Annotated in this window: 105 protein-coding genes, 1 tRNA gene and 1 rRNA gene (1 of these 107 cut by a window edge); 46 read left to right on the forward strand and 61 right to left on the reverse strand. The window is 64.0% G+C overall.

Annotation, left to right across the window (positions count from 1 at the left end; all coding sequences use genetic code 11):
• From ACVWY6_RS22785 to argC, 13 genes are all read right to left on the reverse strand, one after another.
• A 16S ribosomal RNA gene (locus tag ACVWY6_RS22785) occupies positions 1-72 on the reverse strand; the annotation flags it as partial.
• Positions 73-721: 649 nt separating this feature from the next.
• The gene (tyrS, locus tag ACVWY6_RS22790) at positions 722-1,990 is read right to left on the reverse strand and encodes a tyrosine--tRNA ligase (protein WP_457541208.1); all 1,269 of its coding nucleotides are present in this window, start codon (positions 1,988-1,990) and stop codon (positions 722-724) included.
• On the reverse strand, positions 1,987-2,658 hold the full coding sequence (locus tag ACVWY6_RS22795) for a DNA-3-methyladenine glycosylase (RefSeq protein WP_457541210.1): 672 nt from the start codon (positions 2,656-2,658) through the stop codon (positions 1,987-1,989). Before ACVWY6_RS22795 ends, tyrS begins: the two co-directional genes overlap by 4 nt.
• Positions 2,659-2,685: 27 nt before the next feature.
• The gene (locus ACVWY6_RS22800) at positions 2,686-2,925 is read right to left on the reverse strand and encodes a Trm112 family protein (RefSeq protein WP_023960653.1); all 240 of its coding nucleotides are present in this window, start codon (positions 2,923-2,925) and stop codon (positions 2,686-2,688) included.
• 33 nt (positions 2,926-2,958) lie between these two features.
• Positions 2,959-5,940 (reverse strand): AMP-binding protein, encoded by a 2,982-nt coding sequence (locus ACVWY6_RS22805; protein WP_084248408.1) that lies wholly within the window; start codon positions 5,938-5,940, stop codon positions 2,959-2,961.
• An 86-nt stretch (positions 5,941-6,026) separates the two neighbouring features.
• On the reverse strand, positions 6,027-7,430 hold the full coding sequence (gene argH, locus ACVWY6_RS22810; protein WP_457541213.1) for an argininosuccinate lyase: 1,404 nt from the start codon (positions 7,428-7,430) through the stop codon (positions 6,027-6,029).
• Positions 7,431-8,627: an argininosuccinate synthase gene (locus tag ACVWY6_RS22815; protein WP_023960659.1), complete on the reverse strand. Its 1,197-nt coding sequence runs from the start codon at positions 8,625-8,627 to the stop codon at positions 7,431-7,433.
• 77 nt (positions 8,628-8,704) lie between these two features.
• The gene (locus ACVWY6_RS22820; RefSeq protein ID WP_051406618.1) at positions 8,705-9,193 is read right to left on the reverse strand and encodes an arginine repressor; all 489 of its coding nucleotides are present in this window, start codon (positions 9,191-9,193) and stop codon (positions 8,705-8,707) included.
• On the reverse strand, positions 9,172-10,095 hold the full coding sequence (gene argF, locus ACVWY6_RS22825; RefSeq protein ID WP_457541215.1) for an ornithine carbamoyltransferase: 924 nt from the start codon (positions 10,093-10,095) through the stop codon (positions 9,172-9,174). Before argF ends, ACVWY6_RS22820 begins: the two co-directional genes overlap by 22 nt.
• Positions 10,092-11,285: an acetylornithine transaminase gene (locus ACVWY6_RS22830; protein ID WP_457541217.1), complete on the reverse strand. Its 1,194-nt coding sequence runs from the start codon at positions 11,283-11,285 to the stop codon at positions 10,092-10,094. The genes argF and ACVWY6_RS22830 overlap by 4 nt, the downstream gene beginning before the upstream one ends.
• Positions 11,282-12,247 (reverse strand): acetylglutamate kinase, encoded by a 966-nt coding sequence (gene argB, locus ACVWY6_RS22835; RefSeq protein ID WP_457541219.1) that lies wholly within the window; start codon positions 12,245-12,247, stop codon positions 11,282-11,284. The genes ACVWY6_RS22830 and argB overlap by 4 nt, the downstream gene beginning before the upstream one ends.
• Positions 12,247-13,434, reverse strand: a complete 1,188-nt coding sequence (argJ, locus tag ACVWY6_RS22840) for a bifunctional glutamate N-acetyltransferase/amino-acid acetyltransferase ArgJ (protein ID WP_457541409.1) — start codon at positions 13,432-13,434, stop codon at positions 12,247-12,249. The genes argB and argJ overlap by 1 nt, the downstream gene beginning before the upstream one ends.
• 86 nt (positions 13,435-13,520) lie before the next feature.
• The gene (argC, locus tag ACVWY6_RS22845) at positions 13,521-14,558 is read right to left on the reverse strand and encodes an N-acetyl-gamma-glutamyl-phosphate reductase (RefSeq protein WP_031332871.1); all 1,038 of its coding nucleotides are present in this window, start codon (positions 14,556-14,558) and stop codon (positions 13,521-13,523) included.
• A 119-nt stretch (positions 14,559-14,677) separates the two neighbouring features.
• On the opposite strand from argC, the gene ACVWY6_RS22850 reads away from it, so the two are divergent.
• From ACVWY6_RS22850 to ACVWY6_RS22860, 3 genes are read left to right on the forward strand one after another with little or no spacing between them, the layout of a single operon-like run.
• Positions 14,678-15,418, forward strand: coding sequence for an ABC transporter ATP-binding protein (locus tag ACVWY6_RS22850; RefSeq protein WP_023960672.1), 741 nt, complete (start codon positions 14,678-14,680; stop codon positions 15,416-15,418).
• Positions 15,415-16,170, forward strand: coding sequence for an ABC transporter permease (locus tag ACVWY6_RS22855; protein WP_023960674.1), 756 nt, complete (start codon positions 15,415-15,417; stop codon positions 16,168-16,170). Before ACVWY6_RS22850 ends, ACVWY6_RS22855 begins: the two co-directional genes overlap by 4 nt.
• 46 nt (positions 16,171-16,216) lie before the next feature.
• Positions 16,217-16,816 carry a TetR/AcrR family transcriptional regulator gene (locus ACVWY6_RS22860; RefSeq protein ID WP_023960676.1) on the forward strand — a complete coding sequence of 200 codons (600 nt, stop codon included), beginning with the start codon at positions 16,217-16,219 and terminating at the stop codon, positions 16,814-16,816.
• Positions 16,817-16,832: 16 nt separating this feature from the next.
• On the opposite strand, the gene pheT is transcribed toward ACVWY6_RS22860, so the two are convergent.
• The 6 genes from pheT to infC form a co-directional block, all read right to left on the reverse strand.
• On the reverse strand, positions 16,833-19,310 hold the full coding sequence (gene pheT, locus ACVWY6_RS22865; protein WP_457541222.1) for a phenylalanine--tRNA ligase subunit beta: 2,478 nt from the start codon (positions 19,308-19,310) through the stop codon (positions 16,833-16,835).
• Positions 19,311-19,340: 30 nt separating this feature from the next.
• Complete coding sequence (gene pheS / locus ACVWY6_RS22870) at positions 19,341-20,390, reverse strand: phenylalanine--tRNA ligase subunit alpha (protein ID WP_030173209.1); 1,050 nt, start codon at positions 20,388-20,390, stop codon at positions 19,341-19,343.
• 42 nt (positions 20,391-20,432) lie between these two features.
• The gene (locus ACVWY6_RS22875) at positions 20,433-21,272 is read right to left on the reverse strand and encodes a TrmH family RNA methyltransferase (protein ID WP_457541224.1); all 840 of its coding nucleotides are present in this window, start codon (positions 21,270-21,272) and stop codon (positions 20,433-20,435) included.
• A gap of 17 nt (positions 21,273-21,289) precedes the next feature.
• Positions 21,290-21,670: a 50S ribosomal protein L20 gene (rplT, locus tag ACVWY6_RS22880; RefSeq protein ID WP_030173202.1), complete on the reverse strand. Its 381-nt coding sequence runs from the start codon at positions 21,668-21,670 to the stop codon at positions 21,290-21,292.
• A 64-nt stretch (positions 21,671-21,734) separates the two neighbouring features.
• Complete coding sequence (rpmI, locus tag ACVWY6_RS22885) at positions 21,735-21,929, reverse strand: 50S ribosomal protein L35 (protein WP_023960686.1); 195 nt, start codon at positions 21,927-21,929, stop codon at positions 21,735-21,737.
• Between the two features lie 36 nt (positions 21,930-21,965).
• Positions 21,966-22,598: a translation initiation factor IF-3 gene (gene infC / locus ACVWY6_RS22890; protein WP_051721925.1), complete on the reverse strand. Its 633-nt coding sequence runs from the start codon at positions 22,596-22,598 to the stop codon at positions 21,966-21,968.
• 364 nt (positions 22,599-22,962) lie between these two features.
• On the opposite strand from infC, the gene ACVWY6_RS22895 reads away from it, so the two are divergent.
• Complete coding sequence (locus ACVWY6_RS22895) at positions 22,963-23,313, forward strand: DUF1844 domain-containing protein (RefSeq protein WP_023960690.1); 351 nt, start codon at positions 22,963-22,965, stop codon at positions 23,311-23,313.
• Positions 23,314-23,384: 71 nt separating this feature from the next.
• On the opposite strand, the gene ilvD is transcribed toward ACVWY6_RS22895, so the two are convergent.
• The 3 genes from ilvD to ACVWY6_RS22910 all read right to left on the reverse strand — a co-directional run bounded on the left by ilvD (position 23,385) and on the right by ACVWY6_RS22910 (position 29,615).
• Positions 23,385-25,073, reverse strand: a complete 1,689-nt coding sequence (gene ilvD, locus ACVWY6_RS22900; protein WP_023960692.1) for a dihydroxy-acid dehydratase — start codon at positions 25,071-25,073, stop codon at positions 23,385-23,387.
• A 45-nt stretch (positions 25,074-25,118) separates the two neighbouring features.
• Entirely contained in the window at positions 25,119-28,076 is a 2,958-nt protein-coding gene (gene uvrA / locus ACVWY6_RS22905) for an excinuclease ABC subunit UvrA (RefSeq protein WP_457541227.1), read from the reverse strand.
• Positions 28,077-28,247: 171 nt separating this feature from the next.
• Positions 28,248-29,615: an MFS transporter gene (locus ACVWY6_RS22910; protein WP_457541229.1), complete on the reverse strand. Its 1,368-nt coding sequence runs from the start codon at positions 29,613-29,615 to the stop codon at positions 28,248-28,250.
• 28 nt (positions 29,616-29,643) lie between these two features.
• On the opposite strand from ACVWY6_RS22910, the gene ACVWY6_RS22915 reads away from it, so the two are divergent.
• Complete coding sequence (locus ACVWY6_RS22915; protein WP_457541231.1) at positions 29,644-30,621, forward strand: GlxA family transcriptional regulator; 978 nt, start codon at positions 29,644-29,646, stop codon at positions 30,619-30,621.
• Positions 30,622-30,640: 19 nt separating this feature from the next.
• A complete protein-coding gene (locus ACVWY6_RS22920; RefSeq protein WP_116914643.1) occupies positions 30,641-31,315 on the forward strand; it encodes an MBL fold metallo-hydrolase in 675 nt (224 codons plus the stop codon).
• On the opposite strand, the gene ACVWY6_RS22925 is transcribed toward ACVWY6_RS22920, so the two are convergent.
• On the reverse strand, positions 31,316-31,834 hold the full coding sequence (locus ACVWY6_RS22925; RefSeq protein ID WP_457541233.1) for a hypothetical protein: 519 nt from the start codon (positions 31,832-31,834) through the stop codon (positions 31,316-31,318).
• Between the two features lie 192 nt (positions 31,835-32,026).
• Between ACVWY6_RS22925 and ACVWY6_RS22930 the strand changes: the two genes are divergently transcribed.
• The gene (locus ACVWY6_RS22930) at positions 32,027-33,238 is read left to right on the forward strand and encodes a DoxX family protein (protein WP_223248955.1); all 1,212 of its coding nucleotides are present in this window, start codon (positions 32,027-32,029) and stop codon (positions 33,236-33,238) included.
• A 57-nt stretch (positions 33,239-33,295) separates the two neighbouring features.
• Here the strand turns inward: ACVWY6_RS22930 and ACVWY6_RS22935 are convergent, their stop codons facing one another.
• Positions 33,296-34,978: a phosphoenolpyruvate--protein phosphotransferase gene (locus tag ACVWY6_RS22935; protein ID WP_457541236.1), complete on the reverse strand. Its 1,683-nt coding sequence runs from the start codon at positions 34,976-34,978 to the stop codon at positions 33,296-33,298.
• Positions 34,979-35,135: 157 nt separating this feature from the next.
• Here ACVWY6_RS22935 and ACVWY6_RS22940 point away from each other — a divergent pair, with 157 nt between their 5' ends.
• The 5 genes from ACVWY6_RS22940 (at position 35,136) to ACVWY6_RS22960 (ending at position 41,725) form a co-directional block, all read left to right on the forward strand.
• On the forward strand, positions 35,136-35,903 hold the full coding sequence (locus ACVWY6_RS22940) for a DeoR/GlpR family DNA-binding transcription regulator (RefSeq protein WP_030173170.1): 768 nt from the start codon (positions 35,136-35,138) through the stop codon (positions 35,901-35,903).
• The gene (locus ACVWY6_RS22945) at positions 35,900-36,880 is read left to right on the forward strand and encodes a 1-phosphofructokinase family hexose kinase (RefSeq protein WP_457541237.1); all 981 of its coding nucleotides are present in this window, start codon (positions 35,900-35,902) and stop codon (positions 36,878-36,880) included. Before ACVWY6_RS22940 ends, ACVWY6_RS22945 begins: the two co-directional genes overlap by 4 nt.
• A 32-nt stretch (positions 36,881-36,912) precedes the next feature.
• A complete protein-coding gene (locus ACVWY6_RS22950) occupies positions 36,913-38,988 on the forward strand; it encodes a fructose-specific PTS transporter subunit EIIC (RefSeq protein ID WP_457541239.1) in 2,076 nt (691 codons plus the stop codon).
• 50 nt (positions 38,989-39,038) lie between these two features.
• A complete protein-coding gene (locus ACVWY6_RS22955; RefSeq protein WP_023960713.1) occupies positions 39,039-39,296 on the forward strand; it encodes an HPr family phosphocarrier protein in 258 nt (85 codons plus the stop codon).
• 230 nt (positions 39,297-39,526) lie between these two features.
• Positions 39,527-41,725 carry a HelD family protein gene (locus tag ACVWY6_RS22960; protein WP_457541411.1) on the forward strand — a complete coding sequence of 733 codons (2,199 nt, stop codon included), beginning with the start codon at positions 39,527-39,529 and terminating at the stop codon, positions 41,723-41,725.
• On the opposite strand, the gene ACVWY6_RS22965 is transcribed toward ACVWY6_RS22960, so the two are convergent.
• Complete coding sequence (locus ACVWY6_RS22965) at positions 41,713-42,159, reverse strand: universal stress protein (protein WP_023960716.1); 447 nt, start codon at positions 42,157-42,159, stop codon at positions 41,713-41,715. The two genes, ACVWY6_RS22960 and ACVWY6_RS22965, sit on opposite strands and share 13 nt — an antisense overlap.
• A 197-nt stretch (positions 42,160-42,356) precedes the next feature.
• Positions 42,357-44,516, reverse strand: coding sequence for an excinuclease ABC subunit UvrB (uvrB, locus tag ACVWY6_RS22970; RefSeq protein WP_457541242.1), 2,160 nt, complete (start codon positions 44,514-44,516; stop codon positions 42,357-42,359).
• Positions 44,517-44,635: 119 nt separating this feature from the next.
• Here uvrB and ACVWY6_RS22975 point away from each other — a divergent pair, with 119 nt between their 5' ends.
• Positions 44,636-45,148 carry a DUF402 domain-containing protein gene (locus ACVWY6_RS22975; protein ID WP_457541244.1) on the forward strand — a complete coding sequence of 171 codons (513 nt, stop codon included), beginning with the start codon at positions 44,636-44,638 and terminating at the stop codon, positions 45,146-45,148.
• Positions 45,149-45,197: 49 nt separating this feature from the next.
• Here the strand turns inward: ACVWY6_RS22975 and coaE are convergent, their stop codons facing one another.
• The 3 genes from coaE to rpsA all read right to left on the reverse strand — a co-directional run bounded on the left by coaE (position 45,198) and on the right by rpsA (position 49,110).
• A complete protein-coding gene (gene coaE, locus ACVWY6_RS22980; protein ID WP_457541245.1) occupies positions 45,198-46,124 on the reverse strand; it encodes a dephospho-CoA kinase in 927 nt (308 codons plus the stop codon).
• A 151-nt stretch (positions 46,125-46,275) separates the two neighbouring features.
• Positions 46,276-47,538: a zinc metallochaperone AztD gene (gene aztD, locus ACVWY6_RS22985; RefSeq protein WP_457541247.1), complete on the reverse strand. Its 1,263-nt coding sequence runs from the start codon at positions 47,536-47,538 to the stop codon at positions 46,276-46,278.
• Positions 47,539-47,619: 81 nt separating this feature from the next.
• Positions 47,620-49,110: a 30S ribosomal protein S1 gene (gene rpsA / locus ACVWY6_RS22990; protein WP_023960724.1), complete on the reverse strand. Its 1,491-nt coding sequence runs from the start codon at positions 49,108-49,110 to the stop codon at positions 47,620-47,622.
• 168 nt (positions 49,111-49,278) lie between these two features.
• Here rpsA and ACVWY6_RS22995 point away from each other — a divergent pair, with 168 nt between their 5' ends.
• The gene (locus ACVWY6_RS22995) at positions 49,279-50,073 is read left to right on the forward strand and encodes a class I SAM-dependent methyltransferase (RefSeq protein ID WP_023960726.1); all 795 of its coding nucleotides are present in this window, start codon (positions 49,279-49,281) and stop codon (positions 50,071-50,073) included.
• Here the strand turns inward: ACVWY6_RS22995 and ACVWY6_RS23000 are convergent.
• Positions 50,070-51,134 carry an isocitrate/isopropylmalate dehydrogenase family protein gene (locus tag ACVWY6_RS23000; RefSeq protein ID WP_023960728.1) on the reverse strand — a complete coding sequence of 355 codons (1,065 nt, stop codon included), beginning with the start codon at positions 51,132-51,134 and terminating at the stop codon, positions 50,070-50,072. The genes ACVWY6_RS22995 and ACVWY6_RS23000 overlap by 4 nt on opposite strands.
• Positions 51,135-51,177: 43 nt before the next feature.
• Between ACVWY6_RS23000 and ACVWY6_RS23005 the strand changes: the two genes are divergently transcribed.
• Both ACVWY6_RS23005 and ACVWY6_RS23010 read left to right on the forward strand, forming a co-directional pair.
• Entirely contained in the window at positions 51,178-53,472 is a 2,295-nt protein-coding gene (locus tag ACVWY6_RS23005) for a molybdopterin-dependent oxidoreductase (RefSeq protein WP_457541250.1), read from the forward strand.
• A gap of 79 nt (positions 53,473-53,551) precedes the next feature.
• Positions 53,552-54,085 (forward strand): 2'-5' RNA ligase family protein, encoded by a 534-nt coding sequence (locus tag ACVWY6_RS23010; protein WP_457541252.1) that lies wholly within the window; start codon positions 53,552-53,554, stop codon positions 54,083-54,085.
• Between the two features lie 23 nt (positions 54,086-54,108).
• Here ACVWY6_RS23010 and ACVWY6_RS23015 read toward each other — a convergent pair whose 3' ends face one another.
• From ACVWY6_RS23015 to polA, 9 genes are all read right to left on the reverse strand, one after another.
• A complete protein-coding gene (locus ACVWY6_RS23015) occupies positions 54,109-55,485 on the reverse strand; it encodes a maltokinase N-terminal cap-like domain-containing protein (protein ID WP_457541254.1) in 1,377 nt (458 codons plus the stop codon).
• The gene (treS, locus tag ACVWY6_RS23020) at positions 55,482-57,344 is read right to left on the reverse strand and encodes a maltose alpha-D-glucosyltransferase (RefSeq protein ID WP_062799795.1); all 1,863 of its coding nucleotides are present in this window, start codon (positions 57,342-57,344) and stop codon (positions 55,482-55,484) included. The genes ACVWY6_RS23015 and treS overlap by 4 nt, the downstream gene beginning before the upstream one ends.
• A 196-nt stretch (positions 57,345-57,540) precedes the next feature.
• Complete coding sequence (locus tag ACVWY6_RS23025; RefSeq protein WP_062799328.1) at positions 57,541-58,287, reverse strand: succinate dehydrogenase/fumarate reductase iron-sulfur subunit; 747 nt, start codon at positions 58,285-58,287, stop codon at positions 57,541-57,543.
• A gap of 36 nt (positions 58,288-58,323) precedes the next feature.
• A complete protein-coding gene (locus ACVWY6_RS23030) occupies positions 58,324-60,246 on the reverse strand; it encodes a fumarate reductase/succinate dehydrogenase flavoprotein subunit (protein ID WP_457541256.1) in 1,923 nt (640 codons plus the stop codon).
• 76 nt (positions 60,247-60,322) lie between these two features.
• The gene (locus tag ACVWY6_RS23035; RefSeq protein ID WP_030173119.1) at positions 60,323-61,147 is read right to left on the reverse strand and encodes a hypothetical protein; all 825 of its coding nucleotides are present in this window, start codon (positions 61,145-61,147) and stop codon (positions 60,323-60,325) included.
• On the reverse strand, positions 61,144-61,437 hold the full coding sequence (locus ACVWY6_RS23040; protein ID WP_030173116.1) for a hypothetical protein: 294 nt from the start codon (positions 61,435-61,437) through the stop codon (positions 61,144-61,146). The genes ACVWY6_RS23035 and ACVWY6_RS23040 overlap by 4 nt, the downstream gene beginning before the upstream one ends.
• An 83-nt stretch (positions 61,438-61,520) precedes the next feature.
• Entirely contained in the window at positions 61,521-62,723 is a 1,203-nt protein-coding gene (locus ACVWY6_RS23045) for an RNA polymerase sigma factor (RefSeq protein WP_457541413.1), read from the reverse strand.
• A 59-nt stretch (positions 62,724-62,782) separates the two neighbouring features.
• Positions 62,783-63,205: a YciI family protein gene (locus ACVWY6_RS23050; RefSeq protein ID WP_457541258.1), complete on the reverse strand. Its 423-nt coding sequence runs from the start codon at positions 63,203-63,205 to the stop codon at positions 62,783-62,785.
• Between the two features lie 134 nt (positions 63,206-63,339).
• Positions 63,340-66,081 carry a DNA polymerase I gene (gene polA / locus ACVWY6_RS23055; protein ID WP_023960750.1) on the reverse strand — a complete coding sequence of 914 codons (2,742 nt, stop codon included), beginning with the start codon at positions 66,079-66,081 and terminating at the stop codon, positions 63,340-63,342.
• Between the two features lie 222 nt (positions 66,082-66,303).
• On the opposite strand from polA, the gene ACVWY6_RS23060 reads away from it, so the two are divergent.
• From ACVWY6_RS23060 to ACVWY6_RS23075, 4 genes are read left to right on the forward strand one after another with little or no spacing between them, the layout of a single operon-like run.
• Positions 66,304-67,626, forward strand: coding sequence for an ABC transporter permease subunit (locus tag ACVWY6_RS23060; RefSeq protein ID WP_457541260.1), 1,323 nt, complete (start codon positions 66,304-66,306; stop codon positions 67,624-67,626).
• A 3-nt stretch (positions 67,627-67,629) separates the two neighbouring features.
• A complete protein-coding gene (locus tag ACVWY6_RS23065; protein ID WP_023960754.1) occupies positions 67,630-68,619 on the forward strand; it encodes a branched-chain amino acid ABC transporter permease in 990 nt (329 codons plus the stop codon).
• On the forward strand, positions 68,612-69,733 hold the full coding sequence (locus ACVWY6_RS23070) for an ABC transporter ATP-binding protein (RefSeq protein WP_457541262.1): 1,122 nt from the start codon (positions 68,612-68,614) through the stop codon (positions 69,731-69,733). The genes ACVWY6_RS23065 and ACVWY6_RS23070 overlap by 8 nt, the downstream gene beginning before the upstream one ends.
• Positions 69,730-70,578, forward strand: a complete 849-nt coding sequence (locus ACVWY6_RS23075; RefSeq protein ID WP_023960758.1) for an ABC transporter ATP-binding protein — start codon at positions 69,730-69,732, stop codon at positions 70,576-70,578. Before ACVWY6_RS23070 ends, ACVWY6_RS23075 begins: the two co-directional genes overlap by 4 nt.
• 186 nt (positions 70,579-70,764) lie before the next feature.
• Here ACVWY6_RS23075 and ACVWY6_RS23080 read toward each other — a convergent pair whose 3' ends face one another.
• Together ACVWY6_RS23080 and ACVWY6_RS23085 are read right to left on the reverse strand one after the other, a co-directional pair.
• A complete protein-coding gene (locus tag ACVWY6_RS23080) occupies positions 70,765-72,114 on the reverse strand; it encodes an ABC transporter substrate-binding protein (RefSeq protein WP_116915076.1) in 1,350 nt (449 codons plus the stop codon).
• Between the two features lie 243 nt (positions 72,115-72,357).
• The gene (locus ACVWY6_RS23085) at positions 72,358-72,987 is read right to left on the reverse strand and encodes an ANTAR domain-containing response regulator (protein ID WP_030173097.1); all 630 of its coding nucleotides are present in this window, start codon (positions 72,985-72,987) and stop codon (positions 72,358-72,360) included.
• A 117-nt stretch (positions 72,988-73,104) separates the two neighbouring features.
• On the opposite strand from ACVWY6_RS23085, the gene ACVWY6_RS23090 reads away from it, so the two are divergent.
• The 17 genes from ACVWY6_RS23090 to ACVWY6_RS23170 all read left to right on the forward strand — a co-directional run bounded on the left by ACVWY6_RS23090 (position 73,105) and on the right by ACVWY6_RS23170 (position 86,510).
• A tRNA-Leu gene (locus tag ACVWY6_RS23090) sits at positions 73,105-73,181 on the forward strand.
• Positions 73,182-73,355: 174 nt separating this feature from the next.
• Positions 73,356-73,880, forward strand: a complete 525-nt coding sequence (locus tag ACVWY6_RS23095) for a MarR family winged helix-turn-helix transcriptional regulator (protein WP_457541265.1) — start codon at positions 73,356-73,358, stop codon at positions 73,878-73,880.
• Positions 73,881-74,121: 241 nt separating this feature from the next.
• Complete coding sequence (locus ACVWY6_RS23100; RefSeq protein ID WP_457541267.1) at positions 74,122-75,669, forward strand: aldehyde dehydrogenase; 1,548 nt, start codon at positions 74,122-74,124, stop codon at positions 75,667-75,669.
• Positions 75,666-76,034, forward strand: a complete 369-nt coding sequence (locus ACVWY6_RS23105) for a RidA family protein (RefSeq protein ID WP_062799343.1) — start codon at positions 75,666-75,668, stop codon at positions 76,032-76,034. The genes ACVWY6_RS23100 and ACVWY6_RS23105 overlap by 4 nt, the downstream gene beginning before the upstream one ends.
• A 44-nt stretch (positions 76,035-76,078) precedes the next feature.
• Positions 76,079-76,597: a cupin domain-containing protein gene (locus tag ACVWY6_RS23110; protein WP_030173083.1), complete on the forward strand. Its 519-nt coding sequence runs from the start codon at positions 76,079-76,081 to the stop codon at positions 76,595-76,597.
• Positions 76,598-76,652: 55 nt separating this feature from the next.
• Complete coding sequence (locus ACVWY6_RS23115; protein ID WP_457541270.1) at positions 76,653-77,606, forward strand: PDR/VanB family oxidoreductase; 954 nt, start codon at positions 76,653-76,655, stop codon at positions 77,604-77,606.
• Between the two features lie 11 nt (positions 77,607-77,617).
• Positions 77,618-78,616, forward strand: a complete 999-nt coding sequence (locus ACVWY6_RS23120) for a VOC family protein (RefSeq protein WP_317714608.1) — start codon at positions 77,618-77,620, stop codon at positions 78,614-78,616.
• Positions 78,613-79,410: an alpha/beta fold hydrolase gene (locus ACVWY6_RS23125; protein ID WP_457541273.1), complete on the forward strand. Its 798-nt coding sequence runs from the start codon at positions 78,613-78,615 to the stop codon at positions 79,408-79,410. The genes ACVWY6_RS23120 and ACVWY6_RS23125 overlap by 4 nt, the downstream gene beginning before the upstream one ends.
• Positions 79,407-80,150 carry an SDR family oxidoreductase gene (locus tag ACVWY6_RS23130; RefSeq protein WP_457541275.1) on the forward strand — a complete coding sequence of 248 codons (744 nt, stop codon included), beginning with the start codon at positions 79,407-79,409 and terminating at the stop codon, positions 80,148-80,150. Before ACVWY6_RS23125 ends, ACVWY6_RS23130 begins: the two co-directional genes overlap by 4 nt.
• Before the next feature lie 38 nt (positions 80,151-80,188).
• On the forward strand, positions 80,189-80,971 hold the full coding sequence (locus tag ACVWY6_RS23135) for an SDR family oxidoreductase (RefSeq protein ID WP_457541277.1): 783 nt from the start codon (positions 80,189-80,191) through the stop codon (positions 80,969-80,971).
• A 28-nt stretch (positions 80,972-80,999) separates the two neighbouring features.
• Positions 81,000-82,679, forward strand: coding sequence for a thiamine pyrophosphate-binding protein (locus ACVWY6_RS23140; protein ID WP_457541279.1), 1,680 nt, complete (start codon positions 81,000-81,002; stop codon positions 82,677-82,679).
• Positions 82,676-83,131: an alpha/beta fold hydrolase gene (locus ACVWY6_RS23145; protein ID WP_457541281.1), complete on the forward strand. Its 456-nt coding sequence runs from the start codon at positions 82,676-82,678 to the stop codon at positions 83,129-83,131. The genes ACVWY6_RS23140 and ACVWY6_RS23145 overlap by 4 nt, the downstream gene beginning before the upstream one ends.
• Positions 83,128-83,361 carry a recombinase-like helix-turn-helix domain-containing protein gene (locus ACVWY6_RS23150; protein ID WP_317714605.1) on the forward strand — a complete coding sequence of 78 codons (234 nt, stop codon included), beginning with the start codon at positions 83,128-83,130 and terminating at the stop codon, positions 83,359-83,361. The genes ACVWY6_RS23145 and ACVWY6_RS23150 overlap by 4 nt, the downstream gene beginning before the upstream one ends.
• 1 nt (position 83,362) lies before the next feature.
• Complete coding sequence (locus ACVWY6_RS23155) at positions 83,363-84,454, forward strand: Rieske 2Fe-2S domain-containing protein (RefSeq protein ID WP_457541284.1); 1,092 nt, start codon at positions 83,363-83,365, stop codon at positions 84,452-84,454.
• Positions 84,454-84,786: a hypothetical protein gene (locus tag ACVWY6_RS23160; RefSeq protein WP_457541286.1), complete on the forward strand. Its 333-nt coding sequence runs from the start codon at positions 84,454-84,456 to the stop codon at positions 84,784-84,786. The genes ACVWY6_RS23155 and ACVWY6_RS23160 overlap by 1 nt, the downstream gene beginning before the upstream one ends.
• Positions 84,783-85,175, forward strand: coding sequence for a RidA family protein (locus ACVWY6_RS23165; protein ID WP_457541288.1), 393 nt, complete (start codon positions 84,783-84,785; stop codon positions 85,173-85,175). Before ACVWY6_RS23160 ends, ACVWY6_RS23165 begins: the two co-directional genes overlap by 4 nt.
• Positions 85,176-85,235: 60 nt before the next feature.
• On the forward strand, positions 85,236-86,510 hold the full coding sequence (locus ACVWY6_RS23170) for an MFS transporter (RefSeq protein WP_457541290.1): 1,275 nt from the start codon (positions 85,236-85,238) through the stop codon (positions 86,508-86,510).
• Positions 86,511-86,514: 4 nt separating this feature from the next.
• Here the strand turns inward: ACVWY6_RS23170 and ACVWY6_RS23175 are convergent, their stop codons facing one another.
• Together ACVWY6_RS23175 and ACVWY6_RS23180 are read right to left on the reverse strand one after the other, a co-directional pair.
• A complete protein-coding gene (locus tag ACVWY6_RS23175) occupies positions 86,515-87,144 on the reverse strand; it encodes an LppP/LprE family lipoprotein (protein ID WP_457541292.1) in 630 nt (209 codons plus the stop codon).
• 306 nt (positions 87,145-87,450) lie between these two features.
• Positions 87,451-88,914 carry an APC family permease gene (locus ACVWY6_RS23180; RefSeq protein ID WP_457541294.1) on the reverse strand — a complete coding sequence of 488 codons (1,464 nt, stop codon included), beginning with the start codon at positions 88,912-88,914 and terminating at the stop codon, positions 87,451-87,453.
• Positions 88,915-89,489: 575 nt separating this feature from the next.
• Between ACVWY6_RS23180 and ACVWY6_RS23185 the strand changes: the two genes are divergently transcribed.
• Together ACVWY6_RS23185 and ACVWY6_RS23190 are read left to right on the forward strand one after the other, a co-directional pair.
• On the forward strand, positions 89,490-89,930 hold the full coding sequence (locus ACVWY6_RS23185; RefSeq protein ID WP_457541296.1) for an RrF2 family transcriptional regulator: 441 nt from the start codon (positions 89,490-89,492) through the stop codon (positions 89,928-89,930).
• A gap of 64 nt (positions 89,931-89,994) precedes the next feature.
• Positions 89,995-91,227, forward strand: coding sequence for a globin domain-containing protein (locus ACVWY6_RS23190; protein WP_457541298.1), 1,233 nt, complete (start codon positions 89,995-89,997; stop codon positions 91,225-91,227).
• A gap of 153 nt (positions 91,228-91,380) precedes the next feature.
• Here the strand turns inward: ACVWY6_RS23190 and ACVWY6_RS23195 are convergent, their stop codons facing one another.
• The 4 genes from ACVWY6_RS23195 to ACVWY6_RS23210 all read right to left on the reverse strand — a co-directional run bounded on the left by ACVWY6_RS23195 (position 91,381) and on the right by ACVWY6_RS23210 (position 94,935).
• Complete coding sequence (locus tag ACVWY6_RS23195) at positions 91,381-92,250, reverse strand: universal stress protein (protein ID WP_457541300.1); 870 nt, start codon at positions 92,248-92,250, stop codon at positions 91,381-91,383.
• A 237-nt stretch (positions 92,251-92,487) separates the two neighbouring features.
• Positions 92,488-93,366 carry an alpha/beta fold hydrolase gene (locus ACVWY6_RS23200; RefSeq protein ID WP_457541302.1) on the reverse strand — a complete coding sequence of 293 codons (879 nt, stop codon included), beginning with the start codon at positions 93,364-93,366 and terminating at the stop codon, positions 92,488-92,490.
• A gap of 184 nt (positions 93,367-93,550) precedes the next feature.
• Positions 93,551-93,880: a helix-turn-helix transcriptional regulator gene (locus ACVWY6_RS23205; protein ID WP_457541304.1), complete on the reverse strand. Its 330-nt coding sequence runs from the start codon at positions 93,878-93,880 to the stop codon at positions 93,551-93,553.
• A gap of 47 nt (positions 93,881-93,927) precedes the next feature.
• Positions 93,928-94,935 carry a TerC family protein gene (locus ACVWY6_RS23210; RefSeq protein ID WP_457541305.1) on the reverse strand — a complete coding sequence of 336 codons (1,008 nt, stop codon included), beginning with the start codon at positions 94,933-94,935 and terminating at the stop codon, positions 93,928-93,930.
• 226 nt (positions 94,936-95,161) lie between these two features.
• On the opposite strand from ACVWY6_RS23210, the gene ACVWY6_RS23215 reads away from it, so the two are divergent.
• Positions 95,162-96,103, forward strand: coding sequence for a universal stress protein (locus ACVWY6_RS23215; RefSeq protein ID WP_457541307.1), 942 nt, complete (start codon positions 95,162-95,164; stop codon positions 96,101-96,103).
• 348 nt (positions 96,104-96,451) lie between these two features.
• On the opposite strand, the gene ACVWY6_RS23220 is transcribed toward ACVWY6_RS23215, so the two are convergent.
• Positions 96,452-96,796 carry a hypothetical protein gene (locus tag ACVWY6_RS23220; protein ID WP_457541309.1) on the reverse strand — a complete coding sequence of 115 codons (345 nt, stop codon included), beginning with the start codon at positions 96,794-96,796 and terminating at the stop codon, positions 96,452-96,454.
• A 57-nt stretch (positions 96,797-96,853) separates the two neighbouring features.
• Between ACVWY6_RS23220 and ACVWY6_RS23225 the strand changes: the two genes are divergently transcribed.
• Complete coding sequence (locus ACVWY6_RS23225; RefSeq protein WP_457541311.1) at positions 96,854-97,186, forward strand: ANTAR domain-containing protein; 333 nt, start codon at positions 96,854-96,856, stop codon at positions 97,184-97,186.
• A gap of 74 nt (positions 97,187-97,260) precedes the next feature.
• Here the strand turns inward: ACVWY6_RS23225 and ACVWY6_RS23230 are convergent, their stop codons facing one another.
• The 3 genes from ACVWY6_RS23230 to ACVWY6_RS23240 all read right to left on the reverse strand — a co-directional run bounded on the left by ACVWY6_RS23230 (position 97,261) and on the right by ACVWY6_RS23240 (position 100,846).
• The gene (locus ACVWY6_RS23230; RefSeq protein WP_457541313.1) at positions 97,261-98,787 is read right to left on the reverse strand and encodes an NTF2-like N-terminal transpeptidase domain-containing protein; all 1,527 of its coding nucleotides are present in this window, start codon (positions 98,785-98,787) and stop codon (positions 97,261-97,263) included.
• A gap of 235 nt (positions 98,788-99,022) precedes the next feature.
• The gene (locus tag ACVWY6_RS23235; RefSeq protein ID WP_457541315.1) at positions 99,023-99,478 is read right to left on the reverse strand and encodes a hypothetical protein; all 456 of its coding nucleotides are present in this window, start codon (positions 99,476-99,478) and stop codon (positions 99,023-99,025) included.
• A gap of 210 nt (positions 99,479-99,688) precedes the next feature.
• Entirely contained in the window at positions 99,689-100,846 is a 1,158-nt protein-coding gene (locus ACVWY6_RS23240) for an alpha/beta hydrolase (RefSeq protein ID WP_457541317.1), read from the reverse strand.
• A gap of 828 nt (positions 100,847-101,674) precedes the next feature.
• On the opposite strand from ACVWY6_RS23240, the gene ACVWY6_RS23245 reads away from it, so the two are divergent.
• Positions 101,675-102,331, forward strand: coding sequence for a DUF305 domain-containing protein (locus ACVWY6_RS23245; RefSeq protein ID WP_457541319.1), 657 nt, complete (start codon positions 101,675-101,677; stop codon positions 102,329-102,331).
• Positions 102,332-102,345: 14 nt separating this feature from the next.
• On the opposite strand, the gene ACVWY6_RS23250 is transcribed toward ACVWY6_RS23245, so the two are convergent.
• From ACVWY6_RS23250 to ACVWY6_RS23295, 10 genes are all read right to left on the reverse strand, one after another.
• Complete coding sequence (locus tag ACVWY6_RS23250; protein WP_457541321.1) at positions 102,346-102,567, reverse strand: hypothetical protein; 222 nt, start codon at positions 102,565-102,567, stop codon at positions 102,346-102,348.
• Positions 102,568-103,097: 530 nt separating this feature from the next.
• Positions 103,098-103,772 carry a DUF6629 family protein gene (locus tag ACVWY6_RS23255; protein ID WP_457541323.1) on the reverse strand — a complete coding sequence of 225 codons (675 nt, stop codon included), beginning with the start codon at positions 103,770-103,772 and terminating at the stop codon, positions 103,098-103,100.
• A gap of 73 nt (positions 103,773-103,845) precedes the next feature.
• Positions 103,846-103,986, reverse strand: coding sequence for a hypothetical protein (locus ACVWY6_RS23260; protein ID WP_457541415.1), 141 nt, complete (start codon positions 103,984-103,986; stop codon positions 103,846-103,848).
• Positions 103,987-104,079: 93 nt separating this feature from the next.
• Positions 104,080-104,514, reverse strand: a complete 435-nt coding sequence (locus tag ACVWY6_RS23265) for a pyridoxamine 5'-phosphate oxidase family protein (protein WP_317714582.1) — start codon at positions 104,512-104,514, stop codon at positions 104,080-104,082.
• Between the two features lie 54 nt (positions 104,515-104,568).
• Positions 104,569-105,597 (reverse strand): alcohol dehydrogenase AdhP, encoded by a 1,029-nt coding sequence (gene adhP / locus ACVWY6_RS23270; RefSeq protein ID WP_457541325.1) that lies wholly within the window; start codon positions 105,595-105,597, stop codon positions 104,569-104,571.
• Between the two features lie 130 nt (positions 105,598-105,727).
• On the reverse strand, positions 105,728-106,585 hold the full coding sequence (locus ACVWY6_RS23275; RefSeq protein WP_457541327.1) for a CPBP family intramembrane glutamic endopeptidase: 858 nt from the start codon (positions 106,583-106,585) through the stop codon (positions 105,728-105,730).
• Between the two features lie 93 nt (positions 106,586-106,678).
• On the reverse strand, positions 106,679-106,942 hold the full coding sequence (locus ACVWY6_RS23280) for a hypothetical protein (RefSeq protein ID WP_457541329.1): 264 nt from the start codon (positions 106,940-106,942) through the stop codon (positions 106,679-106,681).
• A gap of 692 nt (positions 106,943-107,634) precedes the next feature.
• The gene (locus tag ACVWY6_RS23285) at positions 107,635-108,594 is read right to left on the reverse strand and encodes a hypothetical protein (RefSeq protein WP_457541331.1); all 960 of its coding nucleotides are present in this window, start codon (positions 108,592-108,594) and stop codon (positions 107,635-107,637) included.
• The gene (locus ACVWY6_RS23290) at positions 108,591-110,960 is read right to left on the reverse strand and encodes a heavy metal translocating P-type ATPase (RefSeq protein ID WP_457541333.1); all 2,370 of its coding nucleotides are present in this window, start codon (positions 110,958-110,960) and stop codon (positions 108,591-108,593) included. Before ACVWY6_RS23290 ends, ACVWY6_RS23285 begins: the two co-directional genes overlap by 4 nt.
• Positions 110,957-111,340 (reverse strand): hypothetical protein, encoded by a 384-nt coding sequence (locus ACVWY6_RS23295; RefSeq protein WP_457541335.1) that lies wholly within the window; start codon positions 111,338-111,340, stop codon positions 110,957-110,959. The genes ACVWY6_RS23290 and ACVWY6_RS23295 overlap by 4 nt, the downstream gene beginning before the upstream one ends.
• A gap of 226 nt (positions 111,341-111,566) precedes the next feature.
• Between ACVWY6_RS23295 and ACVWY6_RS23300 the strand changes: the two genes are divergently transcribed.
• The 4 genes in view from ACVWY6_RS23300 to ACVWY6_RS23315 are tightly spaced (at most 40 nt apart) and all read left to right on the forward strand, a layout consistent with a single transcriptional unit that may run on beyond the window.
• Entirely contained in the window at positions 111,567-112,073 is a 507-nt protein-coding gene (locus ACVWY6_RS23300) for a flavodoxin domain-containing protein (RefSeq protein ID WP_437425700.1), read from the forward strand.
• A 40-nt stretch (positions 112,074-112,113) separates the two neighbouring features.
• Complete coding sequence (locus ACVWY6_RS23305) at positions 112,114-113,145, forward strand: zinc-binding alcohol dehydrogenase family protein (RefSeq protein ID WP_457541337.1); 1,032 nt, start codon at positions 112,114-112,116, stop codon at positions 113,143-113,145.
• On the forward strand, positions 113,132-113,566 hold the full coding sequence (locus tag ACVWY6_RS23310; RefSeq protein ID WP_457541339.1) for a PadR family transcriptional regulator: 435 nt from the start codon (positions 113,132-113,134) through the stop codon (positions 113,564-113,566). Before ACVWY6_RS23305 ends, ACVWY6_RS23310 begins: the two co-directional genes overlap by 14 nt.
• On the forward strand, positions 113,553-114,241 hold the 5' portion of the coding sequence (locus ACVWY6_RS23315; RefSeq protein ID WP_457541341.1) for a cation-translocating P-type ATPase. The gene runs 2,068 nt beyond the window's last position; the window shows 689 of its 2,757 coding nt (coding positions 1-689); its start codon is at positions 113,553-113,555; the stop codon falls past the right edge of the window. The genes ACVWY6_RS23310 and ACVWY6_RS23315 overlap by 14 nt, the downstream gene beginning before the upstream one ends.

The raw sequence follows: 114,241 nt of genomic DNA on the forward strand, positions 1-114,241 counted from the left end.
TCATCGTTCGACTTGCATGTGTTAAGCACGCCGCCAGCGTTCGTCCTGAGCCAGGATCAAACTCTCCATGAAAACCTTCCAAAAGAACACCCAAAGGTGCCTTTCAAAAAAATTATGTCCTGAAGAGATTTCACAATCCCAACCAAACAAAAACTGACACCACCACAGGACTCAAAACCTGCGATGGGATCAAAATAATATCTAACTAATGCCGGCACCACACACCATCACCAACCAAACCCCCAAAGGGCCTCATCCGTGACAGACATGCAGCACCTAAATTGGCACTAACAATCCATCGACACACTATCGAGTTCTCAAAGAACACACACTCCCCGACTTCGACACCTGAAAACAGGTGCCATCCCGGAGGGCATTTGTTATTGTCTTGCTTAGAAGTTCCGCTCCGAATCTCGTCCGGAGCAGGTCTCCCAGCCTATCAGCTCTGAAACCTGCTCGCAACATCCCGTTTCCGGATGCTCCGTGGTCTCTCGGCCTTCAGCCACCCGCGCAGAAACGCTCCACCGGAGTGGATCCGTATCTAACTTGGGCGGTCAGCGTTGTTCCTTCAGGAAAACATCCCGTCGGTGTTCTTGGCCGCTCCGGACTCTCGCTCTCCGGCGCCTCACTCGCTGACTTGAAGAAAGTTACGCGGTCGTGAGCGTGGCGTCAAATCGCCTGGTCAGAGGGGTGTTTTCGAGTAACACCGCATGAACAGCCGTCATCGGACCCGGGCGCCGGCGAAGTTTCGCTTCCCACGACGCACCACCAACCACGATCCGTGCAGCAGATCCGTCGAACCGGGCTGCCACTGCGGATCCGAGATCTTGACGTTGTTGACGTACGCGCCGCCTTCTCCGATGGTTCGGCGAGCGGCTTTGTTGCTCTCGGACAGTCCCGTCGCCACCAAGATGTCGATGATGGTCGGCTGAGAGTCTGCGGCCAGGTCGGCAATCGTGGTCTCGGACAGAGCTGCGGCCAGCGTGTTCTCGTCGAGCTCGGTCAATTCGGCACGGCCGAACAGCGCCTGGCTCGCCAGTTGCACCGCGTCGGTGTTCGCCTGACCGTGGACGAGAGTGGTCATCTCCTGCGCCAGCCGTCGCTGCGCCTCGCGCTTGTGCGGCGATTCCAGGGTGACCTGCTCGAGTTCGGCGATCTCCTCCTGTCCCAGGAAGGTGAACCACTTGAGGTAACGCACCACATCGGCGTCCGCGGTGTTCAGGAAGTACTGGTACCAGGAGTAGGGGCTGGTCCGCTCCGGGTCCAGCCACAGGCTCCCACCACCGGTTGACTTGCCGAACTTCTTGCCGTCCGAAGAGGTCACCAGCGGCACCGTCAACGCGTGGACAGCTCGGCCGTCGACCCTCCTGGTGAGGTCAACCCCGGCGATGATGTTGCCCCACTGGTCGGAACCACCCACCTGCAGAGCGCAGCCGAACTCGCGGTTCAATTGCAGATAGTCGTTGGCCTGCAACAACATATAGCTGAATTCGGTGTAGCTCATACCGTCGGATTCCAGGCGGCGTCGCACGGTGTCACGTGCCAGCATCACGTTGACCGAGAAGTGCTTGCCGACGTCTCGTAGGAAGTCGACCACCGGGAGGCTGCCCGTCCAATCGAGGTTGTTGACCACCACAGCACCGGTGGGCGAATCATCGAAGTCGACAAATCGCTCCAGTTGGGACCTGATCCTGCGCGCTGATTCGGCCACCGTGTCCGCTGACTGCATGGTGCGTTCCCCGACGTCGCGCGGATCACCGATCATTCCCGTCGCCCCACCGGCGAGGACTATGGGCCGGTGGCCTGCACGCTGGAACCGCTTCAGCGTGAGGAGTGGAACGAGGTGGCCGGCATGCAGGCTCGGCGCGGTGGGGTCGAACCCTGCGTAGAGCGTCGTCGGACTCGTCAGCACTTTTGCCAACTCGTCGATGTCGGTGGTCTGGGCGATCAGCCCGCGCCAGGTCAGTTCGTCGAGGATCGCATCGGTCACGACGTCGATCCTTCCGTACCCGCGGCAGGTACCGATAGGCGGAGGGTGCGCGTCCCGGAGGGCAACGACTGGGCGCGCCGGTACTTCGACACTGCGAGACTGCGCCCGTCCCAGAGACGCCACGGACGATCCTGGGCCGTACTCACGCCGACGCGCGGCCCGTTCTCGACCGCGGCGGCCGGTACGCGTGGCCCGCTGAACAACCTGACGGGCGACTCCCCCGTGCAGACCGCCGATCCGTTCAGTTCCCGGCTTATGGCGAGTGCCGAACCGACATTGCCGGGGCCGCAGGCCAATTGGTGGTCGGCACGGGCAGTCGGGCGCCGGAGTCTGGCGATGTCGAGGCCATCGACAATCTCGCCCGCGCGCATCAACACACCACCGCACTGCCCGGCGTGGCCGTAGGAGATGTTGGCGCACCAGTGGATGCCATACGACCGGTACACGTACAGGTGACCCGCGGACCCGAACATCACCCGGTTCCGGTCGGTCGGTCCCCGGTATCCATGCGATGCAGGATCAGGGAACCGACTGTCGGGGGTGCCCCCGTAGGCCTCGACCTCGACGATGCGCATCCGCACCACACCGTCGGCGGCTTCCACCTCGAGCAGCGATCCGAGTAGACGGCGCGCTGCCTGCAGCGGCGTGGCACCCGCCAGCCGCTCCACGTCGAAGAGAGTCGGTTGCGCCAAGGTTCAGCTAGGCGAGGGACCGGTCGTGGCAGTGGCGCGCTGGAGCAATTGCTCGTGTTCTTCGTCGCCGACATCACGCGCATCGTCGATCAACAGGGCGGGTATGCCGTCATCGATTCGATAGGCACGGCGGAGCCTGGGGTTGTACATCAGCTCGTCGCCGATCACCAGCAAGGGCCCGTGGTCCTGCGGGCATGCCAGCAAGGTCAGCAACAAGGGGTTCAGTCCGGCTTCATGTGACACGGCGTCAACGGTACCTTTTTCGAATCGGTCACCTCAGTGGGCGACCGCTGCGACCGACCGCGCGCCGGCGTGCCAACCGCGTTCGGTGGCGATCGCCCGCGTCAGCCTCCGGTACCGACCCTCGTCGTCGCGGAACCAGACGCCCGCGCCGGCCGCGGGGATGCCCGCCTGACGTAGGGCCTCCGACCGCGGACGATAGGAGTTGGTCACCTCGATGTTGTCGAGCACACGGATGATGTGTGGCCGTTCGGCCGGGGTCAGTTCGGCCAGCGCGAGTCTGAGTGCCGAGCCCGTCGGTGAACCGGTGTCGGACTGCTTCGAGATCGCCGCGATCGCGAGCTGGTTACCGGGCTCCCCCACCTTGTAGACGACCGCGTGTTTGACCTGCACCAGCCGCGACAGCCCGTCGACGATCGGTTGGGGGTAGATGTAACCCTCTGCCGAGTGGATCACCGAAGAGGTGTGGCCCATGAACCAGAAATCCCCATCGGCATCGCGTCTGAACATGTGCTCGGACAGCTGCCAGCGGTCGCCCACGACGAACACGTCACGCAGCACCGTTGCGCCCACCTCGTACTGCTGCTGGGCCTTGGACAGCATCACCCCGACTTCGTCGACGCGGGCTTCCCTGACGTACCCCGTGTCGTCTGTGATCAGGCGGCTCTCCCCCAGGTCGTATGCCGCTATCGCGACTTCGTTGACACCGGGCACCGGCCTGCCTGCCGACCCGACCTTGGTGCCGGTGACGTTGGCCAAGATCGCCGAACCGTCGCCGGTGGCGAAGAACTCGAGCACCCGGGCACGCGGGAAACGTTCGAGGAGGTCTTCCCACAACCCGGTGGATATGCCCGAGCCCATGAACAACCGAATCGGGTTGTGCGGCTGGATGGCAAGGCTGTCGCATTGGATGACGTCCTGCAGCATCGACCACGTGTAGGACACCACTGTGATCCCGTACCGGTGAACCTCGGCGGAGAACAGCTTCGGATCGATCCCGTTGGACAACGCGATCCGAGCCCCACCTGCAACGGTGCCACCGAGGGCCGTCAGCAGTCCCGAGGCGTGGTGCAGCGGCGTGAGGCAATACACGGTGTCGTTGCTGCTGAGTGCCGCCGCAGATGCCGCCCCGAAAGCCGACAGTGCCCACCGATGGTTGGTCACGGGCCACTTCTCGAGGGTGCCGCCGTTCTTGCTGAAGAGAACAAATGCGAGGTCGCCGGCGCGGCCCGGGTCGGGCCGGTACCACGTGGGTACTTCGACAGCGTCCGGATCGATCTGCTCCATGTCGATGATGCGTTCGCCGTCGGCCTGCGAGAGTGTTCGGGTGTCGCCGCCGCCCAGTACGAGCACCCGGTCGGCGATCGCCGCAGAATCGTCGAGGTTGGCAGGGTCGGCGAGTACGAGGGAGCAATCGCCCAGCCGGAGAGACTGTTTGAGATCGTTTCCGGGCGAGAGCATCACTGCCACGGCGCCCAATCTCGACAGTGCCGCGATCGCTACCAGGGCACTGGGTCTGGTCAGCATCAGCACACCGACGTGCTCGCCCGGACGCACCCCGCACGCGATCAAACCGCGCACGACGTTGTCGATACGGTCGTTGACCTGACGGTGGCTCAGTACCCGATCCTCGAAGAGGAACAGCTCCTGTTTGCCGTTGCGTCGGGCGTTCTCGTTCATCAACTTCCCGAGCGAGATCGTGGTCCGGGCCTGCAACTGGCCCAGCCGCACGAGCCGCGGGACCACGCGTGCAGATTCCCGGAGCACGGCATCGGTGGTGCGTCCGACCGACTTCGCCGCGCCGACCAGATCCCGGCCGGCCTCTGCGCCGACACCGGCAGCCGTCCCCACACCATGGACCACTCGCGACGAGAAGCTGACACCGGAGCCACCCAGCGCGTCGCTGTTGTCGTGCATCTTCTCGATCTGGTCGGGTTGATCGGCGGAACCGTCCTGCCACCGGATCCATTGCGCAGTGGTGGGCCACGTACGGGTGCCGGCGGTCGATCCGACGACGAGTCCGAAATGTCCGACCGGAAGCGATGATTCATACACCTGCGACAGCGGCGCCGCCCGCATGATGCCGCGTACGGCCACCGGCTGACCGATGTCGTCGGCCTCACCGAGGAATGCCAATACGGGGCAGCTGACCTCTGCCAGCGTGACGACACGGTCCTTGATCACGAAGCCACCGCCGACCATCCGGTTGTGGACGACGAACTGGCGCAACAGCTCTGCCACGGCAGGCCCGGACCACGCGACCCAGCCGTCGACCTCGATGAATCGACGCGAGTCCTCCCGGGGCAGCAGAGCTTCGCGGTCGTGGAGCTGACGCAGGAAGTCGATGCGGCTGCGCGCCGCCTTCACGGGGTCGAGGAGCTGAAAACCGGTGCGGGCCAACCAGCCGGGCACCGAGATCCGGTTGAACACGTTCTCTGCCAGGAACTGTGCGCCCGGGGTGACCAGCGCTGCGGGCAATCCCAGAGGGAGCGCACCGAGGACGTCGACGGGGCTGCCGTAGGTGATGAGGCTCGCGATGCCCTCGGAACGGCGGTACGCGGCGGTCTGGTAGCAGAACATTCCGCCCTGCGAATATCCGGCAAGGTGGACGTCTTTGCCCGTGGCCTCCCGAACCGAGTCGATGACCTCGCTGATGGCCACGACGTGGTCGGCGAGGGTGCGGTCCATTCCGCCGACGACCTTGTCCGGCGAACCGAAGTCGACCACCCAGGGGTCGAGACCGTTGCGGTGGAGGACAGTGACTGCACCGTTGTCGGCCGTGACGTCGTAGACGTTGGCAGACACCATCATCGGCGGCACCAGCACCACGGGCGGACCGTCGCCGGGCTCGTCCGGGAAGTACCGCCGCAGCTGGTACATCGGAACGGTTTCCTCGATCCGGAACGGAGCAGGTCTGGTCCCGGTCTCGAGACTGCCGTACCTGATGACCTCCAGCCCGTTCTGGGCAGTGGCTACAACACGATCAAGGGTTTCCTTGACGTTCGGAAGGCCGCGCACAAACACCCCTAAGAAACAACATCTGGTTGGACCGTGACTGGCGTCACACTCTACCCCGGCCGCATCGGCCGCCCCCGGCGGGAACCCTAAAAGTCCCTGTGTCCGATTGCGGCCTCGGCCAGCCTGTTCAATTGCTCGGCGACACGCACACCGGCTGTCCCGCCGCGTGCATCCCGCGAGGCGATCGACCCCTCGACGGTCAGCACATCACGAACCGCCGGCGTCAACGCCGGATGGATCTCGGCGAACTGGTCGTCGGTGAGATCGGGCAGCCCGATCCCCTTTTCCTCGGCGGCGCGGACACATGCACCCGCCACCTCGTGGGCAACACGGAACGGCACACCCGCGCGAACCATCCACTCCGCGATGTCGGTGGCCAGCGTGAACCCGGCGGGAGCGAGTTCTGCCATTCGGTTCTCGTCGAAGGTCAAGGTGCTGACCAGCCCCGCGATTGCCGGCAGGAGCAGGAGCAACTGGGTGACCGAGTCGAAGACCGGCTCTTTGTCCTCTTGCAGGTCACGGTTGTACGCGAGCGGCTGTGCCTTCAGGGTTGCCAGCAATCCGGTGAGGTTGCCGATCATCCGTCCGGACTTGCCGCGCGTCAGTTCCGAGACGTCCGGATTCTTCTTCTGGGGCATTATCGAACTGCCGGTCGACCACTCGTCGGCCAGCGTCACATACCCGAACTCCGGTGTGCTCCAGAGGATGACCTCTTCGGCCATCCTGGACAGGTCGACCCCGATCATCGCGAAGACGAAGGCGGCTTCGGCAGCGAAGTCCCGCGACGACGTGGCGTCGATCGAATTGTCTGCCGCCGAATCGAACCCGAGATCAGCGGCAATGGCCTCGGGGTCGAGACCCAACGATGACCCCGCCAGGGCACCCGACCCGTAGGGCGATACGGCGGCGCGACGATCGAAGTCCTTCAGCCGCTCGACATCACGGATCAACGGATGGGCGTGCGCGAGCAGGTGATGCGCGAGCAACACCGGCTGCGCAGCCTGCAGGTGCGTCTTGCCCGGCATCACCGCTTCGGGATGCGCCCGTGCCTGGCCGACCAGCGCGTCCACCACATCGAGGACCCCCGCCGACACCATCCGCACGGCGTCGCGCAGCCACATCCGAAAGAGGGTGGCCACCTGGTCGTTCCGCGATCGACCGGCGCGCAGCCGGCCACCGACCTCGGCTCCCACCCGCTCGATCAGACCGCGTTCGAGCGCACCATGGACGTCTTCGTCGCTGTCCGCAGGTGCGAACTCGCCCGACCGGACATCGTCGGCCAACCTCGTCAGTCCGTCCTGCATGGTCTGCAGGTCGGCGTCCGACAGCAGGCCGGCGCTGTGGAGAACTCGGGCGTGCGCCTGGGAGGCCCGAATGTCGTACGGAGCCAACACCCAATCGAAGTGAGTGGACTTGCTCAGGGCAGCCATGGCGTCGGCCGGGCCAGAGGCGAACCGGCCTCCCCACAGAGATCCCTGGTTCGTGGACATCTAGCGCAGATCCCGCTTCGCCGAGATCTTCGACGACAGGCCGTGCAGATGGACAAAGCCCTTGGCTGCCGACTGGTCGAATGTGTCGCCTTCGTCGTAGGTGGCGAGGTTGAAGTCGTACAGCGACTCCTCACTGCGCCGACCGGTGACCGCGATGTGACCACCGTGCAGGTTGAGCCTGATGTCGCCGCTCACGTGCTGCTGTGTGTGGTCGACGAAGGCTTCGAGCGATGACTTCAGGGGAGAGAACCACAGTCCGTCGTAGACGAGCTCGGCCCACTTGCGGTCGGTGCCGCGCTTGAAACGACCCAGTTCGCGCTCGAGGGTGACGTGTTCGAGCTCTTCGTGCGCGCGGATCAAGACCATGGCGCCCGGAGCCTCGTAGATCTCGCGGCTCTTGATGCCGACCAATCGGTCCTCGACCACGTCGAGGCGGCCGACACCGTGTGCGCCTGCCCGACGGTTGAGTTCGACGATCGCCTCGAGGACCGAGACCGGCCGTCCGTCGATCGCTGTGGGACGGCCCTTCTCGAAGCTGATGATGACTTCGTCGGGTGCCTGCCAGTTGATCGTCGGATCCTCTGTGTACGAGTACACATCCTTGGTGGGTGCATTCCAGAGATCTTCGAGGAAACCGGTTTCCACTGCCCGGCCCCATACGTTCTGGTCGATCGAGAACGGTGACTTCTTGGACACGTTGATGGGGATGGCGTTCTCTTCGGCGAAGGTGATGGCCTTCTCACGGGTCCAGGCGTAGTCGCGGACCGGTGCGATCACCTCGAGTTCCGGTGCGAGCGAACCGAATCCGACCTCGAATCGAACCTGGTCGTTGCCCTTGCCGGTGCAACCGTGCGCGACGGTGGTGCCGCCGTGTTCGCGGGCCGCGGTCACCAGGTGCTTGGCGATCAGCGGCCGGGAGATGGCCGACACCAGTGGGTAGCGATCCATGTACAGCGCGTTGCTGGTGATGGCAGGCAGGCAGTACTGCTCGGCGAACTCGTCACGTGCGTCGACCACCACCGACTCCACCGCCCCACAATCGAGGGCTCGCTGGCGGACCACCTCCATGTCCTCGCCACCCTGGCCGAGGTCGATGGCCACGGCCACCACCTCCTTACCGGTTTCCTTACCGATCCAGCTGATGGCCACCGAGGTGTCCAGGCCGCCGGAATACGCGAGGATCACGCGCTGCGCCATGAGGGGGTTACTCCTTGTAGTTCGGTCGTGCGTTGTATGTCTTAGGGCTGTTTCGTCAGGTGGTGCTGCTCAGAATCTCATGCCAGCGCCTCGAGCATCTCGGCCAGGTCGGCCCCGGTGATCGGCTCGCGGGCAAGTACAAAAAGGGTGTCGTCCCCGGCGATGGTGCCGACGACTTCGGGAAGGCTCGCGCGGTCGAGCGCACTGGCCAGATAGTGCGCCGCGCCGGGCGGGGTTCGCAGCACCGCCATGGCGCCGCTGGAGTCGATCGACACGAGCAGGTCCCCCATCAGGCGCGACAAGCGGTCGGTGCCGCCGCTGACCCCGCGAACCGGTGAGCCGTCCTCTGGCACCACGTAGATGCCGGATCCGCCGTCGGCGCCGCGGATCTTCACCGCACCCAGTTCGTCGAGATCACGGGAGATCGTCGCCTGGGTCGCGTCGATGCCATCGGCGGCGAGAAGCTCCCGCAGCTGGGTCTGACTGTGCACCTCGCGGCCGGCCAGCAGAGCGATGATCCGTGCGTGTCGGCCGGCCCGGGTGGTCACCGTCGATCCAGCAGCCACAACAACACCGCCTTCTGGGCATGCAACCGGTTCTCCGCCTCGTCGAACACCACACTCTGTGGTCCGTCGATGACCTCGTCGGTGATCTCCTCCCCGCGGTGTGCGGGCAGGCAATGCAGCACGATGGCTTGGGGATCGGCAAGAGCCAGCAGATCGGAATTGATCTGATAGGCGCGGAAGGGCGCGCTCCGATCGCGTCCGTCGTCTTCCTGCCCCATCGACACCCAGGTGTCGGTCACGAGAACATCGGCCCCGGCAACGGCCGACTTCGGGTCGACGACAACCTCGACGCTTCCGCCGGTGAGTGCCGCTCGGTCCCGCGCATAGCCGACAAACCGTTCGTCGGGCGTGAATCCCTCCGGTGCACTGATTTTGACGTGCATTCCCGCCGTCACACAGCCGAGCATCAATGAATGGGCCATGTTGTTCGCGCCGTCCCCGAGGTAGGTGAGCGTGAGACCCGCAGCGCGACCTTTGTGTTCGATGATCGTCTGCAGATCAGCCAGCACCTGGCACGGGTGGAAGTCGTCGGACAAGGCGTTGATGACCGGGACGGTTGCGGTGGACGCCATCTCTTCGAGACGGTTCTGACCGTATGTGCGCCAGACGATCGCCTCGACATACCGGGACAGGACCCGGCCCGTGTCGGCCAGCGTCTCATCACGGCCCAGCTGGGTTTCCTTGCCGTCCACAACCACCGCGTGCCCACCGAGCTGGGCGATGCCCATCTCGAAGGAAAACCGCGTTCGGGTTGAGTTCTTGTCGAAGATGACCCCGACACCCTTGGGGCCGGAAAGCGGTGTATGGGCGAAGGGTTGTGCCTTGACATCGGCAGCCAGGGCCAACACTCGGGCCTGCTCCTCCGGCGACAGGTCGTCGTCCCTCAAGAAGTGCCGCGTCATGACTGTGCCTGCCCGGCCGCGTCGAGGATGCCGGGCAACGCTTGCACGAACCCAGCTGCCTGATCTTCGGTGAGGATCAACGGCGGCGCCAGCCGCAGCACGTCCGGGGCCGGGGCGTTGATGAGGAACCCACGCTCGCGAGCCGCGGCCTCGACCGCAACGGCGACCGGCTCGGTGAGTACAACGGCCAAGAGCAGACCCGCACCGCGGGTGTGGGAGATCAGCGGGTGGCCCAGATCGTCGATGCCGCTGGTGATGAACTTGCCCAGCGACGCAGCATGCTCGGTGAGCCCCTGGGAGTCGATCTGATCGAGCACCGACAGCGCAGCCGCGGCGCAAACCGGGTTGCCACCGAACGTGGTGCCGTGTTGACCAGGCTCGAGCAGATCTGCAGCCGGGCCGGTCGCCAGGACCGCTCCGATCGGCAGTCCGCCGCCGAGGCCCTTGGCCAAGGTGATCACGTCCGGGGTGATCCCGGCCGACTGATGTGCGTAAAACGTTCCGGTACGGCCGATTCCGGTCTGCACTTCGTCGAGGATCAGCAATGCGCCGTGGGCGGTGGTGAGTCGCCGGACCGAGGCCAAGTAGTCAACAGGCGGTACGACGACGCCACTCTCACCCATGATCGGTTCGAGGAACACGGCCGCGGTCTGAGGTCCGATCGCGGCGGCCATCGCATCGATGTCGCCATACGGCACGTGCCGCACACCGGGCGGCATCGGCTCGAACGGTGTGCGTTTGGCGGGCTGGCCGGTCAGTGCGAGCGCGCCCATCGTGCGTCCGTGGAACGCCTGCTCGGCCGCGATGATCTCTGGCCTCCCGGTGCGCCGGGCGATCTTGAACGCCGCCTCGTTGGCCTCGGCGCCGGAATTGCAGAAGAACGCCCTGCCCTCGACACCCCACCTCGACAGCAGCGCTTCGGCCAGCTTGACCACCGGTTCGTTGAGATAGATGTTCGAGGTGTGTCCGAGAGTGGACATCTGCTCGGTCACCGCCGCGATGACGCCGGGGTTGGCATGCCCCAGGACGTTCACCGCGATCCCACCGAGAAGGTCGAGATACTCGCGACCCTCCACATCGGTGAGAACCGCTCCGAGCCCGGACTTCAGGGCCACCTTCGGCGTCCCGTAGTTCTTCATCAGCGAAGCCGACCACCGTTCTTGCAAGGCCTCGGTCCGATCGTGTGTCATTTGTTTTCCCCACTAGGTGTCGGGTGCGTCTGAGCGTGGTCCACGGCGGGCACGTCATGCCCATAGGCCGGCGGCGCCGCATGTTCGTGGTCGGGAACCACCATGGTGCCGATGCCCTCGCTCGTGAAGAGCTCGAGGAGCATCGAATGTGGTGTGCGCCCGTCGATCACATGCGCTTGACCGACACCTCCGCCCACTGCGCGCAAGCACGCCTCCATCTTCGGGACCATGCCCGAATCAAGCCGCGGGAGCAGCTCGGCGAGGTCGGTTGTGTTGATCTGCGACACCAGCGAGTCGCGGTCGGGCCAATTGGTGTACAGCCCCTCGACATCGGTGAGCACCACCAGCTTCTCGGCACCGAGTGCCTGGGCCAACGCTGCCGCGGCGGTGTCGGCATTGATGTTGTGCACCACCCCGTCCGCATCGGGCGCGATGGTCGACACCACCGGAATACGCCCCGCTGCAATGAGATCGGTGACGGCAGCAGGATCCACAGTCGTCACGTCACCCACCAGCCCGATATCGGTGGCCTCGCCGTCCACGAGAACCGAGCGGCGCGTCGCGGTGAACAGGTGCGCGTCCTCCCCCGAGATGCCGACCGCATAGGGTCCGTGTGCGTTGATCAGACCCACGAGTTCCCGGCCGACCTGACCGAAGAGCACCATCCGCACCACATCCATCACTTCCGGTGTGGTGACCCGGAATCCACCACGGAACTCGCCGGTGAGCCCGAGGCGTTTGAGCATCGCCGAGATCTGCGGTCCGCCGCCGTGGACCACGACCGGATGGATTCCACAGGTCCGCAGGAACACCATGTCCTCGGCGAATGCCGCTTTCAGGGTGTCGTCGATCATGGCGTTGCCGCCGTATTTGACGACGATCACCTTGCCGGAGAACCGCTGCAGCCACGGAAGTGCTTCCGCGAGAACGTGCGCCTTCTCGAGAGGCGTGAGTGCGCCCATCACGACGAGTACGCCGAGTTCTCTTCGACATACGCATGGGACAGGTCCGTGGTGCGGATCCACGCGCTGCCCGATCCGATTCCCAGGTCTACAGTGAGGTCGATATCGGTGACCGAGAGATCCACCTCGCGCGCGCCCGGGACACCCATCCCGTGTTCACACACCGGTGAACCGTTGAACCGCACGGCAATCCGGTCAGGGTCGAGCTCGATGGGCGCGATACCGACTGCGGCGAGGACACGGCCCCAGTTGGGATCGGATCCGAACAACGCGGTCTTCACCAGACTGTCCCGGGCGATCGTGCGTGCCGCGACAAGCGCTTCGGAATCACTGGCTGCGCCGGTCACGGTGACCACCACTCGTTTGGTGACACCCTCGGCGTCGGCCTGCATCTGGGCAGCGAGATCGTCACACACCAGCCGCACCGCCTCGTTGAGGTCGGCCTGGGAGGGTTCGACCTCACTGGCGCCCGAACTCAGTAGCAGCACGGTGTCGTTGGTGGAACTGGCGCCGTCGACATCCAGCCGATCGAATGTGATCGCTGCCGCCGCCCGCAGTGCCTCGTCGAGCTGAGCCGCGGTCACCTTCGCGTCCGTGGTCAACACCGACAACATCGTCGCCAATGATGGAGCAAGCATGCCTGCACCTTTGGCCATGCCTCCGACATTCCAGCCGTCGGCGTGGTGGAACGCAGATTGCTTCGGCACCGTGTCGGTGGTCATGATCGCGTGCGCGGCATCGGTCCCACCCGAGATACCGCCGCCCATCTCGTGTACCACCTCGATCACACCTGCCAGCACCTTGTCCATGGGCAACCGGTCACCGATCAGACCGGTTGAGCAGACCGCGACCTCGATGGCGCCCGTCTCGGTACCCCAGCCACTGATGGCTTCTGCCACGGCTTCCGCCGTGGCGTGCGCGTCTTGGAACCCCCCGGGCCCCGTGCAGGCGTTCGCACCGCCGGAGTTGAGGATCACGGCCCGAAGCCTGCCGGTGGACAAGACCTGCCGGCTCCACAACACCGGCGCGGCCTTGACCTTGTTCTCCGTGAACACACCAGCGGCCTCGTACTCGGGGCCCTCGTTGAACACCAACGCCAGATCTTCCTTGCCGCTGGCCTTGATACCCGCAGCGATGCCCGCAGCCCGGAAACCTGAGGATGCCGTGACGCCCTGCAATCGAGTCATCCGGTGCCCGCCGGCCACCTCCCGCCAATTCTCTGGCGCGGCAACCGAATCGGGCTCGATGCCGTTGACAGTCGTATCACCGTTGCTCATGGCGCCACACCCACAGTGCTCAGACCCTCTGTTTCGTCCCAGCCCAGCGCAAGGTTCATGGATTGGACCGCGCCACCGCCAGTGCCTTTGGTGAGATTGTCGATCGCAGCGACGGCGACCAGGGTGCCCGCACGCTCGTCGACGGCGACGCTGAGTTGTACCGCGTTCGACCCCATCACCGACCCGGTGGCCGGCAGCCGGCCTTCGGGCAACAGCGCAACAAAAGGCTCATCCGCATATGCCTTCTCGTACACGGCACGGGCCTCGGCGGTGGTTGCGGTCGAGGGAGCTGTGCACGTCGCGAGGATGCCCCGGGTCATCGGCACCAGTATTGGGGTGAAGGAGACGCTGACCGGTGAGTTCCCCACGGCCGACAGGTTCTGGATGATTTCAGGTGTATGCCTGTGTGACCCGCCGACCCCATAGGCACGAGCGGAACCGATCACCTCCGAACCCAGCAGATCGACCCGTGGCGAACGGCCCGCGCCCGAGGCGCCGGTCACCGCGACGATCGTCAGTTGCGGCCCGACGATTCCCGCCGCGACGGCGGGTAACAACGCAAGTGTGCTCACCGTCGGATAGCAACCCGGCACTGCGATTCGCGAGGCACCGGACAAGATCTCGCGGTTCCCGGGAAGCTCGGGCAGGCCGTACGGCCAGCTGCCGGCATGATTTCCGCCGTAGTACTTGTCCCACTCCGCCGAGTCCTGCAAGCGAAAGTCGGCACCGCAGTCGATCACCAGGGTGCTGGGCGGCAACGCGTCGGCGACCGGCCCCGACGTTCCGTGCGGGAGCGCCAGGAACACCACGTCGTGCCCGGTCAGCGCTTCGGTGGTGGTCTCGCCGAGTTCGCGGTCCGCCAGCGGCAAAAGGTGGGGATGATGGGCACCCAATAGCGACCCCGCGTTCGAACCAGCGGTGAGTGAACCGATTCGCATCTCTCCCGAGGTGTACTTGGGATGGCCGAGCAACAGGCGAAGAATTTCCCCGCCTGCGTACCCGCTGGCTCCGGCGACAGCCACTGACACGGTCATGTGATTCATTATGCACGTTGCCGCAAGTTAATTCATCTACCCCACCATTGACGGCTGCGTTCATACGGTTTACTTTTTCATCAGGCAATGAATTCAACACGAGATGAATTGAGACCGCCATGGCACAGCCAGACTCCACCACCTACCCGCAACCCGCCGTCCGAATCGACAACCTGGTCGTGAGGCGCGGTAGCGCTCGTGCACTGAACGGCGTGACGCTGTCGGTACCCCGCGGATCGATCACCGGTCTGCTCGGACCATCGGGGTGCGGCAAGACCACGCTCATGCGTTCAGTGGTGGGCACTCAACGCATCACGTCCGGCTCCATCAGCGTGCTGGACCGTCCGGCCGGGGCAAAAGAACTCCGCGGACGCGTCGGCTACGTGACGCAGGCTCCCTCGGTCTACACGGATCTCACCGTCGAAGAGAACGTCCGTTACTTCGCCGACCTCTATCGTCGTCGCGACCTGATCAACGACTCGATTCACGCCGTCGGTCTCGACGATTTCCGTGGTCGCCGAACTTCCCAGTTGTCAGGAGGTCAGCGCAGCCGTGTGTCGATCGCCTGCGCCCTCGTCGGTAGTCCCGAGATCTTGATCCTCGACGAACCGACCGTGGGGCTCGACCCGGTTCTGCGGGCGGAGTTGTGGGTGCGTTTCCGTGCCCTGGCCGACACCGGGACCACCCTGCTCGTGTCCAGTCACGTGATGGACGAGGCCGACCACTGCGACGCCCTCGTGCTGATGCGTGAAGGCGGAGTCATCGCTGAACTCACACCGGACGAACTACGCGCGCGGACGCATCAGACCAACCTCGAACAAGCCTTCCTCGCCCTGATCACTGAACGGACCGCATCATGAATGCCACCATCGCCCTCTCGACCACCGGCCGAGTTCTGCGGCAACTCAAGGCCGACCCACGAACGATCGCCATGATCCTGCTCATCCCGGTGATCCTGATGACGTTGCTGTACTTCATGTTCGAGAACCAGGTCGGTCCTCCCGGCGGACCCGAGCCGTTCGATCGGATCGCGCTCGTTCTGCTCGGAGTGCTCCCATTCGCCATCATGTTCTTGATCACCTCGATCGCGATGTTGCGCGAGAGATCGTCCGGCACGTTGGAACGACTGCTCACCACCCCCATGAGCAAGGCGGACCTGCTGGTCGGCTACGGCGCCGCGTTCTCCACGGCCGCGATGGCACAAGCAGCACTTGCGTGTGTCGTGTCTTTCTGGATTCTCGGACTGCAGACGGCCGGAAGCATCGGTTGGGTTCTCGTGATCGCGATCCTGGACGCCATCCTCGGCGTCGGTCTCGGATTGTTGTGCAGCGCTTTTGCCCAGACCGAATTCCAGGCCGTCCAATTCTTGCCGGTGGTGGTCATCCCCCAGTTGTTCCTGTGTGGACTCTTCGTACCGCGAGCCGATCTGCCGCGGTGGCTCGAGATGATCAGCAATGTGATGCCGCTGAGCTACGCCGTGGAAGCGCTCGATCAAGTGGGTAAATACGCCGAACCGACCGGCACGATGTGGCGGGACCTGCTGGTTGTACTGCTGTGCACCATCGCGGCACTGGCGTTGGCCGCCGCCTCGCTGCGGCGACGGACCGAGTGATGGACCGGCTCGTCCGGCGCGACCGGCACCTTGAGATGATGCCGGGGTGAGCGCACCGAGACGATCAGGACGGCGCCCAGGTGAACCTGACACCAAGGGACAGATCTTGACGTCGGCCCGCACACTCTTCGCTCGTGACGGACTCGACCGCACATCCATTCGCGCGGTCGCCGCGGACGCGGGGGTGGATCCGGCACTTGTGCACCACTATTTCGGCACCAAACACATGCTGTTTCTGGCCGCGATCGAGTTTCCCATCGACCCGCTCGAGGTGGTGGGACCGCTGCGAGAGGTCCCTATCGATGAGCTGGGCGCAACCCTCGTGCGCACCGTTCTGGAGGTGTGGGATGGCGAGTTCCAGGAATCGGGAATTGCCGTACTACGCACAGTGATCGGTGGGCCCGACCCGACCCTGATCCGCACAATGTTGCTCGAGGTGGTACTCGCAGAGATCACCGAACGGGCCGACAACCCCGTTGGCACCGGTCGGTTGCGGGCAAACCTCATCGCCGCCGCCATGCTCGGCACGGTGTTGACCCGTTACCTGCTGCGCTTCGAGCCGCTGACCTCACTGCCCGTCGAAGACGTGGTGGCCAACTTGGGCCCCACAATCCAAAATTATCTCACTGGTCCAGTCGCCACATAGGACGGCGCGGACCCAGTCAGCTACGCATCTGTGCACCGACAGTCGCCGTCGCCTGCGCGAGCGCGGCGTCGCGGGCTGCAGTGGCCTCGTCTTCGGTGAGGGTGCGGTCGGTTGCCCGGAAGCGCAGGGAAAAGGTCAACGATTTGCGGCCGTCCCCCACCTGCTCACCGGTGAACACATCGAACAGTGCGATGCTCTCGAGCAGTTCACCGGCTCCGGCGGCCAGCGCGGCCTGCACATCGGCCGCCGCGACATCGGCGTCGACGACCACTGCGAGGTCTTGCAACACGGGAGGGTACGGCGAGATACGCGGCGACACCAAACGCTCGCTGAGCGGTACGGCGTCGATGTTGATCTCGAGCGCCAAGGACCGTGCCGGAAGGTGCATCTTCTCGAGCACCGCCGGATGTAGTTCACCCGCCCAGCCGACCACGGAGTCATCGACCAGAACCTCGGCGCAGCGGCCCGGATGCCAGGGCACCTCGGAGCCCGAGCGCAGCGTCAGCTCGACACCGGCAGCCTGGCCGATGATGCGTACGGCATCGAAAACGTCGGTGGGATCGGCCTGACGTCCCTTGCCCCACGGCCCTGCCGGCTCTCGCAGACCAGTCAGAACGGCGGCGACATGCAGCGGCTGCGCGGGCAACGAACCGATCAGCTCGGCGACCTCGTCATCGCTGGGTCGACGATCAACCGGCAACGCCGGCACCGGGTGCACGCCGGCACCGGCCAGCACCACCTGCCCGATTGCGAACATCGACAGATCACGTTGTCCCCGAGCAAGGTTGCGCCCCACCATCTCCAACAGTCCGGGCAGCAGGGTGGAGTTCAACTCCGGACGGTCCGCTTCCAGCGGGTTGAGCACCTTGACGGTGTTGCGGCGCGGATCGTCGGCCGGGAGGTTCCACACGTCGAACACGTCGGCAGGCATGAACGGGTAAGGCAGCACCTCGACATAGCCCGACAACGCAAGGCTGCGTCCGATGCTGCGTCGACGGCGCTGGGCCGGGGTCAGGCCAGTGCCTCCAGGAGCCGTCGGAACGGCAACCGGGATGTTCTCGTAGCCCTCGAGGCGCAGCACCTCTTCCACAAGATCGGCGCTCTGACGTAGATCGGGACGCCAACTCGGCGGGACCACTGTGAGGTTGTCACCGGACGCGGCGACCTCACAGCCGACTTGCTCGAGGCGCCGCACCGCGGTGCCATCGGGATAGGCGATACCCGCGGTGGCCGAAGGCGCCGTCAACGCCATCGTGACCGGAGTCTGCGGAGCCACATCGCCGACATCTGTGTAGACGGGATCGATTGTGCCACCGCAGATCTCGGTGAGCAGCTGGGCAGCCCTGAGCAACGCGACATCGGTGATAAGAGGGTCGACCACCCGCTCGAATCGCTTGCTCGCCTCACTGGTGAGGCGATGCCGTTTTGCCGTCCGGAAGACCGCAACCGGATCGAAGGTAGCGGCTTCGAGCAGCACGTCGCTGCTTTCGAGGTTGATCTCGGTGGACGCCCCGCCCATCACACCCGCCAACGCGATGGGTCCCGACTCGTCGGTGATCACAACGTCTTCGGGGTCGAGAACGCGGACGGCATCGTCGAGCGTGGTCAGCTTTTCTCCGGCGAGTGCGCGGCGCACCACGATCTCGCCCGACAGTTTCGCAGCGTCGAAAGCGTGCAGCGGTTGGCCCAGTTCGAGCATCACGTAGTTGGTGATGTCGACAGCGGCCGAGATCGGACGCACACCGGCCAACATCAGCCGTTTGACGAGCCACCACGGCGACGGAGCTGTCGGGTCGATGCCACGGACGACAGCTGCGCTGTACCGCGTGGCCCCCGACGCCGGGTCGATACGCACGGGCCAGCCGGAATCGCCTGCGCTCGTGGACAGGTCGGGTGTATCCGCGGGATCGGTGAACTCCAGATCGAAGCTGCAGGCGAGCTCCCGGGACAACCCCCGGACCGAGAACGCGTAGCCACGGTCGGGAGTCACATTGACGTCGATGACGGTGTCGTCCAGACCCAGGACCACGCGGGCGTCAGACCCCGGGGCGGCGATGTTCGGGGGCAACACCAGGATCCCGCTGTGATCGTTGCCGATGCCCATCTCCGACACCGAGCAGATCATCCCGTCGGATACCCTGCCGTAGGTCTTGCGTGCCGCGATGGCGAAGTCGCCTGGCAAGACGCTGCCCGGCAGAGCCGCGACGATCAGGTCGCCCTCGGCGAAATTCTGTGCACCACAGACGATTCCGCGATCAGCGGCTTCACCGACGTCGACCTGGCAGTACCGGATCGGCTTCTTGAACTCGGTGAGCTGCTCGATGTGGTTGACCCGGCCGACCACCAGCGGACCGGTGATCACGGGCAACGAGCGGATCTCTTCGATCTCGAAACCGACCCGCACGAAGCCTTCATCGATCTGGGCAGACGATGCGCTCCATCCGGGCGCGCCACGTTGCAGGACTTCGGTCAGCCACGACTGCGCTACTTGCACTGGAACTCAGCTCTTTCGTTCGGAAGGAAATCAGGCGCCGGGGCCGAAGGGCACCGTGAATCGGATGTCACCCTCGACCATGTCGCGCATGTCGGGCAGGTCGTTGCGGAACTGCAGCGTGCGTTCGAGACCCATGCCGAAAGCGAATCCCGAATAGACGTCTGGGTCGATTCCGCTGGCGCGCAACACATTAGGATTGACCATGCCACAGCCGCCCCACTCTACCCAGCCTGCTCCGCCTTTCTTACCGGTGAACCAGACGTCCACCTCGGCCGACGGTTCGGTGAACGGGAAGTAGCTGGGCCGCATCCGGGTCACGGTCTCGGGTCCGAACAGCGCCTTCGCGAACAGGTCGAGCGTGCCGCGTAGATGCGCCATGGTCAGCCCCTTGTCCACGGCCAGACCCTCGACCTGGTGAAACACCGGGGTATGGGTGCTGTCGAGTTCGTCGGTGCGGAATGTGCGGCCCGGGCAGGCGACGTAGATCGGGAGGTCACGCGAGAGCATCGCGCGGACCTGGACGGGTGAGGTGTGTGTGCGCAACACCTGCCGTGAATCGGGTGGAGCGATGTAGAACGTGTCCTGCATCGAACGCGCCGGGTGGTCGGGCAGGAAGTTCAGGGCATCGAAGTTGAAGTGCTCGGTCTCGACCTCGGGTCCCTCGGCGATCTCCCAGCCCATCCCGACGAACACGTCGGCGACCTGATCGGCGATCACCGTGATCGGGTGCCGCGCTCCCGACGGACGACGCGCACTGGGCAAGGTGACATCGATGGTCTCGGCGACCAGGACGGCCGCGTCGCGTTCGGCGGTCAAGACCGCCAATCGCTCCTCGTAGGCGCGCTGGACCTGGCCACGGGCGATGTTGACTCGCTTCCCCGCTTCGGCCTTCTGCTCTTTGGGCAGCGCGCCGAGCTCACGGCGGGCCAGAGCGATCGCCGACTTGTCCCCCATGTGTTCGGTCTTCGCGACCGCGAGCGCGGGCAGGTCGACCGCGTCGGAGAACGCTGCCACAGCGGCGTCCACTGCGGTCGCGAGTGACTTGTCCGCCTCGCTGATTGGGATCGACTCGTCGGCCACGGCTGCGGTAACTCCTGCTCGTCAGATGTTGGGGAGAAAGGTTCAGGGGGTCGGGCTGGACCCCGTACGAGGGTAGTCGACACCCGAATGCGCATCGGCGCTGGCATACAGGCAGATCGCGGCCGCAGCAGCTAAGTTGAGGCTCTCGGCCCGGCCCCTGATCGGGATCGAGATGCGATGGTCGGCGCGGCCGAGGATGTCCTCGGACAGACCGTGCGCCTCATTGCCGAAGAGCCAAGCAGTCGGACCCGACAACACGTGGCCGGCCTCGGGCAGACTCAGCTCGGCATTCCCGGATGTTGCGCAGATCGCGACCCCGGCGGCACGCAGTTCTGCCAGGACCACATCGATGTCGCGCTCACGAGCGATGGGGATATGGAAAACGCTTCCGGCGGTGGAACGCACACACTTCCCGTTGTGGGGGTCCACACTGTCGCCTGCCAGCACCACGGCGTCGGCGCCCATTGCATCTGCAGTTCGGATGAGCGTGCCGGCGTTGCCGGGGTCGGTCATCTCGACGGGCACCGCAAGCAGGCGAGGCGAGGTCGCCAGTACGTCGGCGAGGGGTACGTTGACCAGGTCGGCAATCACGAACAGACCAGTGCTGGTGACCGTGTCGGCGAGCTTGGACGCGGCGCCCTCAGTGATCGCGCAGACCTCGATGCCCGAGCGCTGAGCGTCGTCGATCAGGTCAGCGTTCCGGAGGTGCGCGTCGTCCGTCGCGAGCAGGACTCGGGCGCGACGACTCTGCAGTGCAGCCGCCACCGAGTTGGCGCCCTCGGCCAAAAATGCGGCTGCCTTGCGTCGGCCGGCGGAACGGTGCAGTTTGGCGTACGAAACAATCCGCGCCGAACGTTCGGAGAGAACGTCCGGCGCGGACATGTTGTTGGCGGGCTCGATCAGGCGGCCGGCGCGTTGACGTCCGACGGCAGCGCCTTCTTGGCGACAGCAACCAGACCGGTGAAGGCCTCGGGATCGCTGACGGCGATCTCGGCGAGGATCTTCCGGTCGACCTCGACACCAGCGATCTTCAGACCCTGGATGAAGCGGTTGTAGGTGATGTCGTTGGCCCGGGCTGCGGCGTTGATCCGCGAGATCCAGAGCTTGCGGAACTCGCCCTTGCGCGCCCGGCGGTCCCGGTACGCGTAGGTGAGCGAATGCAGCTGCTGCTCTTTGGCCTTGCGGTAGAGCCGCGAACGCTGTCCGCGGTAGCCCTTGGAAGCCTCCAGGGTTGTACGACGCTTCTTCTGGGCGTTTACCGCCCTTTTTACGCGTGCCATCGTTGATTTACCTCTTAGTAGTGCGGCTGCCGGGAACCGGCCAGCGGGTGGTCTGTGGGGAGCGTCAGATCTTCAGCAGGCGCTTGATGCGGGGAGCATCGTTCTCAGAGACGACGACGGTGCCGTCGAGACGACGCGTGCGCTTGGTGGGCTTGTGCTCCATCAAGTGGCGACGGTTTGCGCGCTGGCGGACGATCTTGCCACTGCCGGTCACCTTGAATCGCTTCGCGGTTCCCTTGTGGGTCTTTGTCTTGGGCATGGTTATGCCTTTCTTCTCGGTCAGCCTGGGAGGCAGTCAGCCTTCAGGATTTGCGGCCGGAGCCGGTCCTGAATCTGCCGCAGGCTTACTGGGTGCACTCTGCGCTGGTTGCGCTTTCGGTGCCTGAGCTTGTGCTTGAGCTTGTGCTTTGGTCTTGGCGCCCTTGTGCGGGGCCAGAACCATCGTCATGTTGCGGCCATCCTGCTTGGCGGAGGTCTCGACGAACCCGTACTCGCCGACGTCGTTGCCCAAGCGCTGCAGCAATCGGTAACCGAGCTCGGGTCGCGACTGCTCGCGTCCGCGGAACATGATCGTCACCTTGACCTTGGACCCGGCTTCGAGGAAGCGGATGACGTGACCTTTTTTGGTCTCGTAATCGTGGTCGTCGATCTTGGGGCGGAGCTTCTGCTCCTTGATGACGGTCATCTGCTGGTTGCGACGCGATTCGCGCTGCTTCTGTGCCGCCTCGTATTTGAACTTGCCGTAGTCCATGATCTTGCAGACCGGCGGGCGCGCGTTCGGGGCCACCTCGACCAGATCAAGATCGGCCTCGATAGCCAAGCGCAGGGCATCTTCCACGCGGACGATGCCGACCTGCTCCGAGTTCGGTCCGACCAAACGGACCTCGGGAACTCGGATGCGCTCATTGATACGAGTCTCAGTGCTGATGGGGCCTCCTCATTTGTGTCCGCGTACGTAGGTGGTTCCTCGTGGCAGACGTTTTCTGTCGGGTTGGACCGCGGGAGCAACTGGTGAAGACAGATCCTCAGCGAAAAGGCCCCGGCTCGATGAATGTTCATCGACGGGGCCCACACCGACCGGTTCATGTCACCTATCGCATCCCAGCGATCACAGCCTCCAACTCAGAGGCCACCGGAAATATTCCGCTGACGCGGATACCTCCGGCGACAAAACCGGACCGTTCAACTGTGCGGGCTTCTTGCGAAGACACCGACGTCGAGCGGTGGGAGTGTGAACTCCACTTGCAACCCCGGCGTACGCCAGGGCGGTCGTAGGTGGAAGTCTAACAGCCATGACGGAAAACGTGAATTCCGAGCCCGAGGTACGCGACCTGGCCGAGGTTCCGGCCATCGAGGTGATCACGCGTGCTGCGGTGATGTTGATGAGTGCGGCGGCGGAAAAGCTGGGGTTGTCCGAGAGCGACCCGTCGACCAGTCCGCACTTCGACCTCGACGAGGCGCGGAAACTGATCGGTGCACTGGCCGGACTCGTACAGTCGTCGGTTGCCGATCTCGGTATCCATGCCGCTCCCCTGCGCGACGGCCTCAAGAGTCTGCAGCTCGCCTTCCGCGAGGCCAGCGCGCATCCCGATGAACCGGGGAAGGGCCCGGGCGAGAAGCAGACCGGACCCGTCACCGACTAGCCCGAAGTGTGCCCCGGTGGCGGAGGTGACCTGGTGTTCACCGCCATGAGGGCACTTTCGGGTTCGGCGGGTCAGTGGGTGACGGCTCCGACGGACGCCGAACGGACCAGCTTGGCGTACTTTGAGAGCACACCCCGCTGGTACTTGTGGTCGAGAGGCTGCCAGTCCTGTTTGCGTGACTCCAGCTCGTCGTCGTCGACGAGGAGATCCAATGTCCGCGCAGCGATGTCCACGCGAATGCGGTCGCCGTCGCGGATGAAGGCCACCGGTCCCCCGTCTGATGCCTCGGGCGCGAGGTGCCCGATGCACAGTCCGGTGGTTCCGCCGGAGAAACGGCCGTCGGTCAGCAGCAACACGTCTTTGCCGAGACCGGCCCCCTTGATGGCGCCGGTGATCGCGAGCATCTCGCGCATGCCCGGTCCGCCCTTAGGACCTTCGTATCGGATGACCACCACGTCACCGGCTTTGATGACGCCATCCGCGAGAGCGGCCAGCGCGCCCTGCTCGCGCTCGAACACTCGCGCCGGACCCTCGAAGGTGTCGGCGTCGAATCCCGCGGACTTCACCACCGCGCCTTCGGGGGCGAGTGAGCCGTGAAGCACCGTGATCCCGCCGGTCTTGTGGATGGGGTTGCTCAGCGTGCGGATGACGTCGCCGTCGAGTGGCGCGATGTCCATCGCAGCGAGGTTCTCCGACAACGTCTTTCCGGTGACGGTCAGTGCATCCCCGTTGAGGAGGCCGGCGTCGAGCAGAGCCTTCATGACCACCGGGATACCGCCGTGACGGTCGAAGTCGTTCATCACGAACCGGCCGAAGGGTTTGAGGTCGCCCAGGTGGGGGGTGCGGTCGCCGATGCGGTTGAAGTCGTCGAGATCGAGATCAACATCCGCTTCACTGGCAATGGCCAGCAGGTGCAGGACGGCATTGGTGGAACCGCCGAGGGCCATGGTGACCGTGATGGCGTTCTCCAGCGCGGGCTTGGTGATGATGTCGCGGGCGGTGATGCCGAGACGGATCAGGTTGACCACTGCCTCGCCGGAGCGGTGCGCGAAGGCGTCACGCCTGCGGTCCGCTGCGGGCGGTGACGCCGATCCCGGGAGGCTCATACCCATAGCCTCGGCGATCGACGCCATCGTGTTCGCCGTGTACATACCTCCGCAGGCACCCTCACCCGGACAGATGGCGCGCTCGATGCGGCCGAGATCGTCCTCGGACATCTTCCCGGCCCGACATGCCCCGACGGCCTCGAAAGCGTCGATCAGTGTGACGTCACGTTCGCTGCCGTCGCTGAGCTTGACCCAGCCAGGCGCGATGGTGCCGGCATAGAGGAACACCGAGGCGAGGTCGAGGCGCGCCGCGGCCATCATCATCCCGGGCAGAGATTTGTCACACCCGGCGAGCAGGACCGACCCGTCGAGCCGTTCGGCCTGCATCACGGTTTCCACCGAATCGGCGATCACCTCACGCGACACCAACGAGAAGTGCATGCCCTCGTGTCCCATGGAGATCCCGTCCGACACCGAAATGGTGCCGAACTGCAGTGGATAACCACCGCCGGCGTGCACGCCCTCCTTGGCCGCCTGCGCGAGCCGATCGAGCGAGAGGTTGCACGGTGTGATCTCGTTCCACGAGCTCCCGATGCCGATCTGGGCCTTACCCCAGTCCTCGTCGCCCATTCCGACCGCCCGCAACATCCCGCGGCTGGGTGCCGCCGAGATCCCGTCGGTGACGGTGCGACTGCGCGGCTTCATGTCAACCATGGTGCTGACTCCTACTCGGTGGATGGGACAGCCGGTCGGCCGCGATCAACTCGCTGCGACCTCTTGCTTACGACCAGTCTGCTTCGCCGCAGCTTTGCGTGCGGGCGTTTTGCGCTTGGGCTTGGCCGGGACAGATGCGACCGTCTGCGGTTTGAGCATCTCCGCGAGGAACTTTCCGGTGTGGCTCTCCGGCACCGCTGCGACGTCTTCGGGCGTACCTTCCGCCACGACCGTGCCGCCACCGGAACCACCTTCCGGTCCCATGTCGATGACCCAGTCCGCGGTCTTGATGACGTCGAGATTGTGCTCGATGACGATCACGGAGTTGCCCTTGTCGACGAGCCCGTTGATCACCTTGAGCAGCTTGCGGATGTCCTCGAAGTGCAGGCCGGTGGTCGGCTCGTCCAGCACGTATGCCGTGCGTCCGGTCGACCGCTTCTGGAGCTCTGCGGCCAGCTTCACACGCTGCGCCTCGCCACCGGACAGTGTCGGGGCCGGCTGTCCGAGTCGGACGTAGCCCAAGCCGACGTCGTTCAGGGTCTTGAGGTATCGGTGGATCGAGGTGATGGCCTCGAAGAAATCGACGGCCTCCTCGATCGGCATGTCCAAGACCTCGGAGATGGTCTTGCCCTTGTAGTGGACTTCCAGCGTTTCGCGGTTGTACCGCGCACCGTGGCACACCTCGCAGGGGACGTACACGTCGGGCAGGAAGTTCATCTCGATCTTGATGGTGCCCTCGCCGGTACACGCCTCACAGCGACCGCCCTTGACGTTGAACGAGAATCGTCCCGGTTGGTAGCCACGGACCTTCGCCTCGGTTGTCGCGGCGAAGAGCGTACGGATCTTGTCGAACACACCGGTGTAGGTGGCCGGGTTCGACCGCGGGGTCCGACCGATCGGCGACTGGTCGACGCGCACCAGCTTGTCGAGATTGTCCATGCCGTTGATCCGCGTGTGCCTACCCGGTACCTGGCGAGCACCGTTGAGCTTGTTGGCCATCACCGTGGCCAGGATGTCGTTGACGAGCGTGGACTTGCCCGAACCCGAGACGCCGGTGACCGCGGTGAGCACACCGAGCGGGAACACCACGTCGATGTTGTCCAAGTTGTGCTCACGTGCGCCGACAACGGTCAGCTGTCGCTTGCGGTCGATCGGACGCCGGATCTCGGGGACCTCGAGGAACTCTCGACCGGACAGATATGCACCGGTCAGGGACTCGGTGTTGGTCAGCAGATCTTTATAGCTACCGCTGTGGACCACACGCCCACCGTGCTCGCCGGCATACGGGCCGATGTCGACGATCCAGTCCGCCGAGCGGATGGTGTCTTCGTCGTGCTCGACGACGATGAGGGTGTTGCCCAGGTTGCGCAGCCGGGTGAGGGTGTCGATGAGACGACGGTTGTCGCGCTGGTGGAGGCCGATCGACGGCTCGTCGAGCACGTAGAGCACGCCGGCCAGACCGGAGCCGATCTGGGTGGCCAGGCGGATGCGTTGCGCCTCGCCGCCGGAGAGCGATCCGGCAGCGCGTGACAACGACAGGTACTCGAGACCGACGTCGAGCAGGAACGTGATGCGGGATTGCACCTCTTTGAGCACACGTCCGGCGATGGCCTGCTCGCGCGAGCCCAGCTTGAGGTCGGACAGGTAATCGGCGCACTCGGCGACCGACAACGCACACACGTCCGCGATCGACTTCTCACCGAAACGCTGGTGATCGAGGGTGACGGCGAGGATCTCGGGGCGCAGGCGGGCGCCGCCGCACTCGGGACAGGGGATGTCACGCATGTATCCCTCGTACCGGTCCTTCATCTGCTCGGACTCGGTCTGTTCCATGCGCCGGTGCAGGAACGACATCACACCTTCGAACTCGGTGTAGTACGAGCGCGTACGTCCGTAGCGGTTGCGGAAACGGACGTGCACCTGGTGGTCGCTGCCGTTCAGGATCGCCTTACGCGCCTTGAGCGGGAGTTTCTTCCACGGCGTCTTGGTGTCGAACCCCATCTCGTCGCCGAGGCCTGAGAGCAACCGGAGAAAATAGTCGGCGTTGTGGCCGCCCGACCACGGCGCGATCGCACCGTCGGCAAGCGACAGGTCCGGGTCGGGCACGACGAGTTCCTCGTCCACCTCTTTGCGGATGCCGAGCCCGTCGCACTCCGGGCACGCACCGTACGGCGAGTTGAACGAAAAGGACCGCGGTTCGAGGTCGTCGATGGCGATCGGGTGGCCGTTGGGGCAGGCCATCCGCTCGGAGAAGCGCCGTTCCCGGTGGGGGTCGTTCTCCTCCAGGTCGACGAAGTCGAGGACCACCACACCGTCGGCCAGGCCCAATGCGGTCTCGACCGACTCGGTGAGTCGCTGTTTGGCCGAGGACTTGACGGACAACCGGTCCACCACGACCTCGATGTCGTGCTTTTCCTGCTTCTTGAGCTTCGGCGGATCGGTGAGCGGGTACACCACGCCATCGATCCGGGCACGCGAAAAACCTTGTGTCTGAAGGGTTCCGAACAGGTCGACGAATTCACCCTTGCGGGTGCGGACCACCGGCGCCAACACCTGGAAACGGATGCCCTGTTCCATCTCGAGCACCTGGTCGACGATTTGCTGAGGGGTCTGCTTCTCGATGGCCGAACCGCACTCGGGGCAGTGGGCCTTGCCCGCACGTGCGTAGAGCAGACGGAGGTAGTCGTAGACCTCGGTGATGGTGCCGACGGTGGAACGCGGGTTCCGGTTGGTGGACTTCTGGTCAATCGAGACCGCGGGTGACAGTCCCTCGATGAAGTCGACGTCGGGCTTGTCCATCTGACCGAGGAACTGACGCGCGTATGCCGACAACGACTCGACGTAGCGGCGCTGTCCTTCGGCGAAGATCGTGTCGAACGCCAGGCTCGATTTTCCCGAGCCGGACAGCCCCGTGAAGACGATCAAGCTGTCACGCGGGAGGTCGACGTCGATGCCGCGCAGGTTGTGTTCGCGGGCTCCGCGCACGATGAGGCGATCAGCCACAGTGGTCCTTTTCGGTGTCGAATCGGGGGTACCGACCGCATGCGGGTCGGAAGGTCGGTGTCAGCCAGGGGCGTACCCGGCAATGCTAGAGGCACCCACTGACAAGATACCGGCCTCAGCAAATCGCACCCCGGCCGAGCCGACTCTCAACCACCCATTCCGCCCCGCTGATCAGCGCTTATCGTGCGCGAGCCGGTCCGATGGCACCGACGGTTGGGTGATGGCAACCGCGGGCTTCCGAATGCCCAGGGACAGCAGCGCAGCGACGACGCAGAGGCCGGCCGCGACGTAGAACGCCATGTCGTAGCTGCCGTGCTGGTCGCGCAGATGGCCCGCGCCGAACGCCGCCACCGCAGCCCCCAGTTGATGCGCGGCGAACACCCAGCCGAACACCACCGGTGTGCGGTCCGCGAAGTGGGTTCGGCACAACGCGATGGTGGGCGGGACCGTCGCTACCCAGTCCAGACCGTAGAAGATGATGAACACCCATGTGCTCGGTTCGGCATGCGGAGACAGCAGCGCGGGCAGGGCGAGCAGTGACACTCCCCTTCCCACGTAATAAACGGCAAGCAGGATCCGAGCGTCCACACGGTCGGTGAGCCAGCCGGAGAAGATCGTGCCTGCGACGTCGAACACCCCGATGGTGGCGAGTAGACCTGCAGCGACCGTTGTCGGCATTCCATGGTCGTGCGCAGCCGGGATGAAGTGGGTGCCGATCAGTCCGTTTGTCGTCGCCCCACAGATCGCGAAACTCGCCGCGAGCAACCAGAACACCCGTGTACGCACACCGATCACCAGCCCTTCCAGAGCCATGCGAAAACTGCCCGAGCGCGCGACGGGCGGTTGCGACGGCTGCTGCTCGATCGGCGCACCGTATGCGCTGATCCCCTTGTCGCTCGGATGGTTTCGCATGAAGACCACGATCAGCGGAACCACCGCCAAGGCAGCTGCCGCGACGATCAGGGCCGCCAACCGCCACCCGTATCGAGTGGTGACCAGGGCCACCAGCGGGAGGAAGATCAGCTGCCCCGTGGCGCTCGCAGCCGTCAGGACCCCGGTCACCAATCCGCGGCGTTCGACGAACCAGCGGGTGGCGACCGTGGCCACGAACCCCATCGAGATCGACCCGGTGCCGATACCCACCAGAACGCCCCAGAGCAGCAGCAGCTGCCACCCGGCGGTCATGAAGACGCTGAGAGCCGTGCCCAGTGCGATCAGGGTGAGTGCGCCGGCGAGGATCGGACGCACTCCGAAACGGTCCATCAGTGCCGCCGAGAAAGGCGCGGTCAGACCGAACAATGTCATGTTGATCGACATCGCCAGACCCACCGTGCCGTGGGACCAGCCGAACTCCTGGTGCAACGGGTCCATCATCACGCTGGGAACCGACCGGAAACCGGCCGCTGCGAGAAGCGTCACGAAGCTGACGGCGGCCACTGTCCACGCCCAGTGCAGACGGGGGCCGGAGCGGACGCGCGGGGTCTCGGCGATGGTCACCGGACAACTCTCGCTGTCGCCGATCGGCGCCGCCATTGGCATAGATGACAACATCTGTAAAAATGCTGCCATGGCTTCTCGCATCCCGACCCCTCATCGAATCGCTGTCCTGATGCTCGAGCCGGTGATCGGGTTCGATGCGACGATTCCGCCGATGGTGTTCGGGCAGGCCGCCGACGATGCGGGAAATCCGCTGTACGACGTCGAGTTGATCGGCCTGTCGACCGAGCCCGTGCGGACCCTGTCCGGGTTCGCGATGGTGCCCACCCGTGGTCCTGAAGCTCTCGACTCGGCGGACACGGTCGTGATCCCCGGGACGAGGCTGCAAGAGGTCCGCTTCGACGGCACCTGCCCTGCCGAACTGCGTCAAGCGCTGGAGCGCGTACGGACGGGCACCCGAATCGTGTCGATCTGTACCGGCGCCTTCGCGCTCGCGGCAGCAGGGCTTCTCGACGGCCGACCGGCGACCACCCATTGGGACAAGGCCGACGACCTGCGCCGGCTCTACCCGGCGGTGCACCTCGACGAGGACGTTCTGTTCGTCGACGACGGGGATGTTCTCACCTCGGCGGGCCTGGCGGCAGGAATCGACCTCTGTCTGCACATGATTCGCCGCGACCATGGTGCGCGGGTCGCGAACCGGGTGGCCAAGTACTGCGTGGTGCCACCATGGCGCGATGGAGGCCAGGCCCAATACATCGACGCTGCGGTACCCGACGTCGGCGACGCTTCTACATCGGCGGTGCGGGAGTGGGCTCGCCACAACCTGACCGAGCCACTCACCGTTGCCCAGCTCGCCCGTCAGTCCAACATGAGTGTGCGTACCTTCAACCGGCGGTTCCGCGAAGAAACCGGTGACACGCCTGCGGTCTGGGTCCGTAAACAGCGTGTGCACCACGCCCGCGAACTACTCGAGTCCCGCGACCTTCCGGTCGACGAGGTGGCCAGACTGTCGGGTCTGGCCAACGGGGCCAATCTCCGTCACCACCTCCGCAACCATCTGGGGACGTCCCCGACCCGTTATCGCCGGACCTTCCAGGGCCAGTGACCAAGTAAGGTCATGAGCCATGAGTGCAGCGGCCCCGATTTCCGACACGTACACCGGTGACTTCAGTGAATCCGAAGTCCCTCAACGCAAATCGACGCCTCGGGCGACCATCGTCAAATTGTCGGTCGGTCCGATGGACAACAACGTCTACGTCATCACCTGCAAGCAGACCGGCAAGGCGCTGCTGATCGATGCTGCGAATGACGCGGACACGCTCATCGAGCTGATCAGGAATCACGGCAACATCGAGCTGATCTTCACCACCCATTGGCACCCGGACCATTGGATCGCACTCGAAGAGGTGGTCAAGGCGACCGGTCTTCCCACCGCCGCAGGCCGAATCGACGCCGAGCCGATTCAGGTGAAGACAGACCGGTTGATCGACGAAGGCGACGTCATCGAGGTGGGCGAACTCCGCCTGGAGGCCATCCACCTGAAGGGTCACACCGACGGCTCCATCGCGCTGGTCCTCGAAGACGACGTCACCCATCTGTTCACCGGCGACTCGCTCTTTCCGGGTGGTGTCGGAAAGACACACCGCGACGGCGACTTCGAGATCCTGCTGAACGACGTGACGACCAAACTCTTCGACCGCTTCGATGACAGCTCTGTGGTCTACCCCGGGCACGGCCTCGACACCACGCTGGGGGCCGAGCGGCCTCACCTCGATGAGTGGCGCGAACGCGGCTGGTGATCAGGTGAGCAGCGTGTTCCACCGGGCCGCTGCCACGACATCCTCGGACACCCTGGCCGCGACGAGACGAGCAAGCACCCTGGCTTCGTCGACTGTCAGATAACTGGGATTGGACATCATCGGCGCCCGCAGCTGCTCGCACCGGTCCAGACCCGGAGTGGCCTGGATCAACCCGCGCGGCACATGGTTGTCCGCACCGAGCCGTAAGCCCATGTAGTGGACCTTTCGTGGTTCGGGGACGCCGATCGAGTTCGACGGGTCCTCGCGGTTCTCGACGACCCAGCCCACTTCATAGACTCCGGGGTTCTTCGGACCGGTCACCCACAGGGCTATGAGGTCGCCGGGCGAGACCATCCGGCTCCTGCCGGACCGCGGACTCAGGCACCAGCTGTCTGCATGAAGGTTCGGGACAGGTCCCCGGGCCTCATCATCTGCAGCGATGGCCGCGAAGTAGTCGGTCCCGGTCACCGGGTTGCACTTCACGACCCAGCAGCCGACATCCCCGTGTTCGATGGGCACCACTCACCTCCGTTCGGTCGGCAGATGTCTACCCAATGCGAGGGACCATCACACGGGCCCTGGTTGATCTATAGGGTCAACAGAGTCCATCCGTTAAGCAGGTTCTGTCGGACCACCTGGCGAGAGGAAGGTTTCACGCATGACTTTCCCGGGGACAGGTCCATGTAACAAGTGTCTTGAGGAGGCCCTTCTATGCTCATCCGCCGCATTGCCCGTCCCATGCTCGCGACCGCGTTCATCGCAACTGGGATCGACGCGATCCGACGCCCGGAACAGCTAGCCGAAACCGCGCAGCCGTTCGTCGACAAAGCAAAAACCCAGCTCCCGCCGCAGGCCGCCGACCTGATCCCGGCTGACGCGCAGGTGGTTGTCCGTATCAACGGCGCCATCCACATCATCGGTGGCCTGGCACTGGCGACCGGCAAGTTCCCGCGGCTCGCCTCGCTGACCCTTGCCGGCGTTGTCATCCCCACCACGCTGGCCGGAAACGACTTCTGGAACGAGACCGACCCGCACGAGCGGGCCGAGCAGCAAGCGCATTTCATCAAGAACGTGGGACTGCTCGGCGGGCTGCTGATCGCAACCGTCGACACCGAAGGCAAGCCGTCGCTGGCATGGCGCGGACGCAAGGCCGCGGCGATCGCCAGTGACAAGGTCAGTGCTGTACTGCCTACCGCCGCTGCGAGCGCTTCGACCGCAGGCGTCCTGGCCGATCGTGCGTCGCACATCGCCGAGGTCGTCGGCGAGCGAACAGGCGATCTGGCCGAGGTGGCCTCCGACCGCGGCGGCAAGTTCGCCGAGGTCGCGTCGGAGCGGGCTGCCGAACTGGCACAGAAGGCGTCGCAACGGGCGGCCGTCCTGGCCGATGTCGCAGGCGAACGCGGCAGCGAGATCGTCGACGTCGCGTCCAAGCGTGGCGCAGTTCTCGCCGGAGTCGCTTCCGAGCGGGCCGGAGAGCTCGCCGCCAAGGCCACCACACAGAGCGCGAAGCTCGCCGAGGTCGCCACCGAGCGCACAGCGTCGCTCAGCAAGGCCGCTGCGAAGAAGCAGGCCAAGCTGAGCAAGCAGGCCGGCAAGAAGCAGGCGAAATTGGGTAAGACCGCCGCCAAGCAGCAGGCCAAGCTGACCAAGCAGCAGACCAAGTTCGCCAAGCAGGCCCTCACCAACGGAGCCAAGGCGAAGAGCGCCGCTGCCGACCGTCGCGCCGAGCTCGCCGCGTCTGCATCACAGACGTTGGCTGCCACCAATGGATACGCAGAGAAGACGCTCGCGACCGCTCGTGACCGGGCACCCGAGCTGGCCGAATCGGCCCGCGTCTACGCCGCGCAGCTCGCCGAGCGTGCAGCCGACGAGGGCGTCAAGCTGTCAGCCCAGGCACGCAAGCAGGCAAAGAAAGCGCAGTAGGTTCGCCCGTTCGACCGTTTGATTCCTGAGTACGCGGGCAGCAGCCCACAAACGCAGTCAGTCCAGAAGACTGCGAGCTGCTGCCCGCGCACTCATCGGATCTGCCGTTTGCGAGACCGCATCTGCTGCTCGACGGCACTGATCCAAAGTCACCGTCGCCAGCTTGGCACCGACGCCCGCAACTGCCGACGCTGCCGCCGACAGCGATGTGATCCCGAAACCGACCAGCACGCAGGCGAGCAGCGGATCGGCCGCCGCTTCCCCACACACCCCCACCGGCTTGTTCACGGCGGCGCCGGCGACTGCCGTGCGCGCCAACAGTGACAGGACAGCGGGCTGCCAGGGATCGGTGAGCTCGGCGAGATCGGCCGACATGCGGTCGGCCGCCATCGTGTACTGCGCGAGATCGTTGGTTCCCACCGACAGGAAGTCGACGTGGTCAAGGATCCGTTCGGCGAGCAACGCCGCTGCCGGGACCTCGATCATCACTCCGGGGACAAGCCCGCGTTCGCGGACCTTCGCGGCGAACGACTGAGCTTCAGCAGCCGTCGAGATCATGGGCGCCATCACCCACGGGCGTGAAACCCCTTCGGCCGCAGCAGCAATCGCGTCCAGTTGCCGATCGAGAATGCCGCTGTCACGGGCTGCGATCCGGATGCCACGCACCCCCAGAGCCGGATTGGCCTCATGTGGGTGTTCGGCGAAACGCAAAGGCTTGTCCGACCCGGCATCGAGTGTGCGAACGACGACCTTTGCGTCCGGGAAGGCATCGAGCACTTCGCGGTAGATGGCGGATTGCTCGGCGACCGTCGGTTCGGTCTCTCGGTCGAGGAAGCACAGTTCGGTCCGGAACAACCCGATCCCACCTGCTGAGGTCTCCGCGGCCACCCGCGCCCCGGCGCCGTCTTGTACGTTCGCGAGGACGTCAACTCGATGACCGTCGGCTGTCGCCCCGGGCCCGGTCCACGCGGCTGTGCGCTCGGCAATCAACCGGTACTGCGCCACTGCTTCGGATGCCGCGGCCGCATCGGGTGACACGGTGATCTCGCCTTCGGCGCCGTCGAGCAGGACCGAACTCCCTGCTGCGACCTCGTCGAGGCCGGTGACCGCCACGACGCAAGGGATGCCCAGCTGGCGCGCGATGATCGCGGTATGGCTGGTCGGGCCACCGAGCGAGGTCGCCAGCCCGATGACCATTGCCGGGTCGAGGCCCGCTGTATCTGCGGGTGCCAGGTCCTCCGCGAAAAGGATCGACGGAACGTCCGGTTCCGGAACCCCCGGTTCGGGAGCCCCGATCAGCTCGGCGAGCACGCGGTCACGGACATCGCGGAGATCGGTCACGCGCTCGGCCATCAGGCCGCCGAGTTTGGTGAACATGGCCACGAACTGTTCTGTGGCCGCGGCCGTCGCTGCAGTGGCGGAATTGCCTGCCGCGATGAGCTTCTCGGCAGCACCCAGCCAGCCCCGGTCCGTTGCCATGGCCGCGTTGGCGGCGAGCACTTCGGAGGCCGCTCCGCTCGACACCGCGGCCCGTGCCTGCAGTCGCGACGCAACAGCTTTGGTGCCCTCGCGGAACGCCTGCAGCTCGCGGTCGCGGTCGGCCGGGTCGATCACGGTGTCGTCGAGCGGCGGCGCGACGCGTGGACCCGGAACGATCACCGGACCCGCCACCACGCCTGGTACCACCGGCGTTCCGTGCAACACCCTTCGCGGGCTTCCGATCAGCGTTGACTTCGTCATCCGTCCTCCTCTGACAAGTCTGCGGGCTTTCGTGTCTACGTCACCAACCCGACTCGATGTGATTCAGATTACTCAAAATCCTTGACAAAGCAATACGATCGGGCATAAAACAACATAAAGCAACACCAACTAGCAACGTAACCCACATGGAGGGCAGATGTACGCAGAGGAGCGGCAGCAGGCCATGGCCGCGCTGATCGCGCAGAAAGGCCGCATGTCGGTCGCTGATCTGTCCGATCTGTACGGCGTGACGACCGAGACGGTGCGTCGCGATCTGGCGGCCCTCGACAGGCTCGGGGTGATCCGACGGGTCCATGGTGGCGCAGTACCCGCATCCGCGCTCACAGCCATCGAGGTCGGCACCGCCGAACGCGAGCACAGTCGATCCGGAGAGAAGGACCGAATCGGCAAGGCGGCCGTGGACCAGCTACCCCCGGTCGGCGGCAGCATCCTGCTCGACGCCGGGACGACCACGGCCCGAGTTGCTGCTCACCTCCCCGCCGACATGGACCTCGTCATCGTCACCAACTCCATCCCGGTCGCGGCCCGAGTGGGAGGCCTCGGTGGGTCACGCCTGCATCTGCTCGGCGGACGTGTCCGCGGGATCACCCAGGCAGTGGTCGGTGACGACGCGCTGCGAACCCTGGCGTCGATGCGGATCGACGTCGCCTTCGTCGGGACCAACGGACTCAGTCTGCGCCACGGTCTGTCCACTCCCGACAGCGATGAGGCCGCGATCAAACGGGCGATGGTCACCAGCGCGCACCGTGTCGTGGTGGTTGCTGATTCGTCAAAGGTCGGCCGAGAAGACCTGATCAGTTTCGCCCCCATCGACAGGGTCGACGTCCTCATCACCGACAGCGCCCTGCGCGAGTCGGATCGCGCCGAACTGCTTGCACACGACGTCGAGGTGGTGACGGCATGATCGTCACCCTCACCGCAAATCCGAGCATCGACCGCACGATCAATCTGACCGGGCCACTCCAGCGCGGCGCAGTACATCGCGCATCGGCAGCGACCTCCCATCCCGGAGGCAAGGGCGTCAATGTCTCCCGCGTCGTCACGGCTGCAGGCAAGCGTTCGATCGCGGTGTTGCCCGGCAACCCCGGTGAGCCGATCCTGCTGGCATTGGACGAGGCAGGAATCGACCACCGCGGTATCTCGCACGCAGGAACAGCCCGGGTCAACCTCACGGTCACCGAACCCGACGGCACGACAACAAAGATCAACGAGCCAGGGGCAGCCCTGCCACCGGAAACGCTGGCAGCCCTGACCGCTTGCCTGCAGGATCTCGCAGGCTCGGCCGTGTGGGTCGTGTTGTCCGGGTCGCTACCCCCTGGTGTTCCGGCCGATTGGTACGCCGACCTCGTCACCGCGCTCCGCGTCGGGCCGACCCAGATCGCAGTGGACACCTCCGATGCACCGCTGCTCGCCCTCGCGGCCCGGTTCCCCTCGGCCGCACCGGATCTCATCAAACCGAACGCAACAGAACTCGGTCAGCTCACCGGGCTGGACGGCGCCGAGCTCGAACTCGCCGCCGAGCACGGGGACCCGTTGCCGACCGCCCGGGCCGCGAGATCGTTGATCGAGGCCGGCGGCCCGCGTGCCGTGCTGGCAACTCTGGGCGCCGCAGGAGCCGTTCTCGTCAACGACGAAGGCGCCTGGCACGCAACAACTCCCCCGATCGCGCCGCGCAGCACGGTCGGAGCCGGCGATTCGTCGCTGGCCGGATATCTACTCGCCGATCTGCAAAATGCCGGACCGGCCGACCGCCTCGCATGGGCGGTCTCGTATGGCAGCGCCGCAGCAGCGCTACCGGGAACGGCTTTGCCGAGTCCGCACCACACCCAGCCCGGCGCCGTGACCGTCATCGCGCTCAACCCGGTCATCGGCAACCACTGATCCCGGCTCCACCACCCCCCTAAGGAATAGTCATGTCCCACCCGACGATCCGAGCCGGTTCCGCACCGGCGATCATCAGCCCGGAACTGATCGCGCTCGACGCCGATCTGGGCACCACCAAAGATGCTGTCATCGACGCGCTGGCACACCGGCTCGCAGCAGATGGCCGCACGTCCGACGTGGATGCGCTCAAAGCCGCTGCCCTGGCACGTGAGTCCCAGTCGGCCACCGGCCTGCCGGGCGGCATCGCCATCCCACATTGCCGGGATGCGTCGATCGCCACCGCATCTCTCGGTTTCGCCCGCCTGTCGCCGAAAGTCGACTTCGGCGCGCCGGACGGCCCTGCCGACCTCGTGTTCCTGATCGCCGCACCCGAAGGCGCCGGTTCCGAACACATGAAGCTGCTGTCGAGTCTTGCGCGCGCATTGGTCAAGCCGGCATTCGTGGCGTCGCTGCGAGCAGCAGCCACTCCCAACGACGTGGTCGCCCTTGTGGAGGAGGTACTCGCGCCCGCCACGCCGCCGGGTCCGTCCCCGTCGACCGTCTCGACCCCAGCCGCTTCGGCGGCCACCACCGACCCTGCCGACACGAAGCCGACCGACACCGACAGCTCCGACGTCCCGAACAAGACCCTCGTCGCGGTGACGGCGTGCCCGACCGGCATCGCGCACACCTATATGGCGGCCGACTCCCTTGTGGCCGCGGGCGAGCGGGCCGGCGTGACCGTGCATGTCGAGACGCAGGGTTCGAGTGGCAGCACTCCCCTTGCGGCCCAGATCATCGCCGATGCGGGGGCCGTCATCTTCGCCACGGACGTCGGCGTGAAAGGCCGTGAGCGATTCGCGGGCAAGCCTGTGGTGGCGTCCGGGGTGAAGCGGGCGATCAATGAGCCGGACGCCATGGTCACCGAGGCGCTGCGAGCCAGCCTCGACCCGTCCGCGGCCAAGGTGGCAGGTGACGCGGCAGCCGCCAGCGACGGAACATCCACGACCGCCGGTATCGGTTGGGGTACACGTCTACGGCAGATCCTGCTGACCGGCGTGAGCTACATGATCCCGTTCGTCGCCGCCGGAGGTCTGCTCATCGCCTTGGGCTTCTTGCTCGCGGGCTACGAGATCACCGACACCGCCGAGAAGATCACCCTCGACAACTCTCTGACACAACTGCCTGATGGTGGACTGAAGACCTACCTCGGCGCGGTGCTCTTCCAACTCGGATCGCTCGCGTTCAGCTTCCTGGTCCCGGCGCTCGCCGGGTACATCGCCTTCGCGATAGCCGACAGGCCCGGACTGGCACCCGGCTTCACCGCCGGTGCGGTCGCAGTATTCGTCGGTGCGGGATTCATCGGTGGCCTCGTCGGTGGCCTGATCGCGGGCTTCGCCGCTCTGTGGATCGGCCGGATCGGGGTACCCCAGTGGGCTCGCGGATTGATGCCCGTGGTGGTCATCCCGCTCTTCGCCTCTCTGATCGTCGGTGTCCTGATGTTCGTGGTGCTCGGCAAGCCCCTCGCAGCGATCACCGACGGGTTGACCGACTGGCTCAACGGACTCTCCGGTTCCTCGGCCATCCTGCTCGGGATCATCCTCGGTCTGATGATGTGCTTCGACCTCGGCGGCCCGGTCAACAAGGCCGCCTACGCGTTCGCCGTGGCAGGCCTGTCGGTCACCGATGACGCGTCGCTCAAGATCATGGCCGCTGTGATGGCTGCCGGCATGGTGCCACCGCTGGCGATGGCATTGGCCTCGACGGTTCGGCCCGGCTTGTTCACCGAAGCAGAACGGGAGAACGGCAAGGCGGCATGGCTCTTGGGTGCCTCGTTCATCTCCGAGGGCGCAATCCCGTTTGCGGCAGCCGACCCGCTGCGTGTCATCCCCTCGATGATGGCCGGCGGAGCAGTCACCGGCGGACTGATCATGGCCACCGGTGCCACGTTGAGCGCGCCGCACGGCGGCATCTTCGTGTCGTTCGCGATCGGTGGAATCGGATGGTTCTTCCTGTCGCTGGCCATCGGCACCGCGGTCTCGGCCGCGTGCGTCGTCGGAGCCAAGCAGCTGATCAAGCCGCGTAAGCCACAGGCGGCGAAGTCGAAGGTTCTCGCCACCGCCTGACCCACCGGATATCAGAACTCACGAAACCAATTGTCAACAAAGGAGAAATCATGCCCAGCACCAACGTCCCAGTCGGTTCGTCAGTCGGCCTGCACGCCCGCCCCGCCGCGGTCATCGCCGAAGCAGTAGCCGAAGCCGGTGTCCCGGTGACTCTTTCGGTCGCGGGCGGCGAACCGGTGGATGCCGGATCGGCTCTGCTCATCATGACCCTCGGCGCCACCGCCGGCACCGAGGTCACCGTCGAGAGCGAAGACCAGGCTGCGCTGGACACCATTGCCAAACTGGTGGCGTCCGACCTCGACGCCTGATCGGCGGGCGGCGCACTCGACTCTCGATTCGCCGCCCGAACGCCCGACCCGGTTGCGACGGCCGGTGCGGCCCCCTCGATGATGGACACCTGACGACGCGGTGGTCCGGGAACGATCTCCCGGGCCACCGCGTTATCCTTTGGCACTATTTTTGCTCCACCACAACGAGGAGGATCGTGTTCGAGGCTGAACAGCGTCATCTCGACCGGGTGTACGGCCGATTGGACCGGATGCGCCGCAACACCCAGTCGCGGTTGGCGTCTGCCCTCCGCGACACCGGCGGAACGCCGCAGGCCCGGTCCGAGCGTGAGTCCTACGAGCGCCTCTACACCGACGATCTGACGAAGTTCGATGCCGCCGAACACAACCTCTACTTCGGTCGTCTCGATCTCGAGACCGGGGAGGTTCGCCGTATCGGCCGTATCGGCATCCTGGACGACGACGAGCAGGACAGCACCCTGCTGCTCGACTGGCGCGCACCGATGAGCCGGCCGTTCTACCTGGCCACCCCAGCCTCTCCAGAGGGCGTGCAAGTCCGTCGCCACATCCGAACCCGCAACCGCAAGATCACCGCCGTCAACGACGAGCGGCTCGACATGACCGAACTCGAGGATGCCGACACCACCGGTCACGGCGACGTGGTGAACGAATCCGCCCTGATCAACGCCTTGAATGCCGCCCGCACCGGGCACATGACCGACATCGTCGAGACCATCCAGCGTGAGCAGGACGAGATCATCCGTGCCTCGCACCGCGGCGTCCTGGTGGTGCAGGGCGGACCGGGAACCGGGAAGACGGCGGTGGCCCTGCACCGTGCGGCGTATCTGCTCTACACCTACCGCGACACCCTCGCGCGCAGCGGTGTGCTCATCGTGGGCCCCAACACCACCTTCTTGAACTACATCGGCCAGGTGCTCCCCTCCCTCGGCGAGAGCGGTGTATTGCTGTCCACCGTCGGCGACCTCTACCCGGGCGTACGGGCATCGTTGACCGACAACCCCGTCGCCACCACTCTCAAAGGCGACCTCGCGATCGTCGATGTACTGCGGCAGGCCGTACGTGATCGGCAGGAATTGCCGAAGTCGCCCATCGAGCTGAGGTTCGACGGCTACCCACTCACGATCAGCAGCAAGGTGATCCAGCGCGCCAGGGGTCGGGCACGATCGTCTCGGCGCCCACACAATCACGCTCGATCGGTCTTCCTGCGGTCGGCGTTCGACTCGCTGGCGCAGCAGCACGCCGAGCGGATCGGCGCAAGCCTGATCGACGGATCGCAGTTGCTGAGCAACATGGACATCGCCGACATCCGCGACGAGATGCGGGCCGATCCCGACATCAATGCCGCCCTGGCGCACTTCTGGCCGCAGCTCTCACCACAGGTTGTCCTGGCGGACCTGTTGACCTCACCCGAACGGATTGCCTCTGCAACCCCGACATGGTCCGACAGCGAGCGTCAATCCATCCTGCGAACACAGCGCGGCGGATTCAGCGCGGCCGACGCGCCGTTGCTCGACGAACTCGCGGAGATCATCGGCGTCGACGACGACGGTGACGAAGAACGTGAGCGAGCCCAGTGGCGACAGAAGCTGTCCGAGGCACAGGACGCCCTCGACATCCTGACCGGTTCGGCACCGCAAGACCTCGAAGACGAGCTGGACCCCGAGATCTTGATGGCCTACGACCTGATCGACGCCGAACAGCTCGCTGCGCGACAGACCACCAGGGTTGCCCTGACAACCGCCGAGCGCGCCTACAACGACCGGACGTGGGCCTTCGGTCACGTGATCGTCGACGAAGCCCAGGAACTGTCGGCAATGGCCTGGCGAATGATCATGCGCCGCATACCCAACCGCTGGATGACGGTCATCGGCGACACCGCGCAGACCGGAGATCCGGCGGGCACCACGTCATGGGACGAAGTCCTCAGTCCCTACGTGGCACGGCGCTGGCGTAAGTACGACCTGACGGTGAACTACCGGACGCCCAGCGAGATCATGGCGGTGGCTGCCCCGATCCTCGAACGCATCGACCCCGACATGGCCGCCCCGAACTCGATCCGGTCGAGCGGCAAGGCCCCGACGTTCGAGCGGACGTCGGTCGACGACCTTCCGGCCACCGCGGCCAAGTTGGCCACGGCATCACTCGACGGCATAGCAGCGATCATTGCGCCGGACGGACTGGTGGACCAGATCAGGGCGGTGACCGGAGAGATCGAGAACTCACCCGAACTGTCGGTACTGACCGTGGCGCAGTGCAAGGGATTGGAGTTCGACCGCACAGTGGTGGTCGAACCGGCCATGATCGTCGGCCAGTCGGCACGCGGGTGGGGCGACCTCTACGTGGCGCTGACCCGGGCAACTCAGCAGTTGGCGATTGTGCACAACGCCGAGTTGCCCGAACCGCTCCGGGCGCCTGCTCAGACCGTGTGAACGATCAGGACGTCACACTTCGACTTGCGCGCAACATCGGCGGGCACCGAACCCAGCAGCCGTCCTGCAATCGAGTTCAGACCCTTGTTACCGACGACAAGCAGATCGGCCTTGCTGTCGGCAACGAGGTTCAGCAATGCGTCGACAGGTGATCCGACCACTGGCCGGGTGGAGATGTTGCCGCCCCCGGCGTTGGCCGCACGCTCGCGCGCCGTTCGCAGGATCTCTTCGGTGGGCGCAGATCCGTGGACCTGGTACGCCTCTTCCTTGAGCACATCCGAGACTGCGGAAACGTCACGATCGTCGGTCGGAAAGTAGGCGCAAGCGATGATCAGTTGCGCTTTGTCACCACTGATCGCGCCTGCCCGCTCAACCGCCTTCATCGACGATTCAGAACCATCGGTTCCCACAACGACGGTCTGGTATGCGCTCATCCATCCTCCATCAATGTTCTGTGTAGATCACGGGCGCCGACGATTGTCCGTGCCCCTGCCACCCCGGGCGGCATCTTCCGTGGAGAGGGTATCCCGTAACGGCCGTTCGATTACGTGGTATCGGCCGACGGGACCGTCAGACGTACCGTTGACCAGGAAGAACAGCCCATCGTCATGACGATCACAGTCGGCCGGGTTCAGCGGATTCCGGCTGCATCCATGCCACGCAGCTCCTTCTTGAGGTCTGCGATCTCGTCTCGCAATCGGCCCGCGAGCTCGAACTGCAGATCCCGAGCCGCATTCATCATCTGGTCCGTGAGTGCAGCGATGAGGTCGGCGAGCTCGGCACGAGGCATGGCCGAGACGTCGCGCGAGTCGAGGACACCCGAAGACGACGACGACCGGCCGGGCTCGCCCTGGGCCCTGCGACCGCGACTCGAGTTGCGCCCCGAACCGCCGATCGCGACAGCGTTGTCCTCGGCTTCCTCGTACACCTGGTCGAGGATGTCGGCAATCTTCTTGCGCAGTGGCTGCGGGTCGACGCCCATCTTCTTGTTGTAGGCGATCTGCTTCTCGCGACGGCGGTCGGTTTCGTCGATGGCGTTGCGCATCGAGTCGGTGATCTTGTCGGCGTACATGTGAACTTCACCGGACACGTTTCGCGCCGCACGCCCGATCGTCTGGATGAGGCTGGTGGTGCTGCGCAGGAACCCCTCCTTGTCGGCGTCGAGGATGGCCACGAGCGACACCTCGGGAAGGTCGAGCCCCTCGCGGAGCAGGTTGATACCGACCAGGACGTCGTATTCACCGGTGCGCAGCTGCCGGAGGAGTTCCACACGGCGAAGGGTGTCGACCTCCGAGTGGAGATACCGCACCCGGATGCCCAGCTCCAGCAGGTAGTCGGTGAGGTCCTCGGACATCTTCTTGGTCAGTGTGGTCACCAAGACGCGTTCGTCCTTGTCGGTGCGCAGCTTGATCTCGTGCACCAGGTCGTCGATCTGGCCCTTGGTGGGTTTAACCACCACCTGCGGATCGACGAGACCGGTAGGCCGGATCACCTGTTCGACGAACTCACCGTTTGCCTGGCCCAGCTCATACGGGCCGGGCGTGGCCGACAGGTACACCGTCTGCCCGATCCGGTCGACGAACTCACTCCACGTGAGTGGCCGGTTGTCCACGGCCGATGGCAGACGGAAACCGAAATCCACCAGGTTGCGTTTACGCGACATGTCCCCCTCGTACATGGCGCCGATCTGCGGAACCGTGACATGCGACTCGTCGATGACAAGCAGGAAGTCCTCGGGGAAGTAGTCGATGAGCGTTGCCGGTGCGGTACCCGGACCGCGACCGTCGATGTGCCGCGAGTAGTTCTCGATGCCAGAACAGAACCCGACCTGCCGCATCATCTCGACGTCGTAGTTGGTGCGCATCCGTAGGCGCTGTGCCTCGAGCAGCTTGCCCTTGCCCTCGAGTTCGGCGAGCCGCTCCTCGAGTTCGGCCTCGATCGAGGCGATGGCCCGCTCCATCCGGTCGGGCCCGGCGACGTAGTGCGTGGCCGGGAAGATGCGGAGGTTCTCGACCTGACGCACCACGTCACCGGTCAAGGGGTGCAGGTAGTACAAGGCCTCGATCTCGTCGCCGAAGAACTCGATCCTCACCGCCAATTCCTCGTACGACGGGATGATCTCGACGGTGTCGCCGCGTACCCGGAAGCTGCCGCGGGTGAAACTCACGTCGTTGCGGGTGTACTGCACGTCGACGAGCAGGCGCAGCAACGCATCCCGGTCGACCTCCTGGCCGACGTCCAGATGAACCGAACGGTCGAGATATGACTGCGGGGTACCGAGACCGTAGATGCACGACACCGAGGCAACCACCACAACATCCCGCCGCGACAGCAGGTTGAACGTGGCCGAGTGCCGCAACCGTTCGACGTCGTCGTTGATCGAGCTGTCCTTCTCGATGTAGGTGTCGGTCTGAGCGATGTACGCCTCGGGCTGGTAGTAGTCGTAATACGAGACGAAGTACTCGACTGCGTTGTGCGGCAACATGTCCCGCAGCTCGTTGGCGAGCTGCGCGGCAAGCGTCTTGTTGGGTGCCATCACCAGGGTCGGGCGTTGTACCTTCTCGATCAGCCAGGCCGTGGTCGCGGATTTACCGGTACCGGTGGCACCGAGCAGCACCACGTCCTTCTCTCCGGCACGCAGACGCCGCTCGAGTTCTTTGATCGCGGTCGGCTGGTCACCGGCCGGCTTGTGGTCACTGACCACCTGAAAAGGTGCGTGTGACCGCTCGATCTCCCCGACCGGCCGGAATTCCGAGTGCGCAACGACCGGATGTTCTGCTGCAAAAGCCATGTATCCAGAGTAAACGCGACGTCCGACATGCGGCGCCCTCCGAATGCGCCGTGCGCGAACACAGGAGACGCACCGGCTCGGCGTCGATCTCGTCGCGCCGCGGTGGGTTAGCGTGCTGCATGGCCGCGTTGCATCCACCCAAACACGAGGTTTTCGACGTCGCGGCGGGCACGAACACCGATCCGAAAGGCTTCCGGCGACAGGTCGACGTCTACCGGACGACCGACTTCGGGCTCTATATGGACCGCCCTGCCGACCACGCTGAGTTCCACCGCCTGCAGTCCTGGTTGCTCCCGGGCTTCGGTCTACGCGTCAGCATCTTCCACTACCGAGCCGGCTTCGAGCGTGACCAGCGGCTCTACATCGACGTCGGGATGTTCACCGGTCCCGACGCACACGGCCGCTGGCATTCCGAGGACTGGTACCTCGACCTGATCGACCGCCCCGGACGGCCGCTCGAGCTCGAGGACGTCGACGAGCTGTTCGACGCGCACGCGGCGTGGCTGTTGCCGCACGACCGGGCCGAGGCAGCAGTGCGCATCGCTGCACGCACGATGGCTGGTGCCGCCGAGCACAACCACGACGTCGAGTCCTGGCTGGCAGCGCAAGGCGCCGAACTGAGCTGGGACTGACGCGGGAAGCCCGGGTCATTCAGGTCGGGGCAATCAGCTCGGTGGCAGCTCAGCTCGGGGTGGTCAGACGGATGGTGACCGCGCGGCCGGGATCGGCGTTGGCGTGCAGTCCGGGCGTCAGCGCCGGGAAACCCCCGTCGGCGAGGGCATCGTCGAGATCGGCCGGATCGACATCCGGGGCGAGCTGCACTTCGAAGTCGAGAACGTCGGCGGCCCTTTCCCCGGCGGATGCCGTTGGTCCGACATGGGTGACGCCCACGATCTTCTCCGCACCCAGAAGACGTAACCGATTGCTCAACCGGGTGGCCTGGAGCGACCACTCCGGGCGGTGATCCACCAGGTTCTCCGGCCGCCGGGCGCACGTCCGGCTGCGCACGTTGCGTTCGTAGGGAACAAGTCTCTCGTCCCACAGATGGTGGGCCAAGGCCGCCAGATCGTCGGGGCCACCACTGTTGTCGAGCCAGACGTCGGCGACGGCGCGGCGGTCCGCCTCGGAGGCCTGCGCCTTGATCCGCGCCCGGGCATCGGCTTCGGGCATACCGCGCTGGCCGGTCAACCGCGCCACCCTGTCCTCTTCGTCAGCATGGACGATGACCACGAGATGGAAGAAGGGAGCGCTGCCGTTCTCGACCAGTAGGGGTATGTCCTGGACCACCACGGCGTCATCCGGGGCAGCCTCGAGGAGCTCGAACGCGCGGGCACCGACCAAGGGATGCGTGATGGCGTTGAGCTTTTTGCGTTGCTCGTCATCGACAAAGGCCTTGGCGGCCAAGGCTGCCCGGTCAAGACTCCCGTCCGCCGCCAGGATGTCGTCTCCGAAGGCCGCGACCAGCTGGGCCAGTCCGTCGGTGCCGGGAGCCACCACCTCGCGCGCGATCACGTCGGCGTCGATGATGTATGCGCCGCGATCGACGAGAGTGCGCGCCACCGTTGACTTGCCGGCTCCGATACCGCCGGTCAGACCTACTCGAATCACGTGGTCAGTGTCACAGATCGGCGAGTGCGCGTGCGCAGCAGGGTTGCGATCTGTGGCGCCGGCGGATCGTGGTCGAGTCCGTCAGGTCCTTGTTCGACGAGCGTGTCACGTATCGGAGCCGAACCATCAAGCGGTAGCGGTCACGTCGATATCAGCCACTGACACCCGACAACTCGTTCGGGGTGTTGTCCAGCTGGGTCTCCGCGATCTTGGTTCCGTTGGTGAGGTCGACCGCCACCAGCTTGTTGGCACTCGGATCGGTCACGTAGGCCACCGAATCCATGACAAAGAGCGTCGGGCGCGGGTCTTGCCACTCGACAGGTTCGGTCCAGTCCCCCACGGCTTCGATCTTTCGCGTGACCGCGGCGGTCTGCGGGTCGATCACGTGGATGTCTCCGTCGGTTCCGAGCACGAGCGCCTCCCCGTTGGGGCCGCGACCCAGTGAACGGAAGCTGTAGCTGGTGCCGAGTTCCACCAATTTCAGCTCACCTGACTCGGTGTTGGTCAAGGTGACCCGAGTGGGCCGTTCGAGCTCGGCATCTTTGTCCACCTTGTAGTCACCCAGTACCACCGGTGACGATTCCGACCCAGCCTGATTTCCGATTCGGCCGTAGGGATCAGGGCTGGTGACCTTCCGAATGTCGTTGCCCCGCACGACAAGCAGTCCATCCTGGCATCCGAAAGCGAGTGTTCCGGCGGCGGCCATCGCCTCACCGTGGACGCCTGGGCACTGGTCGTTGGTGGCCAGCACCGCGTTGTCCGGTCCCAGGATCTGGATGCCGTTACGCGACTCCTCGGTGCCGACAGTGGTCACCAACGTGCCGTCTTCACGGGCGACCGCAACACCGTGATGCGGAGGAACCTGGTGCTTTTCCGACTCGGCGTTGCCGCGGGACAGCTCCGCGGGGGGTACGACGTCGATCTCGCCGGTACCGTCAGAGAACAAGGTGATCCGGCCATCGTGCGGCACCACGTGGCCCGGCTCTTCGCCGCCGAACTTCAGGTCCGTCATCGCCGGCGGAGCAGTGTAGTAATGGCCGTGGTCGCCGTGCTGGCGCGTCCACGTTCCCATGTCGAAGACGGTGAAACCGTCTGACTGCGAGACGAACAGGTGCCGTCCGTCATCGGCCGGGTTGAGGCGGATGAAACCTTCGGTCTCCACCTCACCCACCGGCTCGAGCGACTCGGCATCGAGTACCTCGATGCCGTTCTCGTGTGTGTATGCCAACCGAGGTGTGGCCGATTGTTGTTCGACGGCAGACGAGGCCGCCACCGAACTCTGGGTTGAAGTCGAATCACTGGAACCGCCATCACTTCCACATGCGGCAAGCAAGCCAACCACCGAGAGGAGCGACACGATCTGTGGAGCACGAGTAGATTTCACGATTTGATGATCCTTGGTAATGATAATCATTGTCAAAACGCGATACGTGCATGTGCAGACACAAAAAAGCCCCCGGCCAGAAAGGCCGGGGGCGTTCTTGTCAGTGCTCTATCAGGCGTTGCCGGACAGCTTCTCGCGCAGAGCAGCGAGCTGCTCGTCGCTGGCAAGCGATCCACCACTCTTCGGCGCCGACGACGACGAGGAGGACGTCGCGGATGCGGCGTCACCACCGACCTTGTCAGCGGAATCCGACGAGTAGTCGGTCGGAGCGTTGGCAGCGGCCTCGGCGGCAGCGGCGAACTTCTCCATCTGAGCGGTGTGCATCTTGTGACGACGCTCGGCCTCGGCGTAGCGCGACTCCCACGCTTCCCGCTGCTTCTCGAAACCTTCGAGCCATTCGTTGGTCTCGGAGTCGAAGCCCTCGGGGAAGATGTAGTTGCCCTGCTCGTCGTAGCTGTCGGCCATGCCGTACTTCGACGGGTCGAACTCTTCGGTGTAGTCCTCGTTGGCCTGCTTGAGGCTCAACGAGATCCGGCGACGTTCGAGGTCGATGTCGATGACCTTGACCATCGCGTCGTCGCCGACTGCGACAACCTGATCCGGCACCTCGACGTGGCGCTCGGCCAGCTCCGAGATGTGGACGAGGCCTTCGATGCCCTCTTCGACGCGCACGAACGCACCGAACGGAACCAGCTTGGTGACCTTACCCGGCACGATCTGCCCGATGGCATGCGTGCGGGCGAACTGACGCCACGGATCTTCCTGAGTTGCCTTGAGCGACAACGAGACACGCTCGCGGTCGAGATCGACGTCGAGAACCTCGACGGTGACCTCGTCGCCCACTGCGACAACCTCGGACGGATGATCGATGTGCTTCCAAGACAGCTCGGAGACGTGCACCAGGCCGTCGACGCCGCCGAGATCGACGAATGCGCCGAAGTTGACGATCGAGGACACGACGCCCTTGCGGACCTGGCCCTTCTGGAGCTGGTGCAGGAACTCGCTGCGCACCTCGGACTGCGTCTGCTCCAGCCACGCGCGGCGCGACAGGACGACGTTGTTCCGGTTCTTGTCCAGCTCGATGATCTTGGCTTCGATCTCCTTGCCGATGTACGGCTGCAGATCGCGCACGCGACGCATCTCCACCAGCGATGCGGGGAGGAATCCGCGCAGACCGATGTCCAGGATCAGGCCGCCCTTGACGACCTCGATGACGGTGCCCTTGACGGCCTCGTCCTTTTCCTTGAGCTCTTCGATGGTGCCCCACGCACGCTCGTACTGAGCGCGCTTCTTGGACAGGATCAACCGACCCTCTTTGTCCTCCTTGGTGAGGACGAGTGCTTCCACCTCATCGCCGACGCTGACAACCTCGCTGGGGTCGACGTCGTGCTTGATGGACAGTTCGCGGGACGGGATCACTCCCTCGGTCTTGTAACCGATGTCGAGCAGCACTTCGTCGCGGTCAACCTTGACGATGGTGCCCTCGACGATGTCGCCATCATTGAAGTACTTGATAGTGGCATCGATGGCGGCAAGAAAATCCTCAGCCGAGCCGATATCGTTAACGGCTACTTGTGGTGAGGTAATGGTCGTGGACGGCATATGTTAGATGGCTCCGGACAGGTTGGGTTGTAGGGACAGTAATGCGGGATCAACAGTGGCCACAGATGAGTGACCGGCATGAAGAACCACGCGGGCTCAGGCACGCGCGTGTCTGAGGATACGCCAGGCCCGCTGGGCTGGGCAAATACCCCGAAACCACAACACCTGATGCGCACCAGAATCGACTCGCGAACCAGCGTATCGGCGAATCGCCGCTGGTGGGACGCCGATGCGGAGAATTACCACGAGGAGCACGGGGCTTTCCTCGGTGCCGAAAGCGCCGACGGAGACTTCGTCTGGTGCCCCGAAGGGCTGCGCGAAGAGGACGTCCGACTGCTCGGGGAGGTCGCCGACCGTGACGTTCTCGAGGTGGGTTGTGGTTCCGCGCCGTGCAGTCGTTGGCTTGCCGCGCAGGGCGCGCGGGTGATCGGCCTGGACCTCTCCCGAGAGATGCTGCGGCGCGGGCAGGTGGCCATGGCCCGGGGCGGTCCACAGCCAGGGCTCGTCCAAGCCGGCGCCGAGCAGCTGCCGTTTGCCGACAACGTCTTCGACATCGTCTGCTCGGCGTTCGGCGCCGTCCCGTTCGTGGCCGATTCGGCCGGGGTGATGGCGGAGGTGGCGCGGGTGCTCAAACCGGGTGGCCGGTGGGTTTTCTCGGTCAACCACCCGATGCGGTGGGCCTTTCCGGACGACCCAGGGCCTGCCGGCCTGACCGTGATGCTCCCCTATTTCGACCGGACCCCGTATGTCGAGACCGAGAGCGATGGCACCGTCAGTTACGTCGAGCACCATCGGACGTTGGGCGACCGCATCCGGGAGATCCGCGACGCCGGCCTGCTTCTCGTCGATCTGATCGAGCCGGAGTGGCCGGAGGGTTTCGACCAGGAGTGGGGCCAGTGGAGTCCACTGCGCGGTCACTACTTCCCGGGCACCGCGATCTTCTGTTGCGACAAACCGGGTTAGAAGCGCTCCAGGACGGCGGCTGTGAACTCCTCGGTCGTGGCAGCCCCTCCCAGATCGGGAGTACTGACACCACCGGCGATCACGGACTCGACCGCATCGCGAATCGCGCCCGCCGCGTCGGCCGCTGCGCCGTCCCTGGTTCGCGCGGCCTGCCAGTCCAGCAGCAGCGCCGCCGAACCGATGATGCCCACCGGGTTGGCCAGGCCTCGTCCGGCGATGTCGGGGGCAGCCCCGTGCGCGGCCTGCGCCATCGCCTTGTCGGCCGAGCTGTTCACCGACGCGGCTGTACCGAGCGAACCGGCCAGCTCCGCGGCGAGGTCGGACAGGATGTCGCCGAAGAGGTTCTCGGTGACCACCACATCGAACTCGTGTCCTCGACGGACGAGGTGCGCAGCCATGGCATCGACGTGTTGCTCGTCGACCTCGACCTCCGGGTACTGCCTGCCGACGTCACGACACACGTCCCGGAACAATCCGGTTGTCATCGTCAGCACATTCGCCTTGTGCACGATGGTCACCCGTTTTCGACGGGTCATCGCGAGTTCGAACGCGGACACCGCAATTCGTGTCGACGCCTCTCGGGTGACCACCCCGACCGCCAACGCCACATCCGGTGTCGGCATGAACTCCCCCGTGCCCCGCGCCATGTTTCGGTCTGCGTACAGCCCTTCGCTGTTTTCGCGCACGATGATCAGATCCATCCGCGGGTTCACCGCCGGTATCCCCGAATAGGCCTTTGCCGGACGGATGTTGGCGAACAGATCGAAGCGTTTGCGGATGACGGCGCCTGGCGTCAATCCGGTGCGGTGCTCCGGCGGATACCCCGCCGAATCGTGCGGCCCGAGTATCCACATCTCCAATTCGTCCAGGGCAGCCAGCGTTTTCTGCGGGATCGCGTCCCCGTACGACTCGATGGCGGCGCGTCCGATGTCGAGCGGTACCCACTCGACTGCGCGACCGGCGGCACCGACCGCCGCTTCCACGATCCGGGCCGCTGCAGGCACCACTTCCGGCCCGATTCCGTCGCCGTCGATCAGGCCGATCCGATACGGGTGTGTCATGGCACCGATGCTCCCAGACCTGCCTGCTGCGACACTTGGCCACATGCCGAACGAAGCACTGGGCAACAGCTCTCACTGGGGTTTGTTCACTGCATCCGTCGAATCCGACGGATTGCGTGTCATCCCGGACACCGACGATCCCGACCCTTCGGCCCTGCTCGGCAACATCCCGGCATCACTCGACACCCGTGCACGCATCCTGCATCCGTACGTCCGCCGCGGATGGCTAAACGACGGACCGGGTGCAGGCGCACGGGGCGACGATGAGTTCGTGGAGGTGACCTGGGACCACGCGCTCGACCTGGCCGCACGCGAATTGGAGCGTGTGCGTTCCACATTCGGCAACACCGCGATCTTCGGTGGCTCGTACGGCTGGGCAAGCGCGGGCCGCTTCCACCATGCACAGAGCCAACTGCACCGGTTCCTCAACTGCCTCGGCGGATATACCAGGTCACGGCACACGTACAGCCACGGAGCGTCGGAGACATTGCTCCCCCATGTGGTCGGCGGCCTGGAGCCGTTGTACGAGCCGACCACCTGGCAGGTGATGAGTGAACACACCGAGTTGTTCGTGTGTTTCGGCGGGATCCCCGCCAAGAACTTCCAGATCAACGCCGGCGGGGTCAGCAAACACATCGTCCGAGGTGCCATCGACGTCGCACGTGAGGGCGGTGCCGAGTTCGTCTTGATCAGCCCGCTGGCGGACGACCTCGAATTACAACCGCGGGACCAGTGGATACCCGTCACCCCGGCGAGCGACACCGCCCTGATGCTGGCGCTGTGCTGGGTGCTTCTCGACGAGAAGCTGTGGGACAAAGAGTTTCTCGACGACCATTGCGCGGGTACCGAACGATTCGCCGACTACCTCTGCGGTCGGTCGGACGGCGTGGTCAAAGACGCACGCTGGGCAGCGCAGATCTGCGGTATCGACGCCGCGACCATCACGGCACTGGCACGACGGATGGCGTCGTCGAGGACCATGGTGACCACGTCGTGGTCGCTGCAGCGGGCATCATTCGGCGAACAGCCCCTGTGGGCCTCCATCGCACTGGCCGCGTTCCTCGGTCAGATCGGACTGCCCGGTGGGGGTTTCGGGCACGGTTACGGCTCGACGGGAGGGATGGGCGCCGCCAAACTCCCGTACGACCTGCCCACGTTTCGTCAGGGCTACAACCCGGTGCGTGAGTTCATCCCGGTCGCCCGCATCGCAGACATGCTGTTGCACCCCGGTGAGAGCTACGAATTCAACGGCACGACTCTGAACTACCCGGACACCCGCCTGATCTATTGGGCCGGCGGCAACCCGTTCCACCATCACCAAGATCTCGGGCGCCTCCGACACGCGTTCGGGCGACCCGAGACCGTCATCGTGCACGAACCGTTCTGGACGGCGACCGCACGCCACGCCGACATCGTGTTTCCGGTGACCACCACACTCGAACGAAACGACATCGGCTGCGGGCGTTTCGACGAGGCGATGGTTGCCATGCGACAGATCGCCTCTCCCGTCGGTGAGTCGATGAACGACTACGACGTCTTCTCCCACCTGAGCAAACGACTCGGTGTCCACGAAGAGTTCACCGAGAATCTGGACGAACTCGGCTGGCTGGAGAAGATGTACGAGCAGTGGCGTGCGGTGACTCCCGACCAGTACCGGCCCCGAGAAGACTTCGTGCAGTTCTGGGAAAAGGGCCGGCTCGATCTTCGCGGCGCGATGGCCGGCCACGTGATGTACCAGGACTTCCGCAACGACCCCATCGCCCACCCGTTGGCGACCCCGAGCGGCCTGATCGAGATCGTCTCGGACACCATCGACGACTTCGGGTACGACGACTGTCCGCCGCATCCGGCGTGGCTTTCGCCGCCCGAAGTGGCCGGGCTCGGCTCGGGTCGGTACCCGTTGTGTCTTGTCGCCAACAACCCGAAGACGAGGCTGCACAGCCAGCTCGACCACGGCGCGTACAGCGCGGCCTCGAAAGTGCAGGGGCGAGAACCGATTCGCCTCCACCCCGACGATGCCGCAGCGCGCTCGATCAACGAAGGCGATGTTGTGCTGGTCCGCAGCGAGACTGCGCAGATGCTGGCCGGAGCGGTGCTCGATGACAACGTTGCACGGCATGTCGCACAGATTTCCACGGGAGCCTGGTACGACTACAGCGCACCGAACGTCGCCGACTGTGTGCACGGTAATCCGAACGTACTCGCTCATGACGTGGGCACCTCACGGCTCGCGCAGGGCTCGACCGGACAATTGGTGAGGGTCCAGATAGAGAGATACGACGGTGACCGTGCACCTGTTGTCGTGCATGACCACCACGCGTGGTCGAGGCAGCGATGACGCGGCGACAATCCACCCGTCGGGCCGTTCCTGCTGCGCCGCTCAACTTTTGGACAAAACCCGGACGAGGTGAGCGCTGATGGCGCATTCGATCGAGCTCATATTCGACGAGAACACCGACACCGTCATCGGTGAACAGTGGGCCGCGCTGACCGAAGCAGGTCTTCCCAGTCAGGGCAACATCCGGTCGACGTCCAATCGGCCGCACGTCACCCTTGTCGCCGCGGAGTCGATCGACCCCGCCATCGACTCGACTCTCGTAGCGTTGACGGACGTGGTGGGAATGTCCGTAGACATCGGCGCCCTGCTGATCTTCAGGGGGCGACGCGCCACTGCGGCGCGTCTCGTGGTGCCGTCACTGCCGTTGTTGCACCTGCATGCGGCCGTCTATCGCGCGGCCGCCTCGCACATGACGGGTGAACCTCTGCAGCATGTGACGCCGGGGAGTTGGACCCCACACGTGACGCTCGCGCGTCGACTCGACCATGGGCAGATCGCCGAGGTCGCTGCGGCGCTCAACAATTCGCCCGATACCTTCACCGCCACCGTGGCCGGGTTGCGACGGTGGAACGGTGACAGCCGCGAGGAGTTCCACCTACTCCCCAGAGACTGAGTGGCGGCCGCCGCGCACGCAGGTCAGTGCGCGACGAGCCTGGCGATCGCACTCAAAGGCAACGGCAGCCACGAAGGCCGGTGCCGCGCCTCGTACACCGCTTCGTACACGGCCTTGTCCAGTTCGTACGCCCGCAACAGCGCTGACGATGCGCGCGGATCTGTCCCGGTGACCGATGCGTAGCCATCACAGAATGCCGACGAGTTCCGTTCGACCCACTCACTGGCACGGAACTCACGCTGGTGAGTTCGATTGGGCGACTTCTCTCCCAGCAGGTGGTGTCCTGCGTAGTCGAACGACCGCAGCATTCCCGCAACATCGCGTAGCGGGCTGTCGGGTTTACGACGATCCGCAACCGACTTCACCGGCTCGCCCTCGAAGTCGATGAGCAGCCACTTCCAGGGCGTCCGCAAGACCTGGCCGAGATGAAGGTCACCGTGGACCCGCTGGATCGTGGTCGGGCCGGCCTGCGCGGCCTCGTCGTACACGCGGAGCACGCCATCGCGGTACTCGGCGATGTCAGGGATGGCTTCGGCGGCCGCATCGAGCCGAGCGCGCATCTCATCGATCGCGAGGTCGGAAGCCTGGCGCTCTTCGGTGCCGAGACTTGCTGCAAGGTCGGCATGTACGTGTGCCACCGCGGCACCGAGTCGTTCTGCGTCACCCGCGAAGTCGCTGCCGAGTTCCGCTGCGTGCAGATCGGCTTCGGCGAAGAGATCCCGCACACTGACCAGCGCCATACTCCAGCCGTCGGCGGCGTTCTCGACGAATTCTTGAGCCATGCCCAACGTCGTGGTCTCACCGTCGATCTCGGTTTCGACCCAGCCACGGAGAGCGGCGACGTGCTCACAGCCCACCTCGCTGAGCGCCCGATGGAGTTCCACATCGGGATTGATCCCGACTTCAACCTGGCGAAAGGCCTTGAACAGCAGGGACTCTCCGTACACCACCGACGTGTTCGACTGTTCCACACCCAGACTTCGGCCCGTATCGGCGAGGTCGATGGTGACGTCGGGCAGCGTCCGGAACGCCAGCGGGCCGAGGTCTTCCTGACCGGCCAGCGCGGTGAGGTACCGGGCGAGGATCTCCGGGTCGTGCAGTCCGTCGTACCCCGCAGCGACATCCGACGGTGGTTCGGGTAGCGACCAGGTCAGCAGTGGGTCGGACAAATGTGTCCGGAACCCGAGGGGGATTTGATAACGCTGCTGCGGACCCGCATCGAAATCTACTTCGACCAGTACGTGCTCGGCGGCGAAACCCTCCTCGTCGAGGAGTGGAACGCGCAACACCACCCGAACCTGGGCGATCGTTCGGTTCTTGCCGGAGAACCAGCGCTGACTCGGCAGCCAGCTCCGGAGGTCGACGGCGAGCTGTTCATCGCTGGGTACGGGAGTGGTCATGGCTGCACCGCCGCCTCTGCTTCGCTGCTGAGCGGATAACCCGGGGCAACATTGGCGTCAGCCGGATCGGGCTGCAAGGCAAACCAATAGAACCCGTGACCCGGCAAGGTGACCATGTAGTCGTGGCCCTCGATCTTCGGGAACGGGATCGATCCCGTCAGTTCCACCGGTATCCGGCCGTCGAACGGCGTGAGATCGAGGATGACCGCCTGCGGGAAACGCGACAGGTTGTTCACGCACAGGATCACGTCGCTGGAACGACGTTCCTCGTTCGACGGGGCGAGCTCGCGCAGGTACGTCAGCACGGACGGGTTGTTGTTGCCGAGTTCGGTGAACGTCCCGAGGCCGAAGGCCGGGTGCTGCTTGCGTACCTCGATCATCCGCCTGGTCCAGTGCAGCAGGGTATTCGTGGAATTCATCTGCGCTTCCACGTTCACCGACTGGAAGCCGTAGGTGGGATCCATGATCACCGGCAGATACATCCGGGCCGGATCGGTACGGGAGAACCCGGCGTTGCGGTCAGGCGTCCACTGCATGGGGGTACGAACCGAATCCCGGTCGCCGAGCCAGATGTTGTCGCCCATGCCGATCTCGTCGCCGTAGTACAACATCGGCGAACCCGGCAGACTCAGCAGCAGCGCGGTGAACAGTTCGAGCTGATTTCGGTCGTTGTCGAGCAGCGGCGCGAGGCGACGGCGGATCCCGATGTTCGCTTTCATCCGAGGGTCTTTCGCGTACTCGGAGTACATGTAGTCGCGTTCCTCGTCGGTGACCATCTCGAGGGTCAACTCGTCGTGGTTGCGCAGGAAGATCGCCCACTGGGCCGATTTCGGGATCGCTGGGGTCTGAGCCAGGATCTCCGAGATGGGGAACCTGTTCTGTCGCCGAACGGCCATGAATATGCGCGGCATCAGCGGGAAGTGGAATGCCATGTGGCATTCGTCGCCCTCCTCGGGTTCACCGAAGTAATCCACCACATCTGCAGGCCACTGGTTGGCCTCGGCCAGCAACACGCGGCCAGGGTACTCGTCGTCGACCACCTTGCGGCAACGCCGCAAGAACTCGTGCGTCTCCGAGAGGTTTTCGCAGTTCGTGTCCTCGCGCTCGAACAGGTACGGCACAGCGTCGAGGCGGAAGCCGTCGATGCCCAGGTCGAGCCAGAACCGCATCACGTCGATCATCGCGGTCGCGACTTCGGGGTTGTCGTAGTTGAGATCGGGCTGATGGGAGAAGAATCGATGCCAATAGTATTGGCCGCGAACAGGATCCCAGGTCCAGTTGGAGATCTCGGTGTCGACGAAGATGATCCGGGCGTCGGAGTAGCCCGAGTCGTCGTCGGCCCACACGTAGTAGTCGCCGTACGGCCCGTCGGGGTCGGTGCGTGATTCCTGGAACCATTGATGGGTGTCCGACGTGTGGTTCATGACCAGGTCGGTGATGATCCGGATTCCCCGGCGATGAGCCTGCTCGAGTAGCTCGACGAAGTCGTCCACCGTGCCGAATTCGGGCAGCACCGTACGGAAATCCCGGATGTCGTACCCGCCGTCGCGCAGCGGCGAGTCGTAGAACGGCGGCAACCACAGGCAATCGACGCCCAGCCACGACAGGTAGTCGAGTTGCTCGATCAGGCCCCGAAGATCACCGACGCCGTCGTTGTTGGAGTCGTTGAATGCTCGAACCAGCACCTCATAGAACACCGCTTTCTTGAACCAGTCGTTGTCGACGCGCAACGGCTTCGCATGAGCGAAGTCGTCGGACTGCGCTTCGACCAGGTGGCCGTCGGCAGTGTGCTCGGCGTCGCCCGTGTCCGGTGGCGGCACCGGCGGTTCGAGCGGGTTCAGGGGGTTCTCCAGCGGCATGCACACCTCGTCGATCGGCTCGGCGGTTGACGTGACCAACCCTACGTGTTGAACGCAGTGTTGGTTCGGGTCGCACATACCCGGATTCCGCCGAAGCCACACATCCGCTACCGCAAAGCCGATATGCGCTGGCCGACGGCCGCTCCGGGCGGCTACTCACCCGGCAAACACCGACCTCAAGCCGAACACCAATGTCTCAGCGCCGAAAAAGCTTGTTACCCAACCACACCAGCGGATCGTATTTGCGGTCCACAACGCGTTCCTTCATCGGGATCAGCGCATTGTCGGTGATCTTGATGTGCTCCGGGCATACTTCCGAACAACACTTGGTGATGTTGCACAGCCCCAGTCCGTGCTCGGCCTGCGCCGAATCGCGACGTTCGGCGACGTCGAGCGGGTGCATGTCCAGTTCGGCGATCCTCATCAGATAGCGGGGGCCGGCGAACTGCTCCTTGTTCTCCTCGTGATCGCGGACCACGTGGCAGGTGTCCTGGCAGAGGAAACACTCGATGCACTTGCGGAACTCCTGAGAGCGCTCGACGTCCACCTGCTTCATCCGGTACTCCCCCGCCTTGAGGCCCGGCGGCGGCGTGAACGAAGGGATCTCACGGGCCTTCTGGTAGTTGAACGACACGTCGGTGACGAGGTCCCGGATCACCGGGAACGTGCGCAACGGGGTGACGGTGATGACATCCGCTTCGGTGAAGGTCGACATCCTGGTCATGCACAACAGCTTTGGCCGGCCGTTCACCTCAGCCGAGCAGGAGCCACACTTGCCTGCCTTGCAATTCCAGCGCACCGCCAGATCGGGCGTCTGGGTGGCCTGGAGCCGGTGGATGATGTCGAGCACCACCTCGCCCTCGTTCACGTTGACGGTGAAGTCCTGCAGCTCCCCGCCCTCGATGTCCCCCCGCCAGATCCGGAAGTTGGCGTCATACCCCATGTCGAATCTCCTGCCTCGTCGGAGCTGAGTGCACGGTCATGCCCCGGCGCCGGCATTCGGATGCCCCGAGATCTCGTCGGCCGTGTAGTACTTCTCGATCTCGTCGAAGTCGAAGAGTTCGAGGAGTTCTGGCCGAATCTGGGTCTGTTCCTTCTTGCGGACCGAGACCTCCGGAACCGGGTCGTCGCCTGACCCGTCGGCCGTACAGACCAGCAGTGTGTTGCGCCAGGCCGAGTCCATCCCCGGGTAGTCGTCGCGGGTATGGCCGCCGCGGCTCTCGGTACGCATCAACGCGGCCTTCGCCACGCATTCGCAGACGATCAGCATGTTGCGCAGGTCGACCGCCAGATGCCACCCAGGATTGAACTGGCGATGACCCTCCACCTGCATCCCGGACAGCCGACTGCGGATCTCGCCGAGGACTTCGATGGCCTGCTCGACCTCGTCGGCCTTGCGAATGATGCCGACCAGGTCGTTCATCGCCTGCTGGAGGTCGGTCTGCAGCGTGTACGGATTCTCGGGCTTGCCCTCGGCGGGCGGATCAAAAGGCGCGAGCGCGAATTTGGCTGCCCGGTCGATGTCGTCGTCGGACACCTTCGGGTGTGACTCGAGCGACTCCACGTACGCCGCGGCCCCGAGTCCGGCCCGACGCCCGAACACGAGGAGATCGGACAACGAGTTGCCGCCGAGTCGATTCGACCCGTGCATCCCGCCCGAGCACTCGCCTGCCGCGAACAGGCCCGGAACCGCGGCCGCACCGGTATCGGGGTCCACCTCGATACCGCCCATCACGTAATGACACGTGGGGCCCACTTCCATCGGCTCGGCGGTGATGTCCACGTCGGCCAGTTCCTTGAACTGATGATGCATCGACGGCAGCCGCCGGATGATCTCGTCTGCCGGCATCCGCGAGGCGATGTCGAGGAACACCCCTCCGTGTGGCGTGCCGCGCCCGGCCTTGACCTCTTCATTGATGGCCCGGGCGACTTCATCTCGAGGCAAGAGGTCGGGAGTCCTCCGGGCACTGTCGTTGTCGGCCAGCCACTCGTCGGCCTCTTCCTCGGTCTCGGCGTACTGGCCCTTGAACACCGGCGGGATGTAGTCGAACATGAACCGCTTGCCGTCGGTGTTCTTGAGAACACCGCCATCGCCGCGCACACCCTCGGTCACCAGGATTCCCTTGACGCTGGGAGGCCAGACCATTCCCGTCGGGTGGAACTGGATGAACTCCATGTTGATCAAGCTCGCGCCTGCCCGCAGTGCCAGGGCATGCCCGTCACCGGTGTACTCCCATGAATTGGAGGTGACCTTGAACGACTTCCCGATCCCGCCGGTGGCCAGCACCACCGCCGGCGACTCGAACAGGATGAACCTGCCCGACTCCCGCCAATACCCGAAGGCCCCCGATATGGCGTCCCCGTCCTTGAGCAGTTCGGTGATCGTGCACTCGGCGAACACTTTGATACGAGACTCGTAGTCGCCGGTGGCCGCGAAGTCTTCCTGCTGCAAGGAGACGATCTTCTGCTGCATGGTGCGGATCAGCTCCAGCCCCGTGCGGTCGCCGACATGCGCCAGGCGGGGATAGGTGTGCCCTCCGAAGTTGCGCTGGGAGATCCGGCCGTCCTCGGTCCGGTCGAACAGCGCACCGTAGGTCTCCAGTTCCCAGACCCGGTCCGGCGCCTCTTTGGCGTGCAACTCGGCCATCCGCCAGTTGTTGAGGAACTTGCCCCCGCGCATGGTGTCCTTGAAGTGCGTCTGCCAGTTGTCCTTAGAGTTGGCGTTACCCATCGACGCCGCGCAACCGCCTTCGGCCATCACGGTGTGCGCCTTGCCGAACAGCGATTTGCAGACCACCGCCACCGAATGTCCTCGTTCTCGGGCCTCGATGACCGCACGCAGGCCTGCGCCACCGGCGCCGATGACCACGACGTCGTACTGATGGCGTTCTGTTTCGGTCATCTACAGCTGACTCCTCCAGGCTGACGACAGGGACGTATGTGGATTGATCGCTCGAAAGGTGCTGTGCGGCAAGGGATCAACCCACGAAACGCAGATCGGAGATCGTGCCACTGGCAACGAGCATCACGTAGAAATCGGTGAGGACAAGCGTGCCCAGGGTGATCCAGGCGAACTGCATGTGGCGGGTGTTGAGCTTGGACACCTGTGTCCACACCCGGTATCGGATGGGATGGGCGGAGAAGTGTTTCAGGCGGCCGCCGGTGACATGTCGGCAGGAATGGCACGAGATCGTGTAGATCCAGAGCAGAACCACGTTGACGATCAGGATCACGTTGCCGAGACCGAAACCGAAACCCCCACCTTTGCCATGGAATGCCGTGAGGGCGTCGTAGGTGTTGATCACCGACACGATGACCGCCGCGTAGAAGAAGTACCGATGCGCGTTCTGGATGATCAGCGGAAGCCGCGTCTCCCCCGTGTAGCGACTGTGTGGCTCGGCAACCGCGCACGCCGGCGGCGAGAACCAGATCGAGCGGTAGTAGGCCTTGCGGTAGTAATAGCAGGTCAATCGGAAACCGAGCAGGAACGGCAACACCACGAACCCGAGCGGAATCCAGATGGGCAGTTCAGGGAACGGGGTGCCGAAGTGACTCGAACCGGGCACGCACGACTCGCTGAGACAGGGTGAATAGAACGGCGTGAGGTAGTGATAGTCCTCGACCCAGTACGCACTGCGGACGAACGACCGCACCGTCGCGTAGATGATGAACGCGGAGAGTCCCAGCACCGTCAGCAGGGGCGGAACCCACCACCGGTCCTCGCGGAGGGTGCGCACCAAGATGCGTGCCCGACCCGGCGAAAAGACTCCCGTTGTGCCCCGCTCAGTCGCGGGGGCGCTCACATCGTCCGCTCACGCGAGTGGAAACCCAGCCCTTCGTCTTGTGCGCCCAGCCATGCCGACTCGTCGGACTTGCTGTCGGGTACGTACACCACGTCGGACTTGTTGACCGGTGGTCGCAGCATGCGCGGGGGCGACTGCTCGAAATCGTGCAGGTCGATCTCGAGCCGGTCGAGATCATTGGTCAGTCGGCGCACCGCGTCGGCGTCCCCGTACTGCAATTTCAGCGCGACGATGTGGTGCCGCAGAGCTCCGATGCTGTGATGGAGTTCGTTCATACCGGCTGATGCCATGTCCATACCTCCAAGCGATGTGTGACTTCAACCACACTACTGGGGGTACCGCTGGATTCTCGGCTTTTTCCCAATGTGTCCGGCTACGCGTCGAATGCGCGGGCCTTCGCGAGGAGAACGTCTCGCTCCCTTCGGTTTCCGGTCATCCCCGCAGCGGTCAGCAATTCGGTGCGTGCCTCATCAACCCGCCCGAGCTGTCCCAGGAGCTCGCCGCGCACCGCCGGAAGCAGGTGCGAGCGCGCCAACGTACCGTCTGCGACGACTCCGTCGACGATGTCGAGTGCTGCCGCCGGGCCAGAGACCATCGAGACCGCGACAGCTCGATTGAGCTCGATGACGGGAGACGGCGACAGGCGACCGAGCGCCTCGTAGAGCAGGACGATGCGTGACCAGTCGGTGTCGTCGGCGGTCGGCGCGCTCGCATGGCATTCGGCCAGCGCCGCCTGCAGACCGTAGGGACCGCGTCCGCGACCGCACGCGTCGGCGCGAGCCAGCGCCGCGACGCCCCGGCGGATCTGGGTACGGTCCCACCGACTGCGGTCTTGGTCGGCCAGCAGGATCGGCGAACCGTCCCGTGCTGCGCGAGCGGCAAAACGGGATGCCTGGAACTCCATCAACGCCACGAGCGAGTGCACTTCGGGTTCGTCGGGAACAAGTCCTGCCAGGATCCGGCCGAGCCGCAACGCCTCGTCGCACAACTCGGTTCGGATCCACCGATCGCCGGACGACGCCGCGTAACCCTCGTTGAACACCAGGTAGATCACACTGAGCACGGCGGAGAGCCGGCGCGGATAGTCCTCGCGGGGCACCTCGAAAGGCACCCGAGCCGCGCTGAGCGTCTTCTTCGCGCGCACGATGCGCTGCTGAACGGTGGACGTGGACACGAGGAACGCCTTGGCGATCTCTTCGGCGGTGAGACCACCGACGACTCTCAACGTCAGAGCGATCTGGCCCTCCCGCGACAGCACCGGGTGGGCGGATACGAAGACCAGTCGCAGCACGTCGTCGTCGATGTGGTCGGGGTCCCACTCGAGGTCGGCATCTGGCCTGGAGTCCAGGTCGCGGGCCATCTCCACATACTTCGCGTCGAGACGTTCCTGCCGACGCCAGCCATCAACTGCCCTGCGCTTGGCCACGGTGGTGAGCCAGGCGCCCGGATTTCGCGGGACACCCGACTCCGACCACTGCGTCAGCGCCTGGATCAGCGCTTCCTGCGCAAGGTCCTCGGCGACACCGACATCACCCACCATCCGTGTCAGCGTGGCGATGATCTTGGCTGCCTCCATACGCCATACCGCGTCGACGGTGCGGTGGATGGCTTCCGGCGAACTCACCTGCGCTCAGATCAGCTGGTGCGCTGATCGAGCTCCTCGCGCCACTTCTCTTCCTTCTGAATCCACTCGTTGTCGGCCGGGAAGTCCTCGACCTCGGTGACGCGGCGCACCTCGAGCTTCACACCCGGACCCAGCGGGCAGCGCGAAGCCCATTGCGCCGCTTCCTCTTTGCTCGCGACCTGCAGGATCCAGAAGCCGCTGAAGAGTTCCTTCGCCTCGGCGTACGGGCCGTCGGTGACCACGGGCGGGTCGGAGTCGAAGTCCACCACGAAGCCTTCTTCTGCGCCCGAGAGGCCTTCACCGCCGAGCAGTACCCCCGCCTTCATCAGCGACTCGTTGTACGCCCCCATGGCGGCGATGATCTCCTCGAAGTCCATCGACTTGCTCGCCTCGATGGCTTCTTCAGTGGTCCGCATGATCAGCATGTAGCGCATTGTGTTCTCCCCTGTTCCGTGTGATCGCAAGGCGTCCCTGCGAGAGTTCCGTTTGAGGTTCTCAGCCATACGTCGAACGACGATCCGTCAGATCGACACGGCTCCGAAAAAACTTTCGGGCGGTCCACTGATCGTCAGTGCGCGGCCTCGTCCCATGACCGGCCGTAGCCGATCGACACGTCCAACGGCACCGACAACTCGATCGCCCCACCCATCTTTGCGCGGACGAGCGACTCCAGTTGCTCTTTCTCACCCGGCGCGACCTCGAACACCAACTCGTCGTGCACCTGCAGCAACATGCGCGACGTCAGGTTCTGTTCTGCGAGCGCCCGTTGAACGTCGATCATGGCGACCTTGATGATGTCGGCCGCCGTGCCCTGGATGGGCGCGTTGAGCGCCGCACGCTCGGCGACGTCGCGCCGTTGCCGGTTGTCGCTGTTGAGGTCGGGCAGGTAGCGACGGCGACCGAACAAGGTGGACGTGTACTCGTTGCGGCGGGCCTCTTCGACGGTTTCGTGCAGGTAGTCGCGCACCCCGCCGAACCGGGTGAAGTAGGCCTCCATCTGTTCTTTGGCTTCGCTCGTGCTGATCTTGAGCTGCGCCGACAAGCCGAAGGCACTCAGGCCGTACGCGAGCCCGTAACTCATCGCCTTGACCCGTCGGCGCATGTCGGGGGTGACCTCGTCGATCGGCACGCCGAAAGCACGAGATCCGACGAAGCTGTGCAGATCCTCACCGGTGTTGAAGGCCTCGATCAATCCGGCGTCGCCGGACAGATGTGCCATGATCCGCATCTCGATCTGGCTGTAGTCGGCGGTCATCAACGTCTCGAAACCCGAACCCACGACAAACCCCTGGCGGATCTGACGGCCGGCATCGGTACGGACCGGGATGTTCTGGAGGTTCGGCTCGGTGGACGACAACCGTCCGGTCGCCGCGATGGTCTGGTTGAAGGTGGTGTGCACCCGTCCGTCGTCCGAGACGGACTTCAGGAGTCCGTCCACCGTGACCTTGAGCCGTGTGGCGTCGCGGTGCGCCAGAAGATGTTCCAGGAACGGGTGCCCCGTCTTCTCGAACATCGCGAGCAGCGCATCGGCGTCGGTGGTGTACCCGGTCTTGGTCTTCTTGGTCTTGGGCATCTCGAGTTTGTCGAACAGTACAACCTGCAACTGCTTGGGCGAACCCAGGTTGATCTGCTCGCCGATCACCTCGTAGGCCGCTTCCGCGGATTGGCGCACCCGCGCAGCGAATCCTGACTCGAGATCCTCGAGATGTGCTGAATCGATGGCGATGCCGGCTGCTTCGAGTTCGGCCAGGACAAAGAGCAGTGGCAGCTCCATGTCGGTCAGGAGTGAGGCCGAGTCGATCTTCGCCAACTCCTCGTCGAAGCGGTCGGCCAGCTCACCGACGGCTTGGGCCTGCAGCATCGCCTGGTCGGCCGCGGCCTGTGCGCCGGAATCCTCGTCGAGCAACGAGAGCTGACCGTCGTCGGGGGCGGCGTCGGCGCGCAGTTCACGCCGGAGGTACCGCAGGGCGAGGTCGTCGAGGTTGAACGATCGCTGGCCAGGACGTACCAGGTAGGCGGCGAGCGACGTATCACTGGTGACCCCGCCGAGACGCCACCCGCGGCCGCGAAGTGCGTGGAACGCCCACTTGGCCTCGTGGATGGCTTTGGCGGCGTTGGTATCGGCCAGCCAGTCGGCGATCGCGTCCTCGTCTGCCGGCCCGATCTCTGCAGGATCGAGGTAGGCCGACTCGCCATCGGCCGCAGCGATCGCGATGCCCGTGACGTCCGACCCGTAGACCTGCCGGGGCCCGACAATCGTCAGGCCTGCCCGGCCGGTGCCGGGCGCCGCGTGCGCGGCGAGCCACTCCGCAACCTGGCCCGCGCCGAGCTGGCTGCCCCGTAAATCGAAGCCCGACTCGGCTTCTGGTTCGGCAGAGGTGAGGGTGGTGAACAACCGGTCCCGCAGCACCCGGAACTCGAGGTCGTCGAACAGCTGGTGAATCTGGTTGCGGTCCCAGGGCGCCAGTTGCAGGTCGTCGGGACCGATCGGCAGGTCCATGTCACGGACCAGCTCGGTGAGCTGGCGGTTCATCTGAACACTGGCCACGTGGGCGCGAAAGGCGTCGCCCACTTTGCCTTTCACCTTGTCTGCGTTCTCCACCAGACCTGACAGCGATCCATACTCCCGGATCCACTTCGATGCGGTCTTCTCCCCCACACCGGGAATGCCGGGGAGATTGTCCGATGGGTCTCCGCGCAGCGCGGCGAAGTCCGGGTACTGCGACGGCGTCAGCCCGTACTTCTTCTCCACCTCCTCCGGGGTGAACCGCGTCAACTCCGAGACACCGCGTTTGGGGTAGAGGACGGTGACGTTGTCGGTCACCAACTGCAGCGCGTCGCGGTCACCGGTGACCACCAGAACGCGGAAACCCTGCTCCGCTGCCTGGGTGGTCAACGTGGCGATGATGTCGTCGGCTTCGTACCCCTCCCGGGCCAGAACCGGGATGCCCATCGCCCCCAGAACGTCCTTGGTCAGGTCGATCTGGCCACGGAATTCGTCAGGCGCTGAGCTGCGCTGCGCCTTGTACTCGGGGAACACCTCGGCACGGAAAGTCTGCCGCGAGACGTCGAAGGCGGCCGCGATGTGGCTCGGGTTCTCGTCGCGCAACAGGTTGATCAACATCGAGGTGAACCCGTACACGGCGTTGGTGGTCTGACCTGATGCGGTCTTGAAGTTCTCGGCGGGCAGCGCGAAGAATGCGCGGAACGCCAACGAGTGACCATCGAGCAGCATCAAGGTCGGCTGCTGCGCCTTGGACGCTGATTTCGCCGATGTACGGCCGGGTTTGCTGATCTGGGCGGGACTCACGACGCAAGTGTATGGAGCTACGCCGACAGTCCCGGCAAGACGCCACACCAAAACCAATTTTCTCGGCGTCGAACCAGCTCACAAAGGCGAGTTACTCAACAGTAACTCGGGGGAAACATAGAAACCCTGCCGCGAGTCCTCCGTGGTTATAGGGTCGCCAAACGAGATGTTCGCGCGGCAAAAGTGCCGCGCGCCGACCACCTTCGGGAGGATTCACGCGTGATGCCCCGTCATGCTCAGCGAGCACGGGTCTTGGGAGCCAAGTTAGGGGCAGGCGCTCTCCTGACCTTGCTGGCATCGCTTCTTTTTGCCGGGATAGTCGGCACCGGAAGCGCTGTCGCCACCCCAGCTCCATCCTCAGACGACACCGTCCGAGTGTTCGGAACGCTGCGAAATGGTTCCGATCCCGTCGCAGAAGTGAAAGTCGACGCCAAAGACCAGGCCGGCGCCGTGGTCCAATCGTCCACCTCCTCGGAAACCGGGGCATGGACGATGAACCTGCCGCCCGGCACCTATTCGGTGGTGATCGACAAGACGACCATCCCGAGTGGGGTCGAGGTACAGAAAGACACCGTCGCGGTCACGGTCACCGCCGGGTCTCCACGGCCGGTGATCTTCCTCTTCGGTGAAGAGCGCACCGCCACGGAGATCGGGGCCGCCGAGGAACTCACGCGGCTGGCGATCGACGGTCTGAGATTCGGTCTCATCATCGCGATCACCGGTGTCGGCCTGAGCCTCATCTTCGGTACCACCGGGCTGACCAACTTCGCCCACGGCGAGCTGGTGACCCTGGGTGCTGTGGTGGCCTGGGCGATCAACGTCAAACTAGGTGTTCAGCTGATACCGGCGACCATCCTGGCGATCATCGTCGGCATAGGTGTCGGCATCCTCAACGAACTCGGCATATGGCGACCGCTGCGGCGTCGCCGATCCGGGCTCATCGCGATGCTGGTGGTGTCGATCGGATTGGCGCTCATCATGCGCTACGGGATCCTGATCTTCTTCTCTGACCGCGCCGAACCGTTCGACGACTACCAGGTGCAGACACAGATCGGTTCCGGTGCCTTCGCGATCACCCCGGTCAACCTGTGGTGCATCATCATCAGCCTCGTCGTGCTGCTGCTGGTGGCGCTGATGCTGCAGAAGACGCGGATCGGTAAGGCCATGCGAGCCGTTGCCGACAACCGCGACCTCGCCGCATCGTCCGGAATCAACGTGGACCGCGTCATCTTGTTCGTCTGGGCCTTGTCAGGCGGTCTCGCAACCCTCGGCGGCGTTCTCTTCGCGATGTCCGAACTCGGTGGCCGTGTCCAATGGGAGATGGGTTTCAAATTGCTTCTGCTCATGTTCGCCGGCATCACCCTCGGCGGACTCGGAACGGCCTACGGCGCCCTGCTGGGCTGTGTGATCGTGGGCCTTCTGGTCCAGGTTTCCACCTACTGGATCAACCCCGACCTCAAGTACATCGGTGGCCTTCTCGTTCTCATCGTCATTCTCACCATCAGACCCCAGGGCATCCTCGGGTCCAGAGCGAGGATCGGCTGACTCATGGATCTCATCTCTGCACTTCAGACCTCGTTTGCCCAATTGATCGGCCCCTCAGCGGTTTTCTATGCGCTGTTGGCGATCGGGCTGAACCTGCACTTCGGCTACGCCGGGTTGCTCAACTTCGGTCAGATCGGTTTCGCCCTGCTCGGCGCCTACGGCGTCGGCATCATGGCCGACAACTACGACCAGCCTCTGTGGGTGGGTGCGATCGTCGGCATCGTCGCGGCCGCGATCTTGGCCCTTGTGCTCGGTTTGCCCACGCTCCGATTACGGGCCGACTATCTGGCCATCGTCACGATTGCGGCGTCGGAGATCTTGCGACTGGTCTTCCGGTCCACCGCCTCCGACGACCTGACGCACTCGACCAACGGCATCTTCGGATACGCGGACGGGTTCTTCGACTACAGCCCGTTCGACAACGGCAAGCAGTACTCGTTCTTCGGCGTCAAGTTCCAGGGCACCGACCTCTGGGCGATGGTGGTCGGCTGGGCGATCGTGCTGTTGCTCTGTCTCCTGGTGTGGCTGCTCGTGCGCAGTCCCTGGGGTCGCGTCCTCAAGGCTGTTCGTGAGGACGAGGACGCCGCCCGGTCGCTGGGTAAGAACGCCTACTTCTACAAGATGCAGGCCCTGGTGCTCGGTGGTTGCATCGGTGGCGTGGCGGGTGTGTACAACGCGCTGCAGACCCAGTCGATCAACCCCGACTTCTACTCCACGGCGCAGACCTTCTTCGCCTACGGAGCGCTGATTCTCGGTGGTGCCGCCACGGTATTCGGGCCGGTTGTCGGCGCGATGCTGTTCTGGTTCCTGCTGGCCATCCCCGATGCCTTGCTGCGCCAGGTCACGTCCGGCCCCGACCCCTGGTTCGAGATGACGCAGCAACAGGTCGGCGCCACCCGTTACGTCTTGTTGGGATTGGCGATAGCCCTGATGATGGTCTTCAGACCGCAAGGAATCCTCGGTAACAAGCGAGAGGTCCAGCTCGATGCCTGACGGACGTCACACACAGCCCCCCGGTCCCGACGGCACCGAATCGGCCTCCGAACCCGGCATCGGGGTGGACGCCTCCACGCTGGTCACCGAGGCGGCCCCGGCCACCCTTGCCGAGTTGAAGGCGTTCAGCGCGGCCGAACGCGCCGAGCTCTTCGCCGGTGTCACCGCCGAACCGGGTTCGGCCAAACCCGACCCGATCATCTCGGTGGACAACATCACCCGGACATTCGGTGGCCTCAAGGCCGTCGATGTGAAGCACCTGGAGATCCAACGCGGATGCATCACGGGATTGATCGGTCCCAACGGGGCGGGCAAGACCACGTTCTTCAACTTGATCACCGGCTTCGACAAGCCCGACACGGGTAGCTGGTCGCTCAACGGCAAGCACATGGGAAGGGTTGTGCCGCACCGGGTTGCCCGCAACGGCATGGTGCGTACCTTCCAGCTCACCAAGGCGCTGTCGAAGTTGTCGGTACTCGACAATGTGCGGCTCGGTGCTCGTCACCAAAGCGGCGAGCACATGCTGCAGGCGTTGGCGCCGTGGACGTGGCGCCAGCAGGAGGCCGAAACCACCGAGCGCGCATACGAATTGCTCAAGCGATTCAAGCTCGATGCCAAGGCGGACGACTACGCCGGTTCGCTGTCGGGTGGTCAGCGCAAGTTGCTGGAGATGGCACGCGCGTTGATGACCAATCCCGAGGTTGTCATGCTCGACGAGCCGATGGCCGGGGTGAACCCGGCATTGACCCAGAGCCTGCTCGAACACATCAAGGCGTTGCGCGATGAGGGTATGACCGTGGTGTTCGTCGAACACGACATGGACGTCATCCGCGACATCAGCGACTGGGTGGTGGTGATGGCACAGGGCAAGGTGATCGCCGAGTCACTCCCCGGCCGCCTCGGCGACAACCCCGCGGTGGTCGATGCGTATCTGGGCGGCCACCACGATCAAGCGCTCGAGTTCGACGAGGACGGTAACCCGGTCGGCGAAACCGCCGTGCTGGCAGAGCAGGTCGAGGCCGCGATCGAAGAGACCCTCCAAGCCGGCGGGGACCTGTCGCAGCCCGACCCGATCACTCCGTCCACCTCGCACGGAAAAAAGGACAAACCATGAGTGGACCGGACCTCTCGAAATCGCCCACCTCATCGGGCGCAACCGCGGCGCCAGGCGGGCTCAGCCACGCTGAATTGGCCGCCACGCCTGAGGAACACCGCAAGCTGGCGGCCAACGCACTGCTGCGTGCCGATGACATCACCGCCGGCTATCTACCGGGTATCAACATCCTCGAGGAGTGCAACTTCTACCTCGACGACGGTGAGATCGTCGGGATCATCGGGCCCAACGGCGCCGGTAAATCGACGTTGCTCAAGACCCTGTTCGGGCTGATCCCGGTGCGGGTCGGAGCGGTGACGCTCCGCGGAGACAACATCACCTCGGCCAAGGCGCACGTGCTGGTCACCAAGGGTGTGGGCTACGTCCCGCAGACCCAGAACGTCTTCCCTGCCCTCACCATCGAAGAGAACCTCGAGATGGGAATTTATCTGCGTCCCAAGAAGTTCAACGAGCGCTTCGCCTTCGTGTCCGAACTGTTCCCCTTGCTCTCCGAACGCCGCAAGGTGAAGGCCGGAGCGCTGTCCGGTGGCGAACGTCAGATGGTGGCCATGGGCCGGGCTCTGATGATGGAGCCTTCGGTACTGCTGCTCGACGAGCCGTCGGCAGGGTTGTCCCCGATGTTCCAGGACGAGGTGTTCATCCGGATCAAGAAGATCAACGCCACCGGCGTCTCGGTGATCCTCGTGGAGCAGAACGCCCGACGTTGCCTGCAGATCTGCGATCGTGGCTACGTGCTCGATCAGGGACGCAATGCCTATACCGACACCGGCACCAACCTCGCCAACGATCCGAAGATCATCGAGCTGTATCTCGGGACGCTGGCAGGAAGCGCCGAAAAGAAGTAGCTCGACTCAGAGGCTTTACGCAACGATCCGCTCCGGTTGACCGGGGCGGATCGTTCTGGTTTCGGCGAAACGTGTTGAGGGCAAAGCGATGCAGGGGTCGGGTCTCATCACTCAGCGCAAGCAGAAAGGCCCGGGTCTCGCGACCCGGGCCTTTCTCAGTGTTGTGCATTCACCTCTGCGAGGTGATCAGTTGCCCTTGACGACCTTGTAGTCGGCGACAGGGGTGATCAACTTGTTGCTGCCATCGAACTCGAGTACACCGTACGAACCAACCGACGGCTCACCGGCGGTGACGAAGGCCAATTCGCCTGTGACACCGTCGTAGTCGAGGTCGGTACCGGCCTTGGCCAGCGGGAGGCATTCCTGGTACGTCTTGCACTTGGTGCCACCCTCGGTCACGGCGTTGATGTTCGCTGCGATCGAACGGCCGTTGGTCGACTTCGCCACTTCGGCGGCGAGCGCGGAGATGACCACCGCGTCGTAACTCTCACCGGCGTAGTTGAAGTCGATCAGTGCCGGGTCGGCGGACTTCAGACGGGCCTCGAACTGCGGGCCGACGTTGGTCAGCGGCGTGGTGCCCTTCATCCCCTCGAGGATGCCTGGACCGACCGACTCACCCAGGGCGTTGCCCATGTTGCCGTCGACACCGAAGACGAGCTTGTCCTTCGGTCCGATCTTCACCTCGTTCATGCGGGTGATGATCTTGGCGCTCTCCTCGAATCCGATGACGGCGATGCCGTCAGGATTGAAGTTCTTGACCTGGTCGACCTCGGCGTTGAACGACTGCGCGTTGGGGTCGTAGATGATCGTCTTGATCTGGTCGGCCGGGATGCCCGCGGCCTCGAGATCGGAGACGGTGTTCTTGGCCAGACCGGTGCCGTACGGGTCGTTCATCGCCAGGATGGCGACACGCTGCACGCCGCCCTCGGCCATGACCTGTGCAAGCGCCTGGGCCTGCAGGGTGTCGGCAGGAGCGGTACGGAAGTACTGACCCTTGTCTGCGTAGCAGGTGAACTCATCGGATGTGTTGGCCGGCGAGAACATTACTGCCCCGGCGTTGCTGATCTTGTCGATGACCTTCAGCGACACCGACGAGGATGCAGCGCCGACGATCACCTGGGTGCCGGCTGCGAGCTCGCGGTCCACGGTGGCGTTGGCGGTGTCGGTCGTGGTGTCTCCGGAGTCACCGTCAATTTGCTGAACCGGCTGGTCGAGTACGCCGCCTGCCGTATTCACGTCCTGCACGGCGAGCTTGACGCCTGCGAACTCAGGCGGTCCGAGGAACGCCAGGCTTCCCGTGGCGGGAAGCAGCGTGCCGATCTTCAGGGGGGCCGTGCTGACCGGTCCTGGCGTCGCCTTGTCGGCGTTCTCACCACAGTCGGTGTTGGTTGTTGCCTCCGTGGACGAAGACGCGGATGCACCGGTCGCGCCTCCGGTCGTCGCCGTGTCGTCAGAATCGTCTGAACTACAGCCGGCAATTGCCATGACGGAAACCGCCGCGGCAATCGTTCCCCTCAAGAGATATCTGTGGGACATCAACATTCTCCTCGCGGTAAACCACCGAGCGCGGCGCGTCTTCTACGACGCATACGACCGCCACTCGCTTGGGTAAAGCTAGCGCCATCGTGTTGCCCGCGAGTAACGTTCGTGAAACTGGAGAGCACCTGCAGCCTGGCCGTGACCGATTTGAAACACGGTTGTCCGGCCGGCGCTTCGGCGCGTCTGCACCGGCGGGGCACCGAACCGTCTCGGCCGCGACGGAAACGCCTGACAGAGCGCTTATTTGGCCTTGTTGCCGAGGGTTTCGATGACCACTTCGGCCACTGCTTTCATCGTGGTGCGGCGATCCATGGCCGCACGCTGAATCCACTTGAATGCATCAGGCTCGCTGAACGAATGCGACTCCATCAAGATGCCCTTTGCGCGTTCCACCAATTTGCGAATCTCAAGACGTTCGGTGAGGTCGGCGACATCGCGTTCGAGGACGTTGAGTTCGGTGTACCGGCTCACCGCGACCTCGATAGTCGGCACCAGGTCGGCTTTGGTGAAGGGTTTCACCAGATACGCCATCGCGCCGGCGTCCCGGGCTTTTTCCACGAAATCTCGCTGACTGAAGGCGGTCAGCATGACGACGGCCGCCAGCCGTTTGCTGGCGATCTCCGCTGCCGCGTCGATACCGTCGCGGACGGGCATCTTCACGTCCATGATGACGAGGTCGGGCCGCAACTCCTCGGTGAGCTCTACGGCCACCTGACCGTTGGGAGCCTCCCCCACCACGTCGTAGCCCTCTTCGCGCAACATCTCGATGAGGTCCATCCGGATCAAGGAATCGTCTTCGGCGACCAGGACACGGCGGACCGTTGCTGCCGGCTCCTTGGCCTGAGCTGCACTTGCGTCCGTCGTTGCCATCGGTCCCACCTCCACATTGAAATCGCCGTCCCGTGCGCAGTCGAGCGCCGTGATGTGGTGCAACAGTACCGGTTGGATCGGCGCCCGGCCCGTCATCTAAAGTGTGGTCTGCGACGCGCCCCCGTAGCCCAATTGGCAGAGGCAACGGATTCAAAACCCGTCCAGTGTCAGTTCGAGTCTGACCGGGGGCACCACGCCAGCATGGTTCTTGTCGAAGTTTGCAACCCGCGCTCCCATGGAGCTTCCGGCGCAAGCAAGCGGCTTGCAGCTTCCAGCGCGAGTCAGCCGTCTCGGCAAGCCCAGAACCTCCCCGACTCCGGCCGTGCCACCGGCCGAGCCGTAATCGATGCGGGTAGTGTCCATGCATCATGGACGGAGTCGATGTCATCGTGTCGCACTGGGCGATTGCCCGCCCGGAACTCGATGTTTCGGCGCTGAAGGTTTTCGGTCGACTCCACCGGAGCTTCCTCATCTACAAGAGCGAAATCTCCGAGACCTTCGACAAACACCACATCACCGACTCCGGTTTCGATGTGCTTGCCTGCCTGAGGCGTTCGGTGCCACATCATCGATTGACCGCAGGTCAACTCGCAGAACAGACGCTGGTCACCACGGGCGGGTTGTCGCTTCGGGTCAAACGGCTCGAGGATGCCGGCCTGGTCACTCGTTCCAAAGACGCCGGCGACGCCCGGGTCGTGTACGTCGAACTCACACCGGCGGGAGCCGCCCTCGTCGACAGGGTTGCCGACGAACACTTCGCCAAACTCCATTCCATGCTTGGTCAGCTCACCGAGGACGAAGCCTCCACGTTGGCCTCACTCCTGACCAAACTCGAGACCTCGGCCCGCTCGGTGGCGCACGACGACAGCGCGGATTCGGGCTTCCCCGGCTGATTCAAGCCCCGTCTGACAAACTTTCTCAAACTTTTTTCGCGATCGAGTGATCGCCACCACACCCCGTGTGACCTGCGTCTCGCTGATTTCGGGCGTGTAAATCTGCCGTTACAAAGCCCTAAGCTGGGCGTTCTGGCGTTGACCTCTTAGCGCTAAGGGATTACAACTGTCTTAGCGCAAAGATAGTTGCGCATACGGCGCCCATCGCGCCGGACGTCTAACCCGTCGGAACGGACACCGCATGACACTCGCAGTGAGCGCCCCGCGCAACCCGGCACCTGCCGCCCACGATCCCGCACCTGATCTCATCGACCAGATCTACGTCGCCGGTCGGTGGGAGCGCGGACAAGGCGAACTGATCCAGTCGGTCGACCCGGCGACCGGCAGGGTTTTCGCAACCCTGCACGCAGCAACCACCGATACCGTTGATGTCGCAGTCCGCGAGGGTCTTTCAGCGGCGCGGACAAGCGGCTGGTCGACCATGCTCCCCCACGAGCGGGCCGCCGTCTTGCACCGGATCGGCAACGCAATCGACGACGCCCGCGAACGGATCGCGGCGTTGCAGACGCTCGACACCGGCAAGACATTGTCTGAGACGCGAGCACTTGCAACCAGTGCTGCCAACACCTTTCGATACATGGCCGCGGCGCTGGAAACCATGGACGGCGCGCTGACCACTCCTCGTGGGCCATGGCTGACGATGTCGACCCATCGGCCGATGGGCGTGGTCGGAGCGATCACGCCATGGAACTCACCGATTGCCTCAGACGCGCAGAAGTTCGCACCCGCTCTGGCCGCCGGAAACGCCGTCATCAGCAAGCCACCGGTGTGGGCACCCTGGGTGACGCTGCTCCTGGCGCGCCTGTGCGAGGAAGCCGGACTACCTCCCGGCGTGCTGTCGGTGCTTCCGGGGCCCGGACGGACCGTCGGCGAAGCGCTGGTGCGCCACCCGGACGTCGCGAAAGTGAGCTTCACCGGTGGAACTTCGACGGGACGGCACCTGGCCCACATCGCCGCCGACAAGCTCATGCCCATCACCCTCGAACTCGGCGGCAAATCACCCACCATCGTCTTCGAGGACGCCGACATCGAACGGGCGATCCAGGGAGTGCTGTTCGGCATCTTCTCCTCCAGCGGCCAGAGTTGCATTGCCGGATCTCGAGTCTTCGTGCAGCGCAGCATTTTCGAGAGCTTCACAGACAAACTGGTCGAACGGGCGGCACAGTTGCGTCTCGGCCCCGGAACGGATCCGAACACCGCCGTGGCGCCGATGATCTCGGCGCAGCACCGCGACTCGGTCGCGTCGATGGTCGATGCTGCCGTCGCAGCCGGCGCCCGTGTACGCCTGGGCGGTGCGCCGCCCCAAGACGATCGGCTCGAGCACGGCTGCTACTACCCGCCCACCATCCTCACCGACGTCACCAACGAGGACGCCATCTGCCAGGAGGAAGTCTTCGGCCCCGTGGCCGCGATCATGCCGTTCGACGACGAGGCCGACGTCGTAACCCAAGCCAACGACACCGTTTACGGTCTCGCCTGCGGTATCTGGACCGAGAACTACCGCCGTGCGTTGCGGATCGGTGACGCGATCAACGCCGGCACAGTCTGGGTGAATACCTACAAACAGTTCTCCATCTCCACCCCGTTCACCGGACTCCGAGACAGCGGACTGGGCGTCGAGAAGGGACGCGACGCCATTCGCCACTACTCCGATCAGAAAAGCATCTATCTGGACCTCACCGACGCTCCCCTCGCTTGGGGCGCTCCGATTGAAAGGGCTCGTACATGACTACCTCAACCCAGACCGGCACCGGTTCGGCGCACCCGTACAGTCCGGCTTTCGCCGTTGCCGGTTTCGGATTCGTCTCGGGCGCACTGTCCGTCGACGAGAACGGGCGCGCGGTTGCCGGCGTGGAGCCCGCACTCGACGCCGCCGTCGCCCGACTGTCCGAACGACTCGCAACCATCGACATGACGCTCGACGACGTGGTCAAGACCACCTACTTCGTGACAGACGTGTCTCTTCGGGATGCCGCAAATCTCCACTACGAGAACATCTTCGATGCGCCGCGCCCGGCCCGGTCATTTGTCGAGGTCGCTGCGTTGCCCTACGGCGCCACGGTCGAGATCGAAGCCATCGCACACCGCTCCTGAGCCCTACCGCAACCCCTTGTCTACACCCACCGAAAGGACACCTCATGTCTGCCCCTGAAAAGACCATCTCCGATCTCGACCAGCAGATCGACTCCTGCATCGCGAGCCGCGACACCCGATACGAAGACTGGGACACCCTCGGGTTCCAGGCAGCCAAGGGCGGGGATCGCTTCAAGCGCGCCCAGATTCGATACATCGGTTCTGGCGCGACCGGCAATCACGACGGCGACAATCGCACGCTGCCGTCCGAACACTTCACGTTCTCCAACATGCGCCTGCCCGCAGGAGCAGTCGGCCCTGAACACACCCACCACGATGTCGAAGAGGTCTTCTTTGTCCTCGAGGGTGAGCTCGAGGTCGCGGTGCATGACGTCGAGGACGGCACCAAGAAGGCCGTGCGACGGCTGGGCTACCGGGACCTGATCCGGGTCCCCGCCGGTGTTCCCCGCAGCCTTGCCAATGTCGGCGATACCGACGCGTTGTTCTGCGTGATCATCGGCGCACCCAAGCCGCAGCTGCCCACCTATCCCCCGAGCTCGGAGATGTTCGGCGTCACCCGCTGACCCCGAGCAGCCACACCGACCACCCCACCGACCAACGACACCGAGAGGAACGGCGATGCACGAACCGACGTCGCGAGTGCTACGCGTACACCAGAAGACCTGGGAAGCCGACGGGGTCACCAGCATCACGCTCGTCGACCCGGCTGGTGCATCGCTGCCCTCGTGGGAACCGGGCGCACACATCGCCCTGCATCTGCCCGGCGGTCTCGTTCGCGAGTATTCCCTGTGCTCTGATCCCGCAGACACAACGCTGTGGACAGTCGCCGTCCTGCGCGCCGAACAGTCAAGGGGCGGCAGCACTCTCGTTCATGATCAGCTGTCCGTAGGTGCATTGATCGAGGTCGACGGCCCCCGCAACGCTTTCAGGCTCGACCCCGATGCGCAAGAACACCTGCTGGTGGCAGGAGGCGTCGGCATCACCCCGATCGTTGCGATGATGCGCAGGCTGAACAACGACGGCTGTGCGTGGAAGATGCTCTACGCGGGCCGCTCCCGGACCTCCATGGCTTTTGTCGACGAGGTGGCGAGTCACGTGGGGCAGTCGATCGTTCATGCGGACGACGAGAACGGCGGCCTTGCGGACCTGGCGTCGTTTGTCGGGTCAGCCGGACCCGGCGCGGTGGTCTACTGCTGCGGGCCGGCAGCGCTGCTCGACGCAGTCGCAGCGGTCACGCCGGCCGGTGTCACGCTGCGGACCGAGCGATTCTCCGCGCCGCCTGCCGCCGCTCCCGCTGTCGACGAATCTGCATTCGACGTTGTCCTCGAACGCAGCGGGACCCGGCTACAGGTGGGTCCCGATGTGTCCGTCCTCGATGCACTGATCGACGCAGGCGTCGATGTTCCGAGTTCCTGCACCGAAGGAATCTGCGGCACGTGCGAGGTGGGCGTTGTCAAGGGCGACGTCGACCACCGCGACTTCCTGCTCAGCGAGTCCGAACACGCCGCGAACACAACCATGTTCCCTTGCGTATCCCGCTGCCGCTCTGCCGAACTCGTACTCGACCTCTGACAGGAGTGCTCATGCTCTACTCCCAACTCCCGGTACTCACCGACACGCCGGTGTGCACGTTGCGCAGTCTGCGTTCCGTCGCGCTCAGCGTTCCCGACCCCGCTGCGTCTCGCGATTTCTATCACGAGGTGTGGGGCCTGTCGACAGTGGACGAGGACGGCGACCGGTTCTGGCTACGGGCCACCGGCACAGACCATCACGTCCTCGACCTGCGACGAGGTGATCTGAATGCGCTCGGCCACATCAGCTTTGCCGTCGGTACGCCACGCGAGGTCGACGACGCCGCTCGAGCGCTCGACCGAATCGGGGTGCCGATGCTGCGCACACCGGGTCTGCTCGACGACGCGGGCGGTGGCTACGGCCTGCAACTGGTCGATCCGGAGGGACGTGTGGTGGAACTGTCTGCCGACACGTTCGCCGTCTCCGCTCAGGAACCAGCCGGCCGAAGGGCCGTCCCCCGCAAGATCGCGCACGTCGTCCTCAACACCACCGACATCGAGCGCACCGCAGCCTTCTACACCCAGGTGCTGGGGATGCGCATCTCGGACTGGTCGGAACGCCAAATGACGTTCCTGCGATGCAACTCGGATCATCACGTCATCGCACTCAATCAGGCACCGTGGGCTTCGCTCAACCACATCGCCTACGAGATGCCCACCATCGACCACTTCATGAGAGGCATCGGAAGCTTGCGCTCTCATGGCATTTCGCCGCAGTGGGGGCCAGGCAGGCACGGCCCCGGCGACAACACGTTCTCGTACTTCACCGACCCTGCCGGCCTCGTGTGCGAATACACCTCCGAAGTTGCGCAGATCGACGAGGATGCCTGGCTCTGCCGCACGTGGCGTCGAACTGCCGAACTGTCTGACCAGTGGGGAACGGCGGGTCCCCCCACCGCAACCGTCCGTTCAGCGATGGCAGGAATACCGGACCCAGGCGCCCGAGCTCTGGTGACCGCCCGCGACGCCGACTACTTCTACGGCGCCTTGCAGACGGTGGGCACGTCATGACCACCGCATCGGCGGTCCGCGAGCGCCTGCACGCTGTCGAACGCACCGCAGAACACCCACTCGACGCTCCGCGCACCCTGTTGTTGCACGGGATCGGCGGATCGGCCCGATCATGCGAACCCGTCGCCGAGAACATGGCGGCCCAGGGAATCTCAACGTGGTGCCTCGATGCGCCGGGGTACGGGGAGTCTGCCGATCCGTCGGTCGGCGAAGACCTGGTGGCGACGGTCATCGAGTTTCTCGAGGCGGTCTCACCAACGCTCCCTGTCGTGCTGCTCGGCACGTCCTGGGGCGGCGTCGTCGCCACTGCGGTGGCCCTTCGTAGGCCGGACCGGGTCGCGGGGCTTGTCCTGATCGACAGCACCCGAGGCTCGGGCACCACGCCGGAGAAGGCCGCTGCGATGCTGAGCCGCATTGACGAACTCCAGGCGGTCGGCGCCGCGACGGTCGCGTTGCACAGAGCGCCACGGTTGACCGCACCCGGTGCGGATCCCGCAATCGTCTCCAAGCTTCACGACTCGATGGCAGCCCTGCGGCTACCCGGGTTCCGGGCGGCAGCCGAGTACATGGCAGCCACCGACCACGGGCCGTACCTGCAGAACATTTCTTGCCCCACACTCGTTCTCGTGGGTGAGCACGACGTCGTCACCGGAGTGGACGAGTCACGATTGCTGGCCGAGCGCATCCCGGGCGCACTGCTGCGCATCTTGCCCGACGCCGGTCACGTCGCCATCCAGGAACAACCGGAACACGTCGCCGACATGGTCGCAGAGTTCATCAGGACGCTGACGTGAACGCCGGGACCGTAGTGGTCACCGGCGGCGGACGCGGACTGGGGCGAGCCATTGCCGGACGGCTCTGCGGCGAGGGCCATCACGTGGTGATCGCCGAACGTGATCCCGACACCGCGCATGCCGCAGCCGAAGACCTCGTCGCCGCCGGGGGCCTCGCGACGGCCGTCGTCACCGACATCGGAGATGTCGAGTCCGTTCGCGCCCTGGCCGACGAGCTCGAGCGTCTCGACTCTCACCTGATCGGCCTGGTGAACAATGCGGCGATCGCCGACGGTGTCGGAGGTGCGACCTTCTTCGAGCTGGCCGACGACGAGTTCGACCGGGTCACCGACGTCAACGTTCGAGGTACGTGGTCCGTGACCAAATACCTGTGGCCGCAACTGCTCGCCGCTCGCGGCGCCATCGTGAACATCGCCTCTGACGTAGCCATGTACGGCTCACCGCGTCTGGTGCACTACGTCTCGTCAAAGGCGGCGGTGATCGGCATGACGCGATCCATGGCCCGCGACGCCGGCGAGTACGGAGTACGAGTCAACGCAGTGGCCCCCGGACTGATTCGTATCGAGGCGACGGAAACCGTTCCCGACGAGCGGTACCGGACCTATGCCGACGGTCGCGCGCTCTCACGCGAGCAAACACCCGACGATGTCGCCGGCGTCGTGCGCTTCCTGCTGTCAGACGACGCCGCGTTCGTCACCGGACAGACCATCGTCGTCGACGGCGGATTCGTCTTTCGCTGACGCCGGCAACACGAACAATTACGCCACGAGGAGAACCGATGGACCTGCAGTTGAAGGGACGCCGCATTCTGATCACCGGTGCCAGCTCCGGCATCGGGCTTGCGACGGCACGACTGCTTGCGGCAGAAGGGGCAACGCTCGCCCTGTGTGCACGCGACGAATCCCGGTTACGCACCGCGACAGCTGAACTGGCTGGGATGACCGATGTCGTCACGGCGGCCTGCGATGTCACCGACAGAGCGTCGGTGAACACCTTCGTCACCCGCGCCATCGATTCACTCGGTGGAATCGACGGTGTCGTGTGCAATGCCGGCAAGTCGTTGATGCGCACCCTCGACGAGACCACCGACGACGAGGTCCGAGACGAGTTCGACCTCAAGATCTTCGGGGCTCTCAACGTGGTCCGCGCGGCACGGAAGGCTCTGGCGGCGTCCGACGCTGGTTCGATCGTGATGGTCAACGCCATCTTGTCGCGTCAGCCCGAATTGCGGCTCGCCGTCACCGCAGCTGCCCGAGCCGCGCTTCTCAACCTGTCGCGTTCCCTCGCAGACGATCTCGCGTCCGAAGGTATACGGGTCAACTCGGTTCTTCTGGGCCTGGTCGACACCGGGCAGTGGCAACGCCGATTTCAGGAGAACGGTTCGGGCGTCGACTTCGACACCTGGAGCGCTGACATCGCGCAGGACCGGAGGATCGCGCTCGGTCGTTTCGGAACCGCCGACGAACTCGCTTTTCCCATCTCCACACTGCTCTCACCGCGCAACAGCTATGTGACCGGAGCATCCCTCGACGTCGGTGGCGGAGTCCACCGCTACGTCTGACGCATTCACCGAACATCAGGAGAAGACGATGAATCCAGCACCCGAGACCCAGCGCCGCACCGGCGGTGACGTACTGGTCGAGGTGATGCGCCGGCATGGCATCACCACCGCGTTCGGTGTGATCAGCATCCACAACCTTCCGCTCGTCGAGGCCGTCGACCGGGACCTGAAATTTGTCGAGATGCGGCATGAGGCTGCCGCCGTCAATGCGGCCGATGCGTTTGCTCGTGCGTCGGGCGGTATCGGAGTCGCGTTGACCAGCACCGGAACCGGCGCGGGTAACGCCGCAGGCTCGATGGTGGAGGCGCTGACCGCCGGTAGTCGTGTCCTGCACATCACCGGACAGATCGAGAGCGAGTACCTCGCCCCTGGCCGACCTGCCGCGAGCCGAGGGGTGATTCACGAGTTCCCCGCGCAGCCGCAGCTGCTCGAGGCGGTGTCAGCACACGCCTCGACCATCACAGATGCCAAGGAGGCCGACGCCGAACTCGAATCCGCGATAGCGCATATTCAGTCGGCGCCGACCGGGCCGGCCAGTGTCGAATGGCCTACCGATCTGCAGTACCTCGCTTCGCCTGACCGCCAGCGCCCCGCGGAGTGCTCGCCCCGCGTCGTCGCGGCCGCTGACCCCGACTCTGTTGCCCGTGCCGCCGACCTCTTGGCACACGCGAAGAGCCCACTCATCTGGCTTGGCGGCGGCGCTGCCGGCGCGGGCGACGCCGTGTCCGCGTTGGCGCACCGACTCGGTGCGGGCATCCTCACCAGCAACTCGGGCCGCGGAATCGTCTCCGAAGCCGATCCCCTGGTGATCGGCAACTTCGCGACCACCCCCGCAGCCCGTGAGCTCACCGCCGATGCCGATGTCATGCTCGCGGTGGGCACACATTTCCGCTCGAATGAGACAGCCTCGTACACACTCTCGCTCCCGGCGACACTCATCCAGATCGACGTCGAGCCGGCCACCCTCGGCCGGGTGTATCCCGCCGAGGTCGCGCTCGCCGGTGATGCCCTGCGCACCGTCACCGCACTTGCCGAGGCCATCGAGAGCCCTTCCGGCACTGACGGCTGGCGAGAGCGGGTCGAGGACCTTCGTCACCGTGTTCGTACCGACCTGTCCGACTACATCGGCGGTTACGCCGAAATCTGCGCCGCTATTCGGTCGGCCCTCCCGGCCCGCTCGGTGATCGCACGTGATGTGACCATTCCGAGCAGCCAGTGGGGCAATCGTTTGCTCCCGATCTACAACCGCGCCACCAACATCTTTCCCCTCGGCGGGGGTATCGGGCAGGGCCTGGCGATGGGCATCGGCGCCGCGCACGCCCGTCCCGAAGTCCCCACGCTTGTCATGGTCGGCGACGGCGGACTGGCAGTCCACCTCGGCGAACTGGCATCGCTCGCCGGATCCGGAGCACATGTCATCGTGATGGTCTTCAACGACGGAGGATACGGCGTGCTTCGAAACATGCAGGAAAAGAACGGGTTCCGACGCTCCGGGGTCGATCTGCACACTCCACGCTTCGATCTGCTCGCCGCCTCGATGGACATGCCCTACCGACTCATCCAGGGCCCCGGCAGCATCGCCGATGCCCTCGCCGACGCCGTACACAGGGCCGGCCCGACGATGATCGAAGTGGACGTCACGGCACTCGACCCGACACCGGGCGCCTTTGTTCCCCCTGTCCACGTTCCCACGGAGGCCCACTCGTGAACGCCTGCACGCTGTGGTGGGACGACGGGGCCCTGGCTGCGGTCGAAGCCGGCGAACGGACACATGTGTTCGCGGCAGGTGCCGATGCCGTCAAGGCAGTCCGGCTCGCCATCCGGTGTCCCGACGTCGTTCTGAGCCTCGTTCTGGCTGATCCTGTTACGCCGGAGGAGGATTCGTCCTCCTTGCTCCCGCGGGTATCGGTTCCCACACTCGTCGTCGCATCGGCACCGCACTCTGATACCGATCTGACGGCCGCCCAACTTTTCGCGGGCGACATCGACAACGCGGTGTTTGTGGTCGTGGACGGGTCTGCCCGACCGGTCCACACCGCGAGTCGTTCGTCGTTCACAGAGTGGAGTTCGTCTTTCGTCGCCATCGCCGAAGGACTGGCCGCCCGCGAAGGCAGGCTCCCCATCCCACCAACCCCTCTCGTCGAAGGAGTCCTCCGATGACAACTCGCACAGCCCGCGAGCCCTATCTCGAAGTCCACCAAACTCACCCAGAGCCGATCACGCCCTACGAGACCAAGCTCGCGGGCTCTATCTCAGAGGTGTTCACCGGCGGCGCAACAACTCTCGCCGAGGTCGTCGCGGGTCTCAATGACCTGGGACTCCACGGTCCCGGCGGCGATCGGTGGACCGACGACAGCTTCCGCGCCGAGATGCGCAGATTGGGAAAGTGATATGAGTACCGAAACAGTCACCAATACAAGACAAACCGCCCGAAATCGCGGCCCCACTTTCGCTGTGGGCACACGACGACACCTCGATGCCGACGAGATCGCAGCAACGGGTCTGCGCGACCGGTGGTACCCGATCCTCCCCTCGCACATGGTCGAGCCAGGTGCGATGGTGCCGGTTCGCCGGCTCGAGGTGGACTGGGTGCTGTTCCGCGACGCGCAAGGCGTCGTCCACATGCTCGAAGATCGGTGTCCTCATCGCAGCGCCCCGCTGTCGGTCGGACAACACCTCGGCGACAGGATCGCCTGCCTCTACCACGGGGTCCAGGTGGACGGCAGTGGCACTGTCGTCTCGGTTCCCGGCATGCCGGGATGTGCTCTCGAAGGTCGGCGAGCAACCGTGTCGCTGAGCGTGGTCGAAGCGGCCGACACGATCTTTGCGTACGTGCCACTCACCGCAGAATCCGTGTCGACGCCGTTTGTGCTCCCCGACCGCCTCTCCGACCCCGAGGTGTCGTGGTTCCCCAACTACGCCGAGTGGGCCGGTCCTTGGCGGTTCTACATGGACAACGTGCTCGACCCGATGCACGGCGCGTTCCTGCACCGCAATTCGCACTCGATGTTCGGCGGCGACATCTCGGCCCGGTTCCGCATCCGCGAGACCGACCGTGGGTTCTTCTTCGAGAAGACCGATCAACGCGGGGTGAACTTCGACTGGGTCGAATTCGTCCGAGGTTCCATGGATTTCGTTGATCTCGAGATCCCTTACGGCCCAGCGGCCGGCCCCGGCGGCGTGTTCGGCATTGTCGGTATGAGCACCCCGATCGACCGCGAGACGTCCGCGATCTTCCACTGGCGCACCCGGCGGGTGAGCGGCTGGGAACGTGAGACCTGGCGGTTCCTCTACCGGACGCGACTCGAAGAGAAGCACTGGGAGGTCCTCGAACAAGACCGGGCAGTCCTCGAAGCCCTCGCCGGTGACGCAGACCGCGAAGAGCACCTGTATCAGCACGATCTGGGGGTGTCCCGCATCCGGCGGTTGTACCGCGCCGACGCCGTCGCGCAGGCCAAAGTTCTCGCGGCAGCGAACGCCTGATGAGCGATGCCACCATGATGCTGACGATCTTCCTGCGCCACGACCAGGGTCAAAATCTGGACCAGCTGCAGGCTCGTCTTGATGAAAACGACTGGTGGCATGAGTTCCCCCCGGAGGGTTGCGAGGTGGTCTCCTGGGTCGTCGCGATGGGTATCGGACAAATCGTGACGCTCCGGCTGGCTCCTGCCCGTCTGCCCGCTGTGAACGTCGAACTCGAACGACGGGCCTGGGGCACGTTCCGGACAGACTTCTACCCCACCTACGACTTCCGCGAGGTGCGCGCCCGCCTCACAGAGGAGTCCGATGCGCGCCGCGAGGTGTCGAGCCGATGACCTCGGTCGGTCACCCCGGCGTCCCGGAACCGCCACGGCCTGGCATGTTCAGCAATGCCCGGGTCGTCGGAGGTCAGTTCTTCCTGTCCGGAATGCACGCGGGTACCCCACACGGACCTGTCGGCGGCGGTGACACCTACGCGCAGGCAGTCGAGGCCTTCCGGCGGACCCGGGCACTTGCTGAAGCGTGCGGTGCGGGGATCGACGACATCGTCGCCCTCCGCATCTACGTCACCGACATCGCGGACAAGGCGGCGGTCGGCCGAGCCCGAGGTGCCGCCTTCTCCGCACCTCTGCCCTGCTCGACACTGGTCGAAGTGTCGGCACTGGTGGAACCGGGCCTCACCGTCGAGGTCGAAGCCCAAGGCTTTCTCCCGAACGTCCGATAGCCGGACGACTAACATCAGCCGAACCGGCGCTCACGCGCCGACAACCACAAGGACGCCATCATGAGCGGACCGACCATGACCCAGCCGGCCACCACAGCCGAGATCACCAGACCGAACTGGCCTGTGCTCGCCCTCGCATTCATCGCCGTCGTCCTCGACGGCTACGACACCATTGCGCTCGGGTTGTCGGTGCCTGCCCTGGCCGACGACTGGGACGTACCCACTTCGCACTTCACTCCGGCGCTGTCGTTGACCAGCCTCGGGGTCGCGCTGGGTTACATAGCCGTCGGGCGGCTGACAGCGCGCTTCGGATGCCGCAACGTCATCCTCGCCGCCGTCGTCGCATTCACCATCGGATCATTCCTCACCGCTTGGAGTGGATCCATCATCGAGCTCAGCGCGCTCCGGTTGATCACCGGGTTCGGACTCGGCGCAGTGATGCCCGCGGCCGTTGCTCAGGCCACCGCACTGAACCCGGCGCGTCATCGTCAGTCGATAGCGGTGTTCGTCACCACGGGCATCTCACTCGGTGCGCTCATCGCCGGACTAGTGGGCTCACAGATCGTCGGCGCGTTCGGATGGGAATGGGTCTTCATCCTCGGCGCCGCGGCATCGACGCTGCTGCTTCCTTTCCTGTGGCGATGGCTTCCCGACGAACGAGGCATGACAGGTCTCACCGTGGCATCGCCTCATGCCAAACACGGCGCATCGGTTGCCCGCCTTTTCGAGCCCAGCGTGCGGACTCGCACGATTTTGCTGTGGGTGTTCGCATTCCTGGTGTTCTCGGTCTTCTACATCTTCTCCTCGTGGCTGCCGACGCTGTTGACCAGCTACGGCTTCACCAAGGGACTCGCCCCACTCGGATCAGCGGCGCTGGGAGTCGGCAGCATCATCGGAGCAGGGGTGTTGATCCTGGCGGCCAGGCGATTTCGGATGACCTCGGTTCTCGCAGGCACCACGGCGGTCGCGATCGTTTTTCTGGTCCTGTCTGCGTTCCTGGGCGCAGACAAGGCTCTCCTGCTGCTGGTGTTCGGTGGGGTGGGCCTCGGTCTACAGGCCGGCATGATCGGGCAAGCCGCCGTGGCCGTGTCGTTGTACCCGCAGGCCACCGCGGCAACCGGCGTCGGCTGGGCGAGCTCGATGGGGCGATTGGGATCAGTCGTCGGACCCATCGTCGGCGGAGCGCTCATCGGTCTCGGTGTGTCCACCAGCTGGATCGTTGTGATTGCCTGCCTCCCCGTGGCGGCTGCGCTGGTGGTGGTTCTGGCGCTCGGGAAAGTTCAGTCGCGCTACTCCGACGGTGTCACGGGCCAGGCCCCGGGTGATTACCGGTGACGGTTCAACACTTACCGTCGGTGATCGCCTCGGGTAGTTCACCGATCATGTCGATACCGGATCCGTTCCACCGGTAGGCGACGTTCACCTCGCCCTGCGGCGCGGCATTGGGTTCGTCGGCAACGATGTAGCGGTACCGAACGTCGATCTGATCGTCGGATGCACCAGTGATCATCTGGTAGCTCAGGTTGCAGGCGGTACCGGTACCGAGGAAGTCACCGCCACGAAAGAGCAATAGCTGATTCGGCGACGAGCCCGTACCACCCTGGGTGTGCAGGGCCACGAAGATCAACAATGAACATGTGCCGGCGTTGGTCTCGCCCCTCACCCAATTCACACCAGGCATCGGGGGCGCGATCTGCGCGATCGCATCGTCGATCGTCGTCGCATCGACCTGTGACCCGCACGGCGCTTCCTCCCCCACCGGCTCGGAGGCAGGCACGTCGATTGCGGCCGGCGACGGAGAGGTGAGGGCGGGATCTGCGGTGCGTGTCTCGGTCAACGTGGTCGTGACGGGGGCAGAGCTGTCCGTAGTGTCGTCTGCACATCCCGTCATGAGCGCCACAGCCGCGAAGGCGGTGAGCGCCGTACCGGCTGTTGACTTCGAAATCCGAGCACTGACAATACTTTTCATTGAGCAGATCCTTTCGTTGCCGACCCACTCCTACCGTCGCAATCAGCGTCGAAAGAGTTAGTCACGGAAAGGTGTCGATGACGGGCGGCCGGGGTCATCGCAGGTCAGCGGACACAAGCGTCGACCGGACAAACGACAGTCAGACAGGGCTGTTGTCAAGGTCAGAACCGAGATACGCGTGGATCGAGACGGGGACCTACGACCTGACGCCTATCACCTGTCTGAACACGTCCGCGCCCGTTGATGGAATCAGGCTGTCGGGCAGGGGCTCCCAGCGCGATTCCAACAACCGGTGGCACCAGTTCGTCACTTCGTGGGGTCAGTAAAGAGATCTGCGTCGTCGGATATGGTTTCGAGTACTTCGCGGTCGAACCGCAGCATGTAGAGAAAGTATGCGAGGCCCGGGATCAGCAGACCGAGAACGATCACGATGGTCGCCCACGTAGTGGAGGCGGTGAGCACCACGGCCAACGCCGTGATCACCCACACCAGCGCCGCGATCGCCACGGGCTTTTCGAACCGGCCGAGGTCGAAGCCGCTCTGTCCGCGCCCGAACTTTCGGCGTACTCCGAGGTAGAGCACGATCGTCATGAGGTAGAGGCCGATGTTGAAGATGGCACCAGTTGCAATGAGCTGTAACAGCGCCGAGCCCGGCATCACAAGCATCAAGATCACGCCCACGGCCAACACCAGCAGCGTGGCGGGTATAGGTGTCTTGGTGCGCGGGTTGACTCTGCGCATCACTTGGTGGCCTGGGAACCGCTTGTCGCGCGACATCGCAAAGATGTAACGCGCTGTCGAAGTCATGGTGACGAGCGCGGCTCCGAAGAACGCCACGGCGATGGCAGCAAGTAGCGGCCGCTCCAAGCCGTTTCCGAACTGCTGGTGCATGATCTCCGCGACCGACGATTCGCTGTTGGACGCTGACGGCAGGTCCTTGATCGCGACTGTCAGCACCAGGATGAACAGAAAACCGAGTACGCCTGCGGCGGCAACCGACCCGATGATGGCGCGAGGCACGCTTCGGAAGGGATTCTCGGCCTCCTCGGACATGTTTGCGGCTGTTTCGAATCCGACCAGGGTGGTCAGCCCCATCAGCGAGGCCGCCATCAAACCACCGCCGATGGCGAAATAGTCGGCGTCTCCCCCGGCAACACCACGGGAGAACAAATTGTCCGTCGTTCCATCGCCCGCCACCATCACGGCGACTGCAAACGCGGTGCCGAGTATGAGGAGGATACCGATCTCGACCCCCACCGACAATGAATTGACCCAGCCGACGATGCGTGTTGCCGCTATCGCCAGCAAGGTCTGAATCACAAGTAGCGCCACGGTGATCACGCGCGCAGTCGTCTCGTCGGGTTCCATGTTGAGCAGTGGCATCAGGCACTGACTTGCCAGAGCGTTGTCGATCGCCACCGGCGCGGTCACGGCACTGAGGACCGCAACCCAACCGAACGCCCATCCGATCTTCGGGCTGGCCAGCCGTGAGGCCCACGTGTAGCTGGATCCGCTGAGAGGGATTCGCGCCGCGAATTGCGCGTACACCAGTGCGACCAACAGTTGTCCGAGCGCAACGACCGGAAACAGCCAGATCCCAACAGGTCCGGCGTTCTGCAGAACGTCGTCATACGTCGCAAAGATGCCGATGACCACCGACACCGACGCAAACGAGATGGCGAACATCTGAAACCCGTTGAGCGACCGTTTCAGTTCGGGTTCGTATCCGAAATCCCGCTCCACCTCGTCGGCCGCCTCATCTCCTGCCATGCTCTTTGTCATTGCGTCACAGGCCTATTAGTAAGACGTGCGGGCGCAAGTGCGCTCAAACATGGAACCCACCGCTCGCCCCAGTGCAATTCAGACGCCTTGTTGTTGTTTGCGTCGCCGACGTCGGCGGCCGCAGCGCGCTGATCTTGCATCACAGCGGAATTCGCCACAATCTGTGCCTGCATCAAGCAACCCGATCTGTTGTGGCGGTGTTGCCGGGAACTCTAAAGCAGAAATTACGCCTTCGCGATCGAATCGCGAACGCGGGCAACGCGGGTGTGGCCACCGCACGGACAGTTGACCCAGCGCGCCCACACCTTCTGTCTCTGTCGATGGCGTCATTGTGGAACGCTTTGTCAGACAACAGTGCCTTCGCTTAGCGAAACGAAAGGTTTCAGACAGAGAAACTTCGCAGCGCGCGGGCCTGTCGCGCTATCGCCTCTTCGAGGTCATTGCCGGCAGAGTGTGCGTTGCATTGGGCGTAAGTGCTGGTAGAAAACCCGCACGAAACGTGGTGTTTGAGGCCACGTCGATAAATGTCGCTCCCCGCGTAGAGGTTAACTAGCGTGGGTCTTATGCAGCTGACACGGTTCACCGACCTGGGGGTGCGGACGATGATGTTGCTCGCAGCCTCCGACCCCGCACGCTGCAGACTGACAACCGCTTCCGTTGCCAAGGCCGTGAACGCGTCCGAGCATCATGTAGCCAAGGCAGTGACTCGGCTCGTTGAGCTCGAGTGGGTGAGTGCACGACGTGGCCGAACGGGGGGATTGTTTCTCACGGACGCTGGACGGGCGATGCCGGTGGGCCATGTAATTCGTACGCTCGAACACGACCGGGAGGTCATTGACTGCGATGGGGCACGTCCGTGTCCCCTGGTCGCCGCGTGCCGGTTACGCCACGCGCTGGCCACCGCGAAAGAAGCGTTCTATCAAGAACTCGACAAGTACACCCTGGACGATCTCACAGCGCCAACGCTCCCCACATTGACAGCGGCATCGCCGCGCGAACATTGAACCCACGCAGCATCTCTCGTTGTTGACCGCTTCTTCCTTCCCGCAACATGATCGGAGCACTTCCATGCCCACTCCAACTTCCAGTCAGGCCGCTGCTGCCCCAGAACTAGACCCCGGCCACGCCGAGGTCATCCGCGCCACCCTGCCCCTGGTGGGCGGAAAGGTCGATGACATCACCAAAGTGTTCTACAACCGGATGTTCACCGCGCGACCTGAGCTTCTGCGGACCCTGTTCAACCGGGGAAATCAGGCGCAAGGTGCCCAGCAACGGGCATTGGCCGCTTCCATTGCCACCTTCGCCACCCACCTGGTCGATCCGAATCTGCCACATCCTGCCGAATTGCTGTCGCGAATCGGGCACAAACATGCCTCTCTGGGCATCACCGCTGACCAGTACAACATTGTCCACGAGCACCTCTTCGCGGCAATTGTCGAGGTACTGGGTGCCGAGACTGTCACCGCTGATGTGGCAGCTGCCTGGGACCAGGTCTATTGGCTGATGGCGAGAACTCTCATCGACCTCGAGCACCAGCTATATCGGCAAGCAGGCGTCGGCGATGGGCAGGTCTTCCACCGCGCCAGCATCACAAGTCGGGTCGACGACCCGTCGGGAGCAGTCCTCATCACCGTGACCGCAGAAGACGTTGTTCTCTACCAACGTCATCCGGCGCAGTACGTATCCGTCGGAATCACGCTGCCCGACGGTGCCCGTCAGATTCGCCAGTACACGGTGATCACCGGCGCCGCCAACGAGGTGACGTTCGCCGTGAAGCCCGTCGCAGCCAACGCCAACGGGCCCGCCGGAGAAGTGTCAAACCACATCTCCCAGCACCTGCGACCAGGCGACCTGATCGACATCACCACAGCCTTCGGGGACCTACCCACCGCCGACCTCGGGTCGCAACCCGTCGTGCTGATTTCCGCAGGCATCGGTATCACCCCGATGATCGCCATCCTGCACCACCTGCACGACACCGGCACCGCTGCTACCGTCCAGGTTTTGCACGCGGACACCTCACCAGCCACTCACCCACTCAGAGAATTGCATCTGCGACTCATCAAGGCCCTACCTGCTGCCACACTGGACCTGTGGTACGCCGATCCAGGCGACTCGGCACACGCTCACCGCGGGCAAATCGACCTGACCGACATAGCCCTACATCCGAAGTCCTCGATCTTCGTGTGCGGCAACAACGGATTTGTCGAGCATGTGCGCGAACAGCTCCTCGACCAAGATGTCAATCCTGCCCGAATCCACTGTGAGCTGTTCTCCCCCAACGACTGGCTCCTCTCCTGATCTGCAACCGTTTACCTAGGGTCTCGTCGCGGAACGCCGCATAAGGCACGCCAGACATGACCCCAAGGGATCTCCGCGTCCCGCCCATAGTGCAAACCTGAATCTCGGGGATCTGGATGCTGAGGTCTTGAGGGCGGTGCGCCAGTCTCCGGCCTACCTAACTGGATGCACAACCATGACTGGACACGGTGCGCCATGGAGAATGGCGCGGCTGACCGAGCCCAACAACAGTCCTCGAAACCCCCCACGCCCCCGGCTTCCCACCACAATGAGTTGTGCATCGTTGCCGACGTCGAGGATGTAGCGTGCGGCGTCGAGAGCGGAGATGCGTGTCTCGACAACGAGGTCGGGGTAGTCCTGACGGAAACCCGAAAGCAGTTCTCCCACACGCTCAGCAGCTTCGTCGCGGAGTTGTTGTATCACCTCGGAATGGCCGTAGAAGACGTCGCTGGAAAATCCGAGGTACGTGTGCACCACAATCAGCGGGGTGTTTCGTTCATCGGCTTCGGCAAACGCACGCGTCAGCGCCTCATGTGATGTCGGCGAGCCGTCTATTCCGACCACCACCGGGCCAGTTGCCGGGTACTGACCGTGTACTACGACAACAGGGCAGTCGGCGTGAGCGGCAGTTTCGGTACTGACTGAACCGAGCAGAAGCCCGGCCACTCCACCCCTCCCTCGGCTCCCGAGCACCATGAGGTGCGCATCGCTGGAGATGTCGCGTAGTACCAGCTCCGGCCTTCCCTCGATCACCTGACCGTCGACAACAACGGAAGAGTTTTCTTTGGCGACCTTCTCGACGGCCGCATCGACGACGTTATGGGCGTCATCTCGCAGGGCTGCGTCGATGAGGGCCTGTGTCTTCGATACTCCCGGCGCGTATCCGGAGGTGATGGTTTGGACTGTTGTGACCACCTTCAGCGGCAGGTTCTTCCGAATCGCGGCGTCGGCGGCCCACTGTAGAGCGTGGTGCGAGTGGACGGACCCATCGACGGCCACCACGACAGGGGCGTTTACGTTCATCAGACCGTCTCCTTCGATGGGAGTGTGCAGGCGAATGTCCACACCGTCGCCGCGCAGGCGTCTGCTTCACGCTAATCAATCCCGAACGCAGAATGGGCTGTTTGGGACAGGAGAGAGAAGCGTTGGGCTGCGCCGCGTGCTCGTCATCCGGCACATCGTCGGCCGTCAGGTCTGCACGATCAGGAAGCAACCGCTCCAGCGACCCTCCCTGTGGCTCGGCAGCGGCGATATGCCGAGTCAATCGCCAGCTGTCACCGCCTGCAGCATCTCGGCCCAGTGCTCCAGCGGCAACAGGTGACCTCCGTCGTGGTAGACGACTAGTTCGGCTTCGGGGAGGTGTCGCTGGAGCCATCGGCCGTTGGCTACCGGGGCCATCTGGTCTCGGTCGCCGTACCAAAGCCGCACCGGCGACTTGACTTCCGCGAGATCGAACCCCCATGGTCCTATGAAGGCGACGTTGTCCCACGCAATGGCCATTGGCCCTTGTCGCAGCGCTTCTCTGAACGAGCCATGGAGTGCCTGTCGTACTGTTTCGTTACCGACGATCTTCGGGTCACTCTCTCCCCACATCCAGTCGATCCACGGCGCCTGCTCATCGTCACGCACGCGCATCATCGCGTCGAGCAGTTCCTCGTTACCCTGACGAAAACTCTCTGCCGACCTGATGGGGTCGTCCGGAAGGTATGACAGAGCTGAAATATCGTTCTGAGTCAGCGCATCTCGGGCGTTGGGCATTTCCTGCGTGGGCGCAAGACCACCCGACACACCGACTCGCGTTACTCGGCCTGGCATCGCAGCTGCAGCCGCCAGTGCGAAGGGCCCGCCTCCCGACCAACCAAAGGTGGCGAACACGGCTATACCGAGTTCGTCGACGATTGCCTCGACATCTCGGGCCACCCGCTGCAGACTGCTGACGGCGGCGCCGGATTGGCCGTAGCCAGGTCGGTCGAAGCTGATCACACGGATACCCAGATGTCGGGCGATCTCGTCACCGAAACCCGGCTCCAGTCTGGAACCTGGCGTTCCGTGAAAGTGCACGACCGGGACTCCTCGCGCATCTCCCGCATCCCTGACCATGACCGACCGATCATCGACCGAGACCTTGAACTCTTTCACCGTCGCAGGCTACGCGGAGCACGTGGTCGACGTCACGGATCGACCACTGCGATCCAAGCTTTGTCTAAACCATGACGAGAGACGGATGAGCACGCGACCGCGGCAATCAAGCCGAATGTCGCCCTTCAACCGGCCCATCTCAGGCTGCAAAAACCTAGCCAGACGTCACTGCAAGCAGACGAGGTCAACGCAAAGCGGCGAGCAGCTCACCCACACTGTGGGCAGACTCGAGTCGGTGGCGCATGCGGCCTTCCTCGCGGACGGTGTAGGAGTTGCGTCGACCGTCTTTGACCCGCGTGAGGTAGCCGTCCTCGATCAGATCGGAGATGATCGCTTGGACTGCGCGTTCGGTGATGCCGACTGACTGGGCAAGTTGGCGCATCGTCAACTCACCGTCGCGCGCCAAACACACCAAGACATGCGCGTGGTTCGTCAAGAACGTCCAGCTACGAACCGGTTTCGCTTCGTTGTCACCGGCACGACCGGCAAACTCTGTGAGATCGGCTTTGGCCATATCCGCACAATAGACCATCACGATTTCCGGTTTCAGGCTTCTGCTGTTCAATCCGCACGAGGCGCGTCCATCGCCTCGTCCGCTACGTCTCTGTCGCTTCCGTGCTCGACAGATACTTCGCCGACGCGGCTTGCAGATCCGCCGGGGTCGTTGCGGGTGCGAGCCCAGCTGACGAGGACCGCAGTTGCCAGTACCACCACGACCACGGTCAGAGATGTGATGGTGGGAATTTTGTACACCTCCAACAAGAGCATTTTGAATCCGACCCAAACCAACACCACGGCCAGCCCGAGCTTGAGGTAGATGAAGCGGTGCATCAGGTCGGCGAGCATGAAGTACATGGCGCGCAACCCGAGAATGGCGAAGGCGTTCGAGGTGAACACCAGGAATGGTTCGCTCGTGACAGCGAAGATCGCCGGAATGGAGTCGACCGCAAAAACAATATCCGTGACCTCCACCAGCACCAGCACAGCAAGGAGCGGCGTAGCCAGCCAGCGACCCCCTTCCTTCACCCAAAACGCCTGCCCCCGATAGCCGTCCGTCATGGGCGTGACCCGCCGGAATCCGCGCAATACAAGCGACTTCCCTGGGTCGATGTGCTCCTCCCGGTGCATCGCCATCCGAATTCCAGTGGCGACGAGAAACGCCCCGAAGAGGTACAGAATCCAGGCAAAGCTGGCGATAAGCAGAGAACCCGCGGCAATAAAGGCGCCGCGAAACACGAGTGCGCCCAGAACGCCGTAGAACAACACCCGGTGCTGATACTCACGCGGCACCGCGAAATAGCTGAAGATGATGGCGAACACAAACACGTTGTCGACCGCGAGCGACTTCTCGATGACGTACCCGGCGTAGTACTGCGCAGCGAACTCCCCACCCCACATCCACCAGACAACGCCGCCGAACCCCAGAGCGAGCGCCACCCAGACCAGCGACCATGCGGCAGCCTCGCGGACAGCAACGACGTGGGCCCTTCGGTGAGCGAACAGGTCGATCGCGAGCATCACCAGGATCACACCGAGCACCGCCGGCCACATCCACCATGGAATTGACATCTTCCGCTCCTTCCGCGACATCCATCGATCGCCGGTTCAGCGGAAGTTTAAAGTACGAATTACTATTCGTCAATTGTTCTTCTACACTGCGGAGTCGGCTACCTCAGCACGACGCCGGTGTTCGACACGCCGGAGACAAGGACTTTGTTCCGGCAAAACGATGACCACCGGCACTTGGGCCTGCGCACCGAAGCCCGAATAGTCAAACTTGAGCAGAGGAGCCGCAATGTCTGACAATCCCCCCATCACAGTGGGTGTCGTGGCCGGCGAAGCCGATTACGCCGCCGTCGAGTGGGCAACTTATGAGGCCGCGGTGCGCGGAGCGCCGCTGCTCATCGTCACTGTCATCGAAGACCTCGAGCCCACCATGCGCGCGTGGCGCCTGCCAGCTGAGTACGTCCACGACGTCGCCCGTACAGCTCAGGGCGTGGTCACCGAAGCGAGCGTCGTCGCTCGTGTCATCGCGAACCAAGCTGGTGTTCGCGACCTCGAGATCGGAGGCAAGGTGATCAGGGGAGCAACACGCGACAAACTCATCGCGCAGTCGAGCGACGCCGCGATGATGGTCTTCGGTGCTCGCAGTAGACACGGCCTCCGCCCCGACCCCATTTCATCAGCGCTCGCAATGCATGCGCGCTGCCCCGTTGTCTTGGTCCCCACGACCCGTTCAACAGAAACCCCCGCACATCGCATAGTGGTCGGTGTTGATGGATCACCAGCCAGTGTCGAAGCCGTCGCAGCTGCTTTCGATGAAGCCAATCGCCGGGACGCTCCCTTGCTTGCGGTGCACTCATGGAAGGAGAACAAAGTGCACTCGGCCTTTGGCGACCCAGATGATTCTCGATTGATCGATCTGCAGGAAGCCGAAAACGCGTTGATCGCAGAGCAATTGGCGGGGTGGCGCGAGGATTATCCCGACGTTGACGTTACTTACCGAAGCATGCACGGTGACCCCGCTGACGTTCTGGCCCAGGTGAGCCGCGAAGCCGAGCTGCTGGTCGTCGGTAGTCGCGGCCTCGGCGGTTTCACGGGCATGCTGCTGGGTTCGACCAGTCAACAATTGATGCACGACCCGCCATGTCCCACACTCATCGCCCGGCATCGAGAGCGCGACGGTCAAACCCTCTTTCATCGTTTTGCACGTGCCGTGCCCGCCACGCGGCCCTGACCGTGAAGGCCGTGGCAGACGATGCTTGGGTATTGGCCCCGTTGCTCAGTACCCGGGCACACTGTGCCGGATACCTCCAGCCAGCAGCACCGTGTTGTGTCTTTCGGACCCCGCTACAGCAGGGTCAACCCCCCGATGACAGGTACGTACCACACTCACCGATTGTCCTGGGCCGATGGAGGACTCGAGTCGACGCTCACGTGTCGGCCGACCCTACTGCAGAGAGACGACGACCGTGCCGACCGAAAGGGAGGCGTTGGCCGATGGCCACTATCGAGCACATACGTGGTTGTCATTTGACGCTAGTACGAGTGTGGAGGACAGATTGTGCAAAATGCTACGAGTCGATCAGGCCGAGCGACGCACCGCGGGACGGCCGCAGTAGCGATGAACGATGATGCGCTTCTCGAGATACTGCCGGACCACAGAGTGGCACTCGACCGGCTCGTCCAGCACATTGCGGAGAACTTCGGCAGGGACGAAGCACTGTACGCAGTGACCGCCACCGCACTCGGGCTGGTCGAAGGCGCCGATTCGGCTGACATCCTCACCATGCACGGACACGAGCAACACCATCCGGCCGTTGTGGCAACTGGGCGTCCACCACCTACGCTCGGAGATAACGTTGTTGAGGATCTTCGCCAATTGACGCCGGCAGACCAGACTGTGTTTTGCTGCAACGATTTCGAACATGATGGCCGGTGGAGTGGAGTCGCATCGGCGATCCGATCGACCGGCGTTCGAAGCATAATGTTGTTCGAGCTGCAAGCGGGAGGAGTACTCCTGGGGACGCTGATTTTCCTGGGGCGCAGCCCTGGAGCGTTCACGCCGTGCGACGTGCGGGTAGGAGGGGTCCTCGCTTGGTGCGCGACCCTGGCACTGAAGGCCGCCGTTGACTATCACGCACTTGAGGTCTCGTTGGGTGCCCACGACGTCATCGAGCGCGCGAAAGGAATGGTGATGGAGCGACTGTCACTCGATGCTGTCCAGGCAGATCACCTGTTGCGGCAGCTCGCCAAAGAATCCGGAACCCCGTCCTTCGTTGTCGCGCAACGGCTCATCGAGCACGGGCCCATCAAGTGAACCGCAATATCCGCTGGTCAACGCGGCAGCAATCGGGGGTCGGCAGCCAACTCAATGTCGGCTGCACATTTCACTCAACGTATTGACGGCCGAGAGGCGAGGAAACGTTGCGCGACGGCCAGAGTCGCCGATCCTGACCGCTCACCTTCGCAGTAGATGACGATCACCTCGCGTCCCTGAATCCCGACAAACCAGCCCGGGCCTTGCAGTCCGTTCGTGCCGACAAGTGCCCGTAGCCCCGGCACATCCGTCAGGTCGCTGGCATCACCGGTGGTCGCCGTGGTTTTCATCGCGCTGTCAACCACCTTCAGCACAGTCTTGTCGACCGGCCCCAGGTCACCAACCTCAGTTCGTCCCGGTTCTCCCGAGATGATCCAGGGCACAACCAAGTCAGTTCGCGCCACGGCCATTCCCAGCGCGCCCATGTTGAGCGCCGAGACCCCTCGATCTCCTGGACGAAATGCCACCGGCGGGGCATTCGGCGCGCTCGCGTGGTCCTCGGGACGCACACCCGGAATCGAAAAGTCCACGCCCAGGCCCAATTGCGACAACAACTTCGTCGCCGTCGCCTGGTCGGATCCGGCCAGCTCGTCGATTACGTGGGCCACAGGTTCCAAGGTACTGCCGGATGTGTATTTCTTGCCGATGGTGATATCGCGGTCGGTCGCGAGGTCGTTGCGCATCGACGCCCGGATCGCTCCGGTCGCGGTATCGAGCACCAAGATGCTGGCTGGTTGAGCAACCTCAACCACAGCTTCGAGCGCGGCGAGTTGCGTAGTCGGCTCGATGGCGGTGCCGATGTTCGGCGCGGGCGGCCCCTGCTCACGGGCCAGCTGCACGGGTCCAGTACCTGGAGCGACCATCTGGGCAGACCACCCGGCCGTGGCATCGTAGATGCCCTGCCAATAGTCGCGGACGCCATCCAGGACCGGAGAGTCAATCCGCCGATCGAGCGGAACCAGCTGTGGCACCGCGGTAACCGAAACACCCGGTATCGACGCGGGATCGCTCACCAACGCCGCCATGTCCGAGTCTCTTATTGACACCACCGTCGCAGGCTTGCCGTTGGCCGCAGCCAGCTGATCACGGACCGCCCCGGGCGTCACCAGCTGGGCCACCGGGTTGATGCTGTTCACGAGCGCACCGATCGAGATCTCCAGGTCATCTGCGGCCACCGGGTCAAGGGCAATGTGGTTGACCGTTTGCAGCGTGAGCATGTCTTGACCGAATCGGTCCTCGACCGCGGGCGCGGGCCGCGCATCCGTCCGCACCGAGCGGAGGCTACCGCCGGCTGTCAGGCCCCGAGCCAGTAGTTCAGGGTTCCACTGGATGCGCCAGCCGAGCGAGAGTCGGCGGGCCAAACCAGAGGTGTCCGTCCGCAGTTCCCGGTCGTTGTCCAGTCTCCAGGTTGTCTTGAGTGCGAATGTTGCGGTCCCATCGGCATATTCATCGGCCCGGCTGACCTGGACGTCGACTCCTTGCGCCGACATGCCGTCGAATGAAGCGGCAAGCGATTCCCGTGCCTGACCCGGCGCGGAAGTCGTTGCTGCTGCGGCCACGGCGTCTTGAGCTTCGATGGCCGTCGAAAATTCTTCGAGCATCGCAGATGGACCTGAAAGGCTTTGTTCACTGAATGGCCCGCACGAGGTCGTGGCCAGAACACAGACTGCCCCGAAAACAGCAACCGCGCAGCGGCCGGGCAAGCAACGCATACCAACATCCCCGCTTAATCTGGGCGATCCGCGCCGGGCTTCTTCCGGACCAAACAAGTATGGGCTCGCCGGATCTGCAGTCGATAGGGTCGACAGTCCCTTGGCCAGGGACCTTCATCACGGGCTATTGGGGGCGCCACCACTGCCTGTCGTCCTCGATTGCCGACGGGTCAGCAAGGGTGGCATCCCGGTCCGCGCCGGCGATGATCTGGTAGCGGATCGAGTCTCGCTGACTCACCACCAACAGCGGCCACCACAAAGTACGTACATACGATTCCGCATTGTCGTACCCGTCCCAGTCATACACTCCCCGATAGAGGTTGTGGTTGTCGTGGGCTAGCCACAGTTTGGATACGAATCCTGGAAATCCTACGAACAGCGGTGTGTTGAGCAGACTCTCGCGGCGGAAAGCCGCATGCGCGAGGCCGTTGCCTGCGACCCCGCGCAGCCGGAAGCCGACGATTAGGGTAACCGGCTCGACGACAGCTTGGACGTCCACCACCGTTTCGCGATAGACCCGAGCCACCGACCCGTCAGCGAATGGAATCTGGCGGTTGATGTTGTCATGAGGTAGATGCATTCGATGCTGGTGAATGAGCCGGCCGGTCTCCGCCATACAATGGCCAAGTGCCACTGCGGCATCCCCCGGCGGCGTCGGGAGGGGGATAGTCATCTCGGCCTCGCGGGACGTCTTGAGGTTGGCGTTCTCGGACGAGTCAGCATGTTCACGTTGGTAGTCCGCACGTCGAATGAACTGTCCGGTTGGCGGTGACGATATCCGAGACGCTGGTCATGCAGATGCCAACAGTGTCTCGACGAAGAACCCGGTGACACGGGTCGACCACTCGGTCGGCCGGGTGGTGAGACCCGACGTATGGTTCCCGCCTGGAACCACCCAAACGTCAACATTAGTCGGCGATGCCGACCTTATCTCGTCGGCTGCGTGTACCTCGTCTCGTTCGTTGCCTGCTGCGATCAACAGCACGGGCCGGGGTGCGCCCCGAGCAACCGCGTCGCGCAGACTGGTCGGCGGTGAAGCGGGCGTCAGAAGGTCGGTGAGCGAGTACATCACGCTGTCCACAACTTGTTGGAAGCGTCCTCGCAGGCCGTACACGTCGTCGAGCCATCCTCTGTCTGCGTATGTTCGGCCTGTGGCACCTTCAGCTACCGCCGCAGCCATCCGGCTGTCGACCGCGAACGTTCCGATGACCTCCTCCCCACCCATCGACAATCCAAGTGCGCCAATTCGATTCGGATCGAGGTCCCGCCGGGTCACGAGGTAGTCAAGTCCAGCTCTGAGGTCAGCGTCGCCATACCAACCGAACTTCATAGCCTCTCCCCTGCTGCGACCGTGCCCTCGCGCGTCGACCAGCAGAACACCGAAACCAGCATCGCTGAGGACCTTGGCATGGTCGAGCAAGGAGTCGCTGTCGGACGAGGCGCCGTGGGCAAGTAAAACCCCGGCTCTATTCGACGAGGCCGTGTACCAGCCTGCCAGCTCCACAGCATCGGCCGTTCGCAAGGTCACAGCGTCGAAATCGGGATCACCTTCGCGTAATGGACGCCCTGCTGCCCCGGGATCGCCTGCGCCGGTCGTTGCATATGTCGCGATCGCGACGGGCACAGCGAGCCCGTACGCGCTCAGCACTACCAGGGGGACGATCAGCACCCGAATGACCGTCTTCTTTGTAGTCCACAACGCCGCGACTCCAACCCCCACGGCAAGGGCACCACCGAGAAGTAGGATCACGCTGCCAAGTGAGTACACCGGTGCTGCGGTCGCACCACGGCACGCGTACCACGTTGCGGCGGCGAAAGGGATGGATATCACCGCCAGGCCCAGGAACGTAACGCCGGTCAGCACGCGTGGAATTCGAGGCGCCAGCGACAACGCCACAAGAAGGCACAGCCCGGCCACGAGGATGAGGTGGAGGACTCTCCCTCCCATGGACTCGTCAGCTGAGACCAGGAGCCCTGCACCGAAAGCTACCGCTGCACAAGCAGCTACGCCCGTGCCTCGCAAAGGCGTCAGAGCCTGGGTACTCGACTCGGTCGGCGGCGTCATTCCGGCGACCAGGTTGTTTTGTCCACATCACTTGTCGTCGCCTCTCGGCGGTTGCCGTTAGTGGTGTTGACCATTGCAATCTCCTCGTCACGCTCGAACAGTCCTGGACTCACCGCCGGTGACGATCACGGTGGCGTTGGGCGTGCGATGATCTCGGCGGTGGCATCGATGAGCACCAGTACATTTGAGTGATCCCTTTGCTGTTCGGCGCCCCAAGCCTCCGCTGACGACTGGCCGGCCATCAGGGTCGAACGTCACCAGCGGCGAGGCGAAGGTCTCTGCAGCCGGCCTGACGTCGGACCTATGTGCCGGCGCGCGGTCCTTTCAGTCCGAACTCGCACGCGCACCGGATCTGAGTCCGCAGCCTGCCATCTGCCCCCTCTTCATCAGCAATTGAACTACGTTCAGCCATATCTCAAGGGTCCTTCTACTCTCGCCGAGCGCGGTGGCCAACGACTGCAATAGAAGTCGAATCAACCAACAAGATAGAGGATCTCCCGATGACCAAGCTGACCCAGTAAGAGCAACAAGTTGGGCAACCTGGCGATGGGAATCAACCCGCCACAATGACGTCCGCCTGACCTGAATCACGTTACGGCGTACGTCGTCATACCAGAGACCCATCGTGACCCGGCCTGCTGTTCGAGGTGCACAGATGTTGAACGACCGGCACAAAAGCCAACGGGTACAACTCCATCGAGGTGACCAATCGTGAGAGAACCACCAACGGCGCACATGAAAACACTCGCCATCATTGTGGCCACTGCAGGCCTACTCGGAGTCACCGGGTGCGGTGTCATCGACGCTGACAGCGACATGGGTCGAATGCAGTCGCGTATGAGCGAAACTTCTGAACCCACCGCATCATCCACAACTGTCCAGAATGCTACGGACTTCAATCACGCGGATGTCATGTTCGCGGAGATGATGTACCCGCATCACGGCCAAGCCGTCGAGATGTCTGACATGGTCAAAGGCCGGACAGACAGCGCGACACTTATCGCTCTGGCTACGACCATTCGATCCACACAGACTGCAGAAATGGACCAGATGTACCAGTGGCTCATGAGCTGGGGCGCGCCGCCACCTCATGTCGACTCCGACGGCATGGGGGTCATGGGGAGAGGCCACGGAGCGATGAACGGGATGATGTCGCAGGAGGATATGGACGACCTCGCCAACAAAGCCGGCACCGACTTCGATCGTTTGTGGTTGACACTGATGATCGAACACCACAAAGGTGGGATCACGATGGCTGCGAACGAGGTCAAGAACGGCCTGCACCCCGCAATCACAGCAATGGCGTCCACCATCATCACCGCGCAGCAAGTCGAGATCTCTCAGATGACCACGATGCTCCAGGAATAGGCCGCCTTAACCGGTCAGTCACTGTTCTCCCTCAGCAGGCGGGTGAGCTGGACCTCATCGAGCTCGCTCCACTCGACTGTCGGCAAGTGGCGGCTCGAACTGGCGTTCTTCGGCTCTGTCGCTCGCGGCGCGCAGCCAGGCCAGTTGTCCGCCTTGTTCGCGGCCGATTCCCCCATTCGCAGCAGCGTCCATATGCCATACGCAACCATCACCATGATCAATACAACACCGAACATAGTTTCCGACCTTTCTGAATACGCGATGGAACAGAGACTTGGACGTGTCCGTACGGTGTCTACGCTGTCTCCGTTGCGGAGGAACGGCTCCTGTCCCAGGTTGCCTTACAAGGCTTTTCGGACGGTAGGGTCGAATGTCATGAGCCGCGGAATCGAACCTGTACCGCCCCACGGGGAGATGCACCACAACCCGGCCCCTCGTCGCTTTTCATGACCGTAAGGGACCTTGGGCTCTATAGATCGTTGGTGGTCCCGGAACATCATCGACATGATCCGGGGACAAGGAGAACGATCAAATGCCACAAAGAAACGTACTACCCCACACGGCAGGACAAGACGGGATTCCAGAGTCAGACGTGGTGGTCCACTGGCCCGATCCCAGTCCGCTGGACGACTGGTGGAGAGTCACGATGCAGGTCGATTCCGTTCATGGTCAATCAAAGTGATGCAGCACTGAAGTGGAATCTCTCGCCGCGCTTGCAGAAGCGTGATGTCAATAGAGAAACTTGTTGTTCGCAGGTAGAAACTGATTACGTCTGGTCGCTGATTGCCTTCTCCGGCAAAGCCTCACGAAGGGATTCGTCGCGACGAATCTGGATCACAACCGCCACGCTCGTCACCACTGCCCAACCACACCACAACGAGGTCAGTCCCGCGGTGTTGACCAGAGCCAAGACCCCGACTGCGACCAGGTTGAGTCCCGCGAATACCTGAATCGTCCGTGCCGATGACAACAGACCGGGCCCACAGGTCGCAATCACGTATCCGGTGACAATCAGTGCAGCGAACGGTATCTGGGTGTGGTACCGAACAAAGTGGGTCTCCAACGTGGCCGTCACGGGACTTGTGACAAGCACCGCAAACAAGACTGATGAAACCACAGCACCCAGCACAACCAGCCCCGTGAGTGCGCGATGATGACTGTTCTTCGGCTCCCGTAAGCGAATCGCCAACGGCACCAGGGTGGGCAAAACGACAAAAGCGATCAGAAGATACGCGTACGTCGCTGCAGTGCCAATTGCCTCATCGATGTTTCCCCGACCTGCGTACCAGACGAGAGCCTCGATGAGACTGTGCGCAGCCAGTACGGCCGGAAGAGCCGCAAGCGGCAGATCAGACCGGCAGGGGTGCCGGCGCAACGCGTCAATCGCGAGCGCACCGAGGACGACTCCAGCTGCCAAATCGGCCTCGGGCGAAAAACACATACGGCACTCCCATTTTCGATAGTCAAAATAGATGAGGGCTTGCACGAGCAGTCAAGACCACTCGCCTAACCACCTATGCCGGTTCCGTTGCCCGGGTCGCAACACCGTTCTCGGATTCGGCGCGGTCGTGGTCCCTTACCGTGATGGAGAGTGCGTTCTCGCTGACGTCAACATGAACGGTGTCGCCGGGAACGATGGCACCTTCGAGAAGCATCCGAGATAGGTTGTTGTCGAGATTCTTCTGCACCGTTCGTCGAAGTGGTCGCGCCCCATACTTCGGTCGATCCTTCTGTCATCAATGTGCGAGTCACCGCTCAGGTTCTTGGCCGAATCGGACGTATCGGCCCGTCAGCTCCTCGGGCACGATCTCCACGGTGTTGTACTTCGTCGTGGGTACCCACGACTGCAGGCCAAGCGCGTCGGCCGCCGCCATCTCAGCGAAACTGCTCAGAGTCCTGGCATTTCCGTGAACAACCACGCTCCATCCGGACGTGTCATCAACGTGATCAACCTCGAAAACCACTCGGTGATCGATCGTGAGCTCTACCAGTTTTGTGCCCTCGGCAGTGCGGAACAAGATGCGCTGCCCGTCCACCAGGTAGTTGATGGGGAATATGTCGATACGACCGCTGACCGAAACAACCAGACGCCCCAGTTGCTGTTGTCGCAACAGCTCCCAGCAGTCATCGACGGTCAGTTGCTGCACTACGTCCGCCGATGAAGACGTGTCGTATGTGGCCATTGTGTAGTCCTTTCGCTCGGCGATCCACCCGGCTGGGGTCGGGCGTCTCGACATCTAGGTGAGGTCGAGTACTATCCGCCCGCTGATGTCGCCCGCGCTCATGTCGGCGAAGACGTCGTTGATTTCCGGCAGGGTGCGAATTGCGTAGGTGGGCTTGATCAGACCCCGCGCGAAGAAGTCGAGTGCTTCGGTCATATCCCTGCGCGTACCTACGATCGACCCTCGAACACTGAGACCGAACAGCACGGTGGTGAAGATGTCGAGGGGGAAGGCCTCAGGTGGTAAGCCGACAAGCGCTACGGTGCCACCTCGTCGCAGGCTCGCCACAGCCTGCGGAAAAGCGTGTGCATTGACTGCGGTGACCAACGCACCGTGTACGCCCCCGTTGGTGCGCTCGGTGATCTCCGCCGCAGGGTCATCGACCGTGGCAGCGTTCACCGTCACCTCTGCCCCATGTTGTCTGGCGAGTTCCAACTTGGAGTCATCGACATCGACGGCGACAACACGGCGGCCCATCGCGATCGCATACTGAACAGCGATGTGTCCCAGTCCGCCTATGCCCGAGATCAATACCCATTCACCGGGCTGGGTGTCGGTCACCTTGAGCCCCTTGTAGACGGTGACACCGGCGCACAGGATCGGCCCCGCAGCTGCCAGGTCGACCCCGGCGGGAATGATCGGCGCGTACCGCGAGTCCACGAGCATGTGCGTGCCGAACGATCCGTCGACCGAATAGCCGCCGTTTGTCTGCTGGGGACAGAGAGTCTCCCAGCCGGTCTGGCAGTATTCGCACTCGCCACATGCACTCCAGAGCCAGGCGTTCCCCACCGTGTCCCCTATGGCCAATCGCGTCACATGATCTCCGACTGCGATCACCGTTCCCACACCTTCGTGGCCGGGCACAAAAGGCAAGGCGGGCTTGACCGGCCAATCACCGCGGGCGGCATGGAGATCGGTGTGGCACACACCCGAGTACTGAACTTTGACAACTGCCTCGTACGGTCCAGGGTCGGGGATCGAGATCTCTTCGACTACAAGCGGTTCGGTGAAATCATGCACCCGCGCGGCTTTCATTGTGTTCATCGCTTCGGCGTTCCTTCTGTGGGTCTGTCGGTGCGTGCATCGGGCGACCGTTTGCCGCCGCCATGATCTGAGTCCATCACGCAGGGAGCCGCAACAACCGGGCCGAAAGTCCCTGAAACCAGAGCGAGTGTCACTCGGTCGTAGTGAGTCTTGGTGGCTTCTGGAGCAGCTCATGGGGTCTGGGCGCCCGCAGGCCTGGCCCGTACCTGATGCAGACGAGTACAGCAGCAGCGATGAGGCCGGCGTTGACGATGACGAGTGTGATCTCTGTGGCTGCCCTCGTGATCGACACGATGTCGACCATTCCATGGAAGACGGCGACCACGAGCAGGCTCTCACGTGCGCTGTTGAACAGGAATGTCGTGAGGTAGGCACCGAAGAGGATGCTCACAATCCATCCCGGGATCATCAACAAAGGAAGTGATTGGAGCCCGAATGGATAGAGGAACAGCGGCAGGTGCCATCCTGCCCACAACACCGCGAATAGTGTTGTGGCACCGTACGAGCTCCACCCCGCAGACTCCAGACTCGGGATCGCATACCCCCGCCAGCCGGTCTCTTCGCCGTATCCGAAGAAGACGATCTCCACAGGGACGAGAAGCCAACCCAGGTTCGTGAACTCTTTCGAAGCCAAGAAGTCGCTCATGTCGACGGTGTCACCCATCATCGATGATGCGCCGGCACCTAATGTGAAGAGCAGTAGCGGAAACAGCAGTGCAAAGCCCATCCACCGCAACGGAACACGCCATCGGACCATCTGCCCGACAAGGTTGCGAACACCAGCCAATCCGGTGTCGCGGTGGCGCATGATGACTGCGGCCAAGAGTGGGCCACAACTACCGACGTAGTGCAGGTACTGCAACCGCTCAGGACTGAGCACCATGGGGAGCCACGCGCTCCAGCTGAACAGATATGCCAGCAAGAAGAACGCAACGGTACGCCTGGGCAGCAGCGTTCGACCTTCCCGATGCAGGCGATATCGACCCATTATTTCCATTCCTGATGTTGGTTCGTGTACGACAGAACGGCTTCTCGCCCTGATCGCGCCGCCATGATTACGAGTGCCCGCCTTGGTTCTGAATCAGTGAGGCTGGTGGTGCTGCTGTCGTTCGGCCAGCGCGATACCGGCCTGCCAACCAGGAGCCCGTCCACCATCCGGCGGCTTCACGTTCATCAGGTCGATCCCACCGACCATGAGCAACCACGACGTCAACGAGTTCGAGTTCCACATATCGCCCACACCCAGTTCATCGCGGCCCCAGGTGAATCGGGGAACTGACACAACCTTGGCGAGTATCCGCGACGCGGCCGCCGAGTCATCACTCAACACCTGTGGGCTATCCACCGCCTCCGCCACGTCCGGAATTTGACCGCTCTGCCAGCAGCGCACCTCATAACGAAACGCTCGCGAGTGGCCAAGCCACGTGGAGCCGACGGGGCCGGTCGCTACCACACCGCGCCGAGCGGCCGAGTTGTTCCACACCGGTGCCATTTCGATCGCGAAGGTTCGAATGCCGGTAGTGACCCGTAACGCAGAGTGGTAGAGCGGCCTCGCGGTTCGATGCTCGCGACAGGCAAACACCATCTCGAACAGTCGACCCGTGTGTTTTACGACGTGACCGCCGGCGCCCAACGGTAGCCAGTACAACTCCACAGCCGACTCACCCGACACGGTCATCGTTGCACCCCCCTCACCCCTCAGCGCTACCTCATCGCCTTCCCGTTGACAGGCGGGCCGAGATCGGCGGCCCGGGGTCGATGGTCAAATCGGCCAGGCTGTGGTCGTCTCACCCACCATGCCCACGACGTGCAATACGGCCAGTAATCCGAAGAAGACGCTCAGCCAGACCGACAGTGACAACACCGTGCACGTTGCGAAAACCAGAACCACGAGTGCGAGCCCGAACCAGTTGCTCCGTTCACTCCCCAGCAATCGACTACTCCCTATGAATCCTGATCACGCGAGCCCTCGCGTCCTTCACGCGGGCGATTGCTCACAGCATCTCTCGCGCGTTCATCGGAGTTAAGGGCCAAAGGTCACCAGTTGCCCGACGAGAGGCGCGTGTCCTCGCTGGAGTTCCACCAATCGAGCACCCTGCTGGCCCGCAACGTGTTCCATCGGCTCGGTCCCCTCGATTCCATGGCGAACCACTGCCGCCCGGGGTACGACCGGTAGTACGGCCACCTACCGTCTCGATTCTGGGCGGCGAGTAGTGCCTCGACTGCGTCGCCGAGCCGTTCGTCCGGCTCAGCACCGCTGAGTCGGAAGAAATCCAGCCCGCGTAAGACGTCGAAGTGCCACTGCGGAGGGAAGGGAAAGCGGGTGAATGCGGGATCGACGGCCGAGTTCGTTCGATGGGACTTGAACAACCGATGGGCGAGGAAGAACTCACGGCCACGATCAAGAGCTTCGTCGACAACCACTGGCCCCCCACCATGGCGGTAGTCGAGCAGCGACTCGAGCACGATGATGGACGTGTGAAAAGACCCATGCCGGGAGCCGGTCCGCAGCGTCTCACAGTTCCAACCACCGTCATCCAGCTGCTGCGTGAGTAGCCACCGCACCGTCGCGTCCTGCCGTTCGTCTCGATATCTGAAGTAGGCGGTCAGCTGCACCACCATTCCGGTCTCACAGGTCTCTGGTGTGGTCACGCTCTTCGAGAAGTTGAGGCCGCCCCCAGCATGAACTCCTGCGCCGGACCATAATTGACCACAACCCGCGAGGGCCTGTTCGTTGCCTTCAGGCAAGCCAAGCCATCGAAGCAGCAGTAACGTATACGTGGTCGAGGTCCACTTCGGGCTGTACAGGGCGTCGGCCCACCGGCCGGTTGTGTCTTGGGCAGCCAGCAGTTGCTTCCCCCATCCCCTGGTCGCCACGTGGCTGCGTTCGAGATCGACTCGAGCGGGGTCAGCAGAGGTCAGGTCTCTGAGCGCCTGCCACCGGATGGCCGGATCACTGTCCAGCAGCAGCCAGTCGCAGAGTTGTTCGCGGTTCATCCGCGGTCCCGGACCGGCGACGCGGCCGTTGTCGACGGGTCGTCCGTCGTAGTCGCCAACGTGAAGTAGTTCTGCTCCTCTTGGACGAAGTGCAGCCTCAGCAGTTCATGGAGGCCGTAGAGGGTTGCCACCAGGTCATCACGCTGCTCGGCAGCGATTACGCCGCCGATTTCTGCCCGTTCCAGATGAGCGTGAATCCGACGGCTCAGACGATCGATCTCGGCGTGCATACGGCTCATCGTCGCGGTCGCCTCCTCACTTCCCAGCGGTTCGGCCAACGCCGGATACAGCTGCCGTTCCTCTTCATGTTCGTGCGGCAGAACGCGAGTCGACAAAAAATGGTCGACCTCACGCAGGGCCGGCAACGCTGCATCCGAGTCCCCCGCCGTTACCAGTTGCGCCGTGACGGCAAGGGCGGATAGACGATCACGCATGTCATCGTGCTCACTTGAAAAGTGCTGCAGCATAGTGTTTGTGGATGCGGATATCTGCCGTGAACGGTTCCGATGGCCACCGAGGGCACGTAACGCGTTGACGATCACCGCCACATCTATCGCCTCCTGCAAGAGGGCACCGGGGGCCGGTGCCAGCCAACCGAATGCAGCGACAACCATAGCCACCAACGACAACCCCATGCCGACAGCGGCGCTCTGGATGGCGATCTGTCGAGATCGCCGTGCGATGTCCATCGCATCGGCCAGCCTGTCGAGGCGATCGGTGGTCAACACGATGTCAGCGGCTTCTGAGCTCGCGGTCGACCCCCGCGCACCCATCGCGACTCCAATAGTCGCGGCCGCCAGTGCCGGAGCATCGTTGACGCCGTCTCCCACCATGACCGTGACCGCACGGTCCCGCTCGGTCCTCACCCGGGCCACTTTGTCCGCTGGTGACTGCTCCGCGTACACCTCGTCAAGACCCAGGATGGCCCCGATCTCCCGAGCTGGTCGCGAACGGTCGCCGGTCACCATGAGCACGCGGTTCAGTCCGGCCGAGCGAAGTCGCCGCAGCGTTCGGGGGGCGTCGCGGCGCACCTCGTCGACCAGGGTGATCGCCCCGGTGAGCACGCCGTCGACGGTCACCCACGCGATGACGGACCCATCGAATTCTGCGCGTTGTACCACTGCGTCTGCCCATGGTGGCCCACCTGACGTCACGTCCAGCATCCCCACCGACACGCGACGGCTCTCGACAACTGCAGTGACACCGCTTCCCGCTTCTTCGGCCACCGCCTGTGGCACGGTCAACTCCAGAGAGCGCGCAACCGCTTCGCGAACGATGGCCTCGGCAATCACGTGCGGCGAGATCTGATCAGCCGATGCGGCGAGCCTGAGCACCTCGTCCGCGTTCCCACCAGGAGCCGCAGTGACATCTATTCCACCAGGTCGACCAGTGGTGAGAGTTCCGGTCTTGTCCAGGATCAACGTCGTCGCATGGCCCAGGTTCTCCAACGCAGCACCGTCACGGATCACCACTCCGTAGCGGGACGAGCGCGACAGTCCCGACACGATGGCGATGGGAGCGGCGAGTAAAAGGGGACACGGCGTCGCAACGACCAGAACAGCAACCGCTCGCGTCAGCGAACCGGCTGTAATCCCGGCCACACCCGCAACCAGAATCGTGATGGGCAGGAAGACCGCAGCCAGACGGTCGGCGAGTCGTACCACTGGGGCTCGTTCGGCGGCGGCCTCGCCTGCCAGACGCACGATCCCTGCGTAGGTACTCTCGGCTGCGGTGGCGCCGGCCAGCAACTCGAACGCATCCCCGGCGTTGACCACTCCCGACCGCACGGCCTGTCCGTTTACTACGGACACCGGTACGGATTCCCCCGTCAGTGCGGATTCATCCAGGATTACCCCGCCCGACGCCACCCGACCGTCCACCGGGACCATCTCACCGGGACCGACTGAGAGGACATCACCGACAGCGATGTCCTCGACGGGAACCACCTCGATCGCCGTCTGCGTTCGACGACGAGCGGTTCGTGGAGCACGGTCCAGCAATGCGTGTAGATCTCTAGAGGCACGTTGCGAGGCAGCTGCGTCAAGCACCCGTCCGGTCGCGAGCATGACCCCGATCAACACACCAGCCAGGTATTCGCCGACGATCACCGTTCCGGCCAGCGACAGCACGGCGATCATGTCGACCCCGAGCCGCCCTTTACGCAGACCCGCAATCACCCACCACAGCGCAGGTATGAGTGCTGCAACGGTTCCGAGAGACCAGCACACATCCGCGAACCATGACGCCCCAGAAAGCCATCCGATGCCGCCTGTTGCCAAGGCCGCCACCGTAGCCGCCAACAGCCACCATTCGATCGACCAGAAGTGGCGGCCTTCTTGCGCTTGCGCCGCGCCCTTCCGCGTCATGCGGCCTGCACGTGGTTGAGCATGGAGATGAGAGCGACGGGTTCGGTGACACTGACTCGAAGATGGCGGAGCCTGACCGGGAAACCAACTGCCCTGGCCTGCGCCGGCGGGTCGATGGTCAAAGCCACGATCCCGTGGGAGGCACCGTTGACCAACCACGACCCACCCCAGCCGTGGACACCCCACCCCGACCAGGCGGGTCGGGCGCGACCAACTGACACCAAGGACGACAGCGGGATTCGGACCTTGAAGGCCCAACCCATCTCGACGACCATCGAGTGCGAAGCGGTGTCAATTCGCACAACTGACCTCCGTGGGCCCATCCCGAGCGGCGTCGCGAGGGGCACGAACCACCGGGAGAAGCGCAGCTCAAAATCCATGTCTTCCTCCACCGCCGTCTCGGCTCGTACAGCCCGTCCGAAGCCGGGCAGCTGTTGGGTGGTTCCACCCTGCCGGGAAACCCCGCGGCCGGATAGTGACTTTCGACCCCGACACGCCTGTCCATCTGCCTCATCGAACGCCGTCCAACGCCTCTGATGGCGGAAGGTGCTGCAGCGGTTGACTTGTTTAGCGAGCTGAACAGTGTCACGACCGAATGGGGCAGAGATGAAGATTCTGGTAGCAACCGCGAGCCGGCACGGGGCGACTCGTGAGATCGGGGAACAACTCGGCGCCGAAATCTCCACAGGTCTCCGCGATCACGGAGTCGACGCGCGAGTAGACACCCGCGATGCCGAACAGGTCGACGATGTCTCCGAGTACGACGCTGTGATCTTGGGCAGTGCCGTGTACATGGGACGCTGGCTCAAGAGTGCTCGCAAACTCGTCGATCGGGAACTCGAACAGTTCGAATCGATTCCGGTGTGGCTCTTCTCGAGCGGACCGGTTGCCGCCGACGACACACCCGCACCTGGCACCAAGTGGGCGACCGCACCATGGGCCCGCGATCACCACACGTTCGGGGGGAAACTCGACCGGTCGACACTCAGCCGCGGCGAGCGATTTGTGGCCTCCGCGGTACACGCGACCGACGGCGACAACCGTTCAACCGAAGAAATCGCCGAGTGGGCACAGACGATCAGCGAGTCCCTGGCCGGGACCTCAGCTCGCTGACCGGGCCACGTCACGTCACACAGAGGAAGCGGAAGACCAGATGCGCGCATGGCGGGTGACCGAGCCCGGGCCTGTTAAAGCAAACCTGATCAAGCTGGTGACCACCCCGAGGCCGGTGCCGAGAACCGGTGAGCTCTTACTTTCGGTCGAGGCGTGCGGGATATGCCGAACCGATCTGCACATCGCCGAGGGAGACCTTCCGACACACCGATCCGGCGTGATCCCAGGACACGAGATCGTCGGCCGGATTGTGCACATCGCTGATGGGACGTCGACAACCTTCCGAGTGGGCGACCTTGTCGGTGTTCCTTGGCTACGCCATACGTGTGGCACCTGCAAGTATTGTCGTGCAGGGAAGGAAAACCTCTGTCCGAGTTCGGAATACACCGGCTGGGACCACGACGGCGGTTACGCCGAGTATGTCGCGGTGCCCGCCGACTACGCACTCGCACTCCCCGCCGGATATGACATCGAACATCTCGCGCCGCTCCTGTGCGCCGGCATCATCGGCTACCGCGCGCTCAAGCGTGCTGACCTACCCCCGGGCGGGCGGCTCGGGATTTACGGCTTCGGTGGCAGCGCCCACCTGACCGCACAAGTCGCCATCGAGCAGGGCGCCACGGTGCACGTCATGACCCGCGATCAGGCCGCCAGGGATTTGGCGCTCGAACTCGGCGCGGCATCAGTAGGCGACACTTATGACACCCCGCCCGAACCGCTCGACTCGGCAATCATCTTCGCGCCGGTCGGCGATGTTGTCCCTGTCGCTCTGCAAGCGCTCGACCATGGTGGGACTGTTTCGCTGGCCGGTATCCATATGAGTGACACGCCGCCTCTGAACTATCAGCGTCATCTGTTCCACGAGAAGCAGATCCACAGCGTCGAAGCCAATACGCGCGACGACGCGCGAGAATTCCTCGACATCGCGCAGAAACACCGGCTGCACGTCACGACCACAACGTATCCGCTCGAGGGGGCCTTGACAGCCTTGCGCGACCTCAAGGCCGGCCGATTCTCGGGCGCCGCGGTGCTGTGCCCCCACAAGAAAGGTGACGACGATGCGACTCATTGACCGCTCGGCCGTCCGACTGCACATTCTGGGTAGAGCTACGAAGGAAGCCATCTCGGAGCAGCAGATGACCGAAGAGCTCGCCCGACATCAATACCGGCTCAGCGCGACTGATCTGCACACCTCGCTCGATGAACTCGTCAAGGAAGGGCTCCTGAACGCCGATCACCGGTTGATCGACGGCCACCAGCAGTGGATCTATCGTGGAACCCCTTCAGGGAGGATGGAATTGGCTCGCGACCTCAGGGCGTTGAGCAAACTCAGCCACGAGGTGTTCGGTGACGCCCTGCCCGCGGCACCCCTGGACATGGAGACCGTGCCCCAAGACCACTCCGTACTGGGCGGCGGCTTCCCCTGGGTCCGCAGCAGTGTCGAGCCGAGCGGCGACAACGAAGGTACGGGTTGGGAATTTGGCTACCGGTAAACAGCAATCACAGCGATTCGATCCGCAGGAGTCGATCGACGGTCTACTCCGTGACCTGGAGACCAGCACCACCGGGCTCTCCGATCGTGAAGTCTCTCGACGTGCTGTCGTCTACGGTCTCAATCAACTTGTCCGGCAACGCCGCAGCCATTGGTCCCGCCAGGTGCTGCGTCAATTGACCCACCCTCTCGCTTTGTTGCTGTGGCTGGCCGCTGCACTGGCGTGGATCAGTGATTCGCAGCCATTGGCCCTTGCCATTGTCGCGGTGGTCATCATCAACGCCGGCTTTGCCTTCGTTCAGGAACGCCACGCCGAGCAGGCGGTTGAGGCACTGTCGGCGATCATCCCCGAGACCGCGCGCGTAATGCGCCAAGGCCCCGAACAAGATGTGGCGGCAGCGTCGCTGGTGCCGGGAGACGTCATCCACCTGTCCGAAGGTGACCGAGTGTCAGCAGACGCACGACTCATCGACGGCTCGGTCGACGTCGACCTTTCCGCACTCACCGGAGAGTCCGCCACAGTCCACGTCGCCACGCGCAGGACAGGGGCCGCCGGTCCGCTCATAGAAGCGACCGACATCGTTTTCAGTGGAACCAACATCGTCGGAGGCGAGGCGCGCGCCGTCGTCTTCGCCACCGGCATGCGGACAGAGTTGGGCCGTATCGCAGCCCTGTC

The organism is Williamsia sp. R60 (genome assembly GCF_054063855.1).

What these genes read in the sequence shown, in the direction of transcription:
- argH (WP_457541213.1), bottom strand. Translation starts at nt 7,430, where the DNA reads ATGTCCACGAACCAGGGATCTCTGTGGGGAGGCCGGTTCGCCTCTGGC.
- ACVWY6_RS22815 (WP_023960659.1), bottom strand. Translation starts at nt 8,627, where the DNA reads ATGGCGCAGCGCGTGATCCTCGCGTATTCCGGCGGCCTGGACACCTCG.
- argF (WP_457541215.1), bottom strand. Translation starts at nt 10,095, where the DNA reads ATGACGCGGCACTTCTTGAGGGACGACGACCTGTCGCCGGAGGAGCAG.
- ACVWY6_RS22830 (WP_457541217.1), bottom strand. Translation starts at nt 11,285, where the DNA reads ATGACACACGATCGGACCGAGGCCTTGCAAGAACGGTGGTCGGCTTCG.
- argB (WP_457541219.1), bottom strand. Translation starts at nt 12,247, where the DNA reads ATGGGCGCACTCACGCCTCTCGAGAAGGCGCACGTTCTCGCGGAAGCA.
- argJ (WP_457541409.1), bottom strand. Translation starts at nt 13,434, where the DNA reads ATGACTCGATTGCAGGGCGTCACGGCATCCTCAGGTTTCCGGGCTGCG.
- argC (WP_031332871.1), bottom strand. Translation starts at nt 14,558, where the DNA reads ATGACCGTGTCAGTGGCTGTCGCCGGAGCCAGCGGGTACGCAGGCGGG.
- ACVWY6_RS22850 (WP_023960672.1), top strand. Translation starts at nt 14,678, where the DNA reads ATGGCACAGCCAGACTCCACCACCTACCCGCAACCCGCCGTCCGAATC.
- ACVWY6_RS22855 (WP_023960674.1), top strand. Translation starts at nt 15,415, where the DNA reads ATGAATGCCACCATCGCCCTCTCGACCACCGGCCGAGTTCTGCGGCAA.
- ACVWY6_RS22875 (WP_457541224.1), bottom strand. Translation starts at nt 21,272, where the DNA reads ATGTCCGCGCCGGACGTTCTCTCCGAACGTTCGGCGCGGATTGTTTCG.
- rplT (WP_030173202.1), bottom strand. Translation starts at nt 21,670, where the DNA reads ATGGCACGCGTAAAAAGGGCGGTAAACGCCCAGAAGAAGCGTCGTACA.
- rpmI (WP_023960686.1), bottom strand. Translation starts at nt 21,929, where the DNA reads ATGCCCAAGACAAAGACCCACAAGGGAACCGCGAAGCGATTCAAGGTG.
- ACVWY6_RS22895 (WP_023960690.1), top strand. Translation starts at nt 22,963, where the DNA reads ATGACGGAAAACGTGAATTCCGAGCCCGAGGTACGCGACCTGGCCGAG.
- ilvD (WP_023960692.1), bottom strand. Translation starts at nt 25,073, where the DNA reads ATGGTTGACATGAAGCCGCGCAGTCGCACCGTCACCGACGGGATCTCG.
- ACVWY6_RS22910 (WP_457541229.1), bottom strand. Translation starts at nt 29,615, where the DNA reads ATGCCAATGGCGGCGCCGATCGGCGACAGCGAGAGTTGTCCGGTGACC.
- ACVWY6_RS22915 (WP_457541231.1), top strand. Translation starts at nt 29,644, where the DNA reads ATGGCTTCTCGCATCCCGACCCCTCATCGAATCGCTGTCCTGATGCTC.
- ACVWY6_RS22920 (WP_116914643.1), top strand. Translation starts at nt 30,641, where the DNA reads ATGAGTGCAGCGGCCCCGATTTCCGACACGTACACCGGTGACTTCAGT.
- ACVWY6_RS22930 (WP_223248955.1), top strand. Translation starts at nt 32,027, where the DNA reads ATGCTCATCCGCCGCATTGCCCGTCCCATGCTCGCGACCGCGTTCATC.
- ACVWY6_RS22935 (WP_457541236.1), bottom strand. Translation starts at nt 34,978, where the DNA reads ATGACGAAGTCAACGCTGATCGGAAGCCCGCGAAGGGTGTTGCACGGA.
- ACVWY6_RS22940 (WP_030173170.1), top strand. Translation starts at nt 35,136, where the DNA reads ATGTACGCAGAGGAGCGGCAGCAGGCCATGGCCGCGCTGATCGCGCAG.
- ACVWY6_RS22945 (WP_457541237.1), top strand. Translation starts at nt 35,900, where the DNA reads ATGATCGTCACCCTCACCGCAAATCCGAGCATCGACCGCACGATCAAT.
- ACVWY6_RS22950 (WP_457541239.1), top strand. Translation starts at nt 36,913, where the DNA reads ATGTCCCACCCGACGATCCGAGCCGGTTCCGCACCGGCGATCATCAGC.
- ACVWY6_RS22955 (WP_023960713.1), top strand. Translation starts at nt 39,039, where the DNA reads ATGCCCAGCACCAACGTCCCAGTCGGTTCGTCAGTCGGCCTGCACGCC.
- ACVWY6_RS22960 (WP_457541411.1), top strand. Translation starts at nt 39,527, where the DNA reads ATGCGCCGCAACACCCAGTCGCGGTTGGCGTCTGCCCTCCGCGACACC.
- ACVWY6_RS22965 (WP_023960716.1), bottom strand. Translation starts at nt 42,159, where the DNA reads ATGAGCGCATACCAGACCGTCGTTGTGGGAACCGATGGTTCTGAATCG.
- uvrB (WP_457541242.1), bottom strand. Translation starts at nt 44,516, where the DNA reads ATGGCTTTTGCAGCAGAACATCCGGTCGTTGCGCACTCGGAATTCCGG.
- ACVWY6_RS22975 (WP_457541244.1), top strand. Translation starts at nt 44,636, where the DNA reads ATGGCCGCGTTGCATCCACCCAAACACGAGGTTTTCGACGTCGCGGCG.
- aztD (WP_457541247.1), bottom strand. Translation starts at nt 47,538, where the DNA reads ATGATTATCATTACCAAGGATCATCAAATCGTGAAATCTACTCGTGCT.
- rpsA (WP_023960724.1), bottom strand. Translation starts at nt 49,110, where the DNA reads ATGCCGTCCACGACCATTACCTCACCACAAGTAGCCGTTAACGATATC.
- ACVWY6_RS22995 (WP_023960726.1), top strand. Translation starts at nt 49,279, where the DNA reads ATGCGCACCAGAATCGACTCGCGAACCAGCGTATCGGCGAATCGCCGC.
- ACVWY6_RS23000 (WP_023960728.1), bottom strand. Translation starts at nt 51,134, where the DNA reads ATGACACACCCGTATCGGATCGGCCTGATCGACGGCGACGGAATCGGG.
- ACVWY6_RS23005 (WP_457541250.1), top strand. Translation starts at nt 51,178, where the DNA reads ATGCCGAACGAAGCACTGGGCAACAGCTCTCACTGGGGTTTGTTCACT.
- ACVWY6_RS23010 (WP_457541252.1), top strand. Translation starts at nt 53,552, where the DNA reads ATGGCGCATTCGATCGAGCTCATATTCGACGAGAACACCGACACCGTC.
- ACVWY6_RS23015 (WP_457541254.1), bottom strand. Translation starts at nt 55,485, where the DNA reads ATGACCACTCCCGTACCCAGCGATGAACAGCTCGCCGTCGACCTCCGG.
- treS (WP_062799795.1), bottom strand. Translation starts at nt 57,344, where the DNA reads ATGCCGCTGGAGAACCCCCTGAACCCGCTCGAACCGCCGGTGCCGCCA.
- ACVWY6_RS23025 (WP_062799328.1), bottom strand. Translation starts at nt 58,287, where the DNA reads ATGGGGTATGACGCCAACTTCCGGATCTGGCGGGGGGACATCGAGGGC.
- ACVWY6_RS23030 (WP_457541256.1), bottom strand. Translation starts at nt 60,246, where the DNA reads ATGACCGAAACAGAACGCCATCAGTACGACGTCGTGGTCATCGGCGCC.
- ACVWY6_RS23040 (WP_030173116.1), bottom strand. Translation starts at nt 61,437, where the DNA reads ATGGCATCAGCCGGTATGAACGAACTCCATCACAGCATCGGAGCTCTG.
- ACVWY6_RS23045 (WP_457541413.1), bottom strand. Translation starts at nt 62,723, where the DNA reads ATGGAGGCAGCCAAGATCATCGCCACGCTGACACGGATGGTGGGTGAT.
- ACVWY6_RS23050 (WP_457541258.1), bottom strand. Translation starts at nt 63,205, where the DNA reads ATGCGCTACATGCTGATCATGCGGACCACTGAAGAAGCCATCGAGGCG.
- ACVWY6_RS23060 (WP_457541260.1), top strand. Translation starts at nt 66,304, where the DNA reads ATGCCCCGTCATGCTCAGCGAGCACGGGTCTTGGGAGCCAAGTTAGGG.
- ACVWY6_RS23065 (WP_023960754.1), top strand. Translation starts at nt 67,630, where the DNA reads ATGGATCTCATCTCTGCACTTCAGACCTCGTTTGCCCAATTGATCGGC.
- ACVWY6_RS23070 (WP_457541262.1), top strand. Translation starts at nt 68,612, where the DNA reads ATGCCTGACGGACGTCACACACAGCCCCCCGGTCCCGACGGCACCGAA.
- ACVWY6_RS23075 (WP_023960758.1), top strand. Translation starts at nt 69,730, where the DNA reads ATGAGTGGACCGGACCTCTCGAAATCGCCCACCTCATCGGGCGCAACC.
- ACVWY6_RS23080 (WP_116915076.1), bottom strand. Translation starts at nt 72,114, where the DNA reads ATGTCCCACAGATATCTCTTGAGGGGAACGATTGCCGCGGCGGTTTCC.
- ACVWY6_RS23085 (WP_030173097.1), bottom strand. Translation starts at nt 72,987, where the DNA reads ATGGCAACGACGGACGCAAGTGCAGCTCAGGCCAAGGAGCCGGCAGCA.
- ACVWY6_RS23095 (WP_457541265.1), top strand. Translation starts at nt 73,356, where the DNA reads ATGGACGGAGTCGATGTCATCGTGTCGCACTGGGCGATTGCCCGCCCG.
- ACVWY6_RS23100 (WP_457541267.1), top strand. Translation starts at nt 74,122, where the DNA reads ATGACACTCGCAGTGAGCGCCCCGCGCAACCCGGCACCTGCCGCCCAC.
- ACVWY6_RS23105 (WP_062799343.1), top strand. Translation starts at nt 75,666, where the DNA reads ATGACTACCTCAACCCAGACCGGCACCGGTTCGGCGCACCCGTACAGT.
- ACVWY6_RS23110 (WP_030173083.1), top strand. Translation starts at nt 76,079, where the DNA reads ATGTCTGCCCCTGAAAAGACCATCTCCGATCTCGACCAGCAGATCGAC.
- ACVWY6_RS23115 (WP_457541270.1), top strand. Translation starts at nt 76,653, where the DNA reads ATGCACGAACCGACGTCGCGAGTGCTACGCGTACACCAGAAGACCTGG.
- ACVWY6_RS23120 (WP_317714608.1), top strand. Translation starts at nt 77,618, where the DNA reads ATGCTCTACTCCCAACTCCCGGTACTCACCGACACGCCGGTGTGCACG.
- ACVWY6_RS23125 (WP_457541273.1), top strand. Translation starts at nt 78,613, where the DNA reads ATGACCACCGCATCGGCGGTCCGCGAGCGCCTGCACGCTGTCGAACGC.
- ACVWY6_RS23135 (WP_457541277.1), top strand. Translation starts at nt 80,189, where the DNA reads ATGGACCTGCAGTTGAAGGGACGCCGCATTCTGATCACCGGTGCCAGC.
- ACVWY6_RS23140 (WP_457541279.1), top strand. Translation starts at nt 81,000, where the DNA reads ATGAATCCAGCACCCGAGACCCAGCGCCGCACCGGCGGTGACGTACTG.
- ACVWY6_RS23150 (WP_317714605.1), top strand. Translation starts at nt 83,128, where the DNA reads ATGACAACTCGCACAGCCCGCGAGCCCTATCTCGAAGTCCACCAAACT.
- ACVWY6_RS23155 (WP_457541284.1), top strand. Translation starts at nt 83,363, where the DNA reads ATGAGTACCGAAACAGTCACCAATACAAGACAAACCGCCCGAAATCGC.
- ACVWY6_RS23160 (WP_457541286.1), top strand. Translation starts at nt 84,454, where the DNA reads ATGAGCGATGCCACCATGATGCTGACGATCTTCCTGCGCCACGACCAG.
- ACVWY6_RS23165 (WP_457541288.1), top strand. Translation starts at nt 84,783, where the DNA reads ATGACCTCGGTCGGTCACCCCGGCGTCCCGGAACCGCCACGGCCTGGC.
- ACVWY6_RS23170 (WP_457541290.1), top strand. Translation starts at nt 85,236, where the DNA reads ATGAGCGGACCGACCATGACCCAGCCGGCCACCACAGCCGAGATCACC.
- ACVWY6_RS23175 (WP_457541292.1), bottom strand. Translation starts at nt 87,144, where the DNA reads ATGAAAAGTATTGTCAGTGCTCGGATTTCGAAGTCAACAGCCGGTACG.
- ACVWY6_RS23180 (WP_457541294.1), bottom strand. Translation starts at nt 88,914, where the DNA reads ATGGCAGGAGATGAGGCGGCCGACGAGGTGGAGCGGGATTTCGGATAC.
- ACVWY6_RS23185 (WP_457541296.1), top strand. Translation starts at nt 89,490, where the DNA reads ATGCAGCTGACACGGTTCACCGACCTGGGGGTGCGGACGATGATGTTG.
- ACVWY6_RS23190 (WP_457541298.1), top strand. Translation starts at nt 89,995, where the DNA reads ATGCCCACTCCAACTTCCAGTCAGGCCGCTGCTGCCCCAGAACTAGAC.
- ACVWY6_RS23195 (WP_457541300.1), bottom strand. Translation starts at nt 92,250, where the DNA reads ATGAACGTAAACGCCCCTGTCGTGGTGGCCGTCGATGGGTCCGTCCAC.
- ACVWY6_RS23205 (WP_457541304.1), bottom strand. Translation starts at nt 93,880, where the DNA reads ATGGCCAAAGCCGATCTCACAGAGTTTGCCGGTCGTGCCGGTGACAAC.
- ACVWY6_RS23210 (WP_457541305.1), bottom strand. Translation starts at nt 94,935, where the DNA reads ATGTCAATTCCATGGTGGATGTGGCCGGCGGTGCTCGGTGTGATCCTG.
- ACVWY6_RS23215 (WP_457541307.1), top strand. Translation starts at nt 95,162, where the DNA reads ATGTCTGACAATCCCCCCATCACAGTGGGTGTCGTGGCCGGCGAAGCC.
- ACVWY6_RS23220 (WP_457541309.1), bottom strand. Translation starts at nt 96,796, where the DNA reads ATGTTCGAAATCGTTGCAGCAAAACACAGTCTGGTCTGCCGGCGTCAA.
- ACVWY6_RS23225 (WP_457541311.1), top strand. Translation starts at nt 96,854, where the DNA reads ATGTTGTTCGAGCTGCAAGCGGGAGGAGTACTCCTGGGGACGCTGATT.
- ACVWY6_RS23230 (WP_457541313.1), bottom strand. Translation starts at nt 98,787, where the DNA reads ATGCTCGAAGAATTTTCGACGGCCATCGAAGCTCAAGACGCCGTGGCC.
- ACVWY6_RS23235 (WP_457541315.1), bottom strand. Translation starts at nt 99,478, where the DNA reads ATGCATCTACCTCATGACAACATCAACCGCCAGATTCCATTCGCTGAC.
- ACVWY6_RS23240 (WP_457541317.1), bottom strand. Translation starts at nt 100,846, where the DNA reads ATGGGAGGGAGAGTCCTCCACCTCATCCTCGTGGCCGGGCTGTGCCTT.
- ACVWY6_RS23250 (WP_457541321.1), bottom strand. Translation starts at nt 102,567, where the DNA reads ATGTTCGGTGTTGTATTGATCATGGTGATGGTTGCGTATGGCATATGG.
- ACVWY6_RS23255 (WP_457541323.1), bottom strand. Translation starts at nt 103,772, where the DNA reads ATGTGTTTTTCGCCCGAGGCCGATTTGGCAGCTGGAGTCGTCCTCGGT.
- ACVWY6_RS23260 (WP_457541415.1), bottom strand. Translation starts at nt 103,986, where the DNA reads ATGCTTCTCGAAGGTGCCATCGTTCCCGGCGACACCGTTCATGTTGAC.
- ACVWY6_RS23265 (WP_317714582.1), bottom strand. Translation starts at nt 104,514, where the DNA reads ATGGCCACATACGACACGTCTTCATCGGCGGACGTAGTGCAGCAACTG.
- adhP (WP_457541325.1), bottom strand. Translation starts at nt 105,597, where the DNA reads ATGAACACAATGAAAGCCGCGCGGGTGCATGATTTCACCGAACCGCTT.
- ACVWY6_RS23275 (WP_457541327.1), bottom strand. Translation starts at nt 106,585, where the DNA reads ATGGGTCGATATCGCCTGCATCGGGAAGGTCGAACGCTGCTGCCCAGG.
- ACVWY6_RS23285 (WP_457541331.1), bottom strand. Translation starts at nt 108,594, where the DNA reads ATGAACCGCGAACAACTCTGCGACTGGCTGCTGCTGGACAGTGATCCG.
- ACVWY6_RS23290 (WP_457541333.1), bottom strand. Translation starts at nt 110,960, where the DNA reads ATGACGCGGAAGGGCGCGGCGCAAGCGCAAGAAGGCCGCCACTTCTGG.
- ACVWY6_RS23295 (WP_457541335.1), bottom strand. Translation starts at nt 111,340, where the DNA reads ATGGATTTTGAGCTGCGCTTCTCCCGGTGGTTCGTGCCCCTCGCGACG.
- ACVWY6_RS23300 (WP_437425700.1), top strand. Translation starts at nt 111,567, where the DNA reads ATGAAGATTCTGGTAGCAACCGCGAGCCGGCACGGGGCGACTCGTGAG.
- ACVWY6_RS23305 (WP_457541337.1), top strand. Translation starts at nt 112,114, where the DNA reads ATGCGCGCATGGCGGGTGACCGAGCCCGGGCCTGTTAAAGCAAACCTG.
- ACVWY6_RS23310 (WP_457541339.1), top strand. Translation starts at nt 113,132, where the DNA reads ATGCGACTCATTGACCGCTCGGCCGTCCGACTGCACATTCTGGGTAGA.